The organism is Flavobacterium sp. CSZ, from assembly GCF_015350725.1.
Taxonomy (GTDB): Bacteria; Bacteroidota; Bacteroidia; order Flavobacteriales; family Flavobacteriaceae; genus Flavobacterium.
This window is the reverse complement of sequence record NZ_JADKPQ010000011.1, coordinates 57,672-173,014: the sequence shown is the minus strand read 5'-3', so window position 1 is coordinate 173,014 and position 115,343 is coordinate 57,672. Positions and strand designations below refer to the sequence as shown.

General features: G+C 32.3%; 115 protein-coding genes and 1 pseudogene (2 of these 116 cut by a window edge). 13 read left to right on the top strand and 103 right to left on the bottom strand.

Features of this window, described 5'->3' with window-relative positions; all coding sequences use genetic code 11:
- The 51 genes from IRZ78_RS14490 to IRZ78_RS14240 all read right to left on the bottom strand — a co-directional run.
- A protein-coding gene (locus IRZ78_RS14490; RefSeq protein WP_194617214.1) for a glycosyltransferase family 2 protein crosses the window boundary here: on the bottom strand, nucleotides 1–418 show its 5' end (the start). It extends 581 nt beyond the left edge of the window; the window shows 418 of its 999 coding nt (coding positions 1–418); it begins with the start codon at nucleotides 416–418; the stop codon falls past the left edge of the window.
- Nucleotides 415–1,959, bottom strand: a complete 1,545-nt coding sequence (locus IRZ78_RS14485; RefSeq protein ID WP_194617213.1) for a glycosyltransferase family A protein — start codon at nucleotides 1,957–1,959, stop codon at nucleotides 415–417. The genes IRZ78_RS14490 and IRZ78_RS14485 overlap by 4 nt, the downstream gene beginning before the upstream one ends.
- On the bottom strand, nucleotides 1,956–3,107 hold the full coding sequence (locus IRZ78_RS14480; RefSeq protein WP_194617212.1) for a glycosyltransferase family 4 protein: 1,152 nt from the start codon (nucleotides 3,105–3,107) through the stop codon (nucleotides 1,956–1,958). The genes IRZ78_RS14485 and IRZ78_RS14480 overlap by 4 nt, the downstream gene beginning before the upstream one ends.
- 4 nt (nucleotides 3,108–3,111) lie before the next feature.
- A complete protein-coding gene (locus IRZ78_RS14475; RefSeq protein WP_194617211.1) occupies nucleotides 3,112–3,993 on the bottom strand; it encodes a hypothetical protein in 882 nt (293 codons plus the stop codon).
- The gene (locus IRZ78_RS14470; protein WP_194617210.1) at nucleotides 3,993–5,426 is read right to left on the bottom strand and encodes an MBOAT family protein; all 1,434 of its coding nucleotides are present in this window, start codon (nucleotides 5,424–5,426) and stop codon (nucleotides 3,993–3,995) included. Before IRZ78_RS14470 ends, IRZ78_RS14475 begins: the two co-directional genes overlap by 1 nt.
- Before the next feature lie 39 nt (nucleotides 5,427–5,465).
- Nucleotides 5,466–6,470, bottom strand: a complete 1,005-nt coding sequence (locus IRZ78_RS14465; protein WP_228520489.1) for a glycosyltransferase family 4 protein — start codon at nucleotides 6,468–6,470, stop codon at nucleotides 5,466–5,468.
- A gap of 49 nt (nucleotides 6,471–6,519) precedes the next feature.
- Nucleotides 6,520–7,623, bottom strand: a complete 1,104-nt coding sequence (locus IRZ78_RS14460; protein ID WP_194617208.1) for an acyltransferase — start codon at nucleotides 7,621–7,623, stop codon at nucleotides 6,520–6,522.
- Nucleotides 7,614–9,005 (bottom strand): CDP-glycerol glycerophosphotransferase family protein, encoded by a 1,392-nt coding sequence (locus IRZ78_RS14455; protein ID WP_194617207.1) that lies wholly within the window; start codon nucleotides 9,003–9,005, stop codon nucleotides 7,614–7,616. Before IRZ78_RS14455 ends, IRZ78_RS14460 begins: the two co-directional genes overlap by 10 nt.
- A 64-nt stretch (nucleotides 9,006–9,069) precedes the next feature.
- Entirely contained in the window at nucleotides 9,070–10,191 is a 1,122-nt protein-coding gene (neuC, locus tag IRZ78_RS14450) for a UDP-N-acetylglucosamine 2-epimerase (RefSeq protein ID WP_194617206.1), read from the bottom strand.
- Nucleotides 10,192–10,195: 4 nt separating this feature from the next.
- Nucleotides 10,196–11,236: an N-acetylneuraminate synthase family protein gene (locus IRZ78_RS14445; protein ID WP_194617205.1), complete on the bottom strand. Its 1,041-nt coding sequence runs from the start codon at nucleotides 11,234–11,236 to the stop codon at nucleotides 10,196–10,198.
- A gap of 15 nt (nucleotides 11,237–11,251) precedes the next feature.
- Nucleotides 11,252–11,920 (bottom strand): acylneuraminate cytidylyltransferase family protein, encoded by a 669-nt coding sequence (locus IRZ78_RS14440; protein ID WP_194617204.1) that lies wholly within the window; start codon nucleotides 11,918–11,920, stop codon nucleotides 11,252–11,254.
- Nucleotides 11,917–12,831 (bottom strand): glycosyltransferase, encoded by a 915-nt coding sequence (locus IRZ78_RS14435; RefSeq protein ID WP_194617203.1) that lies wholly within the window; start codon nucleotides 12,829–12,831, stop codon nucleotides 11,917–11,919. Before IRZ78_RS14435 ends, IRZ78_RS14440 begins: the two co-directional genes overlap by 4 nt.
- A 153-nt stretch (nucleotides 12,832–12,984) precedes the next feature.
- The gene (locus IRZ78_RS14430; RefSeq protein ID WP_194617202.1) at nucleotides 12,985–13,995 is read right to left on the bottom strand and encodes a glycosyltransferase family 2 protein; all 1,011 of its coding nucleotides are present in this window, start codon (nucleotides 13,993–13,995) and stop codon (nucleotides 12,985–12,987) included.
- On the bottom strand, nucleotides 13,995–14,894 hold the full coding sequence (locus tag IRZ78_RS14425; protein ID WP_194617201.1) for a beta-1,6-N-acetylglucosaminyltransferase: 900 nt from the start codon (nucleotides 14,892–14,894) through the stop codon (nucleotides 13,995–13,997). The genes IRZ78_RS14430 and IRZ78_RS14425 overlap by 1 nt, the downstream gene beginning before the upstream one ends.
- Entirely contained in the window at nucleotides 14,894–16,039 is a 1,146-nt protein-coding gene (locus IRZ78_RS14420) for a glycosyltransferase (protein ID WP_194617200.1), read from the bottom strand. The genes IRZ78_RS14425 and IRZ78_RS14420 overlap by 1 nt, the downstream gene beginning before the upstream one ends.
- Nucleotides 16,039–16,839, bottom strand: a complete 801-nt coding sequence (locus IRZ78_RS14415; protein ID WP_194617199.1) for a glycosyltransferase — start codon at nucleotides 16,837–16,839, stop codon at nucleotides 16,039–16,041. The genes IRZ78_RS14420 and IRZ78_RS14415 overlap by 1 nt, the downstream gene beginning before the upstream one ends.
- A 25-nt stretch (nucleotides 16,840–16,864) precedes the next feature.
- On the bottom strand, nucleotides 16,865–17,782 hold the full coding sequence (locus tag IRZ78_RS14410) for a glycosyltransferase family 2 protein (RefSeq protein WP_194617198.1): 918 nt from the start codon (nucleotides 17,780–17,782) through the stop codon (nucleotides 16,865–16,867).
- 105 nt (nucleotides 17,783–17,887) lie between these two features.
- The gene (locus IRZ78_RS14405) at nucleotides 17,888–19,381 is read right to left on the bottom strand and encodes a glycosyltransferase (RefSeq protein ID WP_194617197.1); all 1,494 of its coding nucleotides are present in this window, start codon (nucleotides 19,379–19,381) and stop codon (nucleotides 17,888–17,890) included.
- 5 nt (nucleotides 19,382–19,386) lie between these two features.
- Nucleotides 19,387–19,914: a methyltransferase domain-containing protein gene (locus IRZ78_RS14400; protein ID WP_194617196.1), complete on the bottom strand. Its 528-nt coding sequence runs from the start codon at nucleotides 19,912–19,914 to the stop codon at nucleotides 19,387–19,389.
- Nucleotides 19,915–19,917: 3 nt separating this feature from the next.
- Nucleotides 19,918–21,180 carry an ABC transporter ATP-binding protein gene (locus IRZ78_RS14395; protein ID WP_194617195.1) on the bottom strand — a complete coding sequence of 421 codons (1,263 nt, stop codon included), beginning with the start codon at nucleotides 21,178–21,180 and terminating at the stop codon, nucleotides 19,918–19,920.
- Between the two features lie 46 nt (nucleotides 21,181–21,226).
- Nucleotides 21,227–22,093 carry an ABC transporter permease gene (locus IRZ78_RS14390; protein ID WP_194617194.1) on the bottom strand — a complete coding sequence of 289 codons (867 nt, stop codon included), beginning with the start codon at nucleotides 22,091–22,093 and terminating at the stop codon, nucleotides 21,227–21,229.
- 163 nt (nucleotides 22,094–22,256) lie between these two features.
- Nucleotides 22,257–24,224 (bottom strand): nucleoside-diphosphate sugar epimerase/dehydratase, encoded by a 1,968-nt coding sequence (locus IRZ78_RS14385; protein WP_194617193.1) that lies wholly within the window; start codon nucleotides 24,222–24,224, stop codon nucleotides 22,257–22,259.
- Between the two features lie 85 nt (nucleotides 24,225–24,309).
- Complete coding sequence (gene rfbA, locus IRZ78_RS14380; RefSeq protein ID WP_194617192.1) at nucleotides 24,310–25,194, bottom strand: glucose-1-phosphate thymidylyltransferase RfbA; 885 nt, start codon at nucleotides 25,192–25,194, stop codon at nucleotides 24,310–24,312.
- 74 nt (nucleotides 25,195–25,268) lie between these two features.
- Nucleotides 25,269–26,114, bottom strand: a complete 846-nt coding sequence (rfbD, locus tag IRZ78_RS14375) for a dTDP-4-dehydrorhamnose reductase (protein WP_194617191.1) — start codon at nucleotides 26,112–26,114, stop codon at nucleotides 25,269–25,271.
- Nucleotides 26,114–26,662, bottom strand: coding sequence for a dTDP-4-dehydrorhamnose 3,5-epimerase (gene rfbC / locus IRZ78_RS14370; protein ID WP_194617190.1), 549 nt, complete (start codon nucleotides 26,660–26,662; stop codon nucleotides 26,114–26,116). Before rfbC ends, rfbD begins: the two co-directional genes overlap by 1 nt.
- Nucleotides 26,663–26,693: 31 nt before the next feature.
- The gene (locus IRZ78_RS14365; protein WP_194617189.1) at nucleotides 26,694–27,833 is read right to left on the bottom strand and encodes a DegT/DnrJ/EryC1/StrS family aminotransferase; all 1,140 of its coding nucleotides are present in this window, start codon (nucleotides 27,831–27,833) and stop codon (nucleotides 26,694–26,696) included.
- Nucleotides 27,826–28,473: an acetyltransferase gene (locus tag IRZ78_RS14360; RefSeq protein WP_194617188.1), complete on the bottom strand. Its 648-nt coding sequence runs from the start codon at nucleotides 28,471–28,473 to the stop codon at nucleotides 27,826–27,828. Before IRZ78_RS14360 ends, IRZ78_RS14365 begins: the two co-directional genes overlap by 8 nt.
- Nucleotide 28,474: 1 nt before the next feature.
- Complete coding sequence (locus IRZ78_RS14355) at nucleotides 28,475–29,077, bottom strand: sugar transferase (RefSeq protein WP_194617187.1); 603 nt, start codon at nucleotides 29,075–29,077, stop codon at nucleotides 28,475–28,477.
- Complete coding sequence (locus IRZ78_RS14350; protein WP_194617186.1) at nucleotides 29,070–30,221, bottom strand: glycosyltransferase family 4 protein; 1,152 nt, start codon at nucleotides 30,219–30,221, stop codon at nucleotides 29,070–29,072. The genes IRZ78_RS14355 and IRZ78_RS14350 overlap by 8 nt, the downstream gene beginning before the upstream one ends.
- Nucleotides 30,222–30,339: 118 nt before the next feature.
- The gene (locus IRZ78_RS14345) at nucleotides 30,340–31,425 is read right to left on the bottom strand and encodes a right-handed parallel beta-helix repeat-containing protein (RefSeq protein WP_194617185.1); all 1,086 of its coding nucleotides are present in this window, start codon (nucleotides 31,423–31,425) and stop codon (nucleotides 30,340–30,342) included.
- Nucleotides 31,426–31,435: 10 nt separating this feature from the next.
- Entirely contained in the window at nucleotides 31,436–32,443 is a 1,008-nt protein-coding gene (locus IRZ78_RS14340; RefSeq protein WP_194617184.1) for an EpsG family protein, read from the bottom strand.
- A gap of 49 nt (nucleotides 32,444–32,492) precedes the next feature.
- Nucleotides 32,493–33,341, bottom strand: coding sequence for a glycosyltransferase (locus IRZ78_RS14335; RefSeq protein WP_194617183.1), 849 nt, complete (start codon nucleotides 33,339–33,341; stop codon nucleotides 32,493–32,495).
- Nucleotides 33,342–33,384: 43 nt separating this feature from the next.
- On the bottom strand, nucleotides 33,385–34,413 hold the full coding sequence (locus IRZ78_RS14330) for a hypothetical protein (RefSeq protein ID WP_194617182.1): 1,029 nt from the start codon (nucleotides 34,411–34,413) through the stop codon (nucleotides 33,385–33,387).
- Nucleotides 34,414–34,420: 7 nt separating this feature from the next.
- Nucleotides 34,421–35,497, bottom strand: coding sequence for a polysaccharide pyruvyl transferase family protein (locus tag IRZ78_RS14325; RefSeq protein WP_194617181.1), 1,077 nt, complete (start codon nucleotides 35,495–35,497; stop codon nucleotides 34,421–34,423).
- A 9-nt stretch (nucleotides 35,498–35,506) separates the two neighbouring features.
- Nucleotides 35,507–37,171 (bottom strand): FAD-dependent oxidoreductase, encoded by a 1,665-nt coding sequence (locus IRZ78_RS14320; RefSeq protein WP_194617180.1) that lies wholly within the window; start codon nucleotides 37,169–37,171, stop codon nucleotides 35,507–35,509.
- 114 nt (nucleotides 37,172–37,285) lie between these two features.
- Nucleotides 37,286–37,852 carry an acyltransferase gene (locus IRZ78_RS14315; protein ID WP_194617179.1) on the bottom strand — a complete coding sequence of 189 codons (567 nt, stop codon included), beginning with the start codon at nucleotides 37,850–37,852 and terminating at the stop codon, nucleotides 37,286–37,288.
- Nucleotides 37,849–39,246 (bottom strand): polysaccharide biosynthesis C-terminal domain-containing protein, encoded by a 1,398-nt coding sequence (locus IRZ78_RS14310; RefSeq protein WP_194617178.1) that lies wholly within the window; start codon nucleotides 39,244–39,246, stop codon nucleotides 37,849–37,851. The genes IRZ78_RS14315 and IRZ78_RS14310 overlap by 4 nt, the downstream gene beginning before the upstream one ends.
- A gap of 1 nt (nucleotide 39,247) precedes the next feature.
- Nucleotides 39,248–40,369 (bottom strand): UDP-N-acetylglucosamine 2-epimerase (non-hydrolyzing), encoded by a 1,122-nt coding sequence (wecB, locus tag IRZ78_RS14305; RefSeq protein ID WP_194617177.1) that lies wholly within the window; start codon nucleotides 40,367–40,369, stop codon nucleotides 39,248–39,250.
- 52 nt (nucleotides 40,370–40,421) lie between these two features.
- The gene (locus IRZ78_RS14300) at nucleotides 40,422–41,495 is read right to left on the bottom strand and encodes a lipopolysaccharide biosynthesis protein (protein ID WP_194617176.1); all 1,074 of its coding nucleotides are present in this window, start codon (nucleotides 41,493–41,495) and stop codon (nucleotides 40,422–40,424) included.
- Between the two features lie 7 nt (nucleotides 41,496–41,502).
- Nucleotides 41,503–43,977: an SLBB domain-containing protein gene (locus IRZ78_RS14295; RefSeq protein ID WP_194617175.1), complete on the bottom strand. Its 2,475-nt coding sequence runs from the start codon at nucleotides 43,975–43,977 to the stop codon at nucleotides 41,503–41,505.
- A gap of 53 nt (nucleotides 43,978–44,030) precedes the next feature.
- Entirely contained in the window at nucleotides 44,031–45,077 is a 1,047-nt protein-coding gene (rfbB, locus tag IRZ78_RS14290; protein ID WP_194617174.1) for a dTDP-glucose 4,6-dehydratase, read from the bottom strand.
- A 12-nt stretch (nucleotides 45,078–45,089) separates the two neighbouring features.
- Nucleotides 45,090–46,091 (bottom strand): mannose-1-phosphate guanylyltransferase, encoded by a 1,002-nt coding sequence (locus tag IRZ78_RS14285; RefSeq protein WP_194617173.1) that lies wholly within the window; start codon nucleotides 46,089–46,091, stop codon nucleotides 45,090–45,092.
- Between the two features lie 6 nt (nucleotides 46,092–46,097).
- Nucleotides 46,098–46,517 (bottom strand): adenylyltransferase/cytidyltransferase family protein, encoded by a 420-nt coding sequence (locus IRZ78_RS14280; protein WP_194617172.1) that lies wholly within the window; start codon nucleotides 46,515–46,517, stop codon nucleotides 46,098–46,100.
- Nucleotides 46,518–46,528: 11 nt separating this feature from the next.
- A complete protein-coding gene (locus tag IRZ78_RS14275) occupies nucleotides 46,529–47,812 on the bottom strand; it encodes a nucleotide sugar dehydrogenase (protein WP_305069341.1) in 1,284 nt (427 codons plus the stop codon).
- A 300-nt stretch (nucleotides 47,813–48,112) separates the two neighbouring features.
- Nucleotides 48,113–48,580 carry a UpxY family transcription antiterminator gene (locus tag IRZ78_RS14270; RefSeq protein WP_194617170.1) on the bottom strand — a complete coding sequence of 156 codons (468 nt, stop codon included), beginning with the start codon at nucleotides 48,578–48,580 and terminating at the stop codon, nucleotides 48,113–48,115.
- A gap of 81 nt (nucleotides 48,581–48,661) precedes the next feature.
- Nucleotides 48,662–50,053 carry a UDP-glucose 6-dehydrogenase gene (locus IRZ78_RS14265; RefSeq protein WP_194617169.1) on the bottom strand — a complete coding sequence of 464 codons (1,392 nt, stop codon included), beginning with the start codon at nucleotides 50,051–50,053 and terminating at the stop codon, nucleotides 48,662–48,664.
- Between the two features lie 28 nt (nucleotides 50,054–50,081).
- On the bottom strand, nucleotides 50,082–51,065 hold the full coding sequence (locus IRZ78_RS14260) for an SDR family oxidoreductase (RefSeq protein ID WP_194617168.1): 984 nt from the start codon (nucleotides 51,063–51,065) through the stop codon (nucleotides 50,082–50,084).
- Nucleotides 51,066–51,074: 9 nt separating this feature from the next.
- A complete protein-coding gene (locus tag IRZ78_RS14255; protein ID WP_194617167.1) occupies nucleotides 51,075–53,522 on the bottom strand; it encodes a tyrosine-protein kinase in 2,448 nt (815 codons plus the stop codon).
- A 15-nt stretch (nucleotides 53,523–53,537) separates the two neighbouring features.
- Nucleotides 53,538–54,329 carry a polysaccharide biosynthesis/export family protein gene (locus tag IRZ78_RS14250; RefSeq protein ID WP_194617166.1) on the bottom strand — a complete coding sequence of 264 codons (792 nt, stop codon included), beginning with the start codon at nucleotides 54,327–54,329 and terminating at the stop codon, nucleotides 53,538–53,540.
- Nucleotides 54,330–54,399: 70 nt separating this feature from the next.
- On the bottom strand, nucleotides 54,400–55,020 hold the full coding sequence (gene recR / locus IRZ78_RS14245; protein ID WP_194617165.1) for a recombination mediator RecR: 621 nt from the start codon (nucleotides 55,018–55,020) through the stop codon (nucleotides 54,400–54,402).
- Between the two features lie 194 nt (nucleotides 55,021–55,214).
- On the bottom strand, nucleotides 55,215–55,580 hold the full coding sequence (locus tag IRZ78_RS14240; protein ID WP_194617243.1) for a CoA-binding protein: 366 nt from the start codon (nucleotides 55,578–55,580) through the stop codon (nucleotides 55,215–55,217).
- 151 nt (nucleotides 55,581–55,731) lie between these two features.
- Here IRZ78_RS14240 and IRZ78_RS14235 point away from each other — a divergent pair, with 151 nt between their 5' ends.
- Nucleotides 55,732–56,361, top strand: coding sequence for a MarC family NAAT transporter (locus IRZ78_RS14235; RefSeq protein ID WP_194617164.1), 630 nt, complete (start codon nucleotides 55,732–55,734; stop codon nucleotides 56,359–56,361).
- 300 nt (nucleotides 56,362–56,661) lie between these two features.
- Nucleotides 56,662–57,018 (top strand): helix-turn-helix domain-containing protein, encoded by a 357-nt coding sequence (locus tag IRZ78_RS14230; RefSeq protein WP_194617163.1) that lies wholly within the window; start codon nucleotides 56,662–56,664, stop codon nucleotides 57,016–57,018.
- Between the two features lie 106 nt (nucleotides 57,019–57,124).
- Here the strand turns inward: IRZ78_RS14230 and IRZ78_RS14225 are convergent, their stop codons facing one another.
- The 37 genes from IRZ78_RS14225 to rpsL all read right to left on the bottom strand — a co-directional run bounded on the left by IRZ78_RS14225 (nucleotide 57,125) and on the right by rpsL (nucleotide 80,810).
- Entirely contained in the window at nucleotides 57,125–58,060 is a 936-nt protein-coding gene (locus tag IRZ78_RS14225) for an arginine deiminase-related protein (protein WP_194617162.1), read from the bottom strand.
- A gap of 70 nt (nucleotides 58,061–58,130) precedes the next feature.
- Entirely contained in the window at nucleotides 58,131–59,045 is a 915-nt protein-coding gene (locus IRZ78_RS14220) for an arginine deiminase family protein (protein ID WP_194617161.1), read from the bottom strand.
- 65 nt (nucleotides 59,046–59,110) lie between these two features.
- The gene (locus IRZ78_RS14215) at nucleotides 59,111–60,388 is read right to left on the bottom strand and encodes a citrate synthase (protein ID WP_194617160.1); all 1,278 of its coding nucleotides are present in this window, start codon (nucleotides 60,386–60,388) and stop codon (nucleotides 59,111–59,113) included.
- Between the two features lie 155 nt (nucleotides 60,389–60,543).
- Complete coding sequence (gene eno, locus IRZ78_RS14210) at nucleotides 60,544–61,836, bottom strand: phosphopyruvate hydratase (RefSeq protein WP_194617159.1); 1,293 nt, start codon at nucleotides 61,834–61,836, stop codon at nucleotides 60,544–60,546.
- 102 nt (nucleotides 61,837–61,938) lie between these two features.
- Nucleotides 61,939–63,057, bottom strand: coding sequence for a glutamine-hydrolyzing carbamoyl-phosphate synthase small subunit (carA, locus tag IRZ78_RS14205; protein ID WP_194617158.1), 1,119 nt, complete (start codon nucleotides 63,055–63,057; stop codon nucleotides 61,939–61,941).
- A gap of 248 nt (nucleotides 63,058–63,305) precedes the next feature.
- On the bottom strand, nucleotides 63,306–63,797 hold the full coding sequence (rplQ, locus tag IRZ78_RS14200) for a 50S ribosomal protein L17 (protein WP_029272056.1): 492 nt from the start codon (nucleotides 63,795–63,797) through the stop codon (nucleotides 63,306–63,308).
- A gap of 36 nt (nucleotides 63,798–63,833) precedes the next feature.
- Complete coding sequence (locus IRZ78_RS14195) at nucleotides 63,834–64,826, bottom strand: DNA-directed RNA polymerase subunit alpha (RefSeq protein WP_026109818.1); 993 nt, start codon at nucleotides 64,824–64,826, stop codon at nucleotides 63,834–63,836.
- A gap of 21 nt (nucleotides 64,827–64,847) precedes the next feature.
- On the bottom strand, nucleotides 64,848–65,453 hold the full coding sequence (rpsD, locus tag IRZ78_RS14190) for a 30S ribosomal protein S4 (protein ID WP_026982953.1): 606 nt from the start codon (nucleotides 65,451–65,453) through the stop codon (nucleotides 64,848–64,850).
- 95 nt (nucleotides 65,454–65,548) lie between these two features.
- Nucleotides 65,549–65,932 (bottom strand): 30S ribosomal protein S11, encoded by a 384-nt coding sequence (gene rpsK, locus IRZ78_RS14185; protein WP_007803677.1) that lies wholly within the window; start codon nucleotides 65,930–65,932, stop codon nucleotides 65,549–65,551.
- Nucleotides 65,933–65,940: 8 nt separating this feature from the next.
- The gene (rpsM, locus tag IRZ78_RS14180) at nucleotides 65,941–66,315 is read right to left on the bottom strand and encodes a 30S ribosomal protein S13 (protein ID WP_007803675.1); all 375 of its coding nucleotides are present in this window, start codon (nucleotides 66,313–66,315) and stop codon (nucleotides 65,941–65,943) included.
- A gap of 2 nt (nucleotides 66,316–66,317) precedes the next feature.
- Nucleotides 66,318–66,434, bottom strand: coding sequence for a type B 50S ribosomal protein L36 (ykgO, locus tag IRZ78_RS14175; protein ID WP_072945378.1), 117 nt, complete (start codon nucleotides 66,432–66,434; stop codon nucleotides 66,318–66,320).
- Nucleotides 66,435–66,446: 12 nt separating this feature from the next.
- Entirely contained in the window at nucleotides 66,447–66,662 is a 216-nt protein-coding gene (gene infA, locus IRZ78_RS14170; RefSeq protein WP_007136545.1) for a translation initiation factor IF-1, read from the bottom strand.
- 7 nt (nucleotides 66,663–66,669) lie between these two features.
- Nucleotides 66,670–68,016 (bottom strand): preprotein translocase subunit SecY, encoded by a 1,347-nt coding sequence (gene secY, locus IRZ78_RS14165; protein ID WP_065450858.1) that lies wholly within the window; start codon nucleotides 68,014–68,016, stop codon nucleotides 66,670–66,672.
- A 13-nt stretch (nucleotides 68,017–68,029) separates the two neighbouring features.
- Nucleotides 68,030–68,482: a 50S ribosomal protein L15 gene (gene rplO / locus IRZ78_RS14160; protein ID WP_017495009.1), complete on the bottom strand. Its 453-nt coding sequence runs from the start codon at nucleotides 68,480–68,482 to the stop codon at nucleotides 68,030–68,032.
- Between the two features lie 11 nt (nucleotides 68,483–68,493).
- On the bottom strand, nucleotides 68,494–68,676 hold the full coding sequence (gene rpmD, locus IRZ78_RS14155; RefSeq protein WP_017495010.1) for a 50S ribosomal protein L30: 183 nt from the start codon (nucleotides 68,674–68,676) through the stop codon (nucleotides 68,494–68,496).
- Between the two features lie 12 nt (nucleotides 68,677–68,688).
- Entirely contained in the window at nucleotides 68,689–69,213 is a 525-nt protein-coding gene (gene rpsE, locus IRZ78_RS14150; RefSeq protein WP_085950926.1) for a 30S ribosomal protein S5, read from the bottom strand.
- A gap of 3 nt (nucleotides 69,214–69,216) precedes the next feature.
- Nucleotides 69,217–69,567, bottom strand: a complete 351-nt coding sequence (gene rplR, locus IRZ78_RS14145; protein ID WP_056245956.1) for a 50S ribosomal protein L18 — start codon at nucleotides 69,565–69,567, stop codon at nucleotides 69,217–69,219.
- Between the two features lie 11 nt (nucleotides 69,568–69,578).
- On the bottom strand, nucleotides 69,579–70,121 hold the full coding sequence (gene rplF / locus IRZ78_RS14140; protein ID WP_042565877.1) for a 50S ribosomal protein L6: 543 nt from the start codon (nucleotides 70,119–70,121) through the stop codon (nucleotides 69,579–69,581).
- Nucleotides 70,122–70,139: 18 nt separating this feature from the next.
- A complete protein-coding gene (gene rpsH, locus IRZ78_RS14135) occupies nucleotides 70,140–70,538 on the bottom strand; it encodes a 30S ribosomal protein S8 (RefSeq protein WP_017495014.1) in 399 nt (132 codons plus the stop codon).
- A 104-nt stretch (nucleotides 70,539–70,642) separates the two neighbouring features.
- Nucleotides 70,643–70,912 (bottom strand): 30S ribosomal protein S14, encoded by a 270-nt coding sequence (gene rpsN, locus IRZ78_RS14130; protein ID WP_007803655.1) that lies wholly within the window; start codon nucleotides 70,910–70,912, stop codon nucleotides 70,643–70,645.
- 3 nt (nucleotides 70,913–70,915) lie between these two features.
- The gene (gene rplE, locus IRZ78_RS14125; protein WP_035619635.1) at nucleotides 70,916–71,467 is read right to left on the bottom strand and encodes a 50S ribosomal protein L5; all 552 of its coding nucleotides are present in this window, start codon (nucleotides 71,465–71,467) and stop codon (nucleotides 70,916–70,918) included.
- A gap of 2 nt (nucleotides 71,468–71,469) precedes the next feature.
- On the bottom strand, nucleotides 71,470–71,784 hold the full coding sequence (gene rplX / locus IRZ78_RS14120) for a 50S ribosomal protein L24 (RefSeq protein WP_007803650.1): 315 nt from the start codon (nucleotides 71,782–71,784) through the stop codon (nucleotides 71,470–71,472).
- An 11-nt stretch (nucleotides 71,785–71,795) separates the two neighbouring features.
- Nucleotides 71,796–72,164 carry a 50S ribosomal protein L14 gene (rplN, locus tag IRZ78_RS14115; RefSeq protein ID WP_007803649.1) on the bottom strand — a complete coding sequence of 123 codons (369 nt, stop codon included), beginning with the start codon at nucleotides 72,162–72,164 and terminating at the stop codon, nucleotides 71,796–71,798.
- Between the two features lie 2 nt (nucleotides 72,165–72,166).
- Nucleotides 72,167–72,427 carry a 30S ribosomal protein S17 gene (gene rpsQ, locus IRZ78_RS14110; protein WP_007803646.1) on the bottom strand — a complete coding sequence of 87 codons (261 nt, stop codon included), beginning with the start codon at nucleotides 72,425–72,427 and terminating at the stop codon, nucleotides 72,167–72,169.
- Nucleotides 72,428–72,444: 17 nt separating this feature from the next.
- On the bottom strand, nucleotides 72,445–72,636 hold the full coding sequence (rpmC, locus tag IRZ78_RS14105) for a 50S ribosomal protein L29 (protein WP_007803639.1): 192 nt from the start codon (nucleotides 72,634–72,636) through the stop codon (nucleotides 72,445–72,447).
- Nucleotides 72,637–72,649: 13 nt separating this feature from the next.
- Nucleotides 72,650–73,075: a 50S ribosomal protein L16 gene (rplP, locus tag IRZ78_RS14100; protein WP_007803637.1), complete on the bottom strand. Its 426-nt coding sequence runs from the start codon at nucleotides 73,073–73,075 to the stop codon at nucleotides 72,650–72,652.
- A 19-nt stretch (nucleotides 73,076–73,094) separates the two neighbouring features.
- Nucleotides 73,095–73,856: a 30S ribosomal protein S3 gene (gene rpsC, locus IRZ78_RS14095; RefSeq protein ID WP_007803635.1), complete on the bottom strand. Its 762-nt coding sequence runs from the start codon at nucleotides 73,854–73,856 to the stop codon at nucleotides 73,095–73,097.
- Between the two features lie 5 nt (nucleotides 73,857–73,861).
- Nucleotides 73,862–74,275, bottom strand: coding sequence for a 50S ribosomal protein L22 (rplV, locus tag IRZ78_RS14090; RefSeq protein ID WP_007803631.1), 414 nt, complete (start codon nucleotides 74,273–74,275; stop codon nucleotides 73,862–73,864).
- A gap of 6 nt (nucleotides 74,276–74,281) precedes the next feature.
- On the bottom strand, nucleotides 74,282–74,560 hold the full coding sequence (gene rpsS, locus IRZ78_RS14085) for a 30S ribosomal protein S19 (protein WP_012022488.1): 279 nt from the start codon (nucleotides 74,558–74,560) through the stop codon (nucleotides 74,282–74,284).
- Between the two features lie 6 nt (nucleotides 74,561–74,566).
- Nucleotides 74,567–75,391, bottom strand: coding sequence for a 50S ribosomal protein L2 (gene rplB, locus IRZ78_RS14080; protein WP_007803623.1), 825 nt, complete (start codon nucleotides 75,389–75,391; stop codon nucleotides 74,567–74,569).
- Nucleotides 75,392–75,400: 9 nt separating this feature from the next.
- Complete coding sequence (rplW, locus tag IRZ78_RS14075; RefSeq protein WP_017495018.1) at nucleotides 75,401–75,691, bottom strand: 50S ribosomal protein L23; 291 nt, start codon at nucleotides 75,689–75,691, stop codon at nucleotides 75,401–75,403.
- Nucleotides 75,692–75,698: 7 nt separating this feature from the next.
- A complete protein-coding gene (rplD, locus tag IRZ78_RS14070; RefSeq protein ID WP_065450855.1) occupies nucleotides 75,699–76,328 on the bottom strand; it encodes a 50S ribosomal protein L4 in 630 nt (209 codons plus the stop codon).
- Nucleotides 76,328–76,945, bottom strand: a complete 618-nt coding sequence (gene rplC / locus IRZ78_RS14065; RefSeq protein WP_007803612.1) for a 50S ribosomal protein L3 — start codon at nucleotides 76,943–76,945, stop codon at nucleotides 76,328–76,330. The genes rplD and rplC overlap by 1 nt, the downstream gene beginning before the upstream one ends.
- A gap of 403 nt (nucleotides 76,946–77,348) precedes the next feature.
- Nucleotides 77,349–77,654: a 30S ribosomal protein S10 gene (gene rpsJ, locus IRZ78_RS14060; RefSeq protein WP_007803605.1), complete on the bottom strand. Its 306-nt coding sequence runs from the start codon at nucleotides 77,652–77,654 to the stop codon at nucleotides 77,349–77,351.
- Nucleotides 77,655–77,665: 11 nt separating this feature from the next.
- Nucleotides 77,666–79,822, bottom strand: a complete 2,157-nt coding sequence (fusA, locus tag IRZ78_RS14055; RefSeq protein ID WP_194617157.1) for an elongation factor G — start codon at nucleotides 79,820–79,822, stop codon at nucleotides 77,666–77,668.
- Nucleotides 79,823–79,832: 10 nt separating this feature from the next.
- Complete coding sequence (gene rpsG / locus IRZ78_RS14050) at nucleotides 79,833–80,309, bottom strand: 30S ribosomal protein S7 (protein WP_007803600.1); 477 nt, start codon at nucleotides 80,307–80,309, stop codon at nucleotides 79,833–79,835.
- Nucleotides 80,310–80,426: 117 nt separating this feature from the next.
- Complete coding sequence (rpsL, locus tag IRZ78_RS14045) at nucleotides 80,427–80,810, bottom strand: 30S ribosomal protein S12 (protein ID WP_007136570.1); 384 nt, start codon at nucleotides 80,808–80,810, stop codon at nucleotides 80,427–80,429.
- 182 nt (nucleotides 80,811–80,992) lie between these two features.
- Between rpsL and IRZ78_RS14040 the strand changes: the two genes are divergently transcribed.
- The 7 genes from IRZ78_RS14040 to IRZ78_RS14010 all read left to right on the top strand — a co-directional run bounded on the left by IRZ78_RS14040 (nucleotide 80,993) and on the right by IRZ78_RS14010 (nucleotide 94,208).
- Nucleotides 80,993–82,693, top strand: coding sequence for a ShlB/FhaC/HecB family hemolysin secretion/activation protein (locus IRZ78_RS14040; protein WP_194617156.1), 1,701 nt, complete (start codon nucleotides 80,993–80,995; stop codon nucleotides 82,691–82,693).
- Between the two features lie 87 nt (nucleotides 82,694–82,780).
- Nucleotides 82,781–85,996 carry a SusC/RagA family TonB-linked outer membrane protein gene (locus tag IRZ78_RS14035; protein ID WP_194617155.1) on the top strand — a complete coding sequence of 1,072 codons (3,216 nt, stop codon included), beginning with the start codon at nucleotides 82,781–82,783 and terminating at the stop codon, nucleotides 85,994–85,996.
- 10 nt (nucleotides 85,997–86,006) lie between these two features.
- The gene (locus IRZ78_RS14030) at nucleotides 86,007–87,512 is read left to right on the top strand and encodes a SusD/RagB family nutrient-binding outer membrane lipoprotein (protein WP_194617154.1); all 1,506 of its coding nucleotides are present in this window, start codon (nucleotides 86,007–86,009) and stop codon (nucleotides 87,510–87,512) included.
- Between the two features lie 311 nt (nucleotides 87,513–87,823).
- On the top strand, nucleotides 87,824–90,985 hold the full coding sequence (locus tag IRZ78_RS14025; RefSeq protein WP_194617153.1) for a SusC/RagA family TonB-linked outer membrane protein: 3,162 nt from the start codon (nucleotides 87,824–87,826) through the stop codon (nucleotides 90,983–90,985).
- A gap of 17 nt (nucleotides 90,986–91,002) precedes the next feature.
- Complete coding sequence (locus IRZ78_RS14020) at nucleotides 91,003–92,460, top strand: SusD/RagB family nutrient-binding outer membrane lipoprotein (protein ID WP_194617152.1); 1,458 nt, start codon at nucleotides 91,003–91,005, stop codon at nucleotides 92,458–92,460.
- Between the two features lie 175 nt (nucleotides 92,461–92,635).
- Nucleotides 92,636–93,370: a 23S rRNA (guanosine(2251)-2'-O)-methyltransferase RlmB gene (gene rlmB / locus IRZ78_RS14015; protein WP_194617151.1), complete on the top strand. Its 735-nt coding sequence runs from the start codon at nucleotides 92,636–92,638 to the stop codon at nucleotides 93,368–93,370.
- Nucleotides 93,371–93,476: 106 nt separating this feature from the next.
- Nucleotides 93,477–94,208, top strand: a complete 732-nt coding sequence (locus IRZ78_RS14010) for a DUF2490 domain-containing protein (protein ID WP_228520488.1) — start codon at nucleotides 93,477–93,479, stop codon at nucleotides 94,206–94,208.
- Between the two features lie 6 nt (nucleotides 94,209–94,214).
- Here the strand turns inward: IRZ78_RS14010 and IRZ78_RS26170 are convergent, their stop codons facing one another.
- The 3 genes from IRZ78_RS26170 to IRZ78_RS14000 all read right to left on the bottom strand — a co-directional run bounded on the left by IRZ78_RS26170 (nucleotide 94,215) and on the right by IRZ78_RS14000 (nucleotide 95,550).
- Entirely contained in the window at nucleotides 94,215–94,391 is a 177-nt protein-coding gene (locus tag IRZ78_RS26170) for a hypothetical protein (protein WP_228520487.1), read from the bottom strand.
- A complete protein-coding gene (locus IRZ78_RS26165; protein ID WP_228520486.1) occupies nucleotides 94,391–94,618 on the bottom strand; it encodes a hypothetical protein in 228 nt (75 codons plus the stop codon). The genes IRZ78_RS26170 and IRZ78_RS26165 overlap by 1 nt, the downstream gene beginning before the upstream one ends.
- 167 nt (nucleotides 94,619–94,785) lie before the next feature.
- Complete coding sequence (locus IRZ78_RS14000; RefSeq protein ID WP_194617150.1) at nucleotides 94,786–95,550, bottom strand: rhomboid family intramembrane serine protease; 765 nt, start codon at nucleotides 95,548–95,550, stop codon at nucleotides 94,786–94,788.
- A gap of 152 nt (nucleotides 95,551–95,702) precedes the next feature.
- Between IRZ78_RS14000 and IRZ78_RS13995 the strand changes: the two genes are divergently transcribed.
- Nucleotides 95,703–96,980 (top strand): replication-associated recombination protein A, encoded by a 1,278-nt coding sequence (locus IRZ78_RS13995; RefSeq protein ID WP_194617149.1) that lies wholly within the window; start codon nucleotides 95,703–95,705, stop codon nucleotides 96,978–96,980.
- 14 nt (nucleotides 96,981–96,994) lie between these two features.
- Here IRZ78_RS13995 and IRZ78_RS13990 read toward each other — a convergent pair whose 3' ends face one another.
- The 7 genes and pseudogenes from IRZ78_RS13990 to IRZ78_RS13960 all read right to left on the bottom strand — a co-directional run bounded on the left by IRZ78_RS13990 (nucleotide 96,995) and on the right by IRZ78_RS13960 (nucleotide 102,094).
- Nucleotides 96,995–97,738: a hypothetical protein gene (locus IRZ78_RS13990; protein ID WP_194617148.1), complete on the bottom strand. Its 744-nt coding sequence runs from the start codon at nucleotides 97,736–97,738 to the stop codon at nucleotides 96,995–96,997.
- A gap of 2 nt (nucleotides 97,739–97,740) precedes the next feature.
- Nucleotides 97,741–98,427 (bottom strand): YjjG family noncanonical pyrimidine nucleotidase, encoded by a 687-nt coding sequence (locus tag IRZ78_RS13985; protein ID WP_194617147.1) that lies wholly within the window; start codon nucleotides 98,425–98,427, stop codon nucleotides 97,741–97,743.
- 3 nt (nucleotides 98,428–98,430) lie between these two features.
- A pseudogene (gene radC / locus IRZ78_RS13980) lies at nucleotides 98,431–99,118 on the bottom strand (DNA repair protein RadC).
- Nucleotides 99,119–99,304 (bottom strand): GNAT family N-acetyltransferase, encoded by a 186-nt coding sequence (locus tag IRZ78_RS13975; RefSeq protein ID WP_228520485.1) that lies wholly within the window; start codon nucleotides 99,302–99,304, stop codon nucleotides 99,119–99,121. It abuts the pseudogene before it with no gap.
- 21 nt (nucleotides 99,305–99,325) lie between these two features.
- A complete protein-coding gene (locus tag IRZ78_RS13970; protein ID WP_194617146.1) occupies nucleotides 99,326–99,982 on the bottom strand; it encodes a hypothetical protein in 657 nt (218 codons plus the stop codon).
- Nucleotides 99,983–99,993: 11 nt separating this feature from the next.
- Nucleotides 99,994–101,349 carry a Mur ligase family protein gene (locus IRZ78_RS13965; RefSeq protein WP_194617145.1) on the bottom strand — a complete coding sequence of 452 codons (1,356 nt, stop codon included), beginning with the start codon at nucleotides 101,347–101,349 and terminating at the stop codon, nucleotides 99,994–99,996.
- A 58-nt stretch (nucleotides 101,350–101,407) separates the two neighbouring features.
- A complete protein-coding gene (locus IRZ78_RS13960) occupies nucleotides 101,408–102,094 on the bottom strand; it encodes a hypothetical protein (RefSeq protein ID WP_194617144.1) in 687 nt (228 codons plus the stop codon).
- A 130-nt stretch (nucleotides 102,095–102,224) separates the two neighbouring features.
- Here IRZ78_RS13960 and IRZ78_RS13955 point away from each other — a divergent pair, with 130 nt between their 5' ends.
- Entirely contained in the window at nucleotides 102,225–107,405 is a 5,181-nt protein-coding gene (locus tag IRZ78_RS13955; RefSeq protein ID WP_194617143.1) for a carboxypeptidase-like regulatory domain-containing protein, read from the top strand.
- Nucleotides 107,406–107,456: 51 nt separating this feature from the next.
- Entirely contained in the window at nucleotides 107,457–108,719 is a 1,263-nt protein-coding gene (locus IRZ78_RS13950) for a hypothetical protein (protein ID WP_194617142.1), read from the top strand.
- A gap of 196 nt (nucleotides 108,720–108,915) precedes the next feature.
- Here the strand turns inward: IRZ78_RS13950 and IRZ78_RS13945 are convergent, their stop codons facing one another.
- Entirely contained in the window at nucleotides 108,916–111,060 is a 2,145-nt protein-coding gene (locus tag IRZ78_RS13945) for a S46 family peptidase (protein WP_194617141.1), read from the bottom strand.
- Between the two features lie 300 nt (nucleotides 111,061–111,360).
- Between IRZ78_RS13945 and IRZ78_RS13940 the strand changes: the two genes are divergently transcribed.
- On the top strand, nucleotides 111,361–111,732 hold the full coding sequence (locus IRZ78_RS13940) for a hypothetical protein (RefSeq protein WP_194617140.1): 372 nt from the start codon (nucleotides 111,361–111,363) through the stop codon (nucleotides 111,730–111,732).
- Between the two features lie 108 nt (nucleotides 111,733–111,840).
- On the opposite strand, the gene obgE is transcribed toward IRZ78_RS13940, so the two are convergent.
- From obgE to hpt, 4 genes are all read right to left on the bottom strand, one after another.
- A complete protein-coding gene (gene obgE / locus IRZ78_RS13935) occupies nucleotides 111,841–112,842 on the bottom strand; it encodes a GTPase ObgE (RefSeq protein ID WP_194617139.1) in 1,002 nt (333 codons plus the stop codon).
- 143 nt (nucleotides 112,843–112,985) lie between these two features.
- Nucleotides 112,986–114,260, bottom strand: a complete 1,275-nt coding sequence (locus IRZ78_RS13930) for a hemolysin family protein (RefSeq protein ID WP_194617138.1) — start codon at nucleotides 114,258–114,260, stop codon at nucleotides 112,986–112,988.
- A 201-nt stretch (nucleotides 114,261–114,461) separates the two neighbouring features.
- On the bottom strand, nucleotides 114,462–115,034 hold the full coding sequence (locus IRZ78_RS13925) for an adenylate kinase (protein WP_194617137.1): 573 nt from the start codon (nucleotides 115,032–115,034) through the stop codon (nucleotides 114,462–114,464).
- Between the two features lie 78 nt (nucleotides 115,035–115,112).
- Nucleotides 115,113–115,343, bottom strand: partial view of a hypoxanthine phosphoribosyltransferase gene (gene hpt, locus IRZ78_RS13920; protein ID WP_194617136.1) — the end only. Its footprint extends 300 nt past the window's final position; the window shows 231 of its 531 coding nt (coding positions 301–531); its start codon lies off the right edge, out of view; the stop codon is at nucleotides 115,113–115,115.

Genomic DNA, 115,343 nt, shown 5'->3' with positions numbered 1-115,343 from the left:
ATTTTTTAGGATCGTAAAATACGTTTGCTTCTTGAGGCTTCCATTTATATTCATTAATTGCCAAACCTCCCACACCTACAACATTCAAATTCGTTTTAAATGTTTCTATAGTTTGATAAAAATAATCTATTTCTAAAACAGTGTCATCGTCTAAAAAGCAAACAATTTCAGAATCAATATTAACTTTAGAAATTCCGTAATTTCGTTGTTTTGTTAATCCACGGTTTTCTTTAGAAACCAAAAAGTATTCTACGTTCTCAAATATATTTTCTTTTAATATATTTTTAGTTTCATTATTGACAGAACCATCAATTACAAGAATTTGATGTGGAGATAATAATTGCTTTTGAACAGAATGCAATAAAGCAAGTAATGATTTCGGTCGCATATAAGTGCAAATAATCAAAGAGAATTTCATGTTTTAGCAATTAATTTGTTAGCCCAATATAAACTCTGTTTCCATTCTTTTTTAAAATTAAAAATATACCTTATTGGATTTTTAATACTTTGCTTACTATAGTATTTAAAAAATAAAACTATTTGATATCCTTTTCTCTGTTCGACTGTTTGATGTATTAACTTATATAACATTACTGTTGGAGAAGGTTTGGGTTTAATTTTATCTTTGCCCCATTCTAAATTTGGTTTAGATCTAAAACCACCCATTGGCGCTTTTAAATGCAAAATTTGAGGTGTTGGAAAGTATAAAACATCCATTCCTTGATTTCGAATTTGCATTCCAAAATCAGAATCTTCCCCAAATGCAAATTCGTATCCCTTATCAAATCTTATATTTTTAACTATTTCATTTTTAACTATACTACATCCAGACCCAAAAGTAGACCATTGGACTATTTCTTTAAAGGTTACATTTTCATTTTTTTGTAAGCAACTAAAAGAAGCTGCTTTACTTCTGAACTTTAATAAAAAAACAAATGCTTCGGCAATAAAAAAATTAGAAACCCTAATATCATCATCTGCAAAAAAAATCCACTCGCTTTCGATTTGACTTAAAGCTAAATTACGGGCATTGCAAGCTCCTGGCTGATGTGTAAAAGTATGTTTTATTTTAAATGGCCAAATTTCTGAAACCAAATAGTCTAATTCTGAAACACTATCTAAAATAGGATTTTGCTCAACTATTATGATGTTTTTTGGTAAATAACTTTGTTTCGATAAATCTTTTAAAATATCATATAGTTGATTCTTTCTTCCAATAGTAGGAATAATTACATCTATAGTACTTAAATCCGTATCATGTTTTATTGAAGAACTAACCTGAAGATTATTTAATCTAATGTTATTATTATTTCTGTTTTTATAGAAAAGACTTTTTAATAATCCCAAAAAAGGAAGCCTACATTCATAAATCATTAAATTTAAGCACAATAGAAACAGCCATCTTTTTCTGTAATGTTGCTTTACGAATTTAAAAAGTAAAAAAAATGAATACTTTGTAGTCGAAGTTAGATTATTTTTAATCAATAATTTTGGTTCTGAATAACATAATAATCCTAATGGCATGCATACTTTAGCAATCGAACATAAATAATAATCAAAATCCTTATCCAGTTTAATTTTATTATGGACTGCCAATAATAAACCAGCGTGAACAACTCCTATTAAACTGCTCATCTGCCAGGTTGCATAAGATACATCCTTATTGATTTTAACAAAAAGAGTTTCATCAATATACCCTATTTTTGAACCTGGAAAATTTTCATCATTTGGATTATATGATAACATCATTTTATCATGATGAAAAAGTTTTTCTATCGCTTCAAAATCAATAAAATTTTTATATTTTTCATTACACCAAATTATTTTTGACTGAGGGAATTTCACTGCTAAATTCATAATTACAGATGCAATATTAGCTTTTTTATCAAAAGCTAAAACCTCACCACTTTGAGAAGTGACACTTATCACCTTATTCTGATTGTGATATAAAACTATCAAGATTTAGATATTACTGATTTATAAAACGCTATATTCTGGTTCGCCAAAACTTCTATATCAAAAAATGTCTCTACCTTTTGCCTAGCTAATTTTTCAGTTTTCAAACGTAACGTTTCATCTTCTAAAAAATCATTTATTTTTTTTGCAAAAAGAATATGATCCCTAGGATTCACTAAGAATCCATTTTGTCCATCATCTATCATTTCACTAGCCCATCCAATATTTGACGCTACTATTGATTTTTCCATCGCCATAGCTTCTAACCAGGAAACTGGAAAAGCTTCAGCAAAAGAGGGAAATACACAAACAGTTGCATGCTCTATTTTTTCTTTTATTTCATGGTAAGGAACACTTCCCAAATATTGTACATTTTGAATTGCTTCCTCAGAAAATAATCCCTGCATCATTTTCCAGGTTGAAAGATTCCCTGAAACAATATCCCGAATATCTTTACCAATTAAAATTAATTTAACACCAGGATTATCCTCAATGACTTTATTAAAAATAAATGGTAATTCCAGAAGTCCTTTTTTACGAATTAAGCTTCCGAAATACAATATAGCTTTTTCTTTATGGGGATTTTTATTCCTAATCTGAAATATATTAGAATTTATAGGATTTGCAATAATTTTAAATTTTTTGTTTAACCCAAAAATTTCATTTGTTTTCTCTGCTGTAAACTGACTTACTGATAATAATCCATCTGCTTTTTTTAACGCTCTTTTTTCATGAAACTTATTAATCCATTTTACAGGACGATTATCTAAATGACAGAAATAAGTATCTGAGCCATGTAATCGAATTATCAAAGGGCATTTTAGGGGTTGAATAAAAGATGATATTCCGGTCCAGTCAGGAGCTTCAACTAAATCAATTTCATTTTTTAAATGTAATTCATTTATAATTTTTTCTATTTTTTTTCTAGTTAGCAACCATGATACACCTTTAAATTTTATATTCTTTATTTGTTGGATAATAATTCCACTATCATCGAAAATATTATCTTCTTTTTGCCCATAAACGAGAACTCGAACTGAAATACCTTTTGACAAAAGACCTATTGACAAATTTTTAATACTTGTTCCTATACCACCGGAATCTCCTATTTTAGGATGTGGATATTCTGGTGTTAGAAAGGCTATTGTCATTGTTTTATTTGTTAAAAAAATCTTTCAAAATTCTTGCGGTAAATATTCTCGCTCCATCATCTGTCATATGCCCGCAAGAAGAGAAGTATTTATTTTCAACAACTACATTTTCGTAATTGTAAATTTCCGGATACACTTTTTTTACTTTATCAAAATAATTCATCCCAACTACATTTTCGCACATCGGGGTCATCACAGCAATAAAATTAATATTGTTATCTTTGCAAATATTTTTAATCTCTTCGTAATATTTATTGTGCGGCAAAGGATTTAAATTAACAATATTGTTCTTCATGTTGCCGTTTTTGTTTTTTTCTAAAGGATAATAACCTAAATTATCTAATGAATTTGTTTTTTTATGAATTGCACTAAAAAAAGTCTCTCTGAAACCTATTTTAGAATCAAATTTTACATATCTGTAGAAAGGGATATAATATAACTCTTTGAAGTTTTCTTCATTCGAAAAATGTTCTTGAATAACATTTGAATTATGGATATAAGGCAAAAATAAAGCACAAATACCTTCGGCTTGATGATCGCTGGCAAGGTTTAAATCAGCTTCAAGAATAACATTTTTAATAACATATTTTCTTTCAATCATTAATTTCAACATTAAAGAAGCTTCAAACAAATGCCCGCCGCTCATTCCATAATTAAAGGTATGTAATCCTTTGTCTTCAAACATTTGCGATACAAAATGATTATTTGCCCGAGAAGAACCTAAAATAACAACATCATTTTTTTGTGCTTTCGAATTAAAAACGGTTTCGATTTTTCCTCTATTTTTAGATTGCATAAAAATAGCAGTATAGATTCCATCCAGTCCAAAGGCAATCAAAATGATTACCAAAATAATTTTAGCTATATAAATTAAAAAGCGTTTCATTAAAATTGAAAATATATAAATTCTTTGTAATCTGAAAAAGTTCCGAATGCCATTATAGCTATTATTGCAAAAGCCAATTTGAGCATATTTCTTTTTCCTGAAAGCGGCTCAAGTTTAGTACGATTATTCCATTCGACCAAGACAAAAATACCAAGAATTAGCAATAACTCATAATTATAGCGCTCGTTATCTAAATACTGAAAGCTAAAATCTCTGCTCGAAATCATATGCTTTATATAAGATAAAGCATCTGTTATGGTTTTAGCTCTAAAGAAAATCCAGGCTATACATGTTAACGAAAAAGTATAAATAATACTCAACAAAACCTTTACTGAATCAAAATTAAATTTCAGCTGAATGGTTCCAATATTATTTCGGTTACTGTTTGATAAAAGTAATGGTAAAAAATAAACAGCATTTATAAATCCCCATGCCAGATAAGTCCAATTGGCTCCATGCCAAAATCCGCTAACTACAAAAATGATAAACGTATTCCTGATTTTCATCCAAATCCCACCTTTGCTCCCGCCTAACGGAATATATAAATAATCACGAAACCATGAGGAAAGTGAAATATGCCAACGTCGCCAAAACTCAGCAATATCTCTTGAAAAATAAGGATAATTGAAGTTTCGTAATAAATCTAAACCAAATAGTTTTGAAACTCCTAATGCGATATCTGAATATCCTGAAAAATCTCCATAAATCTGAAATGCAAAATATACAGCTCCTAAAATAAGGGAGAAAGAATTCATTGAATTGTAATTGTCAAAAATAGCATTCGCATACGTTGCGCATGTATCCGCAATAACCACTTTTTTTACTAATCCCCAAATAATTTGACAAATACCTTCTTTTGCTTTTTCAAAATTAAACTCTCTTTTTACTTTTACCTGGGGCAACAAATGTGTTGCTCTCTCTATAGGGCCGGCGACCAAAAGAGGAAAGTAACTTACAAACAACGAATAATCTATGAAATTATATTCGGCCTTTATTCTTTTCAGATAAATATCAATTACATATGATAATCCGTGGAAAGTGTAAAATGAAATTCCGACCGGAAGAATAACATTTAATAAAATTGGGGTTGCCTGAATACCAACTGATTTTAATAAATCTGAGAATGAAGCTGCAAAAAAATTATAGTACTTAAAAACTCCTAAGAAACCTAAATTCACCAAGATACTAAGCCAGAACCAAAACTTTCGGCTTTTTTGAGATTTTCCTTTTTCGATTTGGATTCCAGTATAATAATCTAAAAAGGTAGAAAAAACCAGTAAGAACAAAAATCTCCAATCCCAACAAGAATAAAAATAATAGCTGGCTACAATTAACAAAGCATTTTGTGAGCTTTTTGTTTTATTGAATACAAACCAATACAAGAAGAAAACTATTGGTAAAAAAATAGCAAAAGCTAAGGAATTAAAAAACATATTTGAGGTCTAACTTTAAATAGATTAAATTTATGGATTTTAGATTATTAACTTAAAATAGTTGTCAACCATTTGAGATAATGAAAAAGCGTGCAAATTATCATTAATATCTGAATTATTATCCAAAATATATTTTTGATTTAAGATGTTTTCCAAAATTGTTTTCAACTGGTCTGTTTTAGTTGCTTGAAATAAAAATCCGTTTTCATTTTCTTTAATTAGTCCTAGTACATTTCCCTCTTTTAAAGTTGTAATGACTGGCAAATTGCATATTAAACTTTCGAGTACAACATAACAAAATGTTTCGCCACGAGAAGGATGAACTAAGAAGTCGTAATGAGAATAAATTTGATTTAAATTTGAAACACTTCCTTTAAAGTTAAAAAACTTTTGAAGGGAGAATTTTTCAATCATTTCCTGTAATTCTTTCTTATAATATCCTTTACCATAAATATCAAATGAAAAATCAAGACTATTTCTTTCTTCCATTTCATTTACTGCCAGGATTAAGTCCTGAATTCCTTTTTCTTTTCTTAAATGAGAAACTACGATAAATTTATTAGAAGTAGAAAAGCTTTGTTTCTTAGTGTATTTTGCAAAATCTAATCCATTTGATATAACTTCTATTTTGTAACTGATATGAGATCCAAAATCCTTTACAAGTTCTTTTTTAGTAAATTCTGAAACCCCTACAAAAACATCAATGTATCTTGAAAATAAAATTCCTTTTAATCTCTTATTTATTCTTTTTTTGACTGGATATCCGTGCAAAGGTCTCGGATTATGGTCAACTGCGATAACTTTTGCATCTGTAAGTTTCTTGATTTTATAAAAAAAAGGCGTACATAATTCTACGAAATGAGTTATGATATGTGAATATTCAATTCTAATTTCACAAAAAGAGAGAAAATTATTTTCTGTTTTACACTCATAAATATTTAAATTTGAATACTCTCCATGATTAGATTGGTTAGGAAAAAACCAATCTACTTCAAAACCACTTTCTTTGCATTTTTTATCAAATTCCCAAAAAAAATAATCCATGCCTCCCACTCTTTCCGGAAGCAATTCATAATTACAGATTACGGCTATCTTACTCATTAGTTTTATTTAATAAACGTCTATTTAAGTATTTACTAATTTTAGTTTCTATTTTTTGAGTATAAAGAATACTTAAAGTAATCATTACAATTATTATTAAGACTGGCGCTATAAAACTATTTGGATAAAAAGCACTCACAATATTACGAATCCAAACAATTCCAATATATTCATGAATAAGGTAAAGAAAGTAAGATGAGAAACCGACTTTAATAATAAATCTATTTTCTAAAAAATGTAAAAATTTAGGATAATATATAAAACAAAAGAAAAGCAAAAACATAATTATACTTGATATAAACTCCGGTAAATTAAAGCTATAGTTAATGATGAAAAAACTTATCACTAGCAAAAAGATGTATAGTTTATATTCTCTGTTTTTATAAAGCATATAAAACAATGCTCCAGACAGAAAAAAGACAAGATGCTTTATAAGGTTCAATAGATTAAATAATTTAGTAAAATAATCAAATTGATCAAAGCCAAAAAAAAGTAATGCATAATATAAAAATATAGCCACAAAAGAAGCAATGATAAAATTTCGTTTAAAATTTCGTTTACTGACAAAGTAAATAATACTGGCAAAAATATAAAACTGGATTTCCGGCCATAGACTCCAGTAATCATAGTTGATATAGCTAAAGTAGTTTGGAATCCCGGAAATTGAATTATAAAGATTAGGAGGCAAAAATGTGATACTAATCAGTAAGTTTCTAAAATGATTGTCCGGAAATGTATTATAATGATCAAATATTAGTAAAAAGCAATATGTTAATATAGAAGCAACTAGTATAGAAGGGAATAGGCGAATGAACCTCTTTTTCCAAAAAGATATAAAATCCTGTGTTCCTTCTAATGAATAACAAATTACAAATCCGCTTATTATGAAGAAAAAAGGAACTCCTTTAAAACCATAATGGAAATAGTTTCCACCAAAATAAGGGTATGCAGGGTCATTCCAACGATAAAAATAATGATATAAAAGAACTGACATTATTGCTAATGTTCTAAAGCCATCCAGAATAGTTATTCTATTATTAGAACTTAAAACCTTTGAATTACATTGAATGATTGTTTTTTGATTATTTATGCCCATTTAAAAAGAGTTTCGGCTATTCTTTTACCTGTGTTATCTAATGTTTTACTTATTTGTAGTTCCAATAATTTCTTCCTGTTTTCTGAATCTGATTCTGAATTATTTAAATACCAGTTTATTGCATTTATTAAATCTTCCTGATTTTTTACAATTTTAGTTGCTTTGCTTTGTACCACATTTTCTATGTGTGCATATTTTAAAAAACGCTGATCATCATACAATCCGTTTTTCGAATTTCCAAAAACGGTATTGATTACCGGTTTATCAAACTGAATAAAATCCAGGCTCATTGTAGATAACATATTAATGTTAAGATCTGAATACTGTAATAAGCTTCTCAAATCTTTTATATCCTCTACAGAAGGAATTCTTTGCGACCATGATTCCTGATGATTTTCTCTTGACAAATGCCATTTTGGATAATTCCATTTTATAAAAGGAAATTTTTGTACAAATCTTGAAAAGCGGATAGGATCTTCCGCCGGTGAAGTTCTAATAATAAAATTCACATCTTTTATTCTTCCTTCTTTTATAGTATTTGCGATAGTTTCAATATACAATTCATCATTTTTACTGGTAGCTATATCACCACAACTAAAACAAATGATTTTTAAATCAGGATTTAATTGAAATTTTGATACAAATGCTTCTTCTGAAACTTTATAGCGATCCAAAACATAAGGTTCAAACTGAGGAGTTCCTACCACTTCAATGTCTTTTTCTTTTATTGATGAATAAAATTCTTGCAATTCAGATTTCATCAAATCGCTCCACACCAGATAATAATTAAAATTAGCTGCCATTCTGCCTTTTGAAGCCAAATTATCCCAACTAAAAATAAAAGACGCTGTTTTAATTTTTAGTTTTTCTGCCTGATAAACCAATGGCGCAATATAAGGAGGCCTCTGATGTGTAAAAAACAATAAATCAAAATTTTCATTTTTTAAAATTGCTTTATAGCCAATTGTCTTTGAATTATTTTTAAAAGATAGTTGTTGCCAGAAATTGAATCTCTGAATCCACTTTTCTGAATGTAAAACGGAAGTTAATTTAAAAATAAAACGGGTTGCATAACCTCTGTTGCTTTTTGAGGTTGAAGTATTTGTTTTTAGATTATCCTGAATACCAAAGTTATCTTTTTGGTGCAATTTTAGATGGGCTACTTCTTTGGCTTTTCTAAAGAACCATGTTGTAAACTTTTCTTCAAAAACCTCCAATTCAATAATTTTTGATTTGACTACAAATCCAGAATATACTGTTGTTGGCAAACAAGAAAGAATTACAACCTCATCAAATGTTTTTTCAGTTTCTGCCAAAAAATCACTTAAGATAAAATTTCTAAAACCAACACCATCTGTAATTACTATTCCTAATTTTTTCATTTTATTTATTTCCCTAAAATAGAATATATTCTATTTTGTCTAATATTATCAATTTTCTTTTTTTTTAAATATCTCTAAATTGTTTTTGATGATTAAGCTGCCAAATATCTGTTCTTTGAAGACATTGCAGAAATAATTCGTTACTATTACCCTGACCAAAATCATTTTCAACACTTTTCACTTGATGTAAATTAATAATCGAAAGTGCTTTTGTTATACCTTTTTCAGAATAATCTGTATTAATAATATCAGCATGAATAGCTCTGTTTTGCTGACGAGTGCCAATATTGATAATAGGAATTCCATAATATGGCGCTTCTCTAATTCCTGCACTACTATTGCCAATAATAAATTGACTGTTTTTTAATAAAGTCAAAAAATACTCAAAACGAAGGGATGGAAAGACTCTGAATCTTTCGTTTCCTTTTAGTTTTTCATACGCATCAAGAATAAATTGGCTTCCTAAATCGTTATTAGGAAAAATAACAATATAATTATGATTGTCTTGCAATAATGAAGTCACAAAATTTTCTACATATTGCTTCATTTCATTAATCTCAGTTGTAACCGGATGAAACATAACAATACCATATTTTCCAAAATCAATTTTATAATAAGCTTTCGCAGTGCTTAAATCCGGTAATTGATCTGAAAACATAATATCAACATCAGGTGAACCAATTGTAAATATAGATTCTTTTATTTCTCCCATTTGTACCAACCTTTTTTGCGCTTGTTTATTGGAGACAAAATGAATATGACTTAATTTGCTTACACTATGACGAATTAATTCATCTACGGTACCTGAAACTTCTCCGCCTTCTATATGAGCTACTAAAATATTGTTCAACGATCCTACAATTGCACCTGCTAACGTTTCAACCCTATCACCATGAACTACTATCATATGCGGATTTACCTCTTTGCAATATACTGATAATCCTTCGATAGTTTTAGCGAGAGTCAAATCCATTGTGGTTTCATGGGTCTGGTTTTTGAAAGTATGGATGTTTTTATAATTACATCTTTCTATTTCAATTAGTGTGTAACCATACACCTCCTGCAAATGCATTCCGGTAACAAAAACATATACTTCAAAATCCTGTTCTTTTTCAAGAGCTTGAATTAGTGATTTTATTTTGCTAAAGTCTGCACGAGTACCTGTAAGGAATAAAATTTTCTTCATCAAATTATTCAAAATCAGAAAAGTCTAACTGCTGATCATTTTCGACATCTCTTTTTGCAGTTTTTCCAATTAAATCGTTAAAATGTTCTGCTAATATTTTACCTGTACCCGGACGTTTTACCCAAATGTTTTCTTTAGATAGTTTTTCTCCTTTTTTAATTGGAGCTATTGTACAAACAGTAGCAAATGCAAAATCTATCGTAATTTGTTCTTCTAATGCGGGTTTTTTAGTTCCTCCACGCATTAACGCTATTTCTGCAGATGCAACAATTAATTCCTGACAAGCTTTTTCATCCATGCTACAAATGATATCCGGACCTGTTCTTTGCATATGATCTGTAAAATGTCTTTCAAGAATACTTGCTCCAAGTGCAACTGCACCTAAACAAGCATTATTGTTCAAAGTGTGATCACTTAAACCAAAAACTTTATCAGGAAATGCTTCATGTAATTCTATCATCGCTCCAAAACGCACCAAATGAATTGGGGTTGGATACAAATTTGTAGTATGCAAAATTGCTACAGGAATATTGTGTTTATCAAAAATAGCAACTGCTTTTTGAACACTTTCGATTGTATTCATACCTGTGCTCAAAATTACTGGTTTCCCAAACGAAGCGATATGTTCCAGTAAGGGATAATTATTACATTCACCAGAACCTATTTTATATGCTGGAATATCAAACTTTTTCAAGCGTTCTGCCGCTGCTCGGGAAAATGGGGTAGATATAAAAATCATGCCTTTGCTTTCGACATAATTTTTAAGTTCCAGTTCGTCAGCTTCATTCAATGAACAACGTTCCATAATTTCGTAAATAGAAACATTCGCATTGCCTGGAATCACTTTTTTAGCCGCTCCGCTCATTTCATCTTCAACAATATGCGTTTGATGTTTTATAACTTCAACTCCGGCTCTGTGGGCAGCATCAACCATTTCTTTTGCAACCTGCAAAGAACCTTCGTGATTAATTCCAATTTCGGCAATGACTAAAGGCGGAAAATCCTGGCCTATTTTTCTTCCGGCTATTTCTATATATGGGTTCATAAAGTAGGTTCTTAATTAAGATTTAATATGTTTATGATATAAATATTTGGCGTAATCAAAATCTTCTTGTGTATCGATATCAACGTTGGCAAAAATATGATCTATTTCGAAAGGAAATGCATCTTCAGAAATAATTATATCCTCTAAAATTAGTGAGGCTTTTGTAATATAAAGCAATCCGTTTTCAAAATAAAGAGGTTCTATATCTTGGCTTCTTTGACCAATTTTATAATTATCAGGAATAAATTTTTGGTCTATTATTTTTCCAAATTTTTTATGATTTCTCGAAACTGTAAACAAACTATTGCAATTTTCTTTTTGATACAACTCAAAAGTTTCTTTCAATAAATTTTGCGGACGAATAGGATTGGTCGCCTGAAGTAAAATAACATTTTCAACCTCTGAATCTATATTCTGCAAAACATGTTTTAATGCAGAAACTGTGGGTTCGAGATCACCAGAAATATTCTTTGGTCTATCGATAACTTTTGCACCAGATTGTAAAGCCACTTTTTTAATATCTTCATCATCTGTCGAAACATATATCTCATCAATAATATTACTATTTGCCTTCGCAAACAATATACTAAATGAAAGCAACGGAATTCCATCAAGTAATTTTATGTTTTTTTGAGGCAATCTTTTCGATCCTCCCCGAGCAGGTATAATAGCAATGTTTTTCATTCAACTAAATTATTATCTTCTGTTTTCCAATAAATTTTGGTTTCTTCTAACTGTTGATAAAGATTAAACTCTTTCAATGATAATCTGTTTGCATTTTTTAAGATGTTCGGAATATTTATTAATAAATTCATTATGGCTAATAAAATTGCTTTCAATGCTTTAAAATCTCCTTTAAAAACTTTTAACTTTAGTTGTATCCAAATAGAATATGCTAATTTTCGAGGAATAACAGAAATTGGATAAAATAAAAAATAAAGATACCAGCCTGATTGCAAAGATCTTTGAAGTCTTAAGCTATAATCTGCATTATTTTTTCTTGCTATTACATCTACTCTATGATTGACTAAAACTTCTGGTAAATAATGTATTTCCCATTTTTTTTTAAATAATTGGTAAGAAGCAAAATTTTCTTCTCCATAAAAAATAAACCATTCTGGATAATTTGGTATATCACGCCAAGCATTCATGCGCCAAACATGTGCACATCCTACAAAGCTTTTCATTTGAATTGATTTATCATTTGAAGCCGTGCTATTTGGTAAATGTTTAGACCAATAAATTCTAAAGCCTAATAATCCTGCCCGAGGATTTTCAATAAAATAACTCTCAATTTTTTCTAAAATACCTTCTGTTATAAAATGAGCATCATCATCTAATGAAATTGCAAAGTCGGCTTTTGTTTCATTCAACATTTTATTTCTACAATACAAATAACCTTTAGATGACTTATTAGAATACAAAATAATTTCTGGATAATTTACCTTCAAAAATTCAAAAGTTCCATCAATTGATCCATCATCATAAACAACACAATCAAGATTACTTTGCTTAAATAAAAATCTAATTTTATGCAAGGTAAATGCCAGATCATCCTTTCGATTTTTAGTAGTGATTAAAATTGATACTTTCATTATTATTATTATTTTTCAAATCATTTCACCTTATAAAACATAAACCCTCTTAATACCAAATAAAATTTAATTTCTTATTATTATTTTCCAGATATTATACTTTTTATACAAATTCGATATCTTAGATAAATTAAAAAACAGCAATTAATACTTTTATTTAAATTGACTATTAATCAGTCTAACAGCACAAATAAACTTTACTTTCGTCAAGAGTATAAACCAAATTAATGGGGTATATCTACTGACATTCGATCGTTTCCAAAAATCATAAATCTTACGTGCCAGTAAATACTGAAACTTTGATCTGTCTTCTTTTTTTAGGTCTTTAGCATGATTAAGGAACAGCTTATTAAAGGAATCGATTATTATCTGTAGTTTATTTTCAAAATCATGTCTCATATTCTCATCTGAACTATAATAATATTCAAAAACTTGTTCAGGAGAAAGGTTAATATTGAAAGTTTTCCAATAATTTGAAATAATATCTGCTCTTTCTTTGAGATGAATGTTTTTATTATCTGCCAAACGGTGATTACTAGTATGAACTATTCTGTATTTCATTAAAAAATCACTCAAATTATGTACTTCCCCATTTCTAGAAACTTTTATCCATAAATCCCAATCTTCACAAGTTTTGATGTCTTCATCATATTTAAGATGTTTAGAAATGAAAAAATCACTTCTTAAAACAATAGAAGAATGCCCAAAAGATGCACCAAACAATAAATATAGTTTCAGATAATTATTTCTAATAGGATATTTCCATCCTGACAAAGGATTTTCGGTCATGTCTTTAAGCCAAAAACCCTGCGTTCCGCATAATATTGTTGATTTGTTTGCTTCAAGATAACCTATCTGTTTCTCAAATCGTTCCGGAAATGCCCAATCATCAGCGTCCATTCTTGCAATGAATTGATATTGGGATAAAAGTTCATCGAAACCTCTATTTAAAGTTTTTGAGATACCAAGATTCTGATGATTCTTTCTATAAAAAATCCTTCTGTCGGCATAACTTTCAATTATTTCTTTTGAATTGTCTGTAGAGCAATCATCATATAAATACAGATCAAAATTAGAATAGGTTTGATTTAAAATAGAATCAATACTTTCTTTTAGATATTGAGCTGAATTATAAGTAGGTATTAAAACTGCCAACTTTTTCATTAGGCAATTATTGTTTTTACTTTATCAATCGAATCTTGATTCATATTAGAATCAAATTTTCTTGCAAATAATAAGTCTTCTTTATCATTCTTTAAATCTTCAACCAGCAGGTACTTTGGACTGGGTTCTGTACCGCTAAAAGAAACTAAATGTGTTTTCATATTACTGACAGTAAATTGCTTTTTAACGTCAAAATTTAGAATTAAGGTTGCAAAATACAATTCGTCTGGTGCCAACACATACTTAAATATAGAATTGAATTTCTTATTCTCAATATTCTTTTCGAGAATAAAGTTAACCATATCCCTGGTCAATATCATCCACTGACTAGCTCCATAAATTTTAAAATCAGGAAAATGTTTATTGAATCGATTATGAGGAAGCAAAGATTTTAAATGTATTTTTTTTATAATTCTGTTTATCCTGTAGTTCAATTTAGAATATTTCTTATATTCAAAAAAGAATAAATTTTCGAAACGAAAAAGACCTCCCTCCCACCATTTACTATAAGGCAATTGCCAGTGATTTAAAAACGAAGTTTCGACTTTACTTTTTAAAAAATCATGTATAAAACTATTCTGTTTTAATGGCAAATCTTCCCCTGACAACATGATAAAATGATATGTTGAATTTTTAAAATTGACGTTCATAAAGCTTTGAACTTCTTTCATAGCATTTAAAGTTGCCTGAACCAAGCTATATTTCCCCCACGTACATGACACCCGGTTTTTCACGAAATAACATGATAAATTTTCAATTGCAACTTCATATTCGTTCTGGTCTACTTTTTTGTCTAAATGAATAAAAAACAATGATTTTTTATCATCTAATAATGAGATCAACTCCTGAACTTGAGATGGATTTTTATGTGCTAAAATACAGTAAACTTTTCTATACATTATAATTTACTTAGTATATGCTGTAATTTAAAAGCAAAATCATTTGCCGGATTTACAGGAATTTGGGTTGTAATTTCCTGTCTTGCTTTAAGGCCAATTTCTTCCCAATTCATTCTTTGCTGCCAGGCGCGTTCTAAAGCTTCATCTACATATTCTGGTCTGGGAGCAGCTGCAATAAATCCTGTTACATTATCTATTACAAGTTCCTTGCTTCCGCTTACATTAGTTACAATTACAAATCGCTTGCAAAGCATCGCTTCGACAATTACAATAGGTAAGCCTTCGAATCTTGAAGTCAAAATTAATCCATGATTCGTTTTCCAAATTTGTTCTGTGCTTGTATGGGGATGAACAATTACATTATTTAATTGATACATTTCAATTAAATCTTTTAAATTTTCGATATCATTTCCTTGTCCATAAAAATTGACAATCAAATTTCTATTCTTCCATTTTTCGTCCGATAAAGCCTGGAGTATTACATCTTGTCCTTTGGCATAAAAATCATATCGCCCGACAAAAGCCAATTGAAAATTATCAGATGCAGGAAAAGCTAACTCAATTGTAAAAGGAACATTAAAAGGATTACGAACTACCTCTGCATTTCTTAGAAAAACACCTAGCTGATTTTGAGTAACTAATAAATTATCCTGACTTACAAAATAATTTTTCAGACTGTTACTAAATCCTAACCTCATTTTTTCTCTTAAATTACTATTAGGCCATAACCCCTCATTTACAGCTTGAGAAATTGTTATATAATTAATCTTATTTTGCAATGCAAATAACATCGTATTAACTCCATTAAAATTAAATCCTTGATTGATAATTATTAAATCTGGATTAAAATTCAAAATCAAATCTTCTTTTAAATTTGAAGGTTTAAATCTGTTTTTATAAGATAAAAATCTGTTTGCTATTCGTTTCCAAAATGGTAAGTTTCCACTAATATATCTAATAACTTTTATTTTACTTTCTTTTTCAAGTAAAATCAATTCTTTAGAAATTTCTAGTTTGCGATGAATACAAACAGCAACTAAAAAACTAAGTTTAGACAATTCTACCACTGTATGTGACCAAAGTAATTCACTTCCACCCCAAGTAACATTTTCAGTAGAAAAGAGTATTTTTTTAGGATAGTCCATTAGAAGTGTAATTTTCGTTTTACTTTTTTAACTATTGTTTTTATCAAAAATTCAAACGAAGGTTCTTCTTTAAGTTTTTTGTTTTCGATAACACATTCTCTAAATAGAGCTAAATATTTAAGTTCTTTTTTACTAAAAATATAATCCAACAACATTGGTCTCACTTTCCAAGCTTCAGATAATAACGAATTATCCCGCACTCTATAATCGAAAAAAATATTTTCTAGATAATGAAATTGGTATCCCTTTACAGCCATTCGCAGCCACAAGTCCCAATCTTCAAAACCATAAACTGGCATATTTGCATCATAACCACCAATATCTTCCCAAGCAGATTTACGAAAACAAGCACAAGTATCAATGTAATTATTCAAAACTATTTCGCCAATATCAAAAGGCTTTCCTTTCCATAAGGAAAATTTATTCCCAAAAAGTTGTGCATCCCCATAAACTATATCAATACCATCATTTGCATCTAAAATGGTAATCGTTTGTTTAATAAATTCTGGACGTAATTTGTTATCGGCATCCAGCGGAATAATGTATATTCCTTTAGCCCTTTCCATTCCGTAATTTCTGGCACTACTCACGCCTCCATTTTCTTTAAATAAATAAACAAAGCGAGAATCTTTTACTAACCATTTGTTAGCAACTTCTTCTGTATTATCCAAACTCCCATCATTTACTATAATACATTCCCAATTCGTATAAGTTTGATCAAATACTGATTGAAGTGCTTCGTCTAAATATTTAGCTAGATTGTAGCAAGTAACTATGACAGAAAGTTTGGGCTGTTTCATGTATAACAAAATTTGTTCTTAAAGACTAATAACTACTAAAAAATGGTTTACTATAATATATTGCTAATCTCCTAATACATTTAAGAAAAGGCACAATATATCCAATTCTAACATAATATTTCAATAATAGCAACCACTCTTTAAATAAGATTTCTCTATCTTTTTTTAAACAGTATTCAAAAGACATCAATAACACTAACTTTTGATTATTTTCAAAAAAATTAAACTTTTCAGAAAGTAAATCCCTTTTAAAATAAAACTCGGCTAATGCTTTTTCTTTAAAGTTTGTATTTTTCCCAGAAATGTTTTCAAATGACATCCTAAATTCAACAACAGCTTCATTAATTGCATAAACTAATTTGAAATCAGCGAATTCTATCCATGCTAAATCATCACTATGCCAAGCCAAAGGATAGTTTCTAAAGCCATATTTATTATAAACTTTTCTTGAAAAAACACATTCAGACAATGAACTTCTAACCTGCCCTATTTGCTTCTTAATATAAAAATCAGTTGATTTTTCCCATATTGGATGTGTGAATATTTCTGAATTAATTTTTGTTTTTTCATTAATTTGCTTTGATGCAAACCTAATTAAATTACTACAATCTTTAAATTCTGCATATTTATCATAAAATAATTCTACGACATTATCACTCAACATATCATCATCTCCCAAAATCATAATCCATTCCTCATTTTTCATCAATGCAATACAACGATCCCATTGTTGTGTAAGAGAAATACCTCCCAAATTATTCTCAAATCGATGATAAAAAAAATCAAATTGATTTTTATATTTTTCTAACAAAAAAGTTGGGGCAACTGGACTCGCATCATCACCAATATAGACTTTGAAACGTTTATCAGTTTGACTAGCCAAAGATATTAGTGTGGCTTCAAAAAAAAATATTTTATAATATGGAATAATTATGGCTAGCATTTTATTGAAAAACTATTATTGATGATACTCTAATGATAATTTTCTAGCAAAATTACATAATTCAAAAAACACATAACAACTATATTTTTTACTAGAACTACAACTTTACAGAACTTGCTTTATTTTTTTTAAAAAGTATTTCATCCCTTTTTTTATAATTACTTTTGGCTTTTTATAATTTTTTTTAAAAAAATTAAGTCCCTTATACAGTTTAAGGGAAATTCTATAACTATTTGAGTTTTCAAAATCTGTTTTATTAAGGTATTGATTTTTATAAAAAAGCATTTTATTTTGAATTGCCAAAACATTATTAACCTGACTTATTGAATGTTGCCTATACTCAAAATTAGTTTTAGTAACTTTCTTTGCATTATAACCTTTTTCAATAATCCTTTTAAATAAATTATAATCTTCTGCTATATTAGATTTCATATAGCCACCTAATTCATTGAAAACACTTCTCTTAAACATAGATGACCCATGAATAAAATTACCTTCTTGTAATGTTTTTAATAATTCATCTCTAGAATCAAACTCTGGAAAACAAATTTGATATAATTCATTTTCTATTATTCGTCCTTTTCTTTCTTCTGGAAAAGTTTCATATGTTAATTTTGCTCTTGTACCAAAAAATGCATAATCAGTATATGCAATTGCAATATTATCTTTTTCATCAAGAATTTTGCTACATTCTTCTATATAATTACTAAATAGCCTATTATCAGCCCCTAGAAAAAAAATGTACTCTGAAGTAATTAATGAAATTGCTTTATTAAAATGATCAACAATACCTAAATTAGTTTTATTTCTATTGTATTTAATTAAGGTCGGATATTTTTTTAGATATCCTTCTGCAATAACCTGAGTTTCATCATCTGAACAATCATCCGAAATTAATATCTCATTAGGCAAAATTGTTTGTCTTAAAACCGATTCAAGTGCCTCAATAAGATAATCTCCATAATTATATGAGGCTACAATACAAGCTATTTTATTATTCCGAAGTGAAGTTTCATTAACTACTGTTAATCTGTTTAGTGCATAACTATCGTAATCATTACCTTGATTACAAGAAACAGCCCCTTTAAACCTCTTTTTTACTTCGTTTTTTACGACATCGTTAAACTCACCATGAGGGTATGCAAACCAATTATATCCTTTAGAATCCAAATCCTTAATACTTTGAGGAATTGTTAATTCCTTTTTTATAAGTTCGATATCGGTTATTTCTTTTAAATTAGAATGCCTTTGTGTATGCCATTGTAATCTCCCTCCTCCACTTACTAATTGTAATAATTCATCTAAAGTGGTGAAATTCGAATTTGGCTCTACATTATCAAAATCATTGTCTAATCCAATATAATCTGATGTTAAAAAAAGTTCAAAAGAATAGTTGAAATATTTTAATATAGGCAAAGCATACTCCAATACATTTTTATAAATACCATCAAACGTAATAACAACTTGATTTAAATTCTCAGGATTATAATCATCTAGATAAACAACTTCTTTATTAGAAATTTCAACCATTTGTCTATAAAAATCATTGACCGAAACCCACCACATTGTTGGAGTATCAGGACTTATTTTATGATACATTAAAATCATTTGCAATAAATTTCTAAATTATGTGTATATTCTCTGTAATCATAATAAAACTGTTTAATTTTTAGATAAGGAAATTGTATTTTATACCAATCATTGATATGAACAGAAACTAAAACACCATCATCTTTAAGTATTTTATCTAATAAAAGATAAATCAAATTAGAGGATTTTCCAATGTATTGTGGATATAATACTCCTGTAATAACTATTAAATCGAATTTAACATCGAATAAAGTATCTATCTCAAAAATAGAACCTTGCTTAAATAAAATATCTTTCCTGCAAAATTGTTTTGCATATTCAACTGCAGTACCAGAAATATCAACTCCAAATATATTTTTCCCTGGCAAATTATTAGTTACAAAACCTTGCCCACAACCAATATCTAAAACATTATTATAATCCTTAACAGGAATCTCACTTAAAAGAATTTCTTTTCTCTTAAAATCATCACGGTTGTTTTCATATCCCCATGGGTCTCTTACTTCATGAAAGCTATCTAATTCCTCTTTTTTTTGTATCATTTCCTACTCTTTAAACCAATTATGATCAACAACTATCATCCCCCAATTGGGATTAATCGTTTTTCCAGTTCCGAATATATCATTTTCTTCTACTTCAAACTCTAATATGTTCTCAACATAATCTTCTAATCCAAAAATAGAACTAACAAAACAATTCAATATGTAACTTCCTTTTACTAAAGGTAAGTTGGGAATTTCGCAAATAATTGTACCTGAATTCGAAATATTGACTAATTGATTTTTAAATTCAGAAGATAAGCTAATTATTTTATTTTCTTTTAAATCCCAGATACTTAAACCAAATTCATTAATAATTATTTCTTTATTTTTTGCATCATACAAAATTTCAACTTTAAATATTGATCCTGTCATTAGTTTTTCAACATTATGAATTCTAACACCTGTAATTTTTGCATTTCCAGTCCCTATTCTATCTTTTCTGTCAATTAAATTAATGTTTTTATTTTCATTTCTATCAGTCAAATATTTCCGAATCGACTCATCTATCCCTCCAATAAACTTTACCTCACCATGCTCCAAAACAATTCCTCTTGTGCATAAACTCTTTACTGCTGCCATATTGTGACTTACAAATAAAACTGTACGCCCCTCACCTTTAGAAATATCTTGCATTTTACCAATAGCTTTTTTCTGAAACTCGGCATCACCAACAGCTAAAACCTCATCTATAACTAAAATTTCTGGTTCTAAAAATGCAGCTACGGCAAATGCCAAACGAACAGTCATTCCGGAACTATATCTTTTTACAGGAGTATCAATATAACGCTCACAACCTGAAAATTCAATAATTTCATCAAGTTTAGAAGAAATCTCTTTTTTAGTCATTCCTAGAATTGCCCCGTTCAGGAAGATATTTTCTCTTCCAGTCATTTCACCATTAAAACCCGTTCCTACTTCTAGAAGTGAAGCTATACGACCACGAGATTTTATACTTCCTGTTGTTGGAGCGGTAACTTTTGAAAGTATTTTTAATAAGGTAGATTTTCCTGCTCCATTTTTACCAATGATTCCTAAAACTTCTCCTCGTTCAACTTCAAAATTAATATCCTGTAAAGCCCAAACATAATCAGAATTTCCTTTGGTAGAACGATCATTTATCTCACCTATTTTTAGATAAGGATTTTCTTTCCCTCTTATTTTATGCCACCAACGATTGATGTCATGACTAAGAGTTCCTGTACCTACTTGCCCTAAACGATATTGTTTAGAGATGTTCTCGGCTTTTAATATTATATCTTTTCTCAATGGTAAATCTAAAATAAGTGAAATATACAGTTTTAAATATTCGATTTTAAACTGTATCGATAAAACTCTTTTCGGTTTTGTTAAAAACTAAAAGTCCTATAAAAAATACTGCGATAGTGACAACAAGAGTATAGGACAATCCTAAAACTGAAACTTCTCCCACATCCAAAAGCATATAACGAGCTGTTTCAATTATATAAGCCAATGGATTATACTCTACAAGCCAACCGTAACCTGGCAATTTATCTTTAATTAAACTCATCGGATACATTACTGCCGACAGATATATTAATAACTGTATCCCAAAACCTATTAAATGGCTAAAATCGCGATACTTTGTTACCATTGCCGAAATTAGCATTCCGAATCCTAACCCTAAAATTCCCATGATAATAATTAAAATAGGAAAAAATAAAATCAGACCGTTTAAGCCTAAATTTGCTCCTTGAAAATAATAGAAAATATAGAATCCGATAAAAATCAAAAATTGAATTCCGAATTTTACAAGATTCGAAATTACAACAGATAAAGGAGTAATTATTCTGGGAAAATATACTTTCCCGAATATTGCAGCATTAGCTTTAAACGTGTCTGAAGTGCCCGTTAAGCATGCTGTAAAATAATTCCAAACGGTTATTCCAGCCAAGTTAAACAAAAATGGAGGCACAGTACCTGTATCAATACCTGCAACATTATTAAATATTATAGTAAATGTTATCGAAGTAAATAAGGGCTGTATTAAGTACCAAAGTGGTCCTAAAACCGTTTGCTTATAAACGGTAATAACATCTCGCTTTACAAAAAGCAGCAATAAATCTCTATATTGCCAAACTTCTTTAAGGTTTAGGGAAAAGAATTTATTTTTAGGTGTTATTTCAAACAACCAATCATTTGGGGTATTGTTGTCGTTCATTTTATTTTAAACTAATTAACCGAAATAATTCTTAAAAAAAAAGATTTATTTAATTAACAAGATTTTTATTCGCTTATAAATTATTAGAAAAGCAAAAAGGCGTTTTATAAAAAAACACCTTTTTAATATTATTTGAATCCAAAATTCAATTTATCATAAGAAACTACTTATCTAAAACTTCAAAAGCAGAATTCATACTTTTAAATTCCGGAACAATTTTCTTCATTTTAGTTACAATATCATCATTATCATAGAAATCTGCAATACCTATCAGCTCATCTATTTCAATATGTAAATTTTCGTACTCGTCTTGTAATTCCTGAGCAATCATGATTTTATTATGATAGGTTGGTAAAGTCTTAGAAGTATCATTTAATAATTCTTCATATAGTTTTTCGCCTGGTCTTAGACCAACAATTTTAATCTTGATTTCTTTATCCGGAATAAATCCTGCCAGTTTTATCATTTTTTTCGCCAGATCGATTATTTTTACGGGTTTACCCATGTCAAAAATATAAATCTCACCTCCATTACCCATTGCACCCGCTTCTAATACTAACTGACAAGCTTCAGGAATCGTCATAAAATAACGAATAATATCCTGATGGGTTATGGTAACAGGTCCCCCCTCGGCAATTTGTTTTGTAAATAAAGGAACAACAGATCCATTTGAACCTAAAACATTTCCAAAACGGGTTGTAATAAATTTAGTCACGCCTTGAACGTTCTCTTTTTGATTTTTTAAATATAGTGACTGAACGTATTTCTCTGCTATTCGTTTACTGGCTCCCATTACATTACTTGGATTAACCGCTTTATCAGTAGATACCATAACAAATTTCCTCACACGATACTTACACGATAAATCTGCCAGATTCTTAGTCCCTTTAATATTTGTTTGAATAGCTTGAGACGGATTCTCCTCCATCAAAGGAACATGCTTATAAGCTGCTGCATGAAAAACAACATGGGGATTGTAATTTTTAAAAACTTTATCTAATGCTTTCTTACTTCTTACATCAGCAATTACAGCGACAATTTTTGACCCGGAATTCAAAGCTAAAGTTTCTAGACACAAATTATGAAGTGGTGTCTCAGCATGGTCCAGAATAATAACCATCTTAGGATTAAATCCTAAAACCTGTCTTACTATTTCACTTCCAATTGATCCAGCTGCTCCTGTAATAAGAACCGTTTTATCTTTTAATTGTTTTGAAATCGATTTACTATCCAGAACTATCGGTTTTCTTTCGAGTAAATCTTCAATCTGAATATTTTTTACCTTTTGCGAAATTTCTTTTTGGTTTTCCCAATCTGAAATTAAAGGTACAGTATACACCCTATAATTGAATTCTAAACATTGATCAACAATAATTAATTGTTCTTCTTTAGATAAACTTTTATCAGCTATAATAACACCTTCTGCAGCTACAGAGCGCATTAAAGCTGGCAATTTTTTTCTTAAAATCAGAATTGGTAAATCTAACATTCTCTTCGATGCATTCTGATTATTTTTGTCAACAAAACCAACAATTTTAAATCGAGAAGGAGTTTCGAATTTCAATGCATTTGCTACTGAAATTGCATTAGCATCTGTTCCGTAAATTATAGTTCTAATTAATTTAGAATTGGTCTTCTCTGAAAAATACAACTCAAAAGTTTGTTTTACTACCACACGATACAAAAACAAACCACAAAATGACAATACCAAATTGATAAATAGAGCAGTATTTAAAAATGCTTTATGTCCTGTATAGAGTTCAAAAACTAAATTTAAAAATAAAAAAAACACCAAAACTGACATTTGAGAAAAGAGCAGTTTTATAGCATCAATATAAGACGAGTGTCGAATAATTCCTGAATAAGTTCTAAATAGCCAAAAGAAAAAAACATTTACAACAATTAAGCTAATAACAAAGTAAAAATGATGAGGAGTTATAATGTAACCTAAAGCTGTTCCCTCAAACAACATATAAGTAAATGTAAATGCAAAAATCAGAACCATTATATCTATCGCGATAATGATCCATCTTGGTAAATAACTGAGGCTATTTATACTTGCTCTCAAATTTCTTGGTGAGAAAGAATTAAGTAACAAGGAGGCTATTTGGTTTGATTTATCTCTGTCCAATTTGGTTCAGTTTAATTTTGTAAAATTTGTATGACTTACAAAAATACGAATTAAAGGTTTTAAAATAATTATTTATTAACATAAATTAAATTTTAACTCCTTTTCTCTTTCGTTTTATTAAATCAACTAAATAAGTTCCGTATCCTGACTTTAATAAAGGAAATGCTAATTTTTCTAATTGGGCATCATTAATAAAACCTTGTCTCCAGGCAATCTCTTCAATACAGCCTACTTTAAGTCCTTGTCTTTCTTCAAGAACCTGAACAAATTGTCCTGCCTGCATCAAACTATTAAAAGTTCCCGTATCTAACCATGCTGTGCCTCTGCTTAATATTCCTACTTTTAAAGCTTCTTTTTCTAAATATACTTTATTAACATCGGTAATTTCATATTCGCCACGAGCACTTGGTTTAATATTTTTGGCAATTTCTACAACCGAATTATCGTAGAAATATAATCCCGGAACAGCATAATTAGATTTAGGCTCTTCTGGTTTCTCCTCAATAGAAATCGCTTTGAAATTTTCATCGAACTCAACTACTCCATATCTTTCCGGATCAGACACATGATAAGCAAAGACAACACCACCATTGGGCTTTGTATTTGATTTTAAAAGTTCCTGCATATTAGATCCAAAAAAGATATTATCTCCCAATATCAAAGCAACATCATCACTACCGATAAACTCTTCTCCAATCACAAAAGCCTGAGCTAAACCATTTGGAATTGCCTGTTCTGCATAACTAAACTTACACCCTAAATTAGAGCCATCGCCTAATAATTTTTTGAAATTTGGCAAGTCATGCGGAGTAGAAATAATCAAAATTTCACTGAGCCCTGACATCATCAAAGTAGACAACGGATAATAGATCATTGGTTTATCATATACAGGCATCATTTGTTTGCTCATCGCAAGTGTCAATGGATGTAAACGTGTGCCAGAACCTCCGGCTAAAATAATTCCTTTCATATATTTTGATTTTAGATTTTAGATTTCTTAATTACTGAAGTGCTAAAACCAAATCTTAATCATCTTTACTTATTTTATATAAACATTTTTTTCAAACTTTCTTTATAATTTGGAATATCCAGATTATAAAGAGTTTTAATTTTTTTCTTATCTAATAATGAAAACTCGGGGCGTTTTGCAGGAGTTGGATATGATGCTGATGATATCCCTGCAATATTGCAATTGTATCCACCAAATTCTTTTATACTCAACGCAAATTCAAACCAACTTATTTCACCTTCATTAGAATAATTGTAAATTCCCGGTATCCATTCTGGAAATTCCAAAATATCAATCATTGCTCTGGCAAGATCCGCAGCGTATGTTGGAGAACCTATTTGATCGTTTACCACATTGATAGCCTCTCTTTCCTGCATTAATCGCTGCATAGTCTTTACGAAATTATTTCCAAATTTACTGTAGACCCATGAAGTTCGGATAATAATTGAGTTTGGATTTTCCTTCAAACAAGCAATTTCACCTGCTCTTTTACTTGCTCCATACACATTTATAGGATTAGTTTTTTCCTCTTCATTTAAGGATATTGACGAAGTTCCATCAAATACATAGTCTGTAGAAACATGAATTAGTTTTGCATTATTCTCTCGGGTATATTTTGCAATTAACTCTACGGCTAGATGGTTAATTGTAAAAGCTAATTCTTTTTCAGTTTCTGCTTTATCAACTGCTGTATAGGCACCACAATTAAAAATTACATCAGGTTGAATTTGATTTAGTTGAATTTCAAGGATATCTAAATCATCTAAAGTAATTTGAGTTCTATCAGCAAAAATCCATTCATATTGATAATAATTTAATGATAAAACATTTAATTCAGAACCTAACTGTCCGTTTGCTCCTGTTACCAAAATTTTCATCATTAAAACAAGCTATTACAATTATCAATAAAAGGAAGTACTTGATCTTTTTGAGAAACAACTACATCCTTTAAATCCATTCCCCAATCAATATTTAAAGATGGATCGTCAAATTTAATTCCACCTTCAGAAGCTTTATTATAAAATTGATCACATTTATATATTACTGATGCTGTTTCACTTATTACAGAAAACCCATGAGCAAAACCTTGAGGAACTAATAATTGCTTTTTATTTTCGGCTGATAATAAAACACTAAATGATTTTCCATAGGTTGAAGAATCTTTTCGTAAATCTACAGCAACATCTATAATTTTTCCTTGAGTTACACTAAGTAATTTTGTTTGTGCAAAAGGTGGATTTTGATAATGCAACCCTCTTAAAGTACCTTTTTTAGAAAAAGATTGATTATCCTGAACAAAGTCAATAAAAATACCCAAATCTTCAAATTTAGTTTTGCTGTACGATTCAAAAAAATAACCTCGCTCATCTCCAAAAATAATAGGCTCTATAATTACTAAATCTTTTATAAATGTTTCTTTAACTTTCATATTAAAATACAATACTGAACAGCATTAAAAATTATTTAAAAAAAACATCTAAGACATTTTTTATTCTTTCTTGATCGTGGTCAACCAAATTTGAGCCCGATGGCAGACATAGTCCATTTTCAAATAAAGTTTCAGCTATTTTTTCGCCATAATAAGGATACTTTTCAAAAATAGGTTGCAAATGCATAGGTTTCCATAAAGGGCGACTTTCAATGTTTTCTTTTTCTAAAGCTAACCTTAAATCTTCTCTAGTCTTGCCATTTAGCTTTTTTGGATCAATTGTAATTGCAGATAACCAGTGGTTTGAAAAATAATCACCATTTATTTCTGTTAAGACAAATACTCCTTCAATACTTTTAAAATAATCTTTATAAAAATGATGCATTTTTCTTCTAAGTAAGATATGTTTATTCAACACTTCCATCTGTCCACGACCAATACCTGCACAAATGTTACTCATTCTATAATTAAATCCTACTTCACTATGTTGATAATGAGGCGCATTATCTCTTGCTTGAGTGGAAAGGAAAACAGCTTTATCTTTTGTTTCTTTATCCTTTGTTACAATGGCGCCTCCACCAGAAGTTGTAATAATTTTATTTCCATTAAAAGAAAGTGCTGCAATATCACCAAAGGTACCACATCTTTTATTTTTATAATGACTTCCCAAAGCCTCTGCGCTATCTTCTAAAACAGGTATTTCATATTTAAGGGCAACAGCGTGTATTTCTTCAACTTTATAAGGCATACCATAAAGATGAACAGCAATTATAGCTTTTGGTTTTTTTCCATTTGAAATTCTATCTACAATTGCTTTTTCTAAAGAAACTGGACACATATTCCATGTTTCCAATTCACTATCAACAAAAACGGGTGTCGCCCCTTGATACATAATCGGATTTGCCGATGCTGAAAAGGTCATACTTTGACATATAACTTCATCTCCTTGCTTTACCCCTAAAAGTATTAACCCTAAATGAATTGCAGCTGTTCCGGAACTTAAAGCTCCTACTTTAACTCCTTCATTTAAGTATTTTTCTAAATCATCTTCAAAACCATTTACATTTGGTCCTAGAGGAGCTACCCAATTTGTATCAAAAGCTTCTTGTACATACTTTTGTTCGCTTCCTCCCATATGTGGAGAAGAAAGCCATATTTTTGAATTATTCATGAAATTTAATTGGCTTTGCCGGTATTCCAACTGCTGTACATTTTTCCGGAAGAGTTTTTGAAACAACCGCCCCAGCTCCAATAATAGTTGAATTACCTATTTTTAATAAGTTAATAATTTTTGCTCCAGTACCCACATAAACTAAGTCTTCTATTACAACTTCTCCTGAAATATTGACGGAAGGCATAAAAGAACAATAATCTCCTATGACAGTATCATGTCCTGTTGTACAAAAAAGGTTAAGTATCACAAAATTACCTATACTAATATTTACTGTAATAATGTTAGAAGCACAAATAATACATCCCTCTCCTATTAAAACAGAGTCTGTTCCAATTAAAACATTTGGATGTATTAAAGTTGGGAAGGAAATATTAGAATTTATTTTTAATGATTTATGTATTTGGAATTTTATTTTTGGATCAGCAATAGAAATGACAACGCTTATCTCATTATTATAAATCATTAGATCATTTACACCTCCTAAAACAGGGTATCCATTTACTTGGGTTCCAATAGAAATATTATCATCATAAAACCCTAATAAGTTAAACTTCTTCTCTACCAGATTTATTTGATCAATCAACATTTTTACTTCACGACCAAATCCTCCTGCTCCAATAATTACAATATTCTTCATATTAATTTCCTTTAAATGCTTCTGTTGTTACGGAATTATCTGAGCTAATTCCTTCTCTAATAATTACTTTACTAATTGTCTTTATAAATATTTTTAAATCTAAAATGAATGATATATTATCAACATACCAAACGTCATATTCAAATTTTTGATTCCAACTAATGGCATTCCTTCCATTTACTTGGGCCCAGCCTGTAATTCCAGGCTTAACATTATGTCTTCTCTTCTGAAAATCATCATACAAACGTAAATATTCAGGTAATAATGGCCTCGGACCTATCAAGCTCATATCTCCAATTAATACATTAATTAATTGTGGAATTTCATCCAAAGAAGTTTTTCTAACAAATGAACCAAATTTTGTCAATCTGTCAGCATCAGATAGAAGTTTCCCATTTACATCTTTCTTATCCGTCATCGTTTTAAATTTTACGATCTTAAATATTTTTCCATTTTTCCCCGGGCGCCTTTGAATAAAAAAAGGTTTCCCATGATTAACAATAAATAAACAAATAGTAACTAATATCAAAAGCGGACTCAAGAATAACAATCCCAATGAAGCACACATAAAATCAATTACTCTTTTTAAATAAACATTATACATTTTTTTCTAAACTTTTATATTCTGACAAAATAGCGTTCCAAACTAACTGCTGTTCATACCGGGAAATAATACTTATCCGTGCGTTAGTTCCAAGTTTATAACAATATTCTTTATCGGTTAACATTTTTTCCATCGCATCATAAATAGAGGCTGAGTCTTTCACAGGAATAATTATTCCGTTTTCGTGCTCTATGATAATTTCATTACAACCATTAATATTTGTAACAATACTTGGTAATCCCATAGCTCCCGCCTGCATAACAACATTAGGAAATCCTTCTCTATAACTTGGAAAAACCAATGTATCAGCCATTGCATAGTAAGCCCTAACATCATTTTGAAAACCAACACTAATAATGTTTTCAGATTCTTTTATTGTTTTTATAGTTTCAGTATTCAAAGGATCTAAATCGTCCTCAAAGGGTCCAACTAATAATAGTTTTACGTTTTTGTAATTATATTGAAATTTAGAAAATGCATTTATTAGTTCATTAATTCCTTTGTCTTTGACTAAGCGCCCTACAAAGACAAAAACAAAATCATTTTCTGAGATACCTAACTTATTTCTTTCCTGGATGATATCTTGCAAGTTAAACAGTCCAGGATTAAAATAATTCGTATCTATTCCATTAACATTTCCATTACCAATAACCTTCAAAGGCTTTTTAGTAATCTTATAGTTTATCAAATCATTCTTAACTCCCTCACCCTCTGGATAAATATTTGTTGCCCAGAGACATAATAGCTTATCCATCAAAATAAGTATTTTCTGAAATAGTCCCTGCTTCGAAGGAAATATCAGCCCGGTGAAAGTATGTATACGAATTGGAACACCCGCGAATTTAGCTGCTGTCATACTTAATAATCCAGCTTTCGGCGTAATTGAATGTACTATGAGTGGTCGTTCTTTTTTAAAATAAAAATATAATTTAACTAAAGAAACGAAATCTTTTACAGGTGAAATTTTTCTCTCCATTTCAACAGAAAACACTTCAACACCTTCTCTACTAACAACTTGATTCAAATCAATACCTTTTCCTGAAACAGCAATAACATTATAATGTTTATTTAAAAATTCTAACTGTCCTTTTAATAAAACATTCAGTGATATTGGAACGGTGGACAACCGGATAATTTTATTCATTTTACAATTCAAACTTCATTAATCATTTCAACTACGTTGTTTAATAACGAAACAACTTTATTTTTTCTCTACCCCTTGTATCTAAGACTATTAAATCATGAATAGTCTCAACGAAAAGCTAGTTCTCTTTATTAATTAGTACGTTATTTTTATATTTTTTCACTTTATCCAAAACAATTTTTACTTCATATTTGCTTGAATTTCTCCAATAAAAATCTTTTTTAGGATTTTTCCACACCGCATTAATGATCGTAATTGTTCCTATTGGATTTTGAATTGAATTATCATCATTTATGGATGTGCCGAATGAGTAATTAGATCCATCATCTGTATAATTTTGCATCGTAATACTTACTTCTTTTTGTGGATTATTTTTAATCGAAAAAGCTTGCAAATTGATACAGAATCCCCCTGGATTATTAAAAGTATAAATATTACTTAAATTAACATCTTTAAGAGTTTCTTTGTACAAACTAGGCTCAATTTGAATACCGTTCATAGGAAGAGTTCCAAAAGTATTAGAAATAAAAACAGAATCTATATGTAAATTATTTGCAGAAGTAATTGATATACCATCCCTTCTCGCATTATCTATTGATCCGTTTTTAATAACAATATTTGAGCTTACTTTGCCATCTTCTGAACCTACAAAAACTCCATCTCCCCAAGTATCTTTTATTTGAAAATTATAAATTTCAACATTTAAACTATTTAAAACACAAATACCTGCACTCCATTCTCCAGCTTGGTCGTTCTTTTCTTTTCTGCTACCAACAATATTTGCATTGTAAATTTTTACATTTGAAGCATTATAAACTTTTATAATATCACTCAACCTACCTTTTGCCGGACCTCTATATATAACTTTTGAATATCTATTAAAATATATTTTTCTATTTGAAGGAATGGTAAGACCATTACTATTAATTAAGACAGGAAAGTTAGGCATTATAACGACAGGATACTTATTAATCGCATCCTGCAGTTTTTGCGTATAATCAACTGTTGCCTTTTTATTAGGATTTCCCGGCAGACTCTTTTCAAGGTTATAACTGTCATTTGGGAAGGTATAATTATAATACCCCTTGTAATACTTATTTACAAGCTGTTTAGATACAGTACGATACTCATGATTTTGAGCATTTGACAACTGAGAAAAAACTAAACATAGAAATAATGTTTTTAAAAAATCAGCAGTTTTCATAAGTTTGGAATTATCTAGTTTGAAAAAAAATAAAAATAAACATTAAAAAAAGTACAGAAAAAGTTGCTCTAAAACTTATTCTATTTTGATAGACTTTAAACATAGGTGCAAATAAAAACGGAATAACACACCAAGACATTACGCCCCATCTATCAGAAAAAGGAATTTGGAACATCATATAAAACACTGCACTAATAAGAATATAATACTTCAATAAATTTTCATAAAAATCATTCTTTTCAAACTTATTCAAGTATATAAATAAAATTAAAAATATAGTATTAAATGCAACAAACTGCGGTTTGAATCCCACTGAATATGAAGAATCATTTCCCTCCAGGTATCCGCCCCTTCTTTCGTCAAGCAATAAAAATCCAATAAAATAATCTTTAAACGACAAAACGCTTATACTCGCGGCCGATAAAAGAACAGAAATTAAATATAAACAATAATAATAAAACAGGCGTATTTTCTTAAAATAACTAACCAATAAGTATAAAAAAACTGGTATAAGGCTTGTAAAATGAAAGCATACCGCCAGTACAAAAAATAAAATCCATCGAAATTTCTTTTTTGGTGAAATATTACGTGAAATAATAGCCAATACAAAAAAAGCAAGCGACAATCCCTGACGTATAATATTTATCCCTAATGACTCAAAGAAAAACAGACTAATTAAGCAAAAAACAGAAAGAAAAAAATTTGATTTGTAAAAATTTGTGTATTTCTTTAAGGTGTAGAAGTTTAATGCTACAAATAAAAAACTCATTACAAATAGAAAAATTTGCGGATCTTCACTAAAAATATTTAATACTCTAAATACTAACCCAATAGGCGCATCAGTACCATAAGTTATTTCATTATAATGCGTATACTGCCAATGATACATTTCAGTATCTGTACCAACATCTACAGCACGCATACCAAACAAAAAGATATAGGCAAACATTAAGAAAAATACAATACAATTACCTAGGACTTGATAATTTTTTTTCTTAAAATCTACAGTAATTGACATCCAAATTGCAAGTAATGATGCTACTACATAAATCAAACAGTATAATAAATTAAACTCTGGCACCTATAATTGAATCTAGTTGTTTTTTAAAATCTACTTTTTCAGATATCGTTAAATACTGAAATCGCTTATTTAACAAAACATGCTCTTTTTTGATTTTTTCTAAAAAAACATAAACAGTGTATTTTAAATAAGATTCTAATACTAATTTTGATTTTTGCAATTTTGTTGCATGATAAGTTTCAGCAAATTTGATCTTCCCTTTAATCATTTTTAAATGCTTTTGAGAATTATTACTACTGTCTTCTCTATAAAAAAGTAAAGGATGATTCAAATTTTGAAAGCGATATTTTGTTATTAAACGATACCATAATTCCAAATCTTCCATTTGTATAAAACCATCTTTATATGGATTACCTAACAACACTTCTCTTTTTGCCATCACTGTTGGATGTATCGGACAAATTCCTTTGAGGATATCGTCTTGGATTTTTATTTCTGCAGATTTTTTAAACCCTAAAATGTGGTTATCTTTATCGATACTTACAGCATCACCGAAAACTATATCAATTTCAAAGTTCTGTTTTAATACTTCTAATTGCCTTTCTATTCTGTCAGGAAACATTATATCATCAGCATCCATTCTGGCAAAATACATGCCCTTTGAGAGATGAATCATCTCATTCAGTCTAAAAATTAATCCTTTATTAATGCCATCGTTAATAATTTTAATTCTGGGATCATTATAAGATTTCATAATTTCTAAAGAACCATCTGTAGAGCCATCATTTACTAAAAGTAATTCAAAATCTTCAAAAGATTGCTGCAATACAGAATCAATAGCTTGTTTAAGATATTGACCTGCATTATATATTGGAATTCCGATCGAAACTAGCATTTTTTAATTTTAAAGTAAATGAACACAATAGAGAGATTTAACTTTAGCTTTTCTTTATATTCTTTAATTTCTCGCTAATCAAAGTAATATATTTATCATCTGAATAATATTTTTCAAAAACTTGCCTATAAGTATTTTTTAGATCTTCAACAAAAATGTTTTTTTTATCAAAAATGATAATTTTATTTGCAACTTCTTGTAAATCTTCCTCCTCAAGTCGACATTTAATCGAATAATTTTTTAAATCAATATTTTCCTCAAAATCCTTCACAACGTCTGTATATATGGGAATAATACCGGCAGCAAGATAGGAATTCATTTTTGTTGGCGTTGCAACATTATTAATTGGATCGTCTTTTCTTATTAAAAACCCATATTTATATTTCACTAGTTCATCTTGTAACTCTTCTAGTTTAACAAAATCAACCGACACATTTTTTAAGCTATATTTCTTTATTAGTGCATCAGCTTCATTTTTTTGCCCCGTAAGCAAGCTTAATGTAGCTGATTGGTCGTGCTCATATATATATTTAAAAACTACTAGACTTTCTTCAATACATTGCCAGCCATACAAAGCTCCAGCATATACAAAACTGAGTTTCTCATATTTTTTTTCAGATAAAAAAGAAGTTTCATCTAATTTCTTATTATAACATGGTATGACAATCGATTTTTTATCAAATTTTAAAGCATATTTATTTTCATAAAAACGTCTCATTTCATTAGAAACAAACAAACATAAATCTGTCTTTTTAAGGCATTTTTTCTCTAAATAGCTTAAATAAACTTTTCCAATCTTAGACTTTAAAGTGTAATTATGCAACAACTCATACTCCTCTGGTCCAATACCTTGAAACCAATTAATATAAAAATATTTTTTCTTTTTTTCTTTATATTTTAACGATTTTTGATCTCCTCCGCGAATAGTTACAATAATATCAATATCTGCACTTACCAATGGCTCTTGAGAAATAACTACTTCATAATCATGAAATGCATTTACGATTAAACTCGTATAGTATTCTGTTGCCTCATTCATGGCACTTTTAGGCAGATAAAAAAAAGCTTTCATTTTATAATTAATTTTTGGCGAATATTTTTTTAAATTCTAACAACATAGTATCTGCATTTGCTCTTCTATCTTTCAAAGAAGTTTCATAATCAACATCAAAGTTCAATTCATCAACCAATTTAATTAAATGTTGCATATTAAAGGGTTTCTCCCAAAGTTTTATTTCTTTCACTTGTTCTGTTAATATTCTCAACTTTGGTTCTATCTCAACACAAACAACAGGTTTATTTAATAAAGAAGCTATAATCGCTCCATGATAACGTGCTGTTATGAATCCGTCAAATATATTTAATTCCTCCAAGAATGATTCAATCGAATATTTTTCCGGATCCCAAGCTAAAAAATTCTCATTCTTTAATTTTCCAATCCATTCTTTATCTTTGGATGGTGCAAAAACAATAAATTGCAATTCTGCATCCGAGTATGTTTTATAAAATTCAATTAAAACATTGATATAATTATTTCCTGATTTTTCCCAGTCCCAATCTCTAACAATAATTCCAATTTTCCTTTTTTCGTTAAAACCTTCAGATTTAATGCAAGTAGGTTTTTCAAAATAAGAAGAAAAAACAACATCTGCTCCTAAGGTTGCAGGAATATTCCAACCTGCACAATATTGATATGAAATTTCATCTCTTACCCCAACAAAATCAGCCATAGCAATCTTTTGTTTTGCATTAGCTATTGCTTCCTGATTTTCATAAAAAGGGCCAATTCCAAAACCGATGAATGCGATCTTACCAGGATTTATACAGTTTTTAAAAAAAACATCACTTAGTTTTTTTTTTACAAGTCCAGGATTTCTAAAAGCTATACCAATCTTTTGAATTAAAGATGTATTATAGCTACTTTGAAAAGCAAAAAATTGAGTCCCTCCTCCATAAACTTCCCAATCAGGTTGAAAATTAGGTTTCAAATAAGTACTGCTTATTAAAAGCTTATTGGCATAATTATTCTCTTCTCCTACAAAATTTAACTGTAAATCATCAAACTCTTTTAAAAAGTAGTTTTCAAATACACACATTAACAAATCATCTCCAAAATTAGTTTCTCCGTAAGCTCCTTTTATAGTAAGTTTTGTCATTTTTTTTTATTATAATACCATCTTCTTTTCCAGTAATATACTCCTTAAAATATCATAAGGTAAATCCTGCACAGTTGTTCCATTCTCTATTGCCAATACTGCGGCCGCACCAGCAGCTTGTCCCAGAGACATATACACAGGTTCCATTCTAATAGAACTATATGCAGTGCGAGATGCCGACAAACAAACAGGAACAAATAGGTTTATGCATTGTGCTTTTTTTGGCACAATCGAACGATAATCAATTGGATATGGCTTAGGAGTTCTAGCCATAAATTGCCCCTCATTCTTAATATTTCCATTATTATCTACATAACGTTGAACTATATGTGAATCCATCGCATAATCTCCAAATGCCACAGGCCTTTCAGCAACAATTTGACCTGTACAATTTCTCTCTGTCATAACGTATTCACTTATCATTCTACGCCCTTCTCTAATATACAATTGATTTGGCCAATTGCCAGTGTCTACAAATTCATCTTTTGGTAATCCCCATTCTTTATAAAAATCGCGAATTCTGGCGGGAACTTTCGGATGATTTGCTAAAGTCCATAAAAGTCCTATCTGATAGCGTTTGTGATCAGCAATTATCATTTCTCTTTCAGCATAATTTGCATCAGGGTACTTATAATTTTTACCTACATAATCAGTCGAAATCGGTCCAGAATTATTTGAGTCCGTTTTATAATTTGGCATTGGTACTAAATCAAAAAAAGTACTTCCCTCATAGGTTTTAAGATATTCGAAAAGTATATTATAATCATCTTCATTATAATCAACAGGCTTTTCAATTTGTATTCTATTTCGGCTCTCGTTGGTTAGGCACATTCTATAACAATAGGCTTGTATTTTTTTATCACCCGTACCGTTACCAGGCAAGTTTAAAGGAAACTCTGTACCAAAATGTTTTATTCCGTCAGGCAATTGATTTCTGTCGTTATTCACTATTCTTTGGACACCACTAGTACGTTCATTATATTGGCTGTTGCTTTCTCTGCCAATTGTATAGGAAACACCCGTTTTAGCCATAAGATCGCCTTCGTAGGTTGCGTCGATGAACATTTTCCCTTTTATTTTTAAACCCGATTCCATTTTAATGGAAGTAATAGCATTCAAGTCATTTTTATTAACTCCCTTATCTAAATCAAGTCTTTCGTTATGTAAAATTGGAATAGCATTATTGATGATAAAGTCTCGCAAAACATATTGAGCTGCTTTGGGTTCAAACCAAATCATGACATCTCCATCATATGTGTATCTTGCATATCCTCCTGAGTTACCGCCAAACCAACTATTAGAGTTACTGTAGTAGCCTTTTATGGATTTATAAAAATCTCTTGTAAACCCTCCCAATATAGAGTTATTCAGAATATCAGTTGCCCCAAGCCCATTTGCAGTCATACCCCCTAAAGCCGTATTTGAAGGTTTAATAAGCAAAACACTTTTTCCAGATTTTATAACCTCTGCAGCAGCCATTATACCGGAAACTGTCCCACCATACACAACTACATCGTATTCTTTAGTAGTATCTATATCTTTTACCCCTGTAGTAGTATCAAAATGTACAATAGGTTTTATATTCAATAAATCGTCATTATCTTTTGAGCAAGACGAGTAAAAAAAAGAACAAAATATTAAAACTGCAATCAAACGTAATTTTAGATCATACATTTCAAAATAATAAAATGGTTATATTTATTTAATTCTTTATCTAGTAAAATTAACTAGTAACACTTTCATTCTATTTAGTATCTTTTCTTAAAGAACTAAATCAAAATTATTCCTTCATTCCTTATAATTCAGATTTATTTCAGGCTTAAGATTCTTTTCCAACTTTTCTTTAAGATAAATTTTATTTTCTTTCTTAAGTTTATAATAATGCTCAGAATCTCTACTTTTTATAACCCTACATGGATTACCAACAACTATTGAAAGTGGAAGAATTGTTCCTGAAATCACACATCCTGCACCCACGATACACCCCTCACCAATATCGCTACCTGGAGTTATTATGACATTTCCACCTATCCAAACATTTTCTCCAATTGTTACTTTTCTAAAATCAAAAGTTTCATCATATGGAATATACTTAGAATTTTTAAACGTATGATTTGCAGAGTGAAGAACTAAATTTGGACCAATAATTACACCATTCATTATTTCAACCCCTCCTAATCCATTAATTTCAGCATTGGGACCAATATAAATATAATCCCCTAAAGACACACGTTCAGGATAATAGATTACTATAGAAGAACTGATATTATTATTACTACCGCTTACATTTAGCTTCCTAATTAATCGTTTCAATTTGATAGCTTCAATAAATTTTATAATTTTTCCTATAATCATTTTCTTAGATATCTTAACATTAAATTTTTATTGAGGTATATAATTAAGCCTAATACTATAAAAAACAAAATTAATTGGTATCGAAATATTAAAATATTCATTAAAAAAATCAATGCTATTATACTAAATAAAGCAATTATACAGTAAAATATATTTATTTTAAGATTCAATTCTTTTTTCAAATCAAAATATCTCAACAAGTATATTATAAAAAAGCCAGAAAAGTACGAAATAGATATACCATACAAACCCCATCTACTAACCAATAAAAAGCACAAACCAATAGATACAGCTCCTCCAATTATTGTTGTAAAAGTTATTTTTGCAGTTGCCCTGCTTTTCTGATAAATAAGACTTATTAGTGCGGCCACTGTATTAAATCCAACACCCAAATATAAAAAAGGCATAAATCTCCAAGATTCGTAAAACTCTGAGTTAACAATGTACTTTGTGTAAATAGGTGCTCCAACGATAAGGATCACAATAATACTAAATTCTATTTTGAAAAAATAAACCAATAAGTTACTAAAATCTTCAATCTTAATGTCTTTTTTAAGAAAGCCATCTTGAATAGGTAACACAAAGATGGAATTTACTATCACAATAATAGACGGAAATCTTGAAGAGATTGCATAAATTCCGTTTGCTTCTGCACCTAAGTAATGCAAAATAATAAATTTACTTGCTGAGCCTATTACCCACCAACTCATTAAATTAGGAATAAGAGGTAGCGAATAATGGCACATTTCTTTCAATAATTCTTTATTTGAAGCTTGAAAAGAAAAATATTTAAATATATTAATTTGAAATAAAATCAGTACGCAGGCTATTGTATATGCTATTACATTAGCAAGTAAAATTCCTTCAACTTTAAAGTGGAACACATATATAAACAACACATTAAAAACAATTACTAAAAATGTAGTCAAAAGGCCATTAACAGCAAACTTTTTAGTATGTCCTTCTCCTCTTAAAATACTTTGCAATATCGGCAGCAAGCAATTCAGGAACATTAAAGAAAAAAAATAACCTTTGTATCGAAACGTTTCCAACTCAGAGTAAATTAACAGAAATCCAGAAAACAACAAAAATCCTGCACCAAATGCAAGCATCGTATTAGTTATTATTTGCTTTTTTAGATACTCATTTTCTTTATCTTTATCAATCAACCAACGATAAGCCGCATCAGATATCTGTAAAGAAACCAGAGGAACAAATAATGTGATTGTTGTTATGAATATATCGTACTCACCTAAATCTTTTTTTGTCAAAAAAAATGTATAGAGAGGAAGAAGTAAAAAAGAGAGAACTTTCGATCCAAAACTTCCTATTGAATAAATTAAGGTTTCTTTAAAAAGATTATTGCCAAGACGACTAGAAGGAATTTCACCCATTTTAATTTGTACGTATGAATTCAACTATTCGTTTGCATGCATTACCATCTCCATATGGATTATGCAAAGCACTCATATGCTGATAACGATCGAGGTTGACTAGTAAATCATTTGTTTCAGAAATTATTCTTTGTTTATCAGTACCAACTAAAATTACAGTTCCTGCATCGACAGCTTCTGGTCTTTCTGTAGTATTTCTCATTACTAAAACAGGTTTACCTAAACTAGGTGCCTCTTCTTGTACTCCGCCAGAATCAGTAATAATCAAATAGGATTTTTTCATTAACCAAACAAATGCTGGATAAGCCAAAGGAGTAATTAATTTTATATTAGAAATATTTGATAAAATCTCGTATACAGGTTTTTTTACATTAGGATTTAAATGCACTGGATAGACAATTTGAACATCTGGATGCTGCATTGCAATTTCTCTTAAAGCTTCACAAATATCTACAAAGCCCTTTCCATGATTTTCGCGTCGGTGACCGGTTACTAAGATTAGCTTTTTAGATGAATCGACAATTGACTTTAAAAAATCAACTTCCTGGTTATCTATTGAATCAACAATTACCACACTTTCTAATAATGCATCTATTACAGTATTTCCTGTAACTAATATACTATCCTGACTAACATTCTCTGCCAATAAATTTTCTTTTGAAGCATTTGTAGGCGCAAAATGAAAATCAGCAATTCGTCCAGTAACTTGTCTATTAATTTCTTCAGGAAATGGAGAACGTTTATCATAAGTACGTAATCCAGCTTCTACATGGCAAACTTTTGCTCCTGAATAAAATGCCGCTATACTGGCAGCCATTGTTGTGGTTGTATCGCCATGAACATAAACGTAATCTGGTTTAAAATCTTCTAAGATAGCTTTTAATTCGGTAATAATATCAGCTGTTAAAGAAAATAAATCTTGATTAGCTTTCATTAAATTTAGGTCATAATCAGGAACAATTTCAAAAAAATCCAACACTTGGTCTAACATTTCTCGATGTTGTGCTGTTACACAAACTTTGGATTCAAAATCAATTTTATTTTTTTGAAATTCTTTTACCAAAGGAGCCATTTTAATAGCTTCCGGTCTAGTTCCAAATATTATTAAATTCTTAATCTTCATAAATAGTAGTTATCAAACATTAAATTAAATCAAAAAATAATTAGTAAATCAACTAGGAATTCAAGGATTCCCTAATATATTTTTTTATAACAAGAACTAAAGCAGCTAGAAATGTAAAAAGAAATGCCCCAATCAAAATCCCTTTAAATTTTCCTATCTGGTCCTTTTTCAGAGGTAAAATTGGTTTGTCAATTATCTGAATTAAAGGAGTTTCTTTGCGCAAAGTAACCTTGGCTAATTCTGCTTGTTTTACTAATTCTGTTAAGATTGCAATATTTGCCTGGACGTCAACTTGTTTTTTTGATGATGGCGCTCGTCTAACATTTAAAGCAGGATTTAAATTGAAAATATTATCATTTGCAACAGCTACACCGGTAATCGCATCATTAAGCTCTTTTCGAATAGAATCGGTCTGCCTTTCAAGAATATCCATATTGATTCGAGACTTTTTGCTTTTAGTTTCAATGTAAAACTTACCAACTTGCTTTGCCAAAGCCTCGCAGAAATATTTTGCAAATAATTCATTTTTAGATAAAACCTGCATTGTAATGATAGAAATTTTTTTATCCTTCTGATCAACATCTAAATCACCCTTTGCTAAATTTTCATAAATATTACCTAATATACTATCATGTACTCTTGTAAAATTTCGTCGATCATTATTGGGAAGAAACTGTAAATTTTTAAATAGACTATTATTATTCCACCTTTCTCTCCAATTATTATTTTCTATATACATTTCAGCCAGTGAAATCACTTTTCCCTTTACTTTAACAGGACTCAACAATGTTTGCTCTACCATTTTACGAGATTTAAATAATTCTGTTAAATTTGAACCTGTAAAAATACTACCACCGCTACCTCCAATATCCAGACCAAGCGTACTTGCTAATCCTAATGCACTACCTAATCCTCCTCCTGATTTTTCATCTTCAATTGCAAAAGACAATGTAGCTATATACACAGGTTTTTTAACAAAAGAATATGAAAAGCCAAGAAAAGCTCCTATGACACCAAATATTAAAATAATTTTCCAGCTTGAAATTAAATAATCAAACCATTCTTTTATTGTTTCAAGAAATTCTTTAAACGAAATTTCGTCATTTTCAGTATTTTTATTCTCCATTAAATAATTATTTAAAAGCAGTTACAATCAATAATGCCAGACTGGTTATCACGCTACCAATACTAACCCATTCTCCCGTACTCATTTTTTTCGATTCTGGCTTTTCAGGAACCACTATTTGAGAACCTGGCGTTACTGAAGGATAAGCTCTAAAAAATAGGAAAGAACTTGTAACGGAAGCATTACCATTTGGATAGATAATATATGCCTTTTTCTTCCAGCCCTTATTGTCTACCCCTCCAACAGCATTAATATAATATTTAAATCCTTTTCCTTTTCTATAAGGTATTTCCGATGTCAGCAATACGTTTCCGGCAACTTTAACCCCCTCATTAAAGATCGCAACTTCAATTTCATCCCCGGGAAATAAAGTAACGTTTGAATAATGATTTTTATCTTTTACAATTTTCTCCCAGTTGATCGGAATAACAGCAAATTTCACTTGATCTCTTAATTTTTTAGATAGTTTAGAATTGAGAGTATCATTTCCCTTCGAACCTAATTGTTGTTCTGAACCTAATTTTTTATCTAAATTAAGATCTACACTTTCTAATTCTTGAATCTGTTCTTCTTTTACAGGTCTTTTGATTCTCATGCCATCTAAATTTGCAATAGAGCTTAATCCTCCGGCCCTCATAACAATATTGTATACAGACTCCTTTTTATTTGCCAGAACATATTTTCCTGGATATGTTACAGCCCCGCTCACTTTTACCATCTCTGGTTTTTCGTAAATTGCCATTTTGCGAATATTGATAACATCAAACGGTTTTAGTACAAAATTTTTAAGTTGTTCGTTGCTATCTGAAGTAATTTCAATCTCCATCAATTCAATGCGCTTGGGATCTGCATCATTTACTACATCAGACTTTACCATTCTAGCAATTTCAACCCTTTTAGATGCTGAACCTGTTAAGCCACCAACTTGAACGACTAGATCATTTAAAGTTAAATTCTCGAAATACTCATAAATTCCAGGATTTTTAACTTCTCCATCAATAGTTACTTTATATTCTTCTCTGAAATCCAAAATAGAATAAACTGTCACAATATCTTCTCTTTTCAATTCTATATCCGAATTCAAATCTCCTGATAATGCAGCACTTAAATCTACATTTACAATTTCTGTAGTTAAATCTTTTTTTAATCGAATAATCCTTGCTCTTTTTGTATAAGCGTCTTCTTTTAATCCTTCGGATCTTGTAATAAGATCAGAAATTCTCATTCCTTCATTATAAGAATAATAGTCCGGTCTAAAAACAGCACCTTCAATTTTAATACGATTTTCAAATCGGTTTAAAATTTTAGTCACTCTAAATACATCACCAGATTGTGGTAAATATGTATTATACTCACTTTCATTTATATCATGTACTTTAAATTCTTTTCCTGTTTTCTGCGTTACATTTACTGATGCAGTATAGGCAAATTCATTAAAACCAGATGCAAAATTCAGCAGATCAGAAAATTTTTCTCCTTTTTTCATTTCAAAAATTCCGGAACGTTTTACCTCTCCTTGAACTGTAACTCGTTGACTATATGCAGGAATTCGAATAACATCATTATCCTTCAAACTTACATTATCAGATTGATCTCCTTTAACCAAAAATCTATATATATCAATACTTTTATAGACTTTATTATTTCTGATTAATTCTATACTTCTGTAGCTCCCATTTTTCCCGGGTCCACCGGCCAAATGTAAAGCATTATATACTGTAGCTAAAGAAGAAACTGAATAGTTACCAGGTTGCTTTCCGCCGACAATAGTGACTTTAATAGTACGTATTTGACTTAAGCTTATACTTACCTGTGATTGTCCAGAACGAACTGTACTATAAACTCTGGCAATTGCTGCTTTAATTTTTTGAGTTGCGGCTTCAATTGACATTCCTGAAACAGAAATTTGTCCGACATTATCAATATTTACTTTTCCTTCTACACTAACCGGGATATTAGCATTATATTCCTGAACTCCATATACACTTATCTGTAATTCATCACCTGGTCCCAAAACATAATTCATAGGAGTCGCTAATTTTAAATCAGGCTCAAAATTTAAAGTAGGATTATCAAATAATTCAGAACCAAAAATTAAAGAATTAATAGAATCTTTTACTTTATCATTTTTAACTATTTCCTGTCTTCTTCCAAATTCAGAATTTTTAGTTCCAGTTTTTGAATTATTATTTTTATCTTTTACATCTTTATCAGAGTTTTTTTTATCAAACTCAAGAAGTTTAATTCTAAGTTTATTAAATTCACTTTGAGTCATCCCTTTAGACAAAGCCATTGGCTCAACATCATCAATTGACGCATTATTGCTTTTTAATTGAGTGCTAATTTTAGCGAGATCATCCTCCGACAAATAATCAACTTGTACGCTACTTAGATCTCTCGATTTAAGTATGTCCTGAGCATTTGCATTAAATGATAGTAGTGAAATCACAATTAGCGTAAGAACGTAAGTTATTTTTTTCATATGAAATTATAATTTTATCTATAGTCTTGTTTAAATAAAACTATTTATTTTTTTTAGGAATACTGTTTTTTATAATAATCTTTATAAATGCCTGATGTTACATTTTCTAACCATTCTACATTACTTAGATACCAATCTATTGTCCTTTCAAGACCTTCTTCAAAAGTTACTGAAGGTTTCCACCCCAAGTCTTTATTAATTTCAGAAGCATCTATTGCATAACGCAAATCATGTCCTGGTCGATCCTTTACATAGGTAATCAACTCTTGAGATTTACCTTCTGCCCGCCCCAGCTTTTGATCCATAATAGTACATAACAATTTTATTAAATCAATATTCTTCCATTCATTAAATCCACCAATATTGTAGGTTTTGTGATTCTTTCCTTCATGAAAAACTAAATCTATTGCAATTGCATGGTCTTCGACAAATAGCCAATCACGAGTATAATTACCATCTCCATAAACAGGCAATGGCTTGTTATTCAAAATATTATTAATAAAAAGCGGAATTAATTTTTCAGGAAAATGATAAGAGCCATAGTTATTAGAACAATTTGTCAAAACATAAGGTAACCCGTAAGTCTCACCATAAGCCCTTACAAAATGATCTGAACTTGCCTTAGAAGCTGAATAAGGTGAATTTGGATTATAACGAGTTGTTTCGGTAAAAAGACCTTCACTTCCTAAAGAACCATAAACCTCATCAGTACTTATATGATAAAACCGTTTACCCCCATAATTATCTTTCCATTGATTTTTGGCAGCATTCAATAAATTCATCGTTCCAATAACATTTGTCTTAATAAATACCAGTGGATCTTCAATAGAACGATCTACGTGGGATTCTGCTGCCAAATGCAAAACACCATCAAAATTATGGAGCGAAAAAAGTTCATTGATAAAATCCTCATCCACAATATCACCTTTTATAAAATTATAGTTAGGTTGATTTTCGATATCCTTTATATTTTCCAAATTACCAGCATAAGTTAATGCATCAAGATTGAAGATTTGATACTCAGGATATTTCTTTACGAAACGTCTTACTACATGTGAACCAATAAAACCAGCTCCTCCAGTTATAAGAATTTTATTCATCTTAAATTTCAATTAATTTAATAATTCTGAATTTATTTTTTCCAACTCATTATAAATATCCTTTACATCTTGTGAGTTTTCTTTTTGCAAAATTAAATTTGCTGTATCAGTATACACAAAAATAGTGTTTTTTAATCCCAGAAAGGTTGTGTGCTTACCTGAACCAATTACCATATTTCCATTTTTGTCTATCGGATGCCCTTTTAAAACTAAATAATCATAAACCGACTCAAATGATCCTAAATCTGACCACGAAAAAGCTGCAGGCACTACTTTTATTTTTTTACTGCGTTCCATAACAGCATAATCAATACTAATTGATGGAATTTCTAATGACAAATCTAAATCCAAAAAACCTTCTTTACTTGCTTCCCATACAGCTTTGGATTTTTCATAAACATCAGGTTGAAATTGTTTTAATTCTTCTAAAAGAACACTCGCTTTAAAACAAAACATTCCACTATTCCATAAAAAATTACCTCTGGCAATAAACTCTTTTGCCGTAGTTTTGTTTGGTTTTTCACGAAATGAAATTACATCATCTCCTTTTGATTCGATATAACCATATCCTGTTTCTGGCTTGGTAGGTATAATTCCAAAAGTTACAATAAAACCATCCTTAGCTTTTGAAACAGCCTCATTAATTGCTTTGTTATAATCTTCTATTTTATCAATAATATGATCTGACGGTGTTACAATTAATATATCATCAGGATTCGACGCAAATGCAGCAAAAGCAATTGCAGCTGCAGTATTGCGAGGTGTGGCTTCCACTATATTCACATAGCAAGTTTTGGTTTTATCCATCACTTTACCACTTAAATGATGGTTATCAACATTTCCAACAACCATTACCTTATTCACTAAGTGACTGTTACGATCAACCGTCATCTCGAATAAAGATTTATTCTCAAATATCTCAAGATATTGCTTAGGCTGGCTTTTTCTTGAAAGCGGCCATAATCTGCTACCTACACCACCAGTTAAAATAACGTGAGTTATTGACACTCCCATATATTATTATTTTTTTAATTGTTTTTCAGCAACCTCTTTCCTAAGATTACTACTTGAAAATCGATGATCTCTAACATTAAAATAAAGTGCTATTCCTTTTTGTTCACAATAAGCGCGCCCTGTAAAGTTTTTTTCTCGATATTCATCACCAATAATACGTACATCTATTTTAAAGGATCTTAAAATATCTTCTAAATCTTGTTCAGTTGCATAAGGCACAATTTCATCTACAAATTTGCAACCTTTAAGTTGTATATATCTTTCTACTACGGTTTGCGAAGGACTATTTTTGTCAGGACGATCAAGTGTGGGATCCGTTTGCAAACCCACTATTAAATAATCACATTCTCTCTTTGCTTCTTCTAACATCTTAATATGTCCGGCATGCAATAAATCAAAAGCACTAAAAGTTATTCCTACTTTCATAATTTAAAAAATTAAAGTCTATTATCAGCTATACTGCCTAAAACTCCTTTTACATCATATAATAAACTATTTTCTTTTTGCAAATCTGAAAAATTTAATTCTAAGAATTCTGCGTGTGCAACTCCTAAAACAATCGCATCAAATTTATTATCGGGAGTACTGTTAATAGTTATTAAATTATATTCTTTTTTTACATCATTCGCATTAGCAAGCGGATCAAATATCGTGACTAATATTCCGTATTCTTTTAATGCTTTTACAACATCTACAATTTTTGTATTGCGAACATCCGGACAATTTTCCTTGAAAGTAATCCCCAACATTAGAAGATTTGCTCCGTTTACTGAAATTCCTTTTTTGATCATCAATTTTACTATTTGAGAAGCAACGTATTCTCCCATGCTGTCATTCAAACGTCGACCTGCTAAAATTATTTCGGGATGATAGCCAAATTCCTGAGCTCTTTGTGCTAAATAGTATGGATCAACACCAATGCAATGTCCCCCTACTAATCCCGGTTTAAATGGTAAAAAATTCCATTTTGTTGATGCAGCTGCCAATACTTCTTGCGTATCAATATTCATTAAATTGAATATTTTGGCTAACTCATTTACAAAAGCTATATTGATATCTCTTTGTGAATTCTCGATAACCTTAGCTGCTTCTGCAACTTTTATGCTTGGTGCCAAATGTGTTCCGGCAGTAATTACCGATTTGTACAAAGCATCAACTTTTAAGCCAATTTCAGGTGTTGAACCAGAAGTTACTTTTAGAATTTTTTCGACTGTATGCTCTTTGTCTCCGGGATTTATTCTTTCTGGTGAATACCCGGCATAAAAATCTTCATTAAATTTTAATCCTGAAATCTTCTCTAAAACAGGAACACATTGTTCTTCCGTTACACCAGGATAAACTGTAGATTCGTAAATTACGACATCTCCTTTTTTTAGTACTTTACCAACGGATTCACTTGATTTATATAAAGGAGTCAAATCAGGGCGGTTATTTTTATCAACCGGCGTAGGAACGGTTACTATAAAATAGTTACAATCGACTATATCATTTAGGGATGTTGTGCAATACAATCCCCTTTTAGCAGAAGGATTATCTACTAAAACAGCTTGCAAAGTAGCATCATCAACTTCTAATGTTGTATCTGTACCTGATTTTAAAGAAGCTACTCGTGCTTCATTAATATCAAAGCCAATAACTGAATATTTAGTAGCAAATAATCGAGCCAAAGGCAGGCCAACATATCCTAAACCAACAATGGCTATTTTTACGTTTTCGTTCAATTTGTAATATTTTTTATCTATTTCAGTCATAAAAATTCACGGCTTCGCCATTCTGAGTCACAAAGATTTGACACAGATACTCTAAAATCATTTTCGGCAAATATAGCATATTAAGTCAATTTATTCAATACGGTTTCGCGTAATACAGAAAAAACAAACAAATAAACAACAATAACATGCAGCAACACTCTATTGGTCAGCATGTAAAAATTCACCTTATAAAAAAAACAGAAAATAAAATTTCTATTTGGAGAAATCTTACCTTCTGTTTAATACCAATAGTTACACAATATAACTACTTTATTTATATTTTATTTTAAGGACGCACCCTAAAGATTCCAAAACTAACGTATAATAAGTATTTGAGATTTCCTGAACTATTGCATCCTGATTGCTAAAAACTCCGGATTCTAATTTGATACGGTCACCAACCTGAATCGAAGACACTGAAATATCACTTAAATTTGGAGCTGCAAGACTCGTTTTTATGATGTTAATTTCTTCATCACGAACAATAGCCGGTTTTCCTAACCAAAACAAATACCGGACTACACCTGAGATCTGAAAGACCGAATTTCGATCAGTATCTTCTAACTGCACAAAAACATAAGAGTTAAAAAGCGGCACCTCAATTTTCTTCTTTCTATCGGTCCATTGTTTGATTTGAATTATTAATGGACAATAACATTCAATTCCAATTTCATTGAGTCTTTCGGCAACTTTTTTCTCCCATTTGGGTTTTGTATATACTACATACCAATTCTTCATTTTTCTTTTTATTGAAATAAACTTTAAACCAATCTTCCCTTATTCGTTTCATATTAAATTTTACCTCAATATCTTTTGTAACTAAGAACCTATTGCTTTATAAATGAAACCTATTGATTCCAAATGCTTTGCATCCAGAATATTTCTTCCGTCAAAAAGAAATGCCGGTTTGTGCATCGAGTCATAAATTTTTTGCCAATCATAAGTTGTAAACTCATCCCATTCTGTTAGAATCGCAATGGCGTGAGCGCTTTTACATGCTTCATAGGCATTATCAAATATTGACAGGGCCTTACTATTTGCTTCGTCACTTCTTGTTTCTAAATAATCTAAATCGCTCAGCATTTTATTTCTTGAAACCTTTGGATCATAAACAGAAATTTTAGCCTGCTCATTAATAAGATCATCAGCAACATAAATCGCAGCAGATTCTCTGGTATCATTTGTATCTTTTTTGAAAGCCCATCCCAAAAATGCAATTTTCTTATCAGCAACTGTATTGTATAAAGTCTGAACTATTTTATTCGAAAATCTTCTTTTTTGATGATCATTCATTATAATTACCTGTTCCCAATAATCAGCCACCTCATTTAATCCGTATGATTTTGCAATGTAAACTAAATTCAAAATGTCTTTTTGAAAACAAGAACCACCAAAACCAACAGATGCTTTTAGAAATTTCGGTCCAATCCTGCTATCCATTCCAATTGCTTTTGCGACTTCGCTGACATCAGCTCCTGTCTTTTCACATAGTTCAGACATTGCATTTATAGATGAAATACGTTGTGCTAAAAATGCATTTGCTGTTAATTTAGACAATTCTGAAGACCAAACATTTGTGGTTAAGATTTTATCTTTACTTACCCAATTTGCATAAACATCAACTAAAGCATTAATCGCTTCTTCACCTTCCGGTGTTGTATCTCCACCAATTAAAATTCTATCAGGATTTAATAAATCTGTAACCGCAGTTCCTTCAGCTAAAAATTCCGGATTTGATAAGATTTGAAACTGTACCCCATTTCCTGTATTATCCAGAATACTTTTTATCGCCTCAGCCGTACGTACTGGTAAAGTTGATTTTTCGACAACAATTTTATTCTGCTTGGCAACTTTTGCAATTTGCCTTGCACAAAGTTCTATGTATTTTAAATCGGCTGCCATACCTTTTCCTTTTCCATATGTTTTGGTTGGTGTATTTACCGATATAAAAATTACCTGAGCCTCATCAATAGCTTTTTCTACTTCTGTCGAAAAGAAAAGATTTCTCCCTCTTGCTTCGGATACTATTTCTGAAAGTCCGGGTTCATAAATCGGAATATTATCTGTATTTGGATCGTTCCAGTCTTTGATTCTTTGTTCGTTCAAATCCACAACTGTGACTTGAATATGCGGGCATTTTTGAGCAATTACTGCCATTGTCGGACCCCCAACATAACCTGCACCAATGCAACAAATTTTTGTAATTTTCATTTAATTTACTATTATCTTGATCCTTATTTTATTTTAAATTTTGCCAATACCAGCTTACCGCTTCTTTTAACCCATCTTGCAATGAATATTTAGGATCATATCCTAAAATTGTTTTTGCTTTATCGATACTTGCCAGTGAGTGCGGAATATCACCTACTCTATTTTCTCCATACACAATTTCTACATCAGCAATTTTAGCATCAAATTCAGACAGATATTTTTTTAAGTATCCTACCAGATCGTTTAATGTATTGCGATCTCCAAATGCGGTATTGTAAACTGTATTTATGGCTTCCGGATTTTGACTCGTCATTGCCAGTTCATTCATCTGAATTACATTGTCGATATAGGTAAAATCGCGAGAATAATTTCCGTCTCCGTTAATAACCGGACTTTCATAATTCATTAGTTGTGTAACAAACTTTGGAATTACGGCAGCATAAGCTCCATTTGGATCCTGCTTTTGTCCAAAAACATTAAAATAGCGCAAACCTATCGTCTCCAAACCATAAGTTCTACTGAAAATTTCAGCATACAATTCGTTCACATATTTTGTAATTGCATATGGTGATAATGGCTTACCAATAACATCTTCTACTTTTGGTAACCCTTGCGAATCTCCATAGGTTGAAGAACTTGCTGCGTATACAAATCTTTTTACTTTTGCATCACGAGCAGCCACTAACATATTTAAAAAACCCGAAACATTAACATCATTTGTCGTAATTGGATCATTTATAGATCTTGGAACAGAACCTAAAGCAGCTTGATGCAAAACATAATCAACTCCATAGACTGCTAAATTACAATCTGCGATATTTCGAATATCACCTTCGATTAATTTATAATTAGGATTATCTATAAAATCTTTCAAATTATGGTGATGCCCTGTAGAAAAATTATCAAGACAAACTACTTTATGACCCAATCCTAAAAAATACTCGGACAAATTCGAACCAATAAAACCCGCTCCGCCTGTAATTAAAATTGTATATTGAGTTGATGTTTTCATTATATCAAATTATTTTTTCTTGAATTTATTCAAAATTTCCTTCCAGAAGCTTGATTTATTTACTTCATCATGATAACCGTTTGAATAAGCTCCATAACCGTACCCATAACCATAAGCCGTGCCATACTTCGCTTTATTCTCATAACCATTTAAAATAATACTAGCATTTGCAAGCTCCCCGCGCTGTACTCTGGTATTTAGCAACGTTATCATGTCTTTTTTAGTATAATTTTGTCTTACTATATATAGCGTAACATCAGCATATTGCGCTAACTCCAGCGCATCTGACACCAGCCCAACAGGAGGCGTGTCCAAAATAATATAATCGTATTGTTGTTTCAGCTCCAAAATTAAATCCCCCATTGCATCACTCAAAATCAATTCTGACGGATTTGGAGGTATTGGCCCTGAAAGGATAACATCAAGATTAGGAATTTGTGTAGAGTTGATAATCTCAGCTAAACTATTTTGTTTAATTAAATAATTCACAACTCCTATTTGATTTTTCAAACCAAACTCGTCTGCCAATCTTGGTTTTCTTAAATCCAAACCAATAATCACCGTTTTCTTTTCGCTTAAAGCGAAAACTGTAGCGATATTTATCGAACAAAATGTTTTTCCTTCTCCACTTATAGACGAAGTGATCATCAATGTTTTTGGACCACTTACCTGTTGTTTTTTATACAAAAACTGCAATGAAGAGCGAATTGTTCTAAAAGCTTCTGAAAGTGCTGACTTTGGTTTATCAAAAACTGCTAAATTCAAAGAATCTTTATTAACTCCAATTACTCCAATTAATGGTATTTGAGTTAATTTACTAATATCTTCAGTATTCTGGATTGAATTATTAATAAAAAAAATTCCGAAAATGAATAATAAAGGTATTAAGATTCCTAAGAATAGAGCTAAAATATAATTTACAGAAGTTTTAGGCCCAATTAATCCTCCACCAATATCTTTTGCCGGATCAATAAAATGAAGATCTGATAAATTTGATGCTTTTACAATCTCAGCCTCATTTCTTTTCTTTAAAAATTCAGTATAAATATTATCGCTTAAATCATATTTCCTTTGAATCTTCAACAATTCCTGCTGCTCTTCCGGAAGTCTTTTTACAGTGCTTTCGGCCTGACCAATTTTAGCATTTACCATTGCTAAATCTGTCATTAAAGATCCTTTTGCAGAAGCTATATTTTCCAGCAGAACATTTTTTACAGCCTGCATTTGGTTATCAAAATCTTTAAAGATCTTGTCGCTTTTTACCGCATAAGCCATTTCTGACCTTTGTGTAGAGAGCGCAATAAGTTTCGAAACATTTACAACAACATTAGGATCTTCTATTCCTGCCACAGAAGGCGCGGGTAATCTCGAGTAATCGACACTATTATTTAAGTATGATTTTAAAGAATTGTAATAGGCAATTTTTCTTGTAACCTGATCTCTTTCGACATCAAAATCCATGATTTTATCTGAAACTTTTTCTCCTCCTCCTTCAATCTCGTAAATATTTTTATCTTTTCTGAAAGATTTGAGCTCACCTCCAGTTTCTTTCAATTGCGATTCCATTGCAACAAGAGTACTATCAATAAATCGAATAGTATTAGTAGCAAACTGATTTTTTCCGTCAAGCTGAAGTTTGATTAACATTTTTACCGTAGCATTCAAATACTCGACCATTCGGGCTTTATTTGTTCCCTGCATTGATAATGTCAGTATTGAACCACCTTTATCATCAGAACTAACATTTACTCCTCTGTAACCTGACACAGTACCATCAAAATCATTAAATTTCACAAAATATTCGATGCCCACATACAGACCCGGATTATCATTTATTTGCAATTTCCAGTTTAAAAAAGGCAAAGACACCTGTTCTCCAACTTTATATTTTTTCACAAATTCCGTTGGCTGAACAGCAGTATTACTATAAGTATTATTAGAATAGGTTATTAATGAAACCGAATTATTCTCGAAAGGAATTCGAATTTCATATTCATTGGCACTCAAGAATTTAATCCCAATCAAGGTGTTTGCTAATTGACCTTTTGATTTGTCTATATTGACATAAAAAGGAACAGCACCGTAAGAATCGACCAAATTGTATTTTCCTTGTGTAAGGTAATCGATATAAAACTGCAACTTCTCAACCACCAATTCGTTATGAGATCGTGATTGTATTATAGTGGAAATTCCGTTTACCTGATCTGAAACCCCTCCCCAATTAAAAACTAAACTGGTATTTGAGGTAAAAAATGGATTTCTTTCTTCTTTAATAGAAACCATGGTTTGCATAGCGTAAATTTTCTCTTTTCGAATATTTACCTGATATGCAATTGTAAAAGCGATGATTAAACTAGCTAAAAACCATTTCCAATAACTTAGAATCTTCAATAAAAATCCTTTAAAATCAAAATTTGAATGATTTTCAAAAATGGAAAAATCTTTTATATCTAACATTTTTTGAATTTAAGTTTAGTTTTTAAGCAATAGAAAAACTGTTGTAGCCAATGACAAAACAGTAATAATTGTAGTAATGGATTCTATACCTGTTTTTCCTGTTCCCCAACTTTTTTGTTTCAGTGGTTTTACATACACATAATCATTTGGTTGCAAATAAAAGTAAGGCGATTTTATTACATTAACATCTGTCAAATCAATATCATGCATTTCTACGCCTGTTGGAGTCTGACGAATGATCGTTACTGCTTTTCTATTTCCGGTTATGGTTATATCACCTGCATTTGCGATGGCTTCCATAATATTTACATGTTCCTGAAACAATGTTTTTGTACCGGTACTTCCTACTTCTCCATTTATTGTATACCTGAAACCCGCTAATTTTACTGTAACAAAAATATTAGCTTCTTTTTTAAAATATTCTTCCAGTAATTTTTTTTCAATTGTAATACGTACCTCTTCCAAAGTGTATCCTATAACATTAATTTCTCCTAATATTGGCATTCTGATATTACCGTGATCATCAACTGTAAATCCGTTAAAATATAATGTTGATTCAGATTTCACTGCTCCCGAAGAAGCTTCTGTTGTATTAAAAATTGAAACTAATTTAGGATCAATTGCTTTTATATCGACACTTAAAATATCATTTACCTGTAATCTGTAAGGTTTAGATTCTACAGCGGCAATGTTATTTTGCTCACTGGAACTGTTTTTATCCTGCAAATAGGTTAAGTCTTTTACTGGAATACAGGAGGTAAACAACACGCTAATTAGCAGTAATATATAAAAGCCGTTTTTTGTCATTATTGAAATTTTATCGCAAATATAGCTTTTCCTTTAATTTTCAGAAAATCTAACCTTTATTTGGGTTTATTTAATTGTTTTTGAAAGTTTTTTCGAACGGAACGCGATGTAAAATACTTCTTCCGAGGGTAATTTCGTCTGCATATTCTAATTCATCACCTACTGATATACCTCTGGCAATTGTAGAAATTACAATTTCTGATTCTGCAATTTGTTTATAGATATAAAAATTCGTTGTATCTCCTTCCATTGTCGAACTAAGCGCAAAAATAATCTCGATTACTTTTCCCGTTTTTACTTTTTCGACCAAAGTCGAAATATTTAACTGACTTGGACCAACACCTTCTATTGGAGAAATTTTCCCGCCTAAAACATGATAAATACCTTTGTACTGACCGGTATTCTCGATTGCCATAACATCACGAATATCTTCCACTACGCAAATAGTCTGGTGATTCCTTGCCAAATTGGCACAGATCTCACAGACTTTAGTATCTGAAATATTATGACAACTTTCGCAAAATTTAATATCCGCCCGCATATTTAATAATGCCTGAGATAAAAAGCCAGTTTGTTCTTTTGGCTGTTTTAATAAATGCAGCACTAATCGCAAAGCCGTACGTTTACCAATTCCCGGTAATTGCGACATTTCGTTGACTGCTTTTTCTATTAATTTTGATGAAAATTCCATGACGACAAAAGTAATATTTTTAATGGTTTAGTAAACTTGAAGACCACTAAATTCAATAGGACCCAAAATACCAATTTTAGATACTATAAATTCTTTCTATCCCCGATGGTAACGGTATCCTCCTTTTGTGGTGGGGTTCACCACAAAAGATATAGTAAATCCCAAAACTTCGGGGGAAATAGCTTCTAAAAAAATTAATACTGATTTGTAGCTAATAAAACCAAAGTACAAGCAACTTCTGCCTTAATATTATTCAGTTCTAATAATTGATATAATTCAGGGTTTTCGGTTCCAGGATTAAAAACTACACGTTTTGGCTGTGCTTCGATGATATAATTATAGTAATCACGCTGACGAGCAGGATTTAAATATAAAGTTACTGTGTCTATATTTTTTACCGGAATTGCTTTGGTATGAATTTTTACACCTGCAACTTCTCCTGTATTCTGTCCAATGGCCAATACAGTATGTCCTTTTTCGACTAACATATTTATGGCTCTAAAAGCGTAACGATCTGGTTTTGTGGTAGCGCCCAGAACTAAAGTTTTTTTATTTTTCATCATTTTTAAATATTTTACAAAAGTAATCAAAAAGTACGAGCTTAGTTTAGCTTATTGATTGAGATATAATAACATTTAAAATAATATCCTAACAAGAATTTGCTTTGAGATATTAAAAAATAACTATTTTTACTTCATTAACTACAACTACATGGATTTATTCATTTATTTATTTGCTGCTCTTTTCTCGGTATTAAACCCTATTGGAACAGTGCCAATTTTTGTTGGACTTACGCAACACGATTCTCAGGAAGAACGTTCCCGAATTTCGCTTTGGACTGCCATAAACGTTTTTATTATTTTAATTGTTTCGTTTTTTATTGGTCAATATGTCCTGAGCTTTTTTGGAATCAGTATTGACGCGCTTCGAATTGCGGGTGGAATTGTAATTGTAAACTCAGGCTTTTCGCTACTTTCGGGAAAAATAAACAAAAAACGAGGAATCAATAAAAAGGTCGAAACAGATGCGCAACAGCGTAATGACATTGCACTCACTCCATTAGCAATCCCAATGCTAGCCGGCCCCGGTTCGATATCTTTACTTATTGCTTTTTATCAGGAACATCATGGAATGCAAGAAATTATCATTTCAACTCTGGCTATTTTAGCTATTGCAGTTGCCATTTTCGCTATTTTAAAGAGCGCACATTATTTAGCCCGAATACTAGGAGCTTCAGGAATTGTAGCTATTTCCAGAATTGTCGGCTTTATTGTCATCTCTATTGGAATACAGTATATTGTTAGTTCTATAATAAATATTGTCAAGGGAAATCTAATGTAAATTCTTTATTTCATAGTCTAAAAAAAGAGGTAAGTAACTTTACCATTTATCCCTTTTTTTAGAACTCATTCAGAAATGTTCAATTATTTTGCTGATCATATTCCTACAACTCCTTACTTCCTTGACACCAATACGTATTTGATCATCTAAATTGTTCGTCCTCACAGTCCGACAATAACCCATCTTCAATAACAAAATTGCGCAGTTCGTCCATCAGTTTCTCAACAATTACATTCATCTGAGAAACCTTTACTGTGCTCAGTTTAGTTAATTTATGATAAGGGGCCATTTGTCTATCTAATGCTTGGAATTAAACAGGATGCATTGGCTTTTGATCTGGGGGAAGACTGGAATCAAAAGAAAATTTCTATGCTAGAGCAAAAAGATGTAATTGAGGATAATATACTTAGGCAAATCTCGAACTCATTAAAAATTCCTGTTGAGGCTTTTCAGAATTTTGATGAAGAGCAGGCTGTGAATTTAATTTCATGTAATTTCTCAGATAATGCAATGTTCAATAACAGAATTGAAGTTTTTAATAATAATCCGATCGACAAATTGATACAACTTCATGAAGACAAAATTGCATTATACGAGCGCATGCTCAAAGAAAAAGATGAAATGATGCAAAGGCTTGAAAAATTAATCAATAAGTAAATTAGTTATCATAATTTATAAAAACAAAAGCTCAACCAAATAGTCGAGCCTTTTTAATATCAAATTTTATATTCCGCTTTCAATTGCATTATTCTAAAAACGAACTTTAACTTCTTGGAAGAAAAACTTCTGCCATCATGCATCTTGCACTTCCGCCACCACAAGCTTCAATCGTATCAAGGCTTGAACTTAAAATTTCAGCATGATTCTCTAATTGAGCAATTTGCTTTGGGGTTAAACTTTGATGTGCCGACGCGCTCATAACGATATATTTCTTGTCATTTGTACCTCTAACTTCAAGCATATTACCGGCAAAGTTATTTACCTGAGCCTCGGTTATTAGAATAATTTCTTTTTTATCGGTTTTTAAATTCTCCAAAACCATTTTACGCTCTTTTTTATCATCTATAGAATCTGCACAGATAACAGCAAAAGTTTCTCCCAGGCACATCATTACATTGGTGTGATAGATTAGTTTACGTTCTCCCTCGACAGTCTGGAAAGCTTCAAAAATAACCGGGGCATAGTCAAAATCTTCACAAAATTCGATAAACAATTCTTCATCAGCACGAGGGGATAATGCACAGTACGCTTTTGCATTTGCACGATCTAAAAGCAAACTACCTGTTCCTTCCAAGAAAAAACCATCTTCTTCTGCCGATGTATAATCCATTATATTAGCTATTTCGAATCCTTTATCTTCAAGAGTATCCAAAATATCTTCTCGACGTTCTTGGCGACGATTTTCTGCAAACATAGGATAAAGGGCTACATCTCCATTTTCATGAAAAGAAACCCAATTGTTTGGAAAAATGCTATCCGGTGTATCTGTTTCCAAATTATCATCAATAACGGTAACATCAACCCCAACAGCTCTTAATTTTTCTACAAAAACATCAAATTCCTGTTGCGCTTTTGCATTTACTGTACTTGGCAAAAGTCCGTCTAATACTTTTTGGTAATAATTATTTACAGCCGTTTGCTCATTCATTCTAAAAGCAACTGGCCTAATCATTACAATTGCATTTGTCGTTTGTTTCATAATCTTTATATTTTTTTTGTTTCAGGTCTAAATTTTCAGGTTACCTCAGTTTGAAACTTGAAACAAATATTTAATCTCTAATTAAAGGTAAAGTCGAACATCTCAGCAAACCTTCCTGTTTTGCAATTTCAGCATACGGAATTTCTTCTACTGTAAAACCTTTTGAACGTAGCCAATTGTTTAATCTTGTGAAATTTTTCTCTGAAACAACTACATTTTCATCGATAGAAAATACGTTAGAAAACATGTTGTACATTTCGTTTCTTTCGATATGAAATAAGTTTTCTCTTCCAAAAAGATTAACCAAATACATATAATCAGCTTCTTCACGGAAACCTCTTTTATAAATAATCCCTTTATCTTTTCCAACTGGCTGAAAACAGCAATCCAGATGCAATGCATTATCACGCGCTTCGATTTTAGATTTCACCAAATCAAACTCTTTTACGATTTTATTTGGGAATAATTCTTTGATGAAATTTACACCCTGCATATTGGTTCTTGCCGTAATGTAATCTTTATAGTCACTTCCTTTGTAAGTCCCAATAAAGATATGATCATTCCAAAGCATAACATCTCCGCCTTCGATATGAACTTGCTCTGGGGGACGAACAACCTTTAGCGGATCCATTTGATCAATTATATATTGAATCGCATCTAATTCGCGCTCTCTCTCAGGAAGAATATTTGATTTCACAAAAGTATCATCTATTACAAAACCTATATCTCGCGCAAAAATCTGATTGTAGTTTTCAATCATTTCAGGACGATACACCTTTACATCATATTTTTGAAAAACGGCATTAAAAGCATCCATCTCAGCAACCATATCTTTTTCTATAGGATATGTGCCTGCTTTAATATGTTCCAATGATTTCGGATCATAGGCTTCCTCTAAAGATGGAGTTGGCCCATTATGAACAGCAGAACCCAAGACTACAGCACGCAATCTTGAGGTTTCGTTCTTTATATTTAATTGCAACATAACTTTATTATATTTTGGCCAAAGATAAAAAAAGCTTCACAGTTAAGTGAAGCTTTAAAATATTTTTATTTGTTCGACTTAAAGTCTCTGAGCGGGTGCCCAGTATAAATTTGTCTTGGTCGGCCAATTGGTTCTTTATTCTCACGCATTTCTTTCCATTGCGCGATCCATCCTGGTAATCTACCAATAGCAAACATTACTGTAAACATATCTGTAGGAATACCTAATGCTCTGTAAATAATTCCAGAATAGAAATCTACGTTTGGATATAAGTTTCTTGATTTAAAGTACTCATCTTCTAAAGCTGCTGTTTCTAATTTTTTAGCAATCTCTAAAATAGGATCTTCAACTCCTAAAGTTTCCAAAACTTCTTTAGCTGCTTTTTTGATTATTTTAGCTCTTGGATCAAAGTTTTTGTAAACTCTATGTCCGAATCCCATTAAACGGAAAGGATCGTTTTTATCTTTCGCTTTCGCTAAAAATTTATCAGTATCTCCACCGTCTTTATTAATTTCTTCTAACATTTCAAGCACTGCCTGATTTGCACCTCCGTGAAGTGGTCCCCAAAGTGCAGAAACTCCTGCAGAGATAGAAGCAAATAAACCAGCATGAGATGACCCAACCATTCTTACTGTAGACGTGGAACAGTTTTGCTCGTGATCTGCATGAAGAATAAACAATTTATCTAATGCAGCTACGATAACAGGATTAGCAGCGTAAGGTCCTGTAGGCAATTTAAACATCAATTGCATAAAGTTCTCTACATAACCTTGTGTATTGTCATAATAGTTCAAGGGATAACCCATAGTTTTTCTATAGGTCCAGGTTGCAATTACAAGAAATTTACCCATTGTTTTGCAAATGGCCTCGTACATTTCTTTTTCATTATCAACATTTACCGCTTTTGGGTTAAATGCAGTTAATGCACTTGTCAAGGCTGACAAAACTCCCATTGGGTGCGCTGTTTTAGGAAAACCATCAATGATATTTTTCATTTCTTCGTTTACCAAAGTATGTTTTTTAATACCATTTTCAAACTGCTCTAATTGTTGAGCCGTTGGCAATTCACCAAAAATTAAAAGATAAGATACTTCTAAGAAATTAGCTTTTTCAGCTAAATCTTCGATTGAATATCCTCTGTAACGTAAAATTCCTAATTCTCCGTCTAAGAAGGTGATTTCACTTTTGCAAGAACCAGAATTTTTATATCCAGGATCCAAAGTAATAATACCAGTTAAATCACGTAATTTGTTAATATCGATAGCTGATTCATTTTCGCTCCCTGTAATTACCGGAAGTTCAATTTTTTGACCATCTACTTCTAATGTAGCTATTTTTGACATAATATATCGGAAATAAATCTTTAAAATAATAATTTATCAAATCTAAGGAATTTAAGACTAATTAAAAAAAGAATCCTGCTATGAATTTGTTAAAACTCCAAAAAAAAACCATTCGCGTAAACGAATGGTTTAAATTCAATATATAACTCTTACAATTATTTGATCTTGAAAGCGTTTAATCCAGGGAAATAAGCAGTACTCCCTAACTCTTCTTCGATTCTTAATAATTGATTGTATTTTGCCATACGATCAGAACGAGAAGCAGAACCTGTTTTGATTTGACCACAGTTTAAAGCTACAGCTAAATCTGCAATTGTATTATCTTCTGTTTCTCCAGAACGGTGAGACATTACCGAAGTATACCCTGCATTTTTGGCCATATTTACAGCTGCAATAGTTTCAGTTAAAGTACCAATTTGATTTACTTTTACCAAGATTGAATTTGCAATTCCTTTTTCGATTCCAGTTGATAAACGCTCAACATTAGTAACGAACAAATCATCCCCTACCAATTGCACTTTGTGTCCAATTTTTTCAGTTAAATATTTCCATCCATCCCAGTCATCTTCATACATACCATCTTCGATAGAAATAATTGGATATTTAGCAGCAAGTTCAGCTAAATAATCAGCTTGCTCTTCAGAAGTTCTGATTTTTCCAGTTTCTCCTTCAAATTTAGTGTAATCGTATTTACCGTTTACATAAAACTCAGAAGCAGCGCAGTCAAGAGCAATTACAATTTCATCTCCAAAAGTATATCCTGCTTTTTCAACAGCCAGCTTAATAGTATCCAAAGCATCTTCAGTACCACCAGCCAAGTTTGGAGCAAAACCACCCTCGTCACCTACAGCAGTACTTAAACCTCTGTCATGTAAAACTTTTTTCAAACTATGAAAAATTTCAGTTCCCATTTGCATAGCGTGTGAGAATGAAGTTGCCTTTACAGGGAAAATCATAAACTCCTGAAATGCGATAGGCGCATCAGAGTGTGAACCTCCATTGATGATATTCATCATTGGTACAGGTAGTGTATTGGCAGAAACTCCACCAACGTATCTGTATAATGGCAATCCAAGTTCGTTAGCAGCAGCTTTTGCAGCAGCTAAAGAAACTCCTAAAATTGCATTAGCACCTAATTTAGATTTGTTTGGAGTTCCGTCTAAATCGATCATTAACTGATCAATTGTATTTTGTTCGAAAACAGAAGTACCCACTAGTTCTTCAGCAATAACAGTATTTACATTGTTCACTGCATTTAAAACTCCTTTTCCCAGGAATGCTTTTCCCCCATCACGTAATTCAACAGCCTCATGTTCTCCAGTTGAAGCTCCAGATGGAACAGCAGCTCTTCCTAAAACTCCATTTTCAGTAACTACATCAACTTCAATAGTTGGATTACCTCTAGAATCAAAAATTTGTCTTGCGTGAACTTTTATTATAATACTCATTATTTTTGTTTTTTATTAATAAATTATAAATATTTTTCGAAATTATAAAAATATTCAATATTAAATACCACATTTAACAATTAAATATCTTTATTTTATTAACTACATCGTTTTAGCAGAAGCCCCTTTTATATTCTCAACAAACTGATCGAATAAATAAGAAGAATCATGTGGTCCGGGACTAGCTTCAGGATGATATTGTACTGAAAAACAATTCTTATTTTTCATGCGCATACCTGCAACAGTTCCGTCATTTAAATGTAGATGTGTGATCTCTAAATCAGGATGATTATCTAATGCCTCTTTGTTTACAGCAAAACCGTGGTTTTGAGAAGTGATCTCTCCTTTACCTGTAATAAGATTCTTAACCGGATGATTTATTCCGCGGTGACCATTAAACATTTTATAAGTCTGAACACCATTTGCCAAAGCAATTACCTGATGTCCTAAACAAATTCCAAACAAAGGATTATCATTAGCTAAAATTTCTTTTGCTACTTCAATAGCTCCAAAAAGCGGATCAGGATCTCCAGGGCCATTTGACAAGAAGTATCCATCGGGATTAAACTCCGCTAAATCTTTATAAGTAGAGTTGTACGGGAAAACTTTAATATAACAATCTCTCTTGGCAAGGTTTCTTAAGATATTCTTTTTGATTCCAAGATCTAAAGCTGAAATTTTGTAAGTAGCATTTTCATCTCCAAAAAAATAAGGCTCAGTAGTTGAAACTTTTGACGCCAACTCTAAACCTTCCATGTTTGGCACATTTGCCAATTCTTTTTTAAGATCTTCAACCGAAGTTCCATCTGTACAAATAACAGCATTCATTGCGCCATTATCACGAATGTAGCTCACTAGCGCTCTGGTATCAACATCAGAAATACAGATTAGGTTTTGTTTAATAAAATAATCTTCTAAACTTCCTGAAGAATCTTCTCTTGAGTAGTTAAAACTAAAGTTTTTACAAACTAATCCGGCAATTTTAATGCTATCCGATTCAACTTCTAAATCATTAACACCATAATTTCCAATGTGAGGATTAGTTGCCACCATAATTTGACCAAAATATGAAGGATCAGTAAAAATTTCCTGATATCCGGTCATTCCAGTATTAAAACAAACTTCACCAAAAGTTTTACCGCTAATTCCGATAGATTTTCCGTGAAAAATAGTTCCATCACTTAGTAATAAAATGGCGCTTTGTCGTGTAGTGTATTTCATTATTTAATTTGTATTGTTTTTAATCGTCTTATAAAACCCTCTAAGCTTGTTTTAATTTGTAACTAGATATTTTGCAAATTTACTTCTTTAAAACAGTGCTTCCAAGATTTTTTAAAAATTTCATTGATAAAATTAAAACCTAAGTTTTAAAATAAGTTACATTTCAAACTTTTTAAAAAAAATCAAAAAAAAAGGATAAACTAAAAATTAGCTTATCCTTGATTTCTATAGAATCATTACTTTCATAATTATTCAGAAGCTTCAGTAGTCGATTCTGATTCAGCAGCCGGAGCTTCAGGAGTAGTCTCCTCAGCTTTTTTTGCTTTACCACCACGACGGCTTTTTGCTTTTTTAACTTCTTTTTTACCGCCATTGTAAAGTTCATTGAAATCTACAAGTTCGATCATTGCCATATCAGCATTATCTCCCAAACGATTTCCAACTTTAATGATACGAGTGTATCCACCTGGACGGTCTCCAACTTTAGCAGCTACGTCTCTGAACAAGTCAGTTACCGCATATTTACTACGTAAGTAAGCAAAAACAATACGACGGTTGTGAGTCGTATCTTCTTTTGATTTTGTGATTAAAGGCTCAACGAATTGTTTAAGCGCTTTAGCTTTAGCAACAGTAGTATTAATACGTTTGTGCTCAATAAGAGAACAAGCCATATTAGCTAGCATAGCTTTTCTATGTCCAGTCTGTCTGCTTAAGTGATTGAATTTTTTTCCGTGTCTCATTGCTATTTTAAATTTAATCCCGCAAGCGGGATTGAATTATTCTTTATCTAATTTGTATTTAGCTAAGTCCATTCCGAAAGTTAAATTCTTAACAGCTACAAGTTCATCTAGCTCAGTTAAAGATTTTTTACCAAAATTACGGAATTTCATTAGGTCATTTTTATTGAACGATACTAAATCACCAAGTGTATCAACTTCAGCCGCTTTCAAGCAATTTAATGCTCTCACAGATAAATCCATATCAACAAGCTTAGTTTTAAGCAATTGTCTCATATGCAATGACTCTTCATCATACGATTCTGTTTGTGCAATTTCGTCAGCCTCGAGTGTAATTCTTTCGTCAGAAAATAACATGAAGTGGTGAATTAAAACTTTAGCAGCTTCAGTAAGAGCATCTTTAGGATTAATAGATCCATCAGTTTTAATTTCAAAAACTAATTTTTCGTAATCTGTTTTTTGCTCAACACGGAAGTTTTCAATTGCATATTTTACATTTTTTACCGGAGTAAAAATAGAGTCTGTAAAAATGGTACCAATTGCAGCGTTCTGTTTTTTGTTCTCCTCAGCAGGAACATATCCTCTACCTTTTTCGATTGTTAAATCGAAGTTCAATTTGATTTTAGAATCTAAATTACAGATAACAAGGTCTGGGTTCAGCACTTGGAAACCTGAAATAAATTTTTGAAAATCACCTGCTGTTAGTTGATCTTTACCAGAAACAGAAATTGTAACTGCTTCATTATCGATATCTTCAATTTGACGTTTGAAACGCACTTGTTTTAGATTAAGGATAATTTCGGTAACATCTTCAACAACACCTGAAATAGTAGAAAACTCATGATCTACACCTTCGATACGAACAGATGTAATTGCATAACCTTCTAATGCTGAAAGCAAAACTCTTCTAAGTGCATTACCAACTGTCAATCCATAACCAGGTTCTAAAGGTCTAAATTCGAATTTACCTTCAAAATCGGTTGAATCGATCATGATAACTTTATCGGGCTTTTGAAAATTAAATATTGCCATAAATTTCGACTAAGTCAATTATTATTTGTTGTACAACTCTACGATTAATTGTTCTTTAATGTTTTCTGGAATTTGAAGTCTTGCAGGTACAGAAACGAAAGTTCCTTCTTTAAGATCATTGTTCCAGGTAATCCATTCATAAACATGACTTGAATTTGATAAAGAACGTTCGATAGCTTCTAAAGATTTAGATTTTTCACGAACTGCAACTTTATCACCAGGCTTAAGGTGGTAAGAAGCGATATTTACAACTTCACCATTTACAGTAACGTGTCTGTGAGAAACTAATTGTCTAGCACCTCTTCTAGAAGGAGCAATACCCATTCTAAAAACAACGTTATCTAATCTTGCTTCACATAATTGTAAAAGAACCTCACCAGTAACACCTTTAGTAGCTGATGCTTTTTTGAATAAATTTCTGAATTGTTTTTCTAAAATTCCGTAAGAATATTTAGCTTTTTGCTTCTCCATTAACTGAACAGCGTACTCAGATTTTTTTCCTCTTTTTTTAGCCATCCCGTGTTGTCCAGGTGGGTAATTTCTTTTTTCGAAAGATTTATCATCTCCGAAGATTGCTTCGCCAAATTTACGAGCAATTCTAGTTTTTGGACCAGTATATCTTGCCATTTCTAAAAAATTAAATTTAAGGTAGAGATTATGAATTCAGGTCAAATCCTTCGATAATCTATATTCTACCTTGTTTATACTATGAATAAATAAAATTAAACTCTACGTCTTTTTGGAGGACGACATCCGTTGTGAGGCATTGGAGTAACATCGATAATCTCTGTAACTTCAATTCCACCGTTATGAATAGAACGAATAGCAGACTCACGTCCGTTTCCTGGTCCTTTTACATAAACTTTTACTTTTTTAAGTCCAGCCTCAAGAGCTACTTTACTACAATCTTCTGCTGCCATTTGGGCTGCGTATGGAGTATTCTTTTTAGAACCTCTAAAACCCATTTTACCAGCTGAAGACCAAGAAATAACTTCACCTTTTTTGTTTGTCAAAGAAATGATGATGTTATTGAAGGTAGCAGAAATATGAGCTTCTCCCGTTGATTCAACGATAACTTTACGTTTTTTTGCAGTTGCTTTAGCCATATTACTTATTATTTAGTTGCTTTTTTCTTGTTAGCAACAGTTTTTCTTTTACCTTTTCTTGTTCTAGAGTTGTTTTTAGTTCTTTGCCCTCTTAACGGAAGACCAGATCTATGACGGATACCTCTGTAACAACCAATATCCATTAAACGTTTGATGTTTAAAGAAACTTCAGAACGTAATTCTCCTTCAATTTTGTAAAATGAAACTGCATCACGAATCGCTCCGATCTCATCATCATTCCAATCTTGAACTTTTTTATCTTGGCTAACTTGAGCTTTTTCTAAAATCTCAATAGCTCTACTTCTTCCTAATCCAAAGATATAGGTAAGTGCTATAACACCTCTTTTATTTTTTGGGATATCTACCCCTGCTATTCTTGCCATAATTATCCTTGTCTTTGTTTAAATCTAGGATTCTTTTTGTTTATTACGTACAATCTCCCTTTTCTACGCACAATGATGCACTCGGGACTTCTCTTTTTTACTGATGCTCTAACTTTCATAGTGAATATCCTTTAATATCGATAAGTAATTCTTGCTTTTGACAAATCATAAGGACTCATTTCTAGTTTCACTTTATCACCAGGTAATAACTTGATGTAATGCATACGCATTTTACCAGAAATATGAGCAATTACGATATGTCCATTTTCTAACTCTACACGGAACATCGCATTTGATAATGCTTCGATGATTGATCCGTCTTGTTCTATTGCTGATTGTTTTGCCATATAAAAATTAAGCTACTGCTTTTCTATTTTTACCAGTCTTCATTAAACCATCATAATGTTTGTTTAACAAGTATGAATTGATTTGTTGAATAGTATCTATTGCAACTCCAACCATAATTATTAACGAGGTACCTCCAAAAAACATTGCCCAAGATTGTTGTACATCCATAATACTTACAACAATAGCTGGGAACACAGCAATCAAAGCAAGGAATAAAGATCCTGGGAAAGTTATTAAAGACATCACTTTGTCAAGAAATTCTGAAGTTTCAGCTCCTGGACGAACGCCCGGAATAAAACCACCACTTCTTTTCAAATCATCGGCCATTTTGTTAGTAGGAACTGTAATTGCAGTATAGAAGAATGTAAATACAATAATTAAAGTTGCAAATACAAAGTTATACCAAAATCCGAACATATTACTAAACGCGCCAACAATAGATTGTGATGTGTCTGATTTAGACAATCCAGCTACAGCTGCAGGTATAAACATAATTGCCTGAGCAAAAATGATTGGCATAACCCCGGAAGCATTAAGCTTAAGAGGAATCCATTGTCTATTACCACCTGCCAAATCTTGTTCGTAATCCCCACTTGTTGTACGACGAGCGTACTGAACAGGAATTCTACGTACTGCCATTGTAAGCAATACACAAGAAATGATTACTAATAACCACACAATAATTTCAATAACTAACAACATCGGACCTCCATTGTTATTGGTAACTCTGGTTGTAAATTCTTGTATAAAAGCTTGCGGTAAGCGAGCTAAGATACCAACCATAATCAATAATGAAATTCCATTTCCAATACCTTTATCAGTAATTTTTTCTCCAAGCCACATAGCAAAAATTGTACCTGTAACTAAGATAATAACAGACGAAAACAAAAATTCAGGTGAATTAAAGCCTAGTAAGAATGCACTTCCAGGTAACGTTCTGTATAAATTATAGATATAAGTTGGACCTTGAACCAGTGTAATAGCTATAGTCAACCAACGAGTGATTTGATTAATCTTTTTTCTACCACTCTCTCCATCGTTTTGAAGTTTTTGCAAATAAGGAATAGCAATTCCCATTAACTGAACAACAATAGATGCAGAAATATAAGGCATAATTCCTAAAGCAAAAACTGAAGCTTTAGAGAAAGCACCTCCTGTAAACATGTCTAGGATAGATCCTAAACCATTTTTAGTTTGTCCCGCTAAACCTGTTAATTGAGTTGCGTCAATTCCAGGTAGCGTTACGTGTGCACCAAAACGATATACTAAAAGCAATCCTAATGTAATTAAGATTCTGTTTTTCAGTTCTTCGATTTTCCAAACATTACTTATTGATTCAATAAATTTCTTCATCTTAGTAGATAAGTTATATAGTTACAGCTTCTCCTCCAGCAGCTTCAATAGCAGCTTTTGCAGTAGCGGTAAATTTGTGGGCAGTTACTTTTAATTTTGCTTTCAATTCTCCTCTACCTAAAATCTTAACGATTTCATTTTTGGTAGCAAGACGATTTGCTACGAAATCTGTCATTGAAACAGAATCAGTAATCACACCATTGTCTACTAATAATTGAAGCGTATCTAAATTAACACCTTCGTATTCTTTACGATTGATGTTTGTGAAACCAAACTTAGGTACACGTCTTTGAAGTGGCATTTGCCCTCCTTCAAAACCAATCTTTTTAGAATAACCAGAACGAGATTTTGCTCCTTTGTGACCTCTTGCAGAAGTACCACCTTTTCCTGAACCTTCTCCTCTACCTAATCTTTTATTTTGATTGTGTGTTGACCCTTCAGCTGGTTGTAAGTTACTTAAATTCATAACAGTATTTGTTATTTAGCTTCTTCGACAGAAACTAAGTGTTTAACTTTGTTTATCATACCAAGGATAGCAGGATTTGAATCATGCTCTACAACTTGTCCCATTTTACGTAGACCTAAAGCTTCCAAACCTCTCTTTTGAGAAAGAGGACAGTTGATTTTGCTTCTTACTTGTTTTACTAATAATTTAGCCATAATTTCCTTGAATTAACCTTTAAAAACTTTTTCTAAAGAAACACCTCTTTGTTTTGCAACAGTGTGAGCGCTTCTCATTTGTAATAAAGCATCAAAAGTTGCTTTTACCACGTTATGAGGATTTGATGATCCTTGAGATTTAGATAATACATCGTGAATACCTACTGATTCAAGAACTGAACGAACAGCTCCACCAGCAATAACTCCTGTACCATGAGAGGCAGGAATTAAAAATACACGCGCACCACCAAATTTACCTTTTTGTTCGTGAGGAACAGATTGTCCGTTCAAAGGAATTTTTACTAAATTTTTCTTAGCATCTTCTACTGCTTTCGCAATTGCTTCAGAAACGTCTTTAGATTTTCCTAATCCATGACCCACTACTCCGTTTTCATCACCTACAACTACAATAGCAGAAAAACCGAAAGCTCTACCACCTTTTGTAACTTTAGTAACACGATTAACACTTACCAGACGATCTTTAAGTTCAAGACCACTTGGTTTTACCAATTCTACATTTTTGTATTTAGACATAATATATTAGAATTTAAGTCCAGCCGCTCTTGCGCCTTCTGCTAATGATTTAATACGACCGTGATACAAATATCCACCTCTATCAAAAGTGATGGTTTCGATCCCAGCTTTTAACGCTTTCTCTGCAACTAATTTTCCAACAGCAGCAGCGACTTCAACGTTAGTACCTTTTCCTATTTCTTTTTCTCTTGAAGATGCAGCTAAAATTGTAACTCCATTTACATCGTCAATAAGTTGAGCGTAAATTTCTTTGTTACTTCTAAATACAGATAGTCTTGGGTTAGTAGCAGTACCACTAATCGATTTTCTAATTCTGAATCTAATTCTCTGTCTTCTATCAGATTTTGTTAATGACATAATCTTATTTTTTAAGCTGATTTACCTGCTTTTCTTCTTAATACTTCACCCACAAATTTAACACCTTTTCCTTTGTATGGCTCAGGCTTACGGAAACCTCTGATTTTCGCAGCAACCTGTCCTAAAAGTTGTTTGTCAAATGATGTTAATTTTACGATAGGGTTTTTACCTTTTTCAGATATTGTTTCTAAAGCTACTTCTGGAGCAATTTCTAAAACAATATTGTGAGAATATCCAAGAGCTAAATCTAATTTTTGACCTTGGTTTGAAGCTCTATAACCAACTCCAACTAATTCAAGTTCTTTTGTAAAACCTTCAGACACACCAATTATCATATTATTGATTAATGATCTGTATAATCCGTGTTTTGCTCTTTGGTCTTTATGATCAGACGATCTTTCTAATAATACCTGATCGCCTTCAACTTTTACAGTAATGTCCGAAAACTCCTGAGTTAGTTGACCTTTTTTTCCTTTTACCGTAACGATACCGTCTTTAACTTCTACAGTTACTCCAGCAGCGATTACAATTGGGCTTTTACCTATTCTTGACATCTTATTTAGTCTTTAAAATTAGTATACGTAACAAATTACTTCACCACCTACATTTAATTGTTTCGCTTGCTTTCCAGTCATAAGACCTTTTGAAGTTGAAACAATAGCAATTCCTAATCCGTTAAGGATTCTTGGTAATTTGGCAGCACCTGCGTATTTACGTAAACCAGGTTTACTAATTCTTTGGATATCTTTAATTACTGGCTCTTTAGTATCTTTATCATACTTCAAAGCGATTTTGATTGAACCCTGAACAGAGTTATCCTCAAATTTGTAACTCAAGATATAACCTTGATCAAATAAGATCTTAGTTATTTCTTTTTTTAGATTAGATGCAGGAATTTCAACAACTTTGTGGTTTGCAGCCACAGCGTTACGAACTCTAGTCAAATAATCTGCAATAGGATCTGTATACATATGTATTTGATTGCGACTATGGTTTTCGGGAGGCACCCGCCTCCCGAACCTTTAATCAATTAAAATTATTTTTTGGTTTGCAAAAGTACTAACTTTTTGCGAGATTACCAAGATGCCTTTTTAACTCCAGGAATTAACCCATTATTAGCCATCTCACGGAAAGTTACACGTGAAATACCAAACTGACGTATATAACCTCTTGGTCTACCTGTTAATTTACAACGATTGTGTAAACGAACCGGTGAAGCATTTTTAGGTAATTTTTGTAGACCTTCAAAATCTCCAGCTTCTTTCAAAGCTTTTCTTTTCTCAGCATACTTAGCTACCGTTTTCTCTCTTTTCACCTCACGGGCTTTCATTGATTCTTTAGCCATGTCTTAATTCTTTTTAAAAGGTAATCCTAATTCAGCCAATAACGACTTTGCTTCCTTGTCTGTTTGAGCAGTAGTAACAAATGTAATATCCATTCCTGAAATTTTGTTTACTTTGTCAATATCAATTTCCGGGAAAATGATTTGCTCCAAAACTCCAAGATTGTAATTACCTCTTCCGTCGAAACCAGTAGCTTTGATACCACTAAAATCTCTAACGCGTGGTAAAGCAGAAGTAATAAGTCTATCTAAAAACTCATACATTCTCTCACCACGTAAAGTAACTTTTGCTCCAATAGGCATCCCTTTTCTCAATTTGAATGACGCAACGTCTTTCTTTGAAATTGTAGATACTGCTTTTTGTCCAGTGATCTTTGTTAACTCATCAACTGCATAGTCAATAAGTTTTTTATCAGATACAGCTGCACCAACTCCACGGCTCAAAACGATTTTTTCAAGTTTTGGAACTTGCATCACGTTTGTATATCCGAACTCTTCTTTAAGAGCAGAGATCACTCTACTCTTATATTCTTCTTTTAGTCTAGGTGTATATGCCATTACTATAGTACTTGATTAGATTTTTTTGAAAATCTTACTTTCTTATCTCCTTCTACTCTAATACCAACTCTAGTTGTTTCCTTAGTTTTAGGATCAATTAGTGAAATGTTAGATATTTGTATAGAAGCTTCTTTCTTAACGATACCACCTTGAGGGTTTTTAGCACTTGGTTTTGTATGTTTCGAAACCATGTTTACACCTTCAACTATCGCTTTATTTTTCTCACGGTAAACACGTAAAACTTTACCTTCAGCACCTTTATGGTCTCCAGCAATAACTCTTACGATATCTCCTGATTTTATTTTTAGCTTTATCATCTTAAAACGAATTAAAGCACTTCTGGTGCTAATGATACAATTTTCATGAATTGTTTTTCACGAAGTTCTCTTGCTACCGGACCAAAAACACGAGTTCCTCTCATTTCCCCTGCAGCGTTCAAAAGAACACATGCATTATCATCGAAACGGATATAAGAACCATCGGCTCTTCTCACTTCTTTTTTGGTACGTACAACAACTGCAGTTGAAACAGCTCCTTTTTTAACGTTACCGTTAGGAGTTGCATCTTTAATAGATACTACAATCTTGTCACCAACAGAGGCATACCTTCTTTTGGTACCTCCTAAAACACGGATAGTTAAAACTTCTTTTGCTCCCGTGTTATCTGCTACTTTTAGTCTTGATTCCTGTTGTACCATAATTATTTAGCTCTTTCTAAGATTTCAACTAATCTCCAACATTTTGTTTTACTTAAAGGACGCGTTTCGCTAATTCTTACAGTATCTCCAATGTTACAGTCGTTTGTTTCGTCGTGTGCAACGTATTTCTTTGTTTTCAACACGAACTTACCGTATAATGGGTGTTTTACTTTTCTTACTTCAGCAATAACAATAGACTTATCCATTTTATTTGAAGTAACAACACCTATTCTTTCTTTTCTTAAATTTCTTTTTTCTTCCATCTTTCAGCAGAATACAATTATTGTAACTCTCTTTTAGTTAACTCTGTAGCCAATCTTGCAACTGTTCTTCTTACACTTCTAATTTGAAGTGGGTTCTCAATTGGAGAAATAGCGTGAGCCATTTTTAGGTCAGCATATATTTTCTTAGTTTGACTAAGTTTTTCTTGCAACTCCGCTGCAGAAAGATCTTTTATTTCTGATTGTTTCATAATATAAATTTAATTATGCTTCGAAATCTCTAGCAACGACGAATTTAGTTTTTACTGGAAGCTTTTGAGCTGCAAGACGTAACGCCTCTTTTGCAACTGATAAAGGAACTCCTCCAACTTCAAACATAATTCTTCCGGGTTTAACAACGGCAGCCCAATATTCAACGGCACCTTTACCTTTACCCATACGTACCTCAAGAGGCTTCTTAGTAATTGGTTTGTCTGGAAATATTTTGATCCATAATTGTCCTTCTCTCTTCATGAAACGAGTTGCAGCAATACGCGCAGCTTCGATTTGACGAGAAGTTAAGAACATTCCATCTTCATGTACAGATTTAATACCAAACATTCCATTAGAAAGTTCATGCCCTCTTTGAGAGTTACCTTTCATTTTACCCTTTTGTACCTTACGGTATTTTGTTCTTTTAGGCTGTAACATTTTTCTTTAGTTTAAAAATTTACTTTCTTTTACGAGCGTCTGGTTTTCCACCTTTATTAAAGGGCTTTCTATCTCCTCTTGGAGAATCGCCACCTTTACCACCACCAGTTCCAGATTGTTTTTTATCCATTCCTGCAAGTGGAGAAAGATCTCTCTTTCCATAAACTTCACCTTTCATGATCCATACTTTGATACCCATTCTACCGTAAGTAGTGTGAGCTTCAGCCAAAGCATAATCAATATCAGCTCTGAAAGTTGATAGAGGAATTCTACCTTCTTTGAAACCTTCTGAACGTGCCATCTCAGCTCCGTTCAAACGACCAGAAATCAAAACTTTGATACCCTCAGCGTTCATACGCATAGAGGCAGCAATAGCCATTTTGATTGCACGTCTGTAAGAAATACGGCTTTCGATTTGACGAGCGATGCTTGTCGCCACAAGATAAGCATCTAATTCAGGTCTTTTGATTTCAAAGATGTTGATTTGAACCTCTTTGTCAGTAACTTTCTTAAGTTCTTCTTTTAACTTGTCTACCTCTTGTCCACCTTTTCCGATAATGATACCAGGTCTAGCAGTAGTGATAGTAACGGTTACAAGTTTCAAAGTTCTCTCGATGATTACTTTAGATACACTAGCTTTTGATAAACGAGCGTGGATATACTTTCTGATTTTGTGATCCTCGGCAAGTTTATCACCGTAATCATTTCCACCATACCAGTTTGAGTCCCACCCTCTGATGATACCAAGTCTATTTCCAATTGGATTTGTCTTTTGTCCCATGCTGCTTAAGAATTGCTTTGTGTGTTATTGATAGCTCCAAGCACGATTGTTACGTGATTAGAACGTTTTCTTATTCTGTGTGCACGACCTTGTGGAGCTGGACGAAGTCTTTTCAACATCATTCCACCATCTACTCTGATCTCCTTAACAAATAATCCAGCTTCTTCTAAATTACCTTCACTATTTTTTTGCTCCCAGTTGTTGATTGCAGATAATAATAGTTTTTCTAATTTTCTTGAAGCCTCTTTAGAACTAAATCTTAAGATGTTAAGTGCTCTTTCTACCTTCTGACCTCTTACCAAGTCCGCTACTAAGCGCATTTTTCTAGGTGAAGTAGGGCAGTTATTCAATTTTGCGAAAGCAATAGACTTATTAGCCTCTTTTCTCGCATCTGCTGTTTCTCTTTTACGAACTCCCATTGCTTCTTATTTTTTACCTTTATTTTTTGCTCCAGCATGACCTCTAAAAGATCTAGTTGGTGAAAATTCTCCTAATTTGTGACCTACCATGTTTTCTGTTACGTAAACTGGTACAAATTGACGACCGTTATGAACTGCGATAGTTTGTCCAACGAAATCCGGAGTAATCATAGAAGCTCTAGACCAAGTCTTCACTACACTATTTTTACCACTCTCTACGTTTTCCTGAACTTTCTTGTCTAACTTATAATGAACGAAAGGTCCTTTTTTTAATGAACGTGCCATATCTTATTATTTCTTTCTACGTTCTACGATATACTTGTTACTCGGGTTTTTCTTAGAACGAGTTCTATAACCTTTTGCTGGTATTCCATTTCTTGAACGTGGATGTCCACCAGAAGAACGTCCTTCTCCACCACCCATTGGGTGATCAACAGGGTTCATTGCAACAGGTCTTGTTCTAGGTCTTCTTCCTAACCATCTTGTTCTACCAGCTTTTCCTGATACAACTAATTGGTGGTCTGAATTAGAAACAGCTCCAATTGTAGCCGAACAAGTCAACAAGATTAATCTTGTTTCACCAGATGGCATTTTAATTGTAGCATATTTTCCATCTCTTGCCATTAATTGAGCAAATGTACCAGCTGAACGAGCGATTACCGCTCCTTGACCTGGACGTAATTCAATACAAGAGATTACAGTTCCTAAAGGAATTCTGCTTAAAGGCAATGTATTACCAATTTCAGGTTGAGATTCTGGACCAGAAACTAATTTCTGACCAACTTTCAATCCGTTTTGAGCAATTACATAAGTTTTCTCTCCATCAGCATAAGCTAATAAAGCGATAAATGCAGTACGATTTGGATCATATTCAATTGATTTCACAGTAGCCGGAATTCCGTCTTTAGTTCTTTTGAAATCAATGATACGATATCTCTGCTTGTGACCACCACCCGTATAACGCATGGTCATCTTTCCTTGACTATTTCTACCTCCAGAGTTTTTTATCGGCGCTATCAAAGAGCGTTCCGGCTTATCAGTTGTAATGGCGTCATAACCATTCACAACTCTAAATCGCTGACCTGGGGTAATAGGTTTTAATTTTCTTACTGACATTTTTCTATCTTAGATATTGTTGTAAAAATCAATTGTTTCTCCTTCTTGTACTTGAACAATCGCTTTTTTAATTGCATTTGTCTTTCCACTGATCAAACCACTTTTAGTGTATTTTGTAGTTCTATCCGGTCTTACGTTCATCGTGTTAACTGAAACGATAGTTACTCCATAAGCAGCTTCAACAGCTTTCTTAATTTGAACTTTGTTTGCTTTTTTGTCAACAACAAATCCGAAGCGGTTTAAAACTTCACTTTCTTTGGTTACTTTTTCTGTTACTATAGGTCTAATTATGATACTCATATTCCTATTATTTGCTTAAATTTTCTTCGATTAACTCCAAAGAACCTTCTAAAAGCACTAAATTATTAGTGTTTAAAATAGCGTAAGTGCTTAATTCTGAGCTAGTTACGACATTAGAAGCCTTTAAATTGCGTGACGACAAATATACATTTTTATTTGACTCTCCCAACACAAATAGAGATTTTTTATTTTCTAACCCTAAAGCTTTCAAAACGTTAATGAAATTTTTAGTGTTTGGCGCTTCAAAATTAAAGTCTTCAAGAACGATGATATTCGACTCTTTTGCTTTGATTGAGAAAGCTGATTTTCTTGCCAATCTTTTCAAGCTTTTATTCAATTTGAATGAATAACTTCTTGGTCTTGGCCCGAAAATTGTTCCACCACCTTTAAACAATGGATTTTTGATACTTCCCGCACGAGCTGTACCTGTTCCTTTTTGTTTTTTAATCTTACGTGTACTTCCTGTCACTTCAGCTCTTTCTTTAGCTTTGTGAGTCCCTTGTCTTTGATTAGCAAGATATTGCTTCACATCAAGGTATACAGCGTGATTGTTTGGTTCAATTGCGAATACTGAATCAGAAAGTTGAACTTTTCTTCCAGTATCTTTTCCGTTGAAATCTAATACTTTTACTTCCATTACTTCTGAATGATTACATAAGAGTTTTTATGTCCAGGAACACATCCTTTAATAACAAGTAGGTTCTTTTCAGCAACCACTTTTAAAACTCTAAGGTTTTGAACTTTTACATTGTCTCCTCCCATTCTTCCAGCCATACGCATTCCTTTGAATACTCTAGATGGATAAGAAGAAGCTCCCACAGAACCTGGCGCTCTTAAACGGTTGTGTTGACCGTGAGTTGCTTGTCCAACACCACCAAATCCGTGACGTTTAACAACCCCTTGAAAACCTTTACCTTTAGATACACCTTGTACATCTACAAATTCTCCTTCAGCAAAAATAGAAACATCAATAAGATCTCCTAATTTTTGTTCAGTTGCAAAATCTTGAAATTCAACGACTTTTTTCTTAGCAACAGTTCCAGCTTTTTTAAAGTGACCTAAAGCCGCTTTAGTGGAATGTTTCTCGTTTTTGTCATCGAAACCAAGTTGCAACGCTTCGTACCCGTCAACACCTTTGGTTCTGACTTGGGTAACAACACACGGCCCAGCCTCGATTACTGTACAAGGAATGTTTTTCCCGTTTTCGTCGAAAATACTAGTCATGCCGATTTTTTTACCAATTAACCCAGACATAAATATTAATTATTAATTACTAAAATTCCCTTCAATTTGAAAATAACAGAAATTTCCAAACAGGGAGTGCAAAAGTATACATTAAAATTGAATATACCAAACAGTTAGAAAAATTAAATAGCTCATTATCAAAATCAAAGCACCGATTCGAGCTCTATCAATATTTTTTTTCTTCAAAAAATTATTTTTTACCATCTTAACCCACAAGATCCATTGCCTTAACATTTAGCTAATCCTTTACAAAAAAACCTTCGCAACAGCCTAAACCAAAGACATTTCAACTAAAACACAATCAATTAACCGTTATAGATTTCAAGAAAATTTATAAAATATATTTTTTTTTAAACATAAAAAAAGCGAGACATTTCTGCCTCGCTTTTTTTCATAAAATATAATAAAAAAATTATACTTTTATTTCTACTTCAACTCCACTTGGCAATTCAAGTTTCATTAATGCATCAATAGTTTTAGATGAAGATGAATAAATATCAATCAATCTCTTGTATGACATTACTTCAAATTGCTCTCTCGCTTTTTTGTTAACGTGCGGAGAACGTAACACAGTGAAAAGTTTTTTGTGAGTTGGTAACGGAATTGGACCTGTTACAACTGCTCCAGTAGTTTTTACTGTTTTTACGATCTTTTCAGCAGACTTGTCTACCAACATGTGATCGTAAGATTTTAGTTTTATTCTGATTTTTTGACTCATTTTCTTAAGAATTAAGCGTTACCTTTTGCTTTTTTAATTACAGCTTCTGAAATATTAGAAGGTGTTTCTGCATAGTGAGAAAACTCCATTGTTGAAGTAGCTCTACCAGAAGATAATGTTCTTAATGTTGTTACATATCCAAACATTTCTGATAAAGGCACATCAGCCTTAATAGTTTTAGCACCATTTCTATCACCCATGTCATTAACCTGACCTCTACGACGGTTGATATCACCTACGATATCCCCCATGTTTTCTTCAGGAGTAATAACTTCCATTTTCATGATTGGCTCAAGAATAATTGCCCCAGCAGCTTTAGCCACTTCTCTATAACCCATTCTTGCAGCTAATTCAAAAGAAAGAGCATCAGAATCGACAGGATGGAAAGATCCGTCTGTCAAAGTTACTTTCAAACTATCCACTTGATAACCAGCCAAAGGACCAGTTTTCATAGCTTCACGGAAACCTTTTTCTACAGAAGGGATATATTCCTTAGGAACGTTACCACCTTTTACTGCATTAATAAACTGTAATCCTACAGGAACTTTACCGTCAACTTCGTCAGCTGGCTCAAGTGTAAATACGATATCACCGAATTTACCACGACCTCCTGATTGTTTCTTGTAAGTTTCTCTATGTGTTGCAGTTCTTGTAAACGCTTCTTTATATTCAACTTGAGGCTCACCTTGGTTTACTTCAACTTTAAATTCACGTTTCATACGATCTACCAAGATATCTAAGTGAAGCTCACCCATACCAGAGATAATAGTTTGCCCTGAAGCCTCATCTGTTCTAACAGTAAATGTTGGATCCTCTTCAGCTAATTTAGCTAAAGCCATACCCATTTTATCAACGTCAGCTTTTGTTTTAGGCTCAATTGCAATACCAATTACCGGTGCAGGGAATTTCATAGACTCAAGAATGATTGGGTGTTTTTCATCACACAATGTATCCCCAGTTTTGATATCTTTAAATCCAACAGCAGCTCCAATATCTCCAGCCTCAATAAATTCGATTGGATTTTGTTTATTAGCGTGCATTTGGTAGATACGAGAAATTCTTTCTTTATTTCCTGAACGAGTGTTCAAAACATAAGAACCAGCATCTAAACGACCAGAGTAAGCACGGAAGAAAGCTAAACGACCTACAAATGGGTCAGTAGCAATTTTAAATGCTAAAGCAGCAAATGGCTCTTTTACATCTGGCTTACGCAAGATTTTAGTTTGATCTTCTTCTAATAATTCAGCATCATCAGGGTGAATACCTTCAATACCTTCCTTATCCATTGGAGAAGGCAAATACTTACAAACCGCATCTAACATGAATTGAACTCCTTTGTTTTTGAAAGAAGAACCAGCGATCATAGGAATGATAGCCATATCCATAGTAGCAGCTCTTAAAGCTTTGTTGATTTCTTCCTCTGTAATAGAGTTTTCATCTTCCATGAATTTCTCTAAAAGATTCTCATCGTAATCAGCAACTGCTTCAATAAGAATAGATCTGTATTCTTTAACCTCTGCAACCATGTCAGCAGGAATTTCAACAATATCAAAAGTTGCCCCTTGAGTTGCATCATGCCAAATGATAGCTTGGTTTTTTACCAAATCTACAACACCTTTGAAATCATTCTCCTCACCAATTGGCAAAGTGATCGCAACAGCATTTGATTTTAACATATCACGAACTTGTTGACAAACTGCCAAAAAGTTAGATCCTTGACGGTCCATTTTGTTTACGAATCCCATACGTGGAACTCTATATTGATCAGCAAGTCTCCAGTTAGTTTCTGATTGAGGCTCAACACCATCAACAGCACTAAACAAGAAAACTAAACCATCAAGTACACGCAAAGAACGGTTTACCTCTACAGTAAAGTCAACGTGTCCAGGAGTATCAATAATATTAAAGTGGTAAGGCAAAGATTCAGGCAAAAGTTTACCTTGCTCAGTTGGAAAATTCCACTCACAAGTTGTTGCAGCTGAAGTAATTGTAATACCTCTTTCTTGCTCTTGAGCCATCCAGTCCATTGTTGCAGCACCATCGTGTACCTCACCAATTTTGTGTGACTTTCCAGTATAAAAAAGGATACGCTCAGTTGTTGTTGTTTTACCAGCATCAATGTGAGCAGCAATTCCGATATTTCTTGTATATTTTAAATCTCTAGCCATTTCTTACGAATTAAAATCTAAAGTGAGAGAAAGCTTTATTAGCTTCTGCCATCTTGTGAGTATCCATTCTTTTCTTAACCGCAGCACCTTCTTCTTTAGCAGCAGCTAAACATTCTGACGCTAAACGTTGTGCCATAGATTTTTCATTTCTTCTTCTAGAATAAAGTATCAACCACTTCATTGCCATAGAAATTTTTCTGTCTGGTCTAATTTGCATTGGAATTTGAAATGTAGCTCCACCTACTCTACGACTACGTACTTCTACGTGAGGCATAACGTTTGTTAAAGCATCTTTCCAAATTTCTAATGAAGATTTTTCTGAATCTTGCTTTTTAGACTCAATGATGTCAATTGCATCATAAAATACTTTGAAAGCTGTAGATTTCTTACCATCCCACATTAAGTTGTTCACAAAACGTGTTACCAATTGGTCGTTAAACCTTGGATCTGGTAAAAGTGGTCTTTTCTTTGCCGCTCTTTTTCTCATGTCTTTTTTTTAATAAAAAGTTATAGGTTATCCGTTAAATGCTATGTGTTACAGATCTCTACCTAAGTTTTAATCCACAACCCTTAACTCCTAACCTCCAACTCTTAACGTTTTAAATTACTTTTTTGCTTCTTTTGGGCGTTTAGCACCGTACTTAGATCTTCTTTGCGTTCTTCCTGCAACTCCTGACGTGTCAAGCGCTCCACGAACGATATGATATCTAACACCTGGTAAATCTTTTACCCTTCCACCTCTAACTAATACTATCGAGTGCTCTTGTAAATTGTGTCCTTCTCCAGGGATGTAAGCATTCACCTCATTACCATTTGTCAAACGTACACGCGCAACTTTACGCATTGCAGAGTTTGGTTTTTTTGGTGTAGTAGTGTAAACACGCGTACAAACCCCTCTTCTTTGAGGACAAGAATCTAAAGCAACCGATTTACTCTTCTTAGTTATCTGAGTTCTTCCTGTTCTTACTAATTGTTGAATTGTTGGCATAATTAATACTAAAAATTTATTATGTATATTAAATTCCCGCTTTTTACGGGGTTGCAAATGTATAAAATATTTTTCAGTATACAAACCTTAATTCATTAATTTTCAATAACATTATTTAAGCTTAAACTTTTACAAACAAATAATAGATATTTGCAATACTTTTAAAAACCAAACAATTAGACTTGAAACATCTCTTATACATACTTATTTTCTGCGTCGGCACATCTGCTTACAGCCAAAATTTTTATTTAAAAATAACCGGCTCAGACAAAACCGAAAACCAAATAATTGATTCTGTTAATTACACTACAAAACACCCGAATATTAAATCATTAAATAATGAACCAATAATCATGTCTGAAAAGCTGTCCAAAATAGGCTTTCTAGACAATAAACCCGAAGCAATTACACAAATAAACGACAGTTGCTACACATCAAAAATAGACCTAAAAAACAAGATCAAATACATACATATATATATAGGTACAAATAACTCATTTTTTGACTCAACAGAAACAAAAAATGATACCGTAATTTTACCTTACTACGAAATAGAAAATTTCTTAAATCAAAAAATAATTGAAGCCGAAAAAAGAGGTTTTGCATTAAGTAAAATAAAATTTGAGAACATCAAAAGAAAGAATTTGGTAATTTACGCTGATTTAAATTTTAAATCCGAAAAAAAACGCACTGTAAATTCAATTATTCTAACCCAGATTAATTTGCAAGAAAAAAACTTTTTCCCTAAAGGACACTTAAAACAATTAAACAAAAAATACCTCAATAAAACTTTCAACCAACAGACTGTAAAGGAATTATATGATGACATAAATAATTTCGAGTTTGTAACTCAAACCAAATATCCTGAAATTTTACTTACAAACGATTCAACCAAAATTTACACCTACATAGAAAAACGAAAAGCAAATAGTTTTGATGGCTACATTGGATTTTCAAACGACGAAAATAAAAAAACAACCATCAATGGCTACCTTGACATAGCACTCATAAACACACTGCATGCCGGCGAGCAATTTTCATTGTACTGGAAAAGCGATGGAAATCAGCAAAAGACTTTTAATACCAAATTAGAAATTCCGTATATATTTCAGTCGCCGTTAGGAATAAAAGCGCAATTAAACATCTTCAAACAAGACAGCACTTTTCAAAACACAAAAACGGCAATCGATTTGGGATATTATATTAATTATAATTCAAAAATATATCTGGGATATCAATCTACTGAATCAAGCGATATTCAGAACACCAACAACTCCACCATTAGCGACTATAAAAACTCTTATATAACATCAACTTTAGAATATAAGAAAACAGACTACATTAACAACCTATTCCCAAAAAAAGCATCACTTAACTTCATAATTGGCTACGGAAAAAGAGACACCAATGACAACCCTGAAACAGCTGACCTAAGCAAGCAATTTTCGTCAAACTTCAACCTCTCGTATAATTTCGAACTGAACAAAAAGAACTTTATCTATCTTAACTCACAAAATCTATATCTAAAAAGCAAAAACTACATAACAAACGAATTATTTCGATTTGGAGGAATAAACTCGATAAGAGGTTTTTCTGAAAATAGCCTTCAAGGTAATTTTGCAGCAATACTTCTAACAGAATACCGATATGTTGTATCAAGCAATTTATACATAAATTCAATTTTAGATTACGCTCTTTACCAAGATTTAACAAATAGTCAAAATCCGGAAAAAATCAAAAATTTAACAGGAATTGGAATCGGAACAAATATCCAAACTCCGAATGGTCTATTACGGATTAATCTCACTAATGGCGGGGGAAAGCTTAATGAAATTCAATTATTTAACACTATTGTTAATATATGTTATAATGTTAAATTTTAGCTGTTATTAAAAATTCATTAACATAACGTTAGGTTTATTAACTAATTATTATGAATATTGTAACACTAATTCAAAATAATTGAGAAAATGAAGCCAAAGTTCAATGGATTTTTAGTACTATTATTAGTGCTATTCGCGCAATTAACCTTCGCGCAAGAAAGAACCGTTTCGGGAACTGTTACCGATGATGCAGGCATGCCGCTACCAGGTGTGAGTGTATTGATAAAGGGAACAAAAACCGGAACACAAACCGATTTTGATGGAAAGTACTCTATCAAAGCAACAACAAGCCAAGTTTTAGTATTTAGCTACATTGGAATGAAAACGCAAGAAATAGCAGCGAGTTCATCACAAGTAAATACTAAATTATCCGGAGATGCTCAACAACTTGAAGGAGTTGTAGTAACTACGGCGATGGGGATTAAAAGAGAAAAAAAATCTCTGGGATATGCCTCTCAACAAATTTCAGGTGCAGATGTTAATGGCGGAGCAGGAAATGCAAACGTTGCCAATCTTTTATCTGGTAAAGCTGCAGGTGTAGAAGTTCAAAGAAACAATAACTTTGGAGGATCTACAAACGTTGTAATTAGAGGAAACAAATCCCTTACAGGAAACAACCAGGCCCTTTGGGTAATTGACGGGGTGCCAATTGACAACTCAAATTCAAATGCATCTTCTCAGCAAGTAGGGGGCGGAGGTTACGATTATGGTAACAATGCATCAGACATTAACCAAGAAGACATTGAAAGCATTAACATCCTTAAAGGAGCTGCTGCAACAGCACTTTACGGATCAAGAGCTGCAAATGGTGTTGTAATGGTAACAACAAAAAAAGGAAAGTCAAATGACAATAAAATAGGATTTTCTTTCTCAAGCGGATTCACAAATGGAAGTATCGATAAATCAACTTTTCCTACCTACCAAAACAGATACGGCTCAGGATATGGTTTTGGATCCTCATTTTTAGGAACCGGAACACCAGATACTGTAGACACATCAAATGATGCATCTGATGGAGACGCATTCAACAATCAGTTAGTATATCAATGGGATGCTTTTACACCATTTTCGCCAAATTATGGAAAAGCAACTCCATGGGCCGCGGCAAAAAATGGTCCTGTAACCTTCTTTAAAGATGCTCAAACCTTCGTTAACAGCATCTCTCTTGAAAAATCTACAGAAAGATCAAGCTTATCTATGAGCTATGTTAACACAAACCAAACAGGTATTCTGCCAAATAGTGAATTGAAAAAAAATCAGATAAGCGCAAGATTTAGCCAAAAAGTTACCGATAAACTTACCGCTAACGCTTACGCTTCGGTTACATTACAAAGCACAGTAGGTAGAAACTCTACTGGTTACAATGATAACATTATGAGTAACTTCAGACAATGGTGGCAAACTAACACTGATGTTCAAGCTCAAAAAGATGTTTATTTTGCATCAGGAGGCCAAAACATAACCTGGAACTGGAGCGACCCTACCTCCCCAGAAGGACTAGTACCGGCTTACTGGGATAACCCTTACTTTACACGTTATCAGAATTACTCATCTGACGACAGAACTCGTTTATTTAGCTACGCATCCTTAAACTACGAAATAACCCCATGGTTAAGTGCACTGGGAAGAGCTTCATTAGATACCTACAAACAACTTCAGGAAGAAAGAAGAGCAATTGGTTCCATTGCTTCAGGATTTGGCCTTTCTCCAGTTGATGAATCATCAGGATACCAAAGAAACGACATTAGCTTTCAAGAAATCAATTACGATTTTATGTTAAATTTCAATAAAAAATTCGGAGATGACATCAGCGTAAACGGAGTTCTTGGAACAAACATAAGAAGAAACGACAGAGACAATGTACTATCATCAACAGTTGGCGGATTAGTAGTACCTGGAATCTACGCTTTATCTAACTCGAAATTAGACTTACCATTCCCAAAAGAAGCAAAAATATCTTCAGGTGTTAACGGTATTTACGCTCAGGGATCTATTGGGTATCTTGACACTTATTTCTTAGATGCCTCTATCAGAAGAGACGTTTCATCTACACTACCAGACGACAACAACTCTTACGTATATCCAGCCGTTTCAGGATCTTTTTTATTCTCAAACGTAGTAAAAGCAAACTGGTTAAATCTAGGAAAATTCAGAGTTAACTATGCCGAAGTTGGTAACGACGCAGACGCATTGCAACTAAACAACACTTATACAAGAGTTTCTAATTTTCAAGGACAGCCTCTTTATACAAATTCATTATTACTTCCATTCCGTAGTATTAATAAAAATCCGGAACTTAAACCAGAAAGAACAAAATCATTCGAAGTTGGCTTAGAAGCAAGCATGCTAGACAGACGCTTAGGATTTGATATTACTTACTACAAAACAAACTCTGTTGATCAAATTGTATCTGCAGCAGTATCTTCTGCTTCCAGCTACACAAACGGACTTGTTAATGGTGGAAATATTGAAAACAAAGGTTTAGAACTTCAATTAAATGGTACTCCAATTAAAACAAAAGATTTTACCTGGGAAATTATCATTAACTGGTCAAACAACAGAAGTAAAGTAATTTCATTACCAAATGGACTTGACAACCTACAATTAGGATCTTTCCAAGGTGGGGTTACCGTTAATGCTGCTCCGGGAGAAGCTTATGGAGCCTTAAAAGGAACGGATTATGTTTACACAAACGGACAACCAACTGTAGACCAAGCGACAGGAAAATATATGATTACTACTTCTTCAAGCAATGTAATTGGAAATATTACTCCAGATTGGATTGGTGGTGTTAGAAATAAATTCACATACAAAAATTTAACTTTCGGATTCTTAATTGATACTCAAAAAGGTGGAGATATTTTCTCTTTAGATATGTATTATGGTCTTGCTTCTGGATTATACAAAGAAACTGCCGTAGGAGATATCAGAGAAAATGGAGTTATACAGCCAGGTGTAGCACCAGACGGATCAGTTAATACCGTAAGAACAGAAGGTGGAACAATTGAAAACACTATGGGATATGGAGCAGCTCCAAACAAAGCTTTTATTTACGATGCTTCATTCGTAAAATTAAGAGAAGTATCAATCACATACAACTTCCCTAAAAAAATGTTCGAAAACACATTCTTAAGCTCTGCATCAGCAAGCCTTGTAGGATCGAATTTATGGATAATCAGTAAAAATCTACCATACGCAGATCCAGAAAGCGGATTGTCTTCAGGAAATAGCTCTAGAGGTTACTCAGTTGGATCACTTCCAACAACCAGAGATATTGGATTTAACTTAACATTCAAATTTTAATACCAAAAAAATGAAAAAATTAATATATGCTTTAGGAATTATGATTCTCACAGTTTCTTGTGATGATAGTAGCCTAACAGACTTAAATGTAGATGTCAAAAACCCTTCGGTAGTCCCAGCCAGCACTCTATTTACAAATGCAGAAAAAAACCTTACCGAACAACTTGTTAACACTAACGTAAATAGAAACATATTTAGATTAGTAAACCAGCAATGGACAGAAACTACATATCTGGACGAATCTACCTACAACTGGGTAACCCGTAAAATATCAGACAATCACTGGGACAGATTATACGCAGGAGCATTAGCTGATTTATCGCAAGCAAAAGCTTTTACAGAAAAAGAAGTAATAGACCCCACAGATCCCCAATTTGCAGAAAAAACTATCATCAAGAAAAATCAATTAATATTAATTGATATCCTGATGGTTTACACTTATCAAGTATTAGTAGACACTTTTGGCGATGTTCCTTATACAGAATCTTTAAAAGCAGCAGATAATTATCTACCTAAGTACGACAAAGCAATTGATATTTATAAAGATTTAATTGTTCGTCTTAACAATGATATTGCGGGTATAGACACTTCAAAACCTGCATTTGGTACTGCTGAAGTTATTTATAAAGACAACTTAAAAGCCTGGGTCAAATTTGCCAACAGCATTAAATTAAAATTAGGAGTAAATCTAAAAGCATCTGGACTAGAAGGCGCTATTGCTGACGCTACAATTATATCTGGAGCAGCAGGCGGATTTACATCAAATGCTGATAATGCAAAACTACCTTACATGTTAAATCTTCCTAACACAAATCCACTCTATGTTGATATGGTATTTTCCGGAAGAAATGATTTTGTTGTGGCAAAACCATTTGTCGATGCATTAGTAACACTAAATGACCCTAGAAAAACTCCATATTTCAGACCTACATATAAGGATCAGGATCCTGTTACAGAAGAACTGATAACAGTTACTGGTTACAGAGGAGGAATAGTAGGAACAAAAAATTCGCAATCCCGATTCACCCACGCAAGCGATAAAATTAAAGCTCCGGATTTCAGTGGTACTTTATTAGACTATGCCGAAGTAGAGTTTTTATTAGCTGAAGCTTCAGGAAGAGGAGTTGCAGTAGGAGGAACAATCGCTTCGCACTATGAAGCAGCAATCAGAGCTTCTATGCAAGACTGGGGGGTTTCAACAGCAGATGCAGACGCTTACCTAAGCCAACCTGCTGTTGCTTATGCTACAGCCGCAGGAACATGGCAGCAGAAAGTTGGAGAACAAGCCTGGTACGCTTTATTCAACAGGGGTTTTGAAGGATGGACATCTACCAGAAGACTAAATTTCCCGGTTTTAGCATTAGCTGCAAATGCAGACGCTGCAGCCGAAGGTCAGATACCTTCAAGAATGGCATATCCTATTAGAGAGCAAACATTAAATGCTACAAATTACAATGCCGCATCCACTTCAATTGGAGGTGATAAATTAAGCACTAAAATTTTCTGGGATAAGTAAAATAGTTATTCTAACATAATTTAACAAAAAACCACCCTTCAAAAAGGGTGGTTTTTTTGTGCAAAAGTTATAAAAAAAAGAATAATAACCACTATTTTCTTAAATTTAACATTTTAGACAATCACATTATTTTTCATTATTATCATATTTGAAGCAAAAAAATACGAATTTACAATTTACACATCTTTTTTAACTATAAAAAAACAATATCTTATAGTAAAATCATAATTTAACTAAAAAAAAAGCTTTTTATATTAGGTAGATTAACAAATTATTAAGATTTTTGTCGGACTAATTCAAAATATTTAAAAATGAAACTAAAGTTCAATGGATTCTTAGTGCTTTTATTAGTACTAATTGCGCAACTTACTTTCGCGCAAGAAAGAGTTGTTTCTGGAACTGTTTCCGACAATACAGGAATGCCTTTACCAGGTGTTAGTGTATTAGTTAAAGGAACAAAAACAGCAACACAAACTGATTTTGATGGAAAATACTCTATCAAAGCAGCACCAAACCAAGTATTAATCTTCAGCTACATTGGGATGAAAGCCCAAGAAGTTCTAGCAAGTTCTTCTAGCGTTAATGCGAAACTAAACAATGATTCAGTAGAACTGGAAAGTGTAGTAGTAACTGCATTAGGTATTAAAAAGGAGAAAAAAGCATTAGGATATGCTACTCAAGAGGTTAAAGCGACAGAATTAACAAGAGGAAACAACAACAGCTTAGCTGGTGCTCTTCAAGGAAAATTAGCAGGGGTTCAAATTACTCCTTCTAGTGGTGCTCCTGGAGCTTCTTCTCAAATTGTTATTCGTGGTGCTCGTTCATTCACAGGAAACAACACTCCTTTGTATGTAATTGATGGTATGCCAGTAGCATCTCAGGCTGATTACAGCACTGGAAACAGTGTAACTGGATCAGATCTTGCTAACAGAGCAGTTGATATTGATCCAAATGATATTGAATCAATCAACATCCTTAAAGGACAAGCTGCATCAGCAATTTACGGACTTAGAGCTTCAAATGGTGTAGTAGTAATTACTACAAAAAGTGGTAGAGGAGCTTCTAAAAGCGGAAAACCTACAATAAGCTTCAATAGCTCTATAACTGCAGATGATATCTCTAGAAAGATTAATTATCAAGATGAATATGCACAAGGATCAGGTGGGGTATACAATCCTACAAGTTCATTATCTTGGGGTTCTAAAATTTCTGAGTTACCAAACAACCCAACATACGGGGGTAACGTTCCAAATGCTTTAAACGGAATGAATGCAGGAGCTCATCCTGGTCAATATTACGTACCACAAAGAGTTACAGCAGGTTTAGACCCATGGGTTTCTCCTAAGGTATATGACAATTTCGGTGATTTCTTTAAAACAGGAATAACAGTTAACAACTCTTTCAACATAACACAAGCTACTGACAAAAGTAATTATGCGTTTGCTTTAGGTTCATCTAACCAGGATGGTTTTATTCCTGCAACCGGTATGGATCGTTACAATGCAAAAGCAGCATTTAGTACAAAATTGGGAGACGAATGGAAAACTGGGTTCGTAGGTAACTACATCAACACTAAAATCACAAAAGCTACAGGTGCAAATGATTCATCTGTTGCAGGTGCATTCGCAAGTCCAATAAGCTATGATTTAAAAGGAAATGGTTTCGCAAGTCCAACAGATCCTTACAAACAAATTTATTACAGACCTACAGGATTTAACAATCCTTACTGGGCAGCTAAAAACAATATATTTGACGAGCAAACTGACCGTTTTTTCGGAAATACATATGTTGAATTCGCACCAACTATCTCAGCGAACGACCAACATAAATTAACTTTCCGTTACCAACTTGGTGCTGATACTTATACTACTAATTATAGAGACATCCAAGAATACGGAAATGCACAAACTACAGCAGGACATTTAGAAATCTACGGAATTTCATCTAGAACAGTAAATTCATTATTCACAGTTAATTATGAATATAAAATTTCAGACGACTTAAACTTAACAGCTTTGGTTGGTAATGAGATTAACGATAGATACAACAAATCGTACAGCATGACAGGAAATAACCTTAATTATGGTGGTTTTCCTAATTTATCAAATACACAACAAACAGTTGCTACAGATAACATTGCTAAAAACAGAACTTTCGGTTTATTTGGAAACGTGAATCTTGCATACAAAAACTTTATATTCTTAGGTGGTACAGTAAGAAACGATATTGTATCTTCAATGCCAAGAGATAACCGTTCATTTGTATACCCATCAGTATCATTAGGTGTTGTATTAACTGAACTAGAAGGTTTAAAAGGAAACTCTACGCTATCTTTTGCTAAACTTAGAGCATCTTGGGCTGAAGTAGGTCAAGCAGGATCTTATTTAGACAATTACTACTCTGTACCTAACTACTCAGGTGGTTTCTGGGCAAACTCTCCGGTAAATTACCCACTTGGAGGTGTAAATTCATACATACCAAACAATGTACAGTATGATCCAAACTTAAAACCTCAAAATACAAGATCTTATGAATTAGGTGGTGAGGTAAGATTATTTAAAGATCGTGTAAGTATCGATTATACTTACTCTAGACAAAATGTAATTGATCAAATCTTCCAAGTACCATTAGCAGGTTCTACAGGAGCTGCAACTTTAGTAATGAATGGTGGAAAAATCCATACTAACAGTCATGAATTGATCGTAAGCGTTACACCAATTAGAACTAACGATTTTGAATGGACAGTATCTGCAAACTATACTCAAATTGATAACTTTGTAGACGAATTAAAAGAAGGTGTGCCAAATATTTTCTTAGGAGGATTTACAACTCCACAAATTAGAGCTAGTATTGGAGAGCGTTTCCCGGTAATTTACGGACAGGCATTTGCAAGAGATGCTAATGGAAATATTCTAGTTGATGCTAATGGATTAGCTGTAGCTGGAGAAACCAAATCACTTGGAGAAGTAGCACCTAAATTCAACCTAGGAGGAACAACTACTTTCAGATACAAAAAAATAACTCTTGCAGCTACTTTTGACTGGAAAAACGGAGGAAAAATGTACAGCGGAACAAACTCATTGTTAGATACTTATGGATTAAGTGCTAAAACAGGAAACCGTGACGAACTATTAGTTCAAGAAGGAGTAACAGCAGATGGACAGCCAAACACAAAAGCTGCTACTAAAGAAGCTACTTACAACAGATATTCAAATATTGCAGAAACTGCAGTATATGATGCTTCTTTCGTAAAACTTAGAGAATTATCTTTAGGATATACTCTTCCTCAATTTTCTACAGGATTCGACATACGTGTTACTGCATTCGCAAGAAATATTTTATTATGGGCTAAAATGCCAAACTTAGATCCAGAATCATCTCAAGGAAACAATAATATGGCTGGAGGTTTTGAAAGATTATCTGTTCCACAAACAACAAGTATTGGATTTGGAATGAATCTAACAATTAATTAATATAATTCAAAAAAATCATGAAAAAATATAAAGTCATCTTACTTTTGGTGATTGCGTCACTTTCATTAAATTCTTGTTCAGAGGATAAAATGGACGAAATCAACAAAAACGTAAACGATCCACTAGATGTGCCAACTCGTTTTGCCATCACCGACGCTATGACAAGTACTGCATTTAGCAATACTGGTTCAGACCTATCTTTCTACACTGGTGTTTATGTAGAATTAAACGCAGGTGGTTTTGGTCAAATGTACAATGCAGAGACGAGAAATGGGGAGCCTAAAAACCAGACTACTTTTAACAACTCTTGGAACAGTATATATCAAACAATGTACAACCTAAAGTTGATAATAAACAAATGTACAACTGGTGAAGAAAAAGGTAACACGGCAACATTAGGTGCTGCACAAGTTCTATACGCATACAATTTAGCTTTGCTAACAGATATGTTTGGAGACGTTCCTTTTACTGAGGCTTTTCAACCTGGAGTAATTTTTACACCTAAATTAGACCGTCAGGAAGACCTTTATAAAATTGTTTTCGCAACTCTGGAAGATGCGATTGTTAATTTAGGAAAAACATCAACTTATGCATCTTTAGGATCTCAGGATTTAATATACGGAGGAGACAATGCTAAATGGATAAAAGCAGCTAATGGTTTATTAGCTCGTTACACACTTCGTCTTTCTTTTAAAAATCCTGATTATGCAAAAGTATTGACTTACGTAAGTAAGTCTTTTACAAGCAAAAGTGAAGAATTTAAAATGAAAAATGCGAATATCCCGAATCCTTATTTCCAATTCGATAATGATAGAGGTTATTTATTTGCGAGCAAAAGTTTACATGATAAATTACTTACAAAAACTGGTGATCCACGTACTACAGGTTATTTTGAACCTATAAGAAAATCATCTGGTGCACCTCTTACTTACGAGTTTTTCATCAATGGTGTTAGTCTTCAAAGTCAAAACTACTCGTATTCAGCATTATTAGATGCAAGTAATCCGATATTTATGTTAAGCTACCACGAACTATTGTTCATTAAAGCAGAAGCAGAAGCAAGAAACTCAGCTGCTGTTACAAGCACAGCTAGTTTGACTGCTGCAGTAAATGCTGCTTTCAATAAAGATGAAGCAACTAATTTTTCAACTACAAATGCAACAACTTATGTTGCTGGATTGGGTATTGTAACTAATGCTGATTTATTAAAAGAAATTGCTGTACAAAAATACCTTTCTTTCTACGAAAACGAATCTGCTGAAGCATACAATGATTACAGACGTTTATTAGCTATGTACGGTTCTGCAGCTGCACATCCAATTCAATTGGCAAACCCATTGAATACAACTCAATTCCCACTTAGATTGCCTTATGGTGATTCTGATGTATCTGCAAACAGTAATGTTAAAGCAGCATTTGGAGATGGAAATTATGTTTATACAGAAAAAGTTTGGTGGGCTGGAGGTACTAGATAATAGTATTCTTTAAATCTAAAAACAACTTCAAAAAAGGGCACTTATCTTATGATGAGTGCCCTTTTTACTTTTAGAGATTTCAACAAAACCTTTTGTCAAAATATAAAACGATTACTTATGTCACTCTCTTTTCAGAGTGATTTTTTTTTGCAAACATTATCCCTATATTTGTCCCATGGAAAAAGAACATCAAATATTTGGAATTAGAGCCATTATAGAAGCAATTCAAGCAGGTAAAGAAGTCGATAAGGTATTTATACAAAAAGAGATTTCAGGAGAATTAATGAAAGATTTAATGAAGGTGATGAAACGCGCTAACATTAATTTCTCTTATGTACCTGTAGAAAAATTAAATCGATTAACTCCAAATAATCACCAGGGAGCAGTTGCAACCATCTCCCCTATTGGTTTTATAGAACTGGAACATTTAGTTGAATCAACCATTGCATCTGGAACTAAACCTTTATTTTTAATATTAGATCAGATTTCTGATGCCCGTAATTTTGGAGCTATCATAAGAACAGCAGAATGTACTGGTGTAAACGGAATCATTGTACAAAAATCTGGTTCTGCCCCAGTAAATGGAGACACCGTTAAAACATCAGCAGGGGCTGTATTTAATGTGCCTATTTGTAAAGTTGAACATATCAAAGATGCTATTTTCTATCTTCAGGGATCAGGTATCAAAACTGTTGCCGCAACTGAAAAAACAGATCAGAATATATATGACGTTACATTAAATGAACCTCTAGCTATTATTATGGGATCTGAAGAAAGAGGAATAAACCCTTCTGTACTTAAAATCGTTGACGAAAAAGCAAAACTACCAATGTTTGGATCAATAGGATCTCTAAACGTTTCTGTAGCTTGTGGCGCATTTTTATACGAGACTGTTAGACAAAGAAGCTAAATAGTATTGAGGAATTAGGTGGACAAATAAATATAATAATTGATGTCTTTAAACCCTAATCACAAAACACCATCCAAAGAAAACCGGTTTAATACTTGTAATTGTATTGATTACAAGTATTAAATACGGACAAACTACTACATACAACCAATTTTGGAATGAAATTCAATTTAACAGGACGATCAACGAAAAATGGTCGGCTGAATTAAATCTTGGGGCTCTTTATAGCAGCACAGAATCTTCTTCTAATATTTTTCAACAAAACATACAGCGTTCTGCACGAGTTTGGGGACATTATTACTTTTCTCCCCGGTGGAAATTTTCATCTTTCATTGCTCACAATTATAATAAAGATGTTCCGGAAATTGGTCATTTTAAATCTCCCAAAGTTAGATTTGCTTTACAAGGAATTTACTATTTTCACAAAACAGGTTACACCTTAAGTACCCGAATGAGAATGGAATTGAGACATATGCGAAATGAAGAGAAAGACTATGATAATGTTAGATATCGCCAACAAATAAATTACATTCAACCTATAAACAGTAAAGTTTTAAGAGAAAGTGTTGTTTATGCAATTGCTTCAGATGAGCTCTCCTTTAAATCGGGAACAAAAGTAACAGGCCTTAGCTTCTTTGACAACCGGCTAAATCTTGGTGCAGGATATTTATTTAATGACGACATACAAGTCGAAGTAACTTACGCCAACCAATACCTACTCAGGGACGAGGAAAATCAAATTGTGAATGTGGCGTCTTTGACTGTTACTTTTAATAATCTATTTAAAAACTTGAATAAAAAGTTACATCATAAAAACGAAGCTTCAAGTGAAGATTAGTACTTTTTATTTATCATATTTTTTCAAAAAACAAGCCAGCTGTTTTACTGTAGCACCTTTATGTAATTTGAAATCATAATTACGAACAAACTCTGTTCCTTCCATATTAATTTCAGCTACGACAGCTTCAAACTTAGAAAAAGCTTCAATATCTTTTTGATCTATTAAATAAAGCACTTGCATCACTGAATCGCTATTGCTGTACTAAGCACAGTAATGTCTTCGTTTATAAATATTTTTAACCGAAGATGAATCCCTAAATCATCTTTAATTTTAACGCCATCTTTTTTAGCAGGAAATGGCGAAGGCTGCAGCGCTATAAAAAAATGTTCTTTATCTGTTACAATATTAATTTTTAATGATTTTGATATTGTGGTATAAAAATTGGCTGGCTCTAAATAGTATGTCACAGTACCATCAGCAAGCACTCGATTCTTTATATCGCATTGCGCATGGTTTTTTGAACTAATTAAGAGTAATAAAAAAACAAGTGTAAAGTTTATTTTTTCTCATTACACATTAATTGAAATTAGAATATAAGCAAAATAGTCATTTAAATGAATTCAAATCTTGCACTTTACATTTTATCCTCTGATTCTGTTTTGGTTACAGTATAATTAACTGAAACATCAGAATTATAATAAGTCGAAAAATACTCCGGTTCTTCTTCTGGTGTTTCAGTATTTACGAAATTTCCATTTTCATCAAAATGTTTCATAAACGCATCTTCTTCAGGATTAAAATCAGGCTTTTGCCATTCGTAAACAATTGGCTTCGTATATTCTGGTGTTTTATAGATCAAAGACATCCCAAATCCGGTAATAAAGCCAGCCAAATGGCCTTCCCAGGAAATTGTCTTATCTACATCGGGAAAAACATACCAAATCATTCCGCCATAAAGTAAAATTACCGATAATGAAAGTGCTACTAAGCGATAATAACGAGTTTGAATTCCTTTAAAAAAAATAAAACTAACCAAAACATAAATCAATCCACTTGCACCAATATGATAATTTTCACGACCAATAACCCAAGTTATTAAACCAGAAAATAAAATCCCGAAAGCAATAACAGCAAAAGATTGTTTGGGATAAAAAAACTGCATAGCCGCCAATAATACAAGTAGCGGGATAGAATTATTATATAAATGATCTAGATTTTCATGAATAAAAGGACTAAACAAAACACCTTGTAAACCTGAAAAGTCACGTGGATAAATACCATGTTGATAAAAATCAAAATCGAAGCGGATTTGCATCCAATAAACAATCCACAAAAAAAGAACAAACAAAACAGGAAGACCAATAACGGCATTCGAAAATTTAAATTGGTTATCATTCATTATTTTTGGAAATAAAGTTAAAAAGACAATATCAAAAAACTATCCAATTACAATTTACTGATAATTTGTCAGCTAAAGCCTTTATGCCCTTTGTTATGATTTGTAACCCTTTTTTAACTATGAAATTAAAATTGAAATAGTAATTTTACAGAATGGAAGCACCTTTAGCCGAGCGTATTCGCCCACAGCAATTAGAAGATTACATTAGTCAAAGTCATTTGGTTGGACCAAACGGTTCGCTAACGCAACAAATTTCGAAAGGAATTATTCCGTCATTGATATTTTGGGGGCCTCCGGGTACAGGAAAAACAACCTTGGCCCAAATTATTGCTCAGGAATCAAAGCGCCCATTTTACATCTTGAGCGCTATAAATTCGGGCGTAAAAGATATTCGTGATGTAATTGAAAAAGCCAAACAAAGCGGCGGATTGTTTACTGCAAAAAATCCTATTTTATTTATTGATGAGATTCACCGATTTAGTAAATCCCAACAAGACTCACTTTTGGCAGCAGTGGAAAAAGGATGGATTACACTTATTGGTGCGACGACAGAGAATCCGAGTTTTGAAGTTATTCCTGCATTATTGTCACGTTGCCAGGTCTATATACTAAATGCCTTTACAAAAGCAGATCTTGAAGCTTTATTACATCGTGCCGTGAAAACAGATACTTATCTGGCTTCCAAAAGTATCACACTAAAAGAAACAGAAGCTTTGCTCCGACTTTCTGGCGGAGACGGAAGAAAATTATTGAACATTTTTGAACTTGTCGTAAATGCTTCATCCGGTGATGAAATAATTATTACAAACGATCGGGTTTTCGAACTGGTTCAGCAAAATACTGTTTTGTATGACAAAAGTGGCGAGCAACATTATGATATTGTTTCGGCCTTTATAAAATCAATACGAGGCAGTGATCCAAATGGAGCGGTTTATTGGCTGGCAAGAATGATTGAAGGTGGTGAAGATGTAAAATTTATTGCCAGAAGGATGCTTATTTTATCTAGTGAGGATATCGGTAATGCGAATCCAACGGCTTTTATAATGGCCAATAACACTTTTCAGGCCGTAACTACAATTGGTTATCCTGAAAGCCGAATTATATTAAGCCAATGTGCTATTTATTTGGCAACCTCGCCAAAAAGCAATGCGTCTTATATGGCTATTGGCAATGCACAGCAATTGGTAAAACAAACAGGAGACTTGCCTGTTCCTATTCATTTAAGAAATGCACCTACCAAACTTATGAAAGAATTAGGTTATGGTGATGATTATAAATATTCGCACGATTATGCTAATAATTTTGCAGAACAGGAATTTTTACCTGACGCCATAAAAAAAACGGTTCTTTATAATCCGGGAAACAATTCAAGAGAGAATAGCAACCGCGAATTTTTAAAGAACCGTTGGAAAGATAAATACGGGTATTAAACCGTATTTTATTTTTAGAATTTCACTACCACTTTTTCAGATATTAATTGATCATTTTTGTAATACTCAAAAAACCATTGATTGTCTTTTGCATTTAATGATCCCTGAATACCATCTTTTATCGCAATAAATGAATCCGGACGAGATGTTTTTAACAACTTCATTACTACTTTAGGAGTTTTGTCAATTAACTGATATCCGTTTTCTGTTGGTTGGGCATATAATAAGTTCGGGTCTGTGATATCTGCAACTGGAGCCGATACAACTACTGATGCTGCGACATTTTGAGGAGTTGCAGGAACCGAAGCAGTAACTTTTGCTGTATTAGCATTTGTTCCGTTATATTTATAATTCAGCGCATTTATAGAAACAAACGCCAACTCAAGACTTTCTCTGTAGGCAGATTCATATTCTTTCTCTTTGCTTTTCCCTACTTGTGAAGTATAAATAACCTTTCCGTAACAATCTCTAAATTCTAAATAAAGTTTAGTTATTAAAAATCCATTATCTCTTTTTACATCAACATATAATAGATCACAACGATCAGCAAATCCTGCAGGAAGTTGTTCATTAGCATAAAAAGCCTGAAAACCGGCTTTTACTAAATTTGCCTTAGTCATCGTTGATAACCTATATTGATTTTCTGTTTTAAGAAAATCATATTTTAAAGGTACAATAACTGCTTTGTAATCATTAACACTTTGTGAAAATCCAATCACTGAGGTAAGAAGTGCTATCAACAAAAATTTAATTCTCATAATTATAAATATTTTTTAAGTTCTAATAAATGGTTTATTTGTTTTATGTTTTCCGGGGCTGTAATTTTTTTGTCATTAAAAAAGATAGCATCCAGACCAGCATTTAAAGCCCCATTGACATCGGCGTCAAGGCAATCACCAATCATTATACTATTCTCTTTTGATGCTTTAGCAAAATTTACAGCATAATCAAAGATAATACTATTTGGCTTTTTTACGCCCGCCAATTCAGAATTTGTTATAGTCTCGAAATATCCAGAAAGTAAGGCATTATTAATTTTCTTATCCTGAACATTGGCAAAACCATTGGTAATGATATGTAGTCTGTACTTTGGTCGCAAGTATTCTAAAACTTCAATTGCACCATCAAAGAGATGGTTATTATCAGTTAAAAACTCTATATAATCATTTGCAATTTGATTGATATTTTCATCAGAAATCTCAATATTCAAAGCATCAAAAGAAAACTTTAATCTATTGTAGCGTAATTCTAAGTGTGTAATTTTATCGTTTTGATAAAGCTTCCAGCATTCCTGATTTATAGGAGCGTATTTTTCTATAAAATCCTGTATTTTAATTTCAGGAAATCTGTTCTTAAAAATTCGATCAAAAGCCATCTCTGAGTTCTTATCAAAATCCCAAAGGGTATGATCTAAATCAAAAAAAACATCGGTAATATTTGTGTTCATCTGTTAAAAAATTCCTTCATCTACAAAACTATAATATTTTGTTTCAGTAATAATCAAATGATCTAAAACTTTAACATCTAAACTCTCACCTGCCCCTTTTAGTTTTTTTGTAATTTCTTTGTCTGCCTTACTGGGCTCTAAGTTACCTGAGGGATGATTATGACACAAAATCAGGCCTGTAGCGCCATTTTTAGTGCTAATTTTAATACAAGACACACATCAACAATTGTTCCTGTCATTCCCCCTTTACTAGGTTGGGATTTAGAAATCATCTTATTGGAATTATTAAGAAAAAGCACCCAAAATTCTTCATGTACTAATTCACCAATAATAGGGTGCATCATTTCGAATATTTTTTTACTAGAAGTAACTTTTATTAAATAAACCTCATCTTCGGCCCTTCTGCGGCGACCCAGCTCCAATGCGGCATAATTGTAATTGCCTTGGACTCTCCTATTCCTTTATAATTAACTAATTGCGAAACAGACATTTTACCTAACGCGTTCAAACTATCGACACTGGATAAAATTCTTTTGCTTAAAGCTACAGCAGACTCATTTCGACTTCCCGAACCAATTAAAATAGCAATTAATTCAGCGTTGCTCAAAGCCTCTTTACCTTTAAGCATTAATTTTTCACGAGGACGATCTTCTTCTGACCATTCTGAGATTCGGAAAAAAGTAGCGTCCATTTATTGTAATGTATTAATTGATTTGCTCATGTAAATACTATTTAACAACCCCACATATGGTTCGTAATTTTCTACAATTTCAAAACCTGCCTTTTGGTACAAACTAATCGCTTCTGTTTGCTTGTACAGCGTTTCTAAAATAATCACTTCAAAACCCTGGTCTATAGCTTCTTTTTCCAGTCGCAATTTCGATTGGCTTTATATTAATTATTTCACATTGAAGTGTATAATCTTTTTTATCCCCCAAAAACCTTCTTTGGTGTACAAAACCAATTTCTTCTTTTTGACCTCGTCGTTATCCAAATTTTTTAATTCACCAATAACTGCCGAATCATAACCATTAAACTTACTAAGGCTAAAGTTACCATTTTGCATTGTTGCATCATGATATTCAATCCTTGAAAATCGATTGATGCTATTTCTCCCTCCAGTTCCGTAAATAAATCTGTCGATGCTATAAAATTGTATTACTGTTGACTTATCCTTAACAGAATAATCCATTAAAGACTTATAAATAATATCAGATACTGTTCCAAAACTAAGAAAAGAAATCATGATGCCCATTAATAACAAAAGCAAAAAACAGCCAATCTTATCAAGGATTGATGTAGTATCTGAATAATATTTAACAAAAGAATTAAACTTAAAATAAAAGAAAATCATCCCCAGTAGCATGGGTAGATAAATAAATGTTATATGACAAAGAATTCCCTCATTTAGATACTGGTTATACCAGAAAAGCCAATTTAAAATTCCGAAAACAGAAAAACCAACTAATAACTTATACAGTTTTTTATCACTACGTTTTATTTCATTTTTTAACTGTCTTTTTCTTTGTTTTAATTCATTAGTCCTTCTATCCATTTCATATAAAACTACTCAATTAAACCTTTTACATCATCAAAGTTTAATCCTCCGTAATTTCCTGAACTCATCAATAACAAAGCAGAATTATCAAGATTTAAATTAAATAAATATTCTTTGAACTCAGCCGGGTTTGTATAAATAACTAAATCTTTTCGATTGAAAGCTGTTGCAATTTGTTCATAGGTTACCTCTTCTAATTGCTTAATTTTTACAGCATCCGGAGAATAGAAAACTACAGCAACATCTGCATATTCTAAAGCTCCTTCATATTCTTTTAAAAATTCGGCATTTAAACTACTATAAGTATGCAATTCCAGACAAGCTACCAAAGTCCTGTTTGGGTACTGCTCTTTTACTGCTTTTGTGGTTGCAGCCACTTTACTAGGAGAATGTGCAAAATCTTTATAGGCCACTTTTCCTTTTCCTTCAGCAATTTTTTCTAAACGTTTCGATGCGCCTTTAAAACTTGCAATTGCTTCATAGAAATCAGCTTCGTCTACGCCCATGTTTTGGCAAATCCATTTTGCTCCAGCCAGATTATTCAAGTTGTGTGCACCAAAAACTTCGATTGGCATATCGCCTTCCGGAGTTTCTAATAAAGTAACTCCATCATTTACACTATATTTTGGAGTTGCATAAGCCAATTTACGAATAGGGTTTGTAGCGGCTTCAGCAACACGCTTTACTTCGGGGTCCTCTTCGTTATAAACCAGGATTCCTCCATTAGTAATTTTAGCTATGAAAATTTCGAATTGCTCGACATAATTTTCATAGGTTGGAAAAACATTGATATGATCCCAGGCAATTCCTGAAATTAAAGCAATATTTGGTTGATACAAATGAAATTTTGGACGTCTGTCTATAGGAGATGATAAATACTCATCGCCTTCCAGAACCATAAAGTCATTTTCTTCTGTAAGATGCACCATAGTATCAAAACCTTCAAGCTGTGCTCCTACCATATAATCAACTTCGATATTATGATAATGCATAACGTGCAAAATCATCGAAGTAATAGTTGTCTTTCCGTGAGAACCTCCAATAACAACACGCGTTTTATTTTTAGACTGCTCGTATAAAAACTCCGGATATGAGTAAATTTTCAATCCTAATTCCTGCGCTTTTAGCAATTCCGGATTATCCGCTTTTGCATGCATTCCTAAAATTATAGCATCAATATCGGCGGTTATTTTTTCAGGAAACCAACCTAATTCAGCAGGTAAAATTCCCTTTTTTTCTAATCTTGATTTTGATGGTTCAAAAATAGCATCATCACTACCTGTTACCTGATATCCTTTGTTATGCAATGCTAATGCTAAATTGTGCATGGCACTTCCGCCAATGGCGATGAAATGTGTTTTCATTTAAATTCCAATTTTTTAATTCCAAATTCCAATTAAACAGAATTCAATTTTGATCTTATTAAGCTTCAAATTTTTGTTTTAATTCTCTAGCTTTTTTAGTGTCTTTTAGATTATTCAAATATAAATTATATAATTTTTGAAACGTGGTTTTTGATTTACCAATTTCATGAGCCTTTATAAAGTTTTTTTCGGCTGCAGCATATCTCTTAAAATAAACATCTATTCTTCCTCTTGATAAATAACCATCAACGGGCGATAATTGCGCTAACTGATTTGAATATAAAATCGCTTTTGATTCGCTTCCGCCAAAAATTCCCGGCAACTGCAAGTATATTTCGATTAATGCCCATCTGGCCGGAATGTGTTTAGGGTCTAAAACAATAGCTTTTTCGAATGATTCTTTCATTTCACCAACCATTCCCAAAGCTTTTAACCTACTCACTTCCATAGCCCGCATGGCCAGACAGCCTCCATATTTATAAAAATAATCAGCTTCTGTAGGCTTTAATTCTTTCAGTTTTTTGAAATATTCGGCACCTTTTACCCATGATCTTTGATGAGCAGCAATTTCTCCCAAATACTCAATTGTTTTTACATCTAAAGGTTTGCTTTTTAAAACTCCTTCAAAAACAACCTGGGCTTCATCATATTTTTTTGCATGATATAGCTTTTCTGCTTTTTCAAAATTAGATTGTGACCAAATAAAAATTGGTACAAATAAAAAAAAGAGAAGCAGTTTTTTCATGTTTCAAAAATAGGGAAATATAAAACGTAACATTTGGTTTTGAAGATAAATTAGTAATTTGTACGAAATTTATTTTATCTGCATCCCAACCTTTATCAAAAAACTACTCTCTATATTCTAAAACTTACTTATGAAAAATATATTATTTATTTTCTTATTGTTCTCAACGGTCTTATTTGCGCAACAAAATGATAAAAACTGGGCTAAAGTTATTGACTTTGAAAACGAAGGGAAAGTTAAATCAGCGAATGAAATAGTTGATAAAATTTACAAAAAAGCAGTTTCGAATAAAGATGAAGCACAAATGATAAAAAGCTTTTTTTATCAATCTAAATATTTGCAGGTCCTTGATGAAAATGCACAAACCAAAATTTTAAACAATCTTAAAACAGATATCAATAGTGTTTCTATACCATCAAAAGCCATTTTGAATTTGGTTTATGCTCAATGTTTGAATAATTATTTAAACCGAAATAATTACAAACTTAAAAGCAGAACCAACACAACTGATCCTGACAGCGATTTTTTGACCTGGACAGAAAATAATTTTATTGCTCAAATTAATAATACTTTAAGCAAAACATTAGAAAATGAAGCAATCTTAAACAATAAATCACTAACAAAATATGAGGCGATTTTTGATTATCCTACTTTAGAAAAATTCACAAAGCAAACTTTGTATGATTATGTTATTAAGGAAAACATAACCATTTATACCTCAAAAATCCGTCAATGGGAGATTCAAAAAAATGATTTTATATCTATTAAAGAGCAACTTTTAGGAAATTCAAATGATTTTACAGAATTGAATTTTGATTTTGTATCTAATGAAAATTTACGCTTGCTTTTGAAATTATACCAAAAACAAGAAAAAAACAATCCATCTACAGAACATCAATGGGAACGCATACAATTTTCCATAACCAATTTAGTAGATACGGAAGACAGTTATTTTTCGTTATTAAATAAACTACAAAAAAACACAACCGATGATTTATTAATTCAAAAAATACATTTGGAAAAAGCTGCTTTTTTAATTCAAAAAGCATCAAAAAAAACTCATCCGGATTACAATATTAAGGCACTTGCAACTTTAGACAGTATTATAAAGGTTAACAATCGATCTAATGCATACAAATTAGCTATACAAAAAAAAGAAAACATTTTATACAAAAGCATACAAGCTCAACTTCAGCAATACACTTATGCAAACGAAAATACCAGAGCTTTACTTCGTTATAAAAATGTAGAAAGATTAAAAATCTCATTTTATAAAATCAATCAGAATCAGCTTAATGAATTTAAAAAATCAAATTATAAAAAAGATAGTTTGGGGAATTCTATTGTCGAAAAATCACAACCTCTCAAAAGTACAACTTACCCACTTTTAGATAAAAAAGATTTTTTCGAATATACCACAGAGGTTCTTTTACCGCAATTAGAAAAAGGTTCTTATTTGGTTTATTTTGAAAGTGACTCAGATTTAAAAGATAAAAAAGCATTTTCTTATGAAACCCTTTCCGTTTCAAACTTATCTGTCTTGGCATCTCAAACAGCATCAAAAGAAACATATCAGGTTCTTTATCGAAAAACCGGAAAACCAGTAGAAAATGTAACTATTAAATCTCCATCATTTTCTATTAAAACCGATAATAACGGAATAGCTATCAATAGTCAAAAACTCAACAACTATAATTATGAAAATTTAATTGTATCGACAGAAAATGACACACTTTCAATAAATAAAAATTACATCAATTATAACTCTGAATATCTGGCAAAGAATAATAAAAACGATCAGGATTCAGATGGTAAAGTAGAATTCTATCTCGACCGTGCTATTTATCGTCCCGGACAAACTGTTTATTACAAAGGAATCGCATTTTATAAAAAAGAAAATAAAAACGTAATATCGCCCAATACTTCTTTCAAAATTATTGTAGAAGATGTCAATGACAAAAGCTTCAAAGAATTTGAAATTACAACAAATGAATTTGGTTCTTTCTCCGGCGAATTTGACTTACCAAAAACCGGACTTACAGGTAGTTTCAAAATCAAAGCTGAAGAACCAATTGATTATGAAAAAGATATCATCTACGACAAAGAAGAAGATGACCATCCATTTTGGGATCATGTAGATCTTCAAAATTCAGAACTCGCATTTATAGTCGAAGAATACAAACGTCCTAAATTTGAAGTGACTTTTGATCCTAAAAAAGAAAGTTTTCAGGTTAACCAACCGATTAAAATAAAAGGAACAGCCAAAGCATTTGCAGGAAGCAACATTTCTGATGCCAAAGTAACTTACACAGTAACCCGATATACAAGTTATTATAGAAATTATTATGCGCAGGACAATAATGAAATTATAGCATCTGGCGAAACTAAAACCGATGCTTCAGGTAAGTTCATTATTGATTTTGTTGCCTTACCTTCTAAAAACAGTAAAAAAGATCAACTACCTGTTTTCAATTATAGTATAAAAGCCAATGTAACCGATATTAATGGTGAGAGCCACGACACAGAAACTACTGTAAAAGTAGGTTATCATGATTTAGTTCTTACCGCCTCTATTTCTGCTGTAATAGAGACCAAAAACAAAAATCAAATCAAACTATCGAGCACGAATTTAAATGGTGAATTTTTAGCTGCCAAAGGCGAAATCAAGATCTATTATATAAGTCCATTTTCGAATAAATTTAAAGAGAGAGTATTTCCTCAACCTGAAATCAAAACGATATCTGATCAGGAATTCGAGAAATTATTTCCATATGAAAATAATAAAAACACAAAAGATAGTATCAGGGAAATTTTAGTGTTTACTAAAGATATAGATACTCAAAAAGACAAATCTCTGGCATTAGACTTTATTTCAAACTATAAATCCGGGAATTATAAAGTTGTTTTTTCAGCAAAAGATACTTTTAAAAATACAATCGAAAACGTTTTGAATTTTGAACTTATTCAAAGCAAAGACAAATTCGATACTAATAAATTATTAAAAATTAATCAAATAAATGCAGATCCTAAAAAAGATGGTTTTGTAACATTAAAAATTACATCGGTTATTCCTGAACTTTATATTATAACCACAGGAAATTATGAAGGTGAAATATTTTCGCAGGAAACTTATCATCTTCAAAACAACGAAATAACACTTAAAATTCCGATCAAAAAAGAATTTAAAGAAACACTAAATATTGGTTTTGAAAGTATATTCGAAAATGAAACTTTTAATAATGAGATCGAAGTAGCCTTAAAAGACACATCTTCAAAATTAGAATTCAGCGTAGAAAGTTTTAGAAACAAAATCCAACCCGCAAGCAGCGAAAACTGGTCCTTTAAACTGAACGCGATAAATACAAAAAAAGAGGCCGAAGTTTTAGCATCTATGTACGATAGCTCACTGGATCAATTCACGACAAAAAACTGGAATATCCTTGGTTTTTATGATTATAACAGCAACGAAAACAATAAAAAATCACGCTTAGGTTTTGATAAAATATATGCTTCTATAAGCAATCTAAACTCTTCATACAGACGTATAGAGCTTAATAACGAAACCACTAAACTAATGTGGTTTGGATTTGATTTTAATAATGACCAAAGAGCTTATTACATTCAAAAAGAATATCAAAAAGAACTGACTAAAAAACTGAAGAAACCTAAAAATGCAAAAATCATCTACGGATCAGTAACTGATACATCGAACCAACCTCTTCCAGGAGTTGCAATTACAATAAAAGGAACTCAAAGAAGCACATCATCAGATTTTGATGGTTATTTCGAAATTGAAGCCGCAACAACAGAAGAACTTGTTTTTAGTTATATTGGTTCAAAAAGCCAAACTATTTTAATAACGAATCAAAAAAATATCACTGTTGTTTTAGAGAACGACGCAAATGGTTTGGAAGAAGTTGTTGTTGTAGGATATGGCAAAACAACTAAGAGAAGTTTGACCACTGCTGCCACTGTAAAATTAAAATCTGTCAGTTCAGAAGTTGTTGAGGAAGATAATACTGTTTACAATACTGCTGCTCCACAAGCTCTAGCCGGAAGAGCTGGAGGAATCGTAATAAGAGGCAATAATAACATTGGCGAAACTCCTTTATATGTTGTAGATGGAGAAATTACGAACGATATAAAGAATATCAATCCAAACGATATTCTCTCGATAGATGTTTTAAAAGGACCAAAAGCCACAGCACTTTACGGAAGCAGAGGTTCAAACGGCGTAATCATCATCACAACCAAAAAAGCCTTAGAAGCCTTAAACCAAGTAAAAGCCAGAAAAAATCTTTCTGAAACGGCTTTCTTCCTTCCAAATTTAAGAACTGATTCTACAGGAAAAGTAAATTTTAATTTTACTTCTCCGGAAGCTTTAACCGCCTGGAAACTTCGTTTATTGGCACATAATAAAGATGCCGTTTCCGGTTATTTAGAAAAAAGTGTTATTACACAAAAGGAATTAATGGTTCTACCAAATTTCCCACGATTCTTTAGAGAAAAAGATACGATTGTGATCTCTGCCAAAATTTCGAATATAACAGATCAGGCAAAAACCGGTATCGCCATTTTACAATTTTTCGATGCCGTAACCATGCAGCCTATCGATGCCAAGATGCTAAACGCAAAAAACGTAAGAAACTTTACTGTTGGTGCTTTTGGCAACACAACGGCGACTTGGACCATTTATATTCCTGAAGGTTTACAAGGGGTTCAATATAAAATCCTGGCCAAGTCAGGTAATTTTTCTGATGGGGAAGAAAATATACTTCCGGTTTTAACTAATAATATGTTGGTGACTGAAAGTATTCCTATCTGGGTTCGCGAGAATGCTACTAAACAATATACGTTTGAGAATTTAAAAAACAATACTTCAACAACTTTAAAAAATCATCAGCTTACGTTTGAATACACATCGAATCCTTCATGGATTGCGATTCAGTCTTTGCCTTATTTAATGCAATATGAGCATGAATGTGCAGAACAGACTTTCGCCCGTTTTTATGCCAATGCCTTGGCTTCAGAAATCATTTCGAGCAATCCGAAAATCGCAACCATTTTTGAAAATTGGAGAAAGAACGGAAAACTGAATTCGAAATTAGAAGAAAACGAAGAACTAAAATCAATCATTCTGGCTGAAACTCCCTGGCTGAAAGATGCCGAAAGCGAAGATGAAAAGAAAAGGAATCTTGCCCTTTTGTTTGATTTAGAAAAAATGAAAACCTCACAGGAGGCCACTTTCGAAAAATTAAAACAAAAACAACTACCATCAGGAGGCTTTTCATGGTTTGGAGGAAGTTCTTAAAGCGAATATATTACACGCCATATTTTAGCCGGCTTAGGTCATTTATCAAAATTGAATAAATCTCAGGATAATGCTGCGAAAATTAATGCCATTGCCAAAACTGGTATTCCGTTTCTGGACAATAAATTTTTGGAATATTATAAGAACCAGACCAAAAACGTAAAAGCAACCAATAAGTTAATATGGGTAAATCCGTATTCTGATTTGCATTATCTGTATACCAGAAGTTTTTATTTAGATAAATATCCTCTTTCTGATACGCTGAAAAAAGCAACTAAATTGTATTTAGAAACGGCTAAAAAAGACTGGTTAAAATATTCTCTTTACGAAAAAGGACTGGCAGCTTTGACTTTAAACCGTTTTGGAGAAAATGAATCGGCTAAAAAAATCATAGAAAGCCTGAAAGAAACAGCATCCAACAACGAAGATTGGGGAATGTACTGGATTGCCAATAAAGCAGGTTATTATTGGTATCAGGCACCAATAGAAACTCACGCTTTATTGATTGAGGCTTTCGCCGAAGTGAATCACGATACCAGATCTGTAGATGCGATGAAAGTATGGCTATTAAAAAACAAGCAAACCAAAAACTGGCCAACTACAAAATCTACCACAGAAGCGGTTTATGCTTTATTGATGCAAGGCACTGATTGGCTGAGTGTGAAAGACAATACCATCATTAAAATTGGAAACGAAAAAATCCTAACCAAAAAATTAGCCGAGAACGAAAAAGAAGCTGAAACCGGTTACATTAAACTGAACTGGGAAGCAGATGAAATCAAAAAAGAAATGGCTTCTATAAAAATTGAAAACAAATCGAAAGTTCCTGGCTTTGGTGGCGTTTATTGGCAATATTTTGAAGATTTGGATAAAATTAAAAGTAACTCAGCTGCGGTATTATCTGTTTCAAAGGAATTATATCTAAAGAAAAATTCGATTAAAGGCGATCAATTAGAAAAAATCACAAACAACAATCCTCTAAAAACAGGTGATTTAGTTACGGTAAGATTAGTTATAAAATCTAAAGAAGACATGGAATTTGTTCATCTTAAAGATATGCGTGCTTCCTGTTTTGAACCTGTAAATATACTTTCACAGTATCAATACAAAGACCGATTGGGATATTATATGAGCACTAAAGATGCTGCAACTCATTTTTTCTTTGACAGCATCAATAAAGGAACTTATGTAATAGAATATGATATTCGTGTAAACAACAGCGGCGAATTCTCAAACGGAATCACTACAATTGAAAGTATGTATGCTCCTGAATTTTCAAGTCATACAAAAGGGATACGTGTAAAAGTGAATTAACAACTTGGAATAAAATTCCAAAAAATAAATTCCAAATTCCAAAATTTCAACTTGTGTCAGGCAGGCGAAGTCGAAGCCCTCCCCGACACACGAGCCTTCGACTCCGCTCAGGATGACATTCTTTTACAAATAAAAGTCATAAAAAAACCCGACAAGCTTTAAAAACTTGTCGGGTTTACTTTTAAATCAATTGAGATTATTTTGTAATAGTCAATTCATCAATAATATTTTTAGCTCCAGCGTATTTGTCGATAATCCAAAGTACGTAACGAATATCTACGTTGATTGTTCTTTGCAATTTAGGATCAAAAATAACGTCTCCTGCCATAGCTTCGATGTTTCCGTCAAAAGCAATACCAATTAATTCTCCTTTTCCGTTAAGAACCGGTGAACCAGAGTTACCACCTGTAATATCATTATCTGTCAAAAAGTTTACTGGCATATATCCTGCTTTATCAGCATATTGTCCAAAATCTTTTTTCTTGTTCAATTCTAACAAACGTTTTGGTAAATCAAATTCCTGATCTCCTGCTTTGTATTTTTTTACCATACTTTCCATAGTAGTATAGTTATTAATTGTAGCATCATTTCTTGGATCTGCAGGTAATGCACGAACTTTTCCGTAAGTCAATCTCAAAGTAGAGTTGGCATCAGGGTATTGAATTGTGTTTAATTTTGATTCTCTTAAACCTTCAACCAATTCGCGGAAAGCAGTTGCAAAACCGTCATCAGCTTTAGCCTGATCATCAGTTTTCGCACGGTATTTTGTCATCAAATCATTAGAAATAATATACAAGGGATCGTGTACAATTGCTAATGGTTTCGGATTAGCCATAAATGCCAATACTTTTTCTTTAGTGGTAAAATAACTGATCTCAGTTGCTTTTGCAACATCTGCAGTAAAATCACCATTATTCTCTGATTTCATTTTAGCTACTTGCGTACCTAAACCATATTCAGCACCTTTAGAAGTGTATAAATTCAATTGTGCTGCAAAAATATCTTTTTCAAGCGGCGCATAAAACTCACCATAAATGTTATCAATCATTGCATTGATCTTAGGTAACATTTCTGCTTTTTTAGCCTCATTTTCGTTATAGTAAGCAATCAAAGCATTTCCTAAATTTGCTGGCCCTGTTGCATAACTTGAAGTACGCAAAAGTTGCATTAAGTAATTGTCGTGAGTTGCTTTTAAATTTGTAGATCTGTAATACTCATTAATAGTAGGAATTACATTTTCGTACTTTTCTTTATTAGCAGGTTTAGTTGCCCATTCGTAGAATTTATCTTCTTGTGCCGCTTTAACATCTACTGTTCCAGCTTTTGTTAAGGCATCGATCATTCCCTGACGGTTTTTCCAGTAATTGGCAGTCGAAGCATATTTAGACGCATATTGCAAACGAACTGTTGCATCTTTGTCCATATACTTTTTCATTACATCCATTCCGGTTTTTGCACCTTCAACCCATGCAGGATATGCATACTTTATGTTTTGCTCGATTCCGCCAGCTGGCATCCAACGGTTTGTTCTTCCAGGATATCCCAAAATCATAGCAAAATCATTCTCTTTCACTCCTTTAATACTTACTGGTAAGTAATGCTTAGGCTGCAAAGGCACATTGTCTTTAGAGTAAGCTGCAGGATTTCCGTCTTTATCGGCATATACTCTAAACATAGAGAAATCTCCCGTTTGACGTGGCCACTCCCAATTATCAGTATCTCCACCAAATTTACCAACACTTTCAGGAGGAGTTCCTACCAAACGCACATCGGTATAATCCTGGTAAACGAAATAGTAATACTCATTTCCCTGAAAGAAAGGACGAACAGAAACAGTATATTTTCCGCCTTCGTTATTTTCTTTTTCAATCAAATTGATTTCTTGCTGAATGATTTTGTTTCTTTCAGTCTCAGTCATTGTATCATTTACTTTTGATAAAATTCTTTTAGAAACATCATCCATACGAACAAAGAAACGAACGTATAATGATTTTGGTTTCATTTCGGCGCTTTTCTCTTTTGCCCAGAAACCGTCTTTCAGGTAATTTTGTTCAGCTGTAGAAAGTTCAGCAATTGCATTATATCCACAGTGATGATTAGTTAAAACCAAACCGTTTTTAGAAACGATCTCAGCAGTACAACCTCCGTTGAATTGCACAATCGCATCTTTTAAACTATGGTGGTTAATACTATAAATTTCTTCGGCTGTAAGTTGCAAGCCCATTTTCTCCATATCTCTATGGTTCAATCTTTCGATAAACATCAAAAACCACATTCCTTCATCAGCTTTTACAGGAAGAGCCATTAGGCACATGGTCAAGAATAAAACTATTTTTTTCATGTTATTTTGTTTAAGTGATGCGAATATAATTCATTTTCGCAACAAAAAATAGCACAAGTCATCAAAACCAAAAGATACAGAATACATTTTAAGACAATTTTACGAAATTCATAATTTCATAAAGCCAACAAATATATTATTAGTTACAGATTCTTATTCTATAAAACTCTTAAAATCTGAAACAAAACAGTCAAAATATTCAATAAATTTATTAGGAGGTAATATTGGATTTGACTCAGGAAAAAATTGGATATTCTAAAGCAACTAATTTTGATATTTCTCCAAAAGTAGGATATCAATTTGCCGATAACTGGACAATTGGTGCTCAAAGGAGCTATTGGTTCTTTAGATGTTAAAGGATCTGAAAAAACCAAAAATTATAAAATTGGAGGTTTTATGCGTTACTCAACTTCGTTTTCTCAATTATTGTCATTTTATCCAGATTTGGGAGCAGCATATCAAAATATTTCTCTAAAAATGCAAAAGGGGGTGTATGCATCTTTTGCCCCTGGATTATTCATTAATATGACAAAAGGTTTTGGCTTAAACTTTTCTATTGGAGGAATTACATATGACAACCTTGATAGTAAGAATGATCCAAGACAAGAGCGCTTAGGTTTTAACTTTGGAAAAACCCTTAATATTGGAATCTCTAAAAATTTCGGACTATAATTTCTTCGCTTAACTGGAAATTAATCTGAGATCATTTGCTTTTTTTCGTTAAAAAACAAAAACCCGACAATCAAAATGTCGGGTTTTCTATTTTTTTAAATATCTTTCTTAGTCGTTTAACATCTTCCAAAGCTTATCTTTTAAATCAGTTAAACCTTGTTGGGCAACTGATGAGATAAACATATAAGGAATATCTTTGAAAGCAACATCTAATTCTGTTTTCAGTTCGGCTTTAAGTTCGTCATCCAGCATATCGCATTTTGAGATTACTAAAAGACGTTCTTTATCTAACATTTCAGGATTGTATTTGGTCAATTCGTTAACCAAAATATCATATTCTCCTTTAATATCCGGTGTATCAACAGGAACTAAAAACAACAATGTTGAGTTTCGCTCGATATGACGCAGGAAATAATGTCCAAGACCTTTTCCTTCTGCAGCACCTTCAATAATACCCGGAATATCTGCAATTACAAAAGATTGAAAATCTCTGTACGCTACAATTCCTAAGTTTGGTTTTAGGGTTGTAAAAGGATAATCGGCAATTTTTGGTTTTGCAGAAGTCAATACAGATAATAAAGTTGATTTTCCTGCATTAGGAAAACCTACTAAACCTACATCGGCTAAAACTTTAAGTTCAAGAATCACATCCATCTCTACACCCGGTAAACCTGGCTGTGCGTATCTTGGTGTTTGATTGGTTGAACTTCTAAAATGCCAGTTTCCTAAACCACCTTTTCCTCCCTTTGAAAGGATTCTTTTTTCACCATCTTCGGTAATTTCGAATAAGGTTTCTCCTGTTTCTTTATCTTTTACGACTGTTCCTAAAGGTACTTCGATAAATTTATCTTCTCCATCAGCACCTGTACTACGATCTCCTCCTCCATCTCCACCGTGACCGGCTTTGATATGACGAGCAAATTTTAAGTGAAATAATGTCCACAAACCTTTATTCCCTACTAAATACACGTGTCCTCCACGACCACCATCACCTCCGTCCGGGCCTCCTTTTTCAATAAATTTCTCTCTATGTAAATGTGTAGATCCTTTTCCTCCCTTTCCGGAAGAAACATATATCTTAACATAATCTACAAAATTTCCTTCTGTCATTTTTTTTAATTTCAGATTTTAGATTTTGGATTTTAGATTGCTCTAAATCGTATTACTAAATTCTATTGTTTTTAGTTCAGTCTCAGCCTCGCTTTCAGTGCAAACTGCGACTGAATACTGCGACTGAAAACTATTTATTCTCTTTACTCTTTAAGTGCTTTCACCAACACTTTATCAATCTTTACGCCATCCATATCAATGACTTCCAGCACAAATTTTTGCCAGATTAATTTTTCGCCTTCTTTCGGGATATGAGAAAGCTCGGTCATAATCATTCCGCTTACGGTATTTACTTCGTAATCATTTGTCAATTCGTCTAACTCGAAATAGGTTAGGAAATCGTGTAATGAATAATGTCCATCTACCAGCCATGTGCCATCTTCTCTTTCGACCAATTGAAATTCGTCTTTATAAAAATCAGATGCATCACCAACTAAAGCTTCAAGAATGTCATTCAAAGTAATAATCCCCTGAAAAACACCATATTCATCAGAAACTAAAGCGTAATGAACTCCGGTTTTCTTAAAATTTTCTAATGCTTTGTAAGCTGTTGTCTGCTCCATTAAATAAGGAGGATCTGTCATTATTGCTCCTAAATCAAAGTGATCACTTTCGATGTTGGCAAATATATTTTTTAGGGTTACGATACCCACAATGTCATCGTAATTATCTCTGTAAACGGGATAAACGGTATGCAAATCCATAAGAACAAGTTCCTTTATTTTGGCTTTATCAGCATTAAAAGGCAACATATCTACCGATTTACGGTGTGTCATTAATGAATTTACTTTTCGATCACCAATATGAAAAACACGTTCTACGATATCTTGTTCGATTTCCTGAACTTCTCCGCCTTCTGTTCCTTCTTTGATAATGGCTTTTATTTCTTCCTCGGTTACTTTTCCGTCAGCTGAAGGTTTAATTTGCAAAACGTTCAGTAAAAAATCTGTCGAAGTGGTAAGCAGCCAAATAAATGGTGCTGTAATAATCGAAATGATCTTCATTGGCATTGCTACCATTTTTGCAATCGATTCAGGATAATTTAACCCGATTCGTTTTGGCAGCAATTCTCCTAAAACTAATGAGAAAAATGTTAAGACTACAACTACAATCCCAACTGCAACTGAATGTGCATAGGGTTTTAAAACAGCAAATCCGCTTACAAATGTTTCTACATCCACCGTGATTTTATCACCACTATAAATACCTGTCAAAATCCCGATTAAGGTAATTCCGATTTGTACCGTAGATAAAAACTTGTTTGGCGAATTGGCTAAATCGAGGGCAATCCTGGCACTTTTATTTCCTTTTTTTGCGGCAGTTTCGAGTCTATTTTTTCTTGCTGAAATAAGTGCAATTTCAGACATAGAGAAAACTCCGTTTAATAGTATTAGAAAAAATATTATTAGTATTTCCAATTTGAGGGTTATTCGTTATTTAATAGTTCGTTAATATAATTTGCAACTTCGGTATTTCATAGCCCAGATGGAAGAGAAAAGCCCGGAGCTAAAAAAACTAATTTTTCTTGCCAGAAAACAGCGACCGGAGGAAGCTCGTTTTATGGTATAGAAAAATAGTTTTTTTAGTGAGGACTTGAAACGTACAGCTGGAAAAAGCTTCTACAAATTATCTATAACTGACGTTAATCGCTCTGTAATTTCTTCGATAGTTCCGATACCGTTTACGGCATAAAACTTGTTTTGTTCTTTATAATATCCAATTAGTGGAGCTGTTTTCTCATTGTATTCCTGATATCTGACACGAATTTTTTCTTCGTCCTGATCATCAACTCTTCCACTTGTTTTTCCTCTTTCTAACAAACGCGCCACCAAAATTTCATCATCGGCTTCTAATGCGATTGTAGCAGTAACACTTGACCCAATTGTTGGTAAAAATTTATCCAGAGCTTGTGCCTGATCTAATGTTCTTGGGTAACCATCGAACAAGAAACCTGCTGTATCAGGATGTTTTTGTACTTCGTCTATTAACATTGCAGTGGTTACTTCGCAAGGAACCAACTCTCCGTTGTCCATAAAAACTCTTGCTTTTTTACCTAAATCTGTATCATTTTTTAAATTAAAACGAAAAATATCTCCTGTTGAAAGATGTGTTAATTTGTATTTTTCTTTTAAAAATTCTGCCTGAGTTCCTTTTCCTGCTCCTGGCTTTCCAAATAAAACAATATTAATCATAATATGAGTGAGTGTTGTTACTTCTGTTTTTTATAAGAAGTTTTAAATGAATATATAGTTGTGTGTGTGTGTTTATAATTATTCTGCCAATTTATATACTTCGGCTAAATTTCTGCCTAAACCATCGTAGTCTAGTCCGTAACCCACGATGAATTTATTTGGAATCCTGATTCCGATGTAATCTATTTTAATGTCTTTTTTATACGCATCCGGTTTAAAAAACAAGGTTGCAATTTTAAAATGCTTTACATTTTGTACTTTAAACATCTTTTTTAATTCTTCGATCGTGTTTCCTGTATCGATAATATC

Coding starts and splice junctions, on each gene's coding strand:
- rfbB (WP_194617174.1), bottom strand. CDS start 45,077: ATGAATAAAATTCTTATAACTGGAGGAGCTGGTTTTATTGGTTCACAT.
- IRZ78_RS14250 (WP_194617166.1), bottom strand. CDS start 54,329: ATGACAAAAAACGGCTTTTATATATTACTGCTAATTAGCGTGTTGTTT.
- IRZ78_RS14415 (WP_194617199.1), bottom strand. CDS start 16,839: ATGAAACAGCCCAAACTTTCTGTCATAGTTACTTGCTACAATCTAGCT.
- IRZ78_RS14225 (WP_194617162.1), bottom strand. CDS start 58,060: ATGAAACAAACGACAAATGCAATTGTAATGATTAGGCCAGTTGCTTTT.
- IRZ78_RS14325 (WP_194617181.1), bottom strand. CDS start 35,497: ATGACAAAACTTACTATAAAAGGAGCTTACGGAGAAACTAATTTTGGA.
- rplD (WP_065450855.1), bottom strand. CDS start 76,328: ATGGAAGTAAAAGTATTAGATTTCAACGGAAAAGATACTGGAAGAAAA.
- wecB (WP_194617177.1), bottom strand. CDS start 40,369: ATGAAGATTAAGAATTTAATAATATTTGGAACTAGACCGGAAGCTATT.
- carA (WP_194617158.1), bottom strand. CDS start 63,057: ATGAAATACACTACACGACAAAGCGCCATTTTATTACTAAGTGATGGA.
- rplE (WP_035619635.1), bottom strand. CDS start 71,467: ATGGCATATACACCTAGACTAAAAGAAGAATATAAGAGTAGAGTGATC.
- IRZ78_RS14405 (WP_194617197.1), bottom strand. CDS start 19,381: ATGTATCATAAAATAAGTCCTGATACTCCAACAATGTGGTGGGTTTCG.
- infA (WP_007136545.1), bottom strand. CDS start 66,662: ATGGCAAAACAATCAGCAATAGAACAAGACGGATCAATCATCGAAGCA.
- IRZ78_RS14345 (WP_194617185.1), bottom strand. CDS start 31,425: ATGAAAACTGCTGATTTTTTAAAAACATTATTTCTATGTTTAGTTTTT.
- IRZ78_RS14330 (WP_194617182.1), bottom strand. CDS start 34,413: ATGAAAGCTTTTTTTTATCTGCCTAAAAGTGCCATGAATGAGGCAACA.
- IRZ78_RS14230 (WP_194617163.1), top strand. CDS start 56,662: ATGCTTGGAATTAAACAGGATGCATTGGCTTTTGATCTGGGGGAAGAC.
- IRZ78_RS14440 (WP_194617204.1), bottom strand. CDS start 11,920: ATGAAAAACATTGCTATTATACCTGCTCGGGGAGGATCGAAAAGATTG.
- rpsJ (WP_007803605.1), bottom strand. CDS start 77,654: ATGAGTCAAAAAATCAGAATAAAACTAAAATCTTACGATCACATGTTG.
- rplP (WP_007803637.1), bottom strand. CDS start 73,075: ATGTTACAGCCTAAAAGAACAAAATACCGTAAGGTACAAAAGGGTAAA.
- rlmB (WP_194617151.1), top strand. CDS start 92,636: ATGGAAAAAGAACATCAAATATTTGGAATTAGAGCCATTATAGAAGCA.
- rplN (WP_007803649.1), bottom strand. CDS start 72,164: ATGGTACAACAGGAATCAAGACTAAAAGTAGCAGATAACACGGGAGCA.
- rpsH (WP_017495014.1), bottom strand. CDS start 70,538: ATGTATACAGATCCTATTGCAGATTATTTGACTAGAGTTCGTAACGCT.
- eno (WP_194617159.1), bottom strand. CDS start 61,836: ATGAGTATTATAATAAAAGTTCACGCAAGACAAATTTTTGATTCTAGA.
- fusA (WP_194617157.1), bottom strand. CDS start 79,822: ATGGCTAGAGATTTAAAATATACAAGAAATATCGGAATTGCTGCTCAC.
- IRZ78_RS14270 (WP_194617170.1), bottom strand. CDS start 48,580: ATGAAGAATTGGTATGTAGTATATACAAAACCCAAATGGGAGAAAAAA.
- IRZ78_RS14460 (WP_194617208.1), bottom strand. CDS start 7,623: ATGGGCATAAATAATCAAAAAACAATCATTCAATGTAATTCAAAGGTT.
- rplO (WP_017495009.1), bottom strand. CDS start 68,482: ATGAATTTAAGTAACTTACAACCAGCTGAAGGGTCAACACACAATCAA.
- IRZ78_RS14480 (WP_194617212.1), bottom strand. CDS start 3,107: ATGACAATAGCCTTTCTAACACCAGAATATCCACATCCTAAAATAGGA.
- IRZ78_RS14235 (WP_194617164.1), top strand. CDS start 55,732: ATGGATTTATTCATTTATTTATTTGCTGCTCTTTTCTCGGTATTAAAC.
- IRZ78_RS14195 (WP_026109818.1), bottom strand. CDS start 64,826: ATGGCAATATTTAATTTTCAAAAGCCCGATAAAGTTATCATGATCGAT.
- IRZ78_RS14340 (WP_194617184.1), bottom strand. CDS start 32,443: ATGTCAATTACTGTAGATTTTAAGAAAAAAAATTATCAAGTCCTAGGT.
- ykgO (WP_072945378.1), bottom strand. CDS start 66,434: ATGAAAGTTAGAGCATCAGTAAAAAAGAGAAGTCCCGAGTGCATCATT.
- IRZ78_RS14410 (WP_194617198.1), bottom strand. CDS start 17,782: ATGCTAGCCATAATTATTCCATATTATAAAATATTTTTTTTTGAAGCC.
- secY (WP_065450858.1), bottom strand. CDS start 68,016: ATGAAGAAATTTATTGAATCAATAAGTAATGTTTGGAAAATCGAAGAA.
- IRZ78_RS14310 (WP_194617178.1), bottom strand. CDS start 39,246: ATGGGTGAAATTCCTTCTAGTCGTCTTGGCAATAATCTTTTTAAAGAA.
- rpsC (WP_007803635.1), bottom strand. CDS start 73,856: ATGGGACAAAAGACAAATCCAATTGGAAATAGACTTGGTATCATCAGA.
- IRZ78_RS26170 (WP_228520487.1), bottom strand. CDS start 94,391: ATGCAAGTGCTTTATTTAATAGATCAAAAAGATATTGAAGCTTTTTCT.
- IRZ78_RS13965 (WP_194617145.1), bottom strand. CDS start 101,349: ATGAAAACACATTTCATCGCCATTGGCGGAAGTGCCATGCACAATTTA.
- IRZ78_RS14020 (WP_194617152.1), top strand. CDS start 91,003: ATGAAAAAATATAAAGTCATCTTACTTTTGGTGATTGCGTCACTTTCA.
- IRZ78_RS14215 (WP_194617160.1), bottom strand. CDS start 60,388: ATGTCAAAAATAGCTACATTAGAAGTAGATGGTCAAAAAATTGAACTT.
- rfbC (WP_194617190.1), bottom strand. CDS start 26,662: ATGAAAGTTAAAGAAACATTTATAAAAGATTTAGTAATTATAGAGCCT.
- IRZ78_RS14430 (WP_194617202.1), bottom strand. CDS start 13,995: ATGAAAAAGTTGGCAGTTTTAATACCTACTTATAATTCAGCTCAATAT.
- IRZ78_RS14315 (WP_194617179.1), bottom strand. CDS start 37,852: ATGATTATAGGAAAAATTATAAAATTTATTGAAGCTATCAAATTGAAA.
- recR (WP_194617165.1), bottom strand. CDS start 55,020: ATGGAATTTTCATCAAAATTAATAGAAAAAGCAGTCAACGAAATGTCG.
- rpsD (WP_026982953.1), bottom strand. CDS start 65,453: ATGGCAAGATATACTGGTCCAAAAACTAGAATTGCTCGTAAATTTGGC.
- IRZ78_RS13995 (WP_194617149.1), top strand. CDS start 95,703: ATGGAAGCACCTTTAGCCGAGCGTATTCGCCCACAGCAATTAGAAGAT.
- IRZ78_RS14425 (WP_194617201.1), bottom strand. CDS start 14,894: ATGTATAGAAAAGTTTACTGTATTTTAGCACATAAAAATCCATCTCAA.
- rpsQ (WP_007803646.1), bottom strand. CDS start 72,427: ATGGAAGAAAAAAGAAATTTAAGAAAAGAAAGAATAGGTGTTGTTACT.
- IRZ78_RS13990 (WP_194617148.1), bottom strand. CDS start 97,738: ATGAGAATTAAATTTTTGTTGATAGCACTTCTTACCTCAGTGATTGGA.
- rplV (WP_007803631.1), bottom strand. CDS start 74,275: ATGGGAGTTCGTAAAAGAGAAACAGCAGATGCGAGAAAAGAGGCTAAT.
- rpsS (WP_012022488.1), bottom strand. CDS start 74,560: ATGGCACGTTCATTAAAAAAAGGACCTTTCGTTCATTATAAGTTAGAC.
- IRZ78_RS14360 (WP_194617188.1), bottom strand. CDS start 28,473: ATGAAGAATATTGTAATTATTGGAGCAGGAGGATTTGGTCGTGAAGTA.
- IRZ78_RS14265 (WP_194617169.1), bottom strand. CDS start 50,053: ATGAAAATTACAAAAATTTGTTGCATTGGTGCAGGTTATGTTGGGGGT.
- IRZ78_RS14335 (WP_194617183.1), bottom strand. CDS start 33,341: ATGCTAGTTTCGATCGGAATTCCAATATATAATGCAGGTCAATATCTT.
- IRZ78_RS14355 (WP_194617187.1), bottom strand. CDS start 29,077: ATGTATAATGTTTATTTAAAAAGAGTAATTGATTTTATGTGTGCTTCA.
- IRZ78_RS14465 (WP_228520489.1), bottom strand. CDS start 6,470: ATGGATTATTTTTTTTGGGAATTTGATAAAAAATGCAAAGAAAGTGGT.
- rplW (WP_017495018.1), bottom strand. CDS start 75,691: ATGAGTATCATAATTAGACCTATAGTAACAGAAAAAGTAACCAAAGAA.
- rplF (WP_042565877.1), bottom strand. CDS start 70,121: ATGTCAAGAATAGGTAAAAGCCCAATTGTAATCGCTGCTGGAGTAACT.
- rplQ (WP_029272056.1), bottom strand. CDS start 63,797: ATGAGACACGGAAAAAAATTCAATCACTTAAGCAGACAGACTGGACAT.
- IRZ78_RS14455 (WP_194617207.1), bottom strand. CDS start 9,005: ATGAAAAAATTAGGAATAGTAATTACAGATGGTGTTGGTTTTAGAAAT.
- rfbD (WP_194617191.1), bottom strand. CDS start 26,114: ATGATGAAAATTTTGGTAACAGGAGCAAACGGACAGTTAGGTTCTGAA.
- IRZ78_RS14470 (WP_194617210.1), bottom strand. CDS start 5,426: ATGTTTTTTAATTCCTTAGCTTTTGCTATTTTTTTACCAATAGTTTTC.
- IRZ78_RS14390 (WP_194617194.1), bottom strand. CDS start 22,093: ATGAACGACAACAATACCCCAAATGATTGGTTGTTTGAAATAACACCT.
- IRZ78_RS13985 (WP_194617147.1), bottom strand. CDS start 98,427: ATGAACACAAATATTACCGATGTTTTTTTTGATTTAGATCATACCCTT.
- IRZ78_RS14025 (WP_194617153.1), top strand. CDS start 87,824: ATGAAACTAAAGTTCAATGGATTCTTAGTGCTTTTATTAGTACTAATT.
- IRZ78_RS14445 (WP_194617205.1), bottom strand. CDS start 11,236: ATGAACCCATATATAGAAATAGCCGGAAGAAAAATAGGCCAGGATTTT.
- IRZ78_RS14475 (WP_194617211.1), bottom strand. CDS start 3,993: ATGAAACGCTTTTTAATTTATATAGCTAAAATTATTTTGGTAATCATT.
- rfbA (WP_194617192.1), bottom strand. CDS start 25,194: ATGAAAGGAATTATTTTAGCCGGAGGTTCTGGCACACGTTTACATCCA.
- IRZ78_RS14285 (WP_194617173.1), bottom strand. CDS start 46,091: ATGGGAGTGTCAATAACTCACGTTATTTTAACTGGTGGTGTAGGTAGC.
- IRZ78_RS14300 (WP_194617176.1), bottom strand. CDS start 41,495: ATGGAGAATAAAAATACTGAAAATGACGAAATTTCGTTTAAAGAATTT.
- rplB (WP_007803623.1), bottom strand. CDS start 75,391: ATGTCAGTAAGAAAATTAAAACCTATTACCCCAGGTCAGCGATTTAGA.
- rplC (WP_007803612.1), bottom strand. CDS start 76,945: ATGTCTGGGTTAATTGGTAAAAAAATCGGCATGACTAGTATTTTCGAC.
- rplR (WP_056245956.1), bottom strand. CDS start 69,567: ATGTCATTAACAAAATCTGATAGAAGACAGAGAATTAGATTCAGAATT.
- IRZ78_RS14220 (WP_194617161.1), bottom strand. CDS start 59,045: ATGTTGCAATTAAATATAAAGAACGAAACCTCAAGATTGCGTGCTGTA.
- IRZ78_RS13960 (WP_194617144.1), bottom strand. CDS start 102,094: ATGAAAAAACTGCTTCTCTTTTTTTTATTTGTACCAATTTTTATTTGG.
- obgE (WP_194617139.1), bottom strand. CDS start 112,842: ATGACAGAAGGAAATTTTGTAGATTATGTTAAGATATATGTTTCTTCC.
- IRZ78_RS14435 (WP_194617203.1), bottom strand. CDS start 12,831: ATGAAAGTATCAATTTTAATCACTACTAAAAATCGAAAGGATGATCTG.
- rpsN (WP_007803655.1), bottom strand. CDS start 70,912: ATGGCTAAAGAATCAATGAAAGCCCGTGAGGTGAAAAGAGAGAAAACG.
- IRZ78_RS14255 (WP_194617167.1), bottom strand. CDS start 53,522: ATGTTAGATATAAAAGATTTTTCCATTTTTGAAAATCATTCAAATTTT.
- IRZ78_RS14260 (WP_194617168.1), bottom strand. CDS start 51,065: ATGAAAACATCAACTCAATATACAATTTTAATTACAGGCGGAGCGGGT.
- IRZ78_RS13945 (WP_194617141.1), bottom strand. CDS start 111,060: ATGAAAAAAATAGTTTTATTCTTGACCATGTGCCTAATGGCTCTTCCT.
- IRZ78_RS13925 (WP_194617137.1), bottom strand. CDS start 115,034: ATGATTAATATTGTTTTATTTGGAAAGCCAGGAGCAGGAAAAGGAACT.
- IRZ78_RS14035 (WP_194617155.1), top strand. CDS start 82,781: ATGAAGCCAAAGTTCAATGGATTTTTAGTACTATTATTAGTGCTATTC.
- rpsM (WP_007803675.1), bottom strand. CDS start 66,315: ATGGCAAGAATAGCAGGGGTAGATATCCCAAAAAATAAAAGAGGTGTT.
- IRZ78_RS14400 (WP_194617196.1), bottom strand. CDS start 19,914: ATGATACAAAAAAAAGAGGAATTAGATAGCTTTCATGAAGTAAGAGAC.
- IRZ78_RS14030 (WP_194617154.1), top strand. CDS start 86,007: ATGAAAAAATTAATATATGCTTTAGGAATTATGATTCTCACAGTTTCT.
- IRZ78_RS14320 (WP_194617180.1), bottom strand. CDS start 37,171: ATGTATGATCTAAAATTACGTTTGATTGCAGTTTTAATATTTTGTTCT.
- IRZ78_RS13955 (WP_194617143.1), top strand. CDS start 102,225: ATGAAAAATATATTATTTATTTTCTTATTGTTCTCAACGGTCTTATTT.
- IRZ78_RS13970 (WP_194617146.1), bottom strand. CDS start 99,982: ATGGATAGAAGGACTAATGAATTAAAACAAAGAAAAAGACAGTTAAAA.
- IRZ78_RS14295 (WP_194617175.1), bottom strand. CDS start 43,977: ATGAAAAAAATAACTTACGTTCTTACGCTAATTGTGATTTCACTACTA.
- neuC (WP_194617206.1), bottom strand. CDS start 10,191: ATGAAGAAAATTTTATTCCTTACAGGTACTCGTGCAGACTTTAGCAAA.
- rpsL (WP_007136570.1), bottom strand. CDS start 80,810: ATGCCAACAATTCAACAATTAGTAAGAACAGGAAGAACTCAGATAACT.
- IRZ78_RS14240 (WP_194617243.1), bottom strand. CDS start 55,580: ATGAAAAATAAAAAAACTTTAGTTCTGGGCGCTACCACAAAACCAGAT.
- IRZ78_RS14280 (WP_194617172.1), bottom strand. CDS start 46,517: ATGAAAGTAGGAATAACTTTTAGTGCTTTTGATTTATTGCATGCCGGA.
- IRZ78_RS14000 (WP_194617150.1), bottom strand. CDS start 95,550: ATGAATGATAACCAATTTAAATTTTCGAATGCCGTTATTGGTCTTCCT.
- rpmD (WP_017495010.1), bottom strand. CDS start 68,676: ATGGCTAAATTATTAGTAAAACAAGTAAGAAGCAAAATCAACTGTCCT.
- rpsK (WP_007803677.1), bottom strand. CDS start 65,932: ATGGCTAAAGCAACTGCAAAAAAACGTAAAGTTATCGTTGAATCAACG.
- IRZ78_RS14365 (WP_194617189.1), bottom strand. CDS start 27,833: ATGAATAATTCAAAAATATGGCTTTCTTCTCCACATATGGGAGGAAGC.
- IRZ78_RS14350 (WP_194617186.1), bottom strand. CDS start 30,221: ATGAATAAAATTATCCGGTTGTCCACCGTTCCAATATCACTGAATGTT.
- rplX (WP_007803650.1), bottom strand. CDS start 71,784: ATGATAAAGCTAAAAATAAAATCAGGAGATATCGTAAGAGTTATTGCT.
- IRZ78_RS14420 (WP_194617200.1), bottom strand. CDS start 16,039: ATGGACTATCCTAAAAAAATACTCTTTTCTACTGAAAATGTTACTTGG.
- rpmC (WP_007803639.1), bottom strand. CDS start 72,636: ATGAAACAATCAGAAATAAAAGATCTTTCTGCAGCGGAGTTGCAAGAA.
- rpsG (WP_007803600.1), bottom strand. CDS start 80,309: ATGAGAAAAAGAGCGGCAAAGAAAAGACCACTTTTACCAGATCCAAGG.